Origin of the sequence: Micromonospora sp. PLK6-60 (assembly GCF_019890675.1) — a bacterium.
Taxonomy (GTDB): Bacteria; Actinomycetota; Actinomycetes; order Mycobacteriales; family Micromonosporaceae; genus Micromonospora.
Map to the genome: position 1 here is coordinate 57672 of NZ_JAIOAA010000001.1, position 115343 is coordinate 173014.

General features: G+C 73.7%; 91 protein-coding genes (2 of these 91 cut by a window edge). 43 read left to right on the top strand and 48 right to left on the bottom strand.

The genetic code is table 11. The features are described 5' to 3' along the window. Window positions 1-814 carry the 5' portion of an iron-siderophore ABC transporter substrate-binding protein gene (locus K7640_RS00195; protein WP_222952582.1) on the bottom strand. Its footprint begins 167 nt before the window's first position, so 814 of the gene's 981 nt are visible here — the first part of the coding sequence; it begins with the start codon at window positions 812-814; its stop codon lies beyond the left edge, outside the window. Window positions 815-846: 32 nt separating this feature from the next. Beyond that, window positions 847-1677, bottom strand: coding sequence for an ABC transporter ATP-binding protein (locus K7640_RS00200; RefSeq protein ID WP_222952583.1), 831 nt, complete (start codon window positions 1675-1677; stop codon window positions 847-849). A 203-nt stretch (window positions 1678-1880) separates the two neighbouring features. On the opposite strand from K7640_RS00200, the gene K7640_RS00205 reads away from it, so the two are divergent. From K7640_RS00205 to K7640_RS00240, 7 genes are all read left to right on the top strand, one after another. Beyond that, window positions 1881-3452 carry an aspartate aminotransferase family protein gene (locus K7640_RS00205; RefSeq protein WP_222952584.1) on the top strand — a complete coding sequence of 524 codons (1572 nt, stop codon included), beginning with the start codon at window positions 1881-1883 and terminating at the stop codon, window positions 3450-3452. 25 nt (window positions 3453-3477) lie between these two features. Further along, complete coding sequence (locus tag K7640_RS00210) at window positions 3478-4752, top strand: lysine N(6)-hydroxylase/L-ornithine N(5)-oxygenase family protein (protein ID WP_222952585.1); 1275 nt, start codon at window positions 3478-3480, stop codon at window positions 4750-4752. 167 nt (window positions 4753-4919) lie between these two features. Then, window positions 4920-5489, top strand: a complete 570-nt coding sequence (locus K7640_RS00220; protein ID WP_222953100.1) for a GNAT family N-acetyltransferase — start codon at window positions 4920-4922, stop codon at window positions 5487-5489. Beyond that, a complete protein-coding gene (locus K7640_RS00225; protein ID WP_222952586.1) occupies window positions 5486-7285 on the top strand; it encodes an IucA/IucC family siderophore biosynthesis protein in 1800 nt (599 codons plus the stop codon). The genes K7640_RS00220 and K7640_RS00225 overlap by 4 nt, the downstream gene beginning before the upstream one ends. Window positions 7286-7326: 41 nt before the next feature. Beyond that, a complete protein-coding gene (locus K7640_RS00230) occupies window positions 7327-8061 on the top strand; it encodes a YqjF family protein (RefSeq protein ID WP_222952587.1) in 735 nt (244 codons plus the stop codon). 103 nt (window positions 8062-8164) lie between these two features. Continuing rightward, window positions 8165-10018: a xylan 1,4-beta-xylosidase gene (locus K7640_RS00235; RefSeq protein ID WP_222952588.1), complete on the top strand. Its 1854-nt coding sequence runs from the start codon at window positions 8165-8167 to the stop codon at window positions 10016-10018. Window positions 10019-10056: 38 nt separating this feature from the next. Continuing rightward, window positions 10057-10584 (top strand): YcxB family protein, encoded by a 528-nt coding sequence (locus K7640_RS00240; protein WP_222952589.1) that lies wholly within the window; start codon window positions 10057-10059, stop codon window positions 10582-10584. A 59-nt stretch (window positions 10585-10643) separates the two neighbouring features. Here the strand turns inward: K7640_RS00240 and K7640_RS00245 are convergent, their stop codons facing one another. From K7640_RS00245 to K7640_RS00265, 5 genes are read right to left on the bottom strand one after another with little or no spacing between them, the layout of a single operon-like run. Beyond that, window positions 10644-12188, bottom strand: coding sequence for a DUF3131 domain-containing protein (locus tag K7640_RS00245; RefSeq protein ID WP_222952590.1), 1545 nt, complete (start codon window positions 12186-12188; stop codon window positions 10644-10646). 34 nt (window positions 12189-12222) lie between these two features. After that, entirely contained in the window at window positions 12223-13071 is an 849-nt protein-coding gene (locus K7640_RS00250) for a carbohydrate ABC transporter permease (protein ID WP_222952591.1), read from the bottom strand. Window positions 13072-13073: 2 nt separating this feature from the next. Then, window positions 13074-14027 carry a carbohydrate ABC transporter permease gene (locus K7640_RS00255; RefSeq protein ID WP_222952592.1) on the bottom strand — a complete coding sequence of 318 codons (954 nt, stop codon included), beginning with the start codon at window positions 14025-14027 and terminating at the stop codon, window positions 13074-13076. A 1-nt stretch (window position 14028) separates the two neighbouring features. Then, the gene (locus K7640_RS00260) at window positions 14029-15300 is read right to left on the bottom strand and encodes a sugar ABC transporter substrate-binding protein (RefSeq protein ID WP_222952593.1); all 1272 of its coding nucleotides are present in this window, start codon (window positions 15298-15300) and stop codon (window positions 14029-14031) included. Between the two features lie 37 nt (window positions 15301-15337). After that, the gene (locus K7640_RS00265) at window positions 15338-16366 is read right to left on the bottom strand and encodes a LacI family DNA-binding transcriptional regulator (protein WP_222952594.1); all 1029 of its coding nucleotides are present in this window, start codon (window positions 16364-16366) and stop codon (window positions 15338-15340) included. A 112-nt stretch (window positions 16367-16478) separates the two neighbouring features. On the opposite strand from K7640_RS00265, the gene K7640_RS00270 reads away from it, so the two are divergent. Next, window positions 16479-18962: a beta-galactosidase gene (locus K7640_RS00270; RefSeq protein WP_222952595.1), complete on the top strand. Its 2484-nt coding sequence runs from the start codon at window positions 16479-16481 to the stop codon at window positions 18960-18962. A 75-nt stretch (window positions 18963-19037) separates the two neighbouring features. Here the strand turns inward: K7640_RS00270 and K7640_RS00275 are convergent, their stop codons facing one another. Beyond that, window positions 19038-20150, bottom strand: coding sequence for a CapA family protein (locus K7640_RS00275; protein ID WP_222952596.1), 1113 nt, complete (start codon window positions 20148-20150; stop codon window positions 19038-19040). A 579-nt stretch (window positions 20151-20729) separates the two neighbouring features. Between K7640_RS00275 and K7640_RS00280 the strand changes: the two genes are divergently transcribed. The 10 genes from K7640_RS00280 to K7640_RS00320 all read left to right on the top strand — a co-directional run bounded on the left by K7640_RS00280 (window position 20730) and on the right by K7640_RS00320 (window position 29287). Beyond that, window positions 20730-21242: a flavin reductase family protein gene (locus tag K7640_RS00280; protein WP_222952597.1), complete on the top strand. Its 513-nt coding sequence runs from the start codon at window positions 20730-20732 to the stop codon at window positions 21240-21242. After that, window positions 21243-22307: an ABC transporter substrate-binding protein gene (locus K7640_RS00285; RefSeq protein WP_222952598.1), complete on the top strand. Its 1065-nt coding sequence runs from the start codon at window positions 21243-21245 to the stop codon at window positions 22305-22307. Continuing rightward, on the top strand, window positions 22304-23140 hold the full coding sequence (locus K7640_RS00290; RefSeq protein ID WP_222952599.1) for an ABC transporter permease: 837 nt from the start codon (window positions 22304-22306) through the stop codon (window positions 23138-23140). The genes K7640_RS00285 and K7640_RS00290 overlap by 4 nt, the downstream gene beginning before the upstream one ends. Then, window positions 23116-23853 carry an ABC transporter ATP-binding protein gene (locus K7640_RS00295; RefSeq protein ID WP_222952600.1) on the top strand — a complete coding sequence of 246 codons (738 nt, stop codon included), beginning with the start codon at window positions 23116-23118 and terminating at the stop codon, window positions 23851-23853. Before K7640_RS00290 ends, K7640_RS00295 begins: the two co-directional genes overlap by 25 nt. Window positions 23854-23855: 2 nt before the next feature. Next, window positions 23856-25184, top strand: a complete 1329-nt coding sequence (locus K7640_RS00300; protein WP_255607690.1) for an LLM class flavin-dependent oxidoreductase — start codon at window positions 23856-23858, stop codon at window positions 25182-25184. A 19-nt stretch (window positions 25185-25203) separates the two neighbouring features. Then, window positions 25204-26265 (top strand): aldo/keto reductase, encoded by a 1062-nt coding sequence (locus tag K7640_RS00305; protein ID WP_222952602.1) that lies wholly within the window; start codon window positions 25204-25206, stop codon window positions 26263-26265. Further along, the gene (locus tag K7640_RS00310) at window positions 26262-26813 is read left to right on the top strand and encodes an NAD(P)H-dependent oxidoreductase (protein WP_222952603.1); all 552 of its coding nucleotides are present in this window, start codon (window positions 26262-26264) and stop codon (window positions 26811-26813) included. Before K7640_RS00305 ends, K7640_RS00310 begins: the two co-directional genes overlap by 4 nt. A gap of 91 nt (window positions 26814-26904) precedes the next feature. Continuing rightward, window positions 26905-27633 carry a hypothetical protein gene (locus K7640_RS29825; RefSeq protein ID WP_255607691.1) on the top strand — a complete coding sequence of 243 codons (729 nt, stop codon included), beginning with the start codon at window positions 26905-26907 and terminating at the stop codon, window positions 27631-27633. Between the two features lie 71 nt (window positions 27634-27704). Next, window positions 27705-28127 (top strand): vanadium-dependent haloperoxidase, encoded by a 423-nt coding sequence (locus K7640_RS29830; RefSeq protein WP_308042371.1) that lies wholly within the window; start codon window positions 27705-27707, stop codon window positions 28125-28127. Window positions 28128-28222: 95 nt separating this feature from the next. After that, a complete protein-coding gene (locus tag K7640_RS00320; RefSeq protein WP_222952604.1) occupies window positions 28223-29287 on the top strand; it encodes an LLM class flavin-dependent oxidoreductase in 1065 nt (354 codons plus the stop codon). Window positions 29288-29393: 106 nt separating this feature from the next. Here K7640_RS00320 and K7640_RS00325 read toward each other — a convergent pair whose 3' ends face one another. The 7 genes from K7640_RS00325 to K7640_RS00355 form a co-directional block, all read right to left on the bottom strand. Continuing rightward, window positions 29394-30968: an alpha/beta hydrolase-fold protein gene (locus K7640_RS00325; protein WP_222952605.1), complete on the bottom strand. Its 1575-nt coding sequence runs from the start codon at window positions 30966-30968 to the stop codon at window positions 29394-29396. A gap of 350 nt (window positions 30969-31318) precedes the next feature. Continuing rightward, a complete protein-coding gene (locus tag K7640_RS00330) occupies window positions 31319-32848 on the bottom strand; it encodes an aldehyde dehydrogenase (NADP(+)) (RefSeq protein WP_222952606.1) in 1530 nt (509 codons plus the stop codon). After that, window positions 32845-34056 carry a fumarylacetoacetate hydrolase family protein gene (locus tag K7640_RS00335; protein WP_222952607.1) on the bottom strand — a complete coding sequence of 404 codons (1212 nt, stop codon included), beginning with the start codon at window positions 34054-34056 and terminating at the stop codon, window positions 32845-32847. Before K7640_RS00335 ends, K7640_RS00330 begins: the two co-directional genes overlap by 4 nt. Next, the gene (locus K7640_RS00340; protein WP_222952608.1) at window positions 34053-35234 is read right to left on the bottom strand and encodes a mandelate racemase/muconate lactonizing enzyme family protein; all 1182 of its coding nucleotides are present in this window, start codon (window positions 35232-35234) and stop codon (window positions 34053-34055) included. The genes K7640_RS00335 and K7640_RS00340 overlap by 4 nt, the downstream gene beginning before the upstream one ends. Before the next feature lie 4 nt (window positions 35235-35238). Further along, complete coding sequence (locus tag K7640_RS00345) at window positions 35239-36069, bottom strand: carbohydrate ABC transporter permease (protein WP_222952609.1); 831 nt, start codon at window positions 36067-36069, stop codon at window positions 35239-35241. After that, a complete protein-coding gene (locus K7640_RS00350; RefSeq protein WP_222952610.1) occupies window positions 36066-37019 on the bottom strand; it encodes a carbohydrate ABC transporter permease in 954 nt (317 codons plus the stop codon). Before K7640_RS00350 ends, K7640_RS00345 begins: the two co-directional genes overlap by 4 nt. Window positions 37020-37097: 78 nt before the next feature. Continuing rightward, window positions 37098-38345, bottom strand: a complete 1248-nt coding sequence (locus K7640_RS00355; protein ID WP_222952611.1) for a sugar ABC transporter substrate-binding protein — start codon at window positions 38343-38345, stop codon at window positions 37098-37100. Window positions 38346-38506: 161 nt separating this feature from the next. Between K7640_RS00355 and K7640_RS00360 the strand changes: the two genes are divergently transcribed. From K7640_RS00360 to K7640_RS00370, 3 genes are all read left to right on the top strand, one after another. Continuing rightward, entirely contained in the window at window positions 38507-39316 is an 810-nt protein-coding gene (locus K7640_RS00360; protein WP_222952612.1) for an IclR family transcriptional regulator, read from the top strand. Between the two features lie 181 nt (window positions 39317-39497). Continuing rightward, a complete protein-coding gene (locus K7640_RS00365) occupies window positions 39498-41750 on the top strand; it encodes a hypothetical protein (protein ID WP_222952613.1) in 2253 nt (750 codons plus the stop codon). A gap of 206 nt (window positions 41751-41956) precedes the next feature. Next, window positions 41957-43696 carry a serine/threonine-protein kinase gene (locus K7640_RS00370; protein ID WP_255607795.1) on the top strand — a complete coding sequence of 580 codons (1740 nt, stop codon included), beginning with the start codon at window positions 41957-41959 and terminating at the stop codon, window positions 43694-43696. 56 nt (window positions 43697-43752) lie between these two features. On the opposite strand, the gene K7640_RS00375 is transcribed toward K7640_RS00370, so the two are convergent. From K7640_RS00375 to K7640_RS00400, 6 genes are read right to left on the bottom strand one after another with little or no spacing between them, the layout of a single operon-like run. After that, window positions 43753-46146, bottom strand: a complete 2394-nt coding sequence (locus tag K7640_RS00375) for an RICIN domain-containing protein (protein WP_222952615.1) — start codon at window positions 46144-46146, stop codon at window positions 43753-43755. A gap of 57 nt (window positions 46147-46203) precedes the next feature. Continuing rightward, the gene (locus K7640_RS00380) at window positions 46204-47061 is read right to left on the bottom strand and encodes a sugar phosphate isomerase/epimerase (RefSeq protein WP_222952616.1); all 858 of its coding nucleotides are present in this window, start codon (window positions 47059-47061) and stop codon (window positions 46204-46206) included. A gap of 6 nt (window positions 47062-47067) precedes the next feature. After that, a complete protein-coding gene (locus K7640_RS00385; protein WP_308042374.1) occupies window positions 47068-48252 on the bottom strand; it encodes an ABC transporter substrate-binding protein in 1185 nt (394 codons plus the stop codon). Window positions 48253-48262: 10 nt separating this feature from the next. Further along, the gene (locus K7640_RS00390; protein ID WP_222952617.1) at window positions 48263-49246 is read right to left on the bottom strand and encodes an ABC transporter permease; all 984 of its coding nucleotides are present in this window, start codon (window positions 49244-49246) and stop codon (window positions 48263-48265) included. Then, window positions 49243-50217 carry an ABC transporter permease gene (locus K7640_RS00395; protein WP_222952618.1) on the bottom strand — a complete coding sequence of 325 codons (975 nt, stop codon included), beginning with the start codon at window positions 50215-50217 and terminating at the stop codon, window positions 49243-49245. The genes K7640_RS00390 and K7640_RS00395 overlap by 4 nt, the downstream gene beginning before the upstream one ends. Further along, the gene (locus K7640_RS00400) at window positions 50214-51722 is read right to left on the bottom strand and encodes a sugar ABC transporter ATP-binding protein (RefSeq protein ID WP_222952619.1); all 1509 of its coding nucleotides are present in this window, start codon (window positions 51720-51722) and stop codon (window positions 50214-50216) included. Before K7640_RS00400 ends, K7640_RS00395 begins: the two co-directional genes overlap by 4 nt. A 409-nt stretch (window positions 51723-52131) precedes the next feature. Here K7640_RS00400 and K7640_RS00405 point away from each other — a divergent pair, with 409 nt between their 5' ends. The 3 genes from K7640_RS00405 (at window position 52132) to K7640_RS00415 (ending at window position 60767) form a co-directional block, all read left to right on the top strand. Beyond that, complete coding sequence (locus K7640_RS00405; RefSeq protein WP_222952620.1) at window positions 52132-55689, top strand: ThuA domain-containing protein; 3558 nt, start codon at window positions 52132-52134, stop codon at window positions 55687-55689. A 77-nt stretch (window positions 55690-55766) separates the two neighbouring features. Beyond that, window positions 55767-58565: a PQQ-dependent sugar dehydrogenase gene (locus K7640_RS00410; RefSeq protein ID WP_374198046.1), complete on the top strand. Its 2799-nt coding sequence runs from the start codon at window positions 55767-55769 to the stop codon at window positions 58563-58565. A gap of 72 nt (window positions 58566-58637) precedes the next feature. After that, window positions 58638-60767: a lectin gene (locus tag K7640_RS00415; RefSeq protein WP_222952622.1), complete on the top strand. Its 2130-nt coding sequence runs from the start codon at window positions 58638-58640 to the stop codon at window positions 60765-60767. Window positions 60768-60882: 115 nt separating this feature from the next. On the opposite strand, the gene K7640_RS00420 is transcribed toward K7640_RS00415, so the two are convergent. From K7640_RS00420 to K7640_RS00435, 4 genes are read right to left on the bottom strand one after another with little or no spacing between them, the layout of a single operon-like run. Next, window positions 60883-62106: a mandelate racemase/muconate lactonizing enzyme family protein gene (locus K7640_RS00420; RefSeq protein WP_222952623.1), complete on the bottom strand. Its 1224-nt coding sequence runs from the start codon at window positions 62104-62106 to the stop codon at window positions 60883-60885. 1 nt (window position 62107) lies between these two features. Next, a complete protein-coding gene (locus K7640_RS00425; RefSeq protein WP_222952624.1) occupies window positions 62108-62935 on the bottom strand; it encodes a carbohydrate ABC transporter permease in 828 nt (275 codons plus the stop codon). Further along, window positions 62935-63915, bottom strand: coding sequence for a carbohydrate ABC transporter permease (locus tag K7640_RS00430; protein ID WP_222952625.1), 981 nt, complete (start codon window positions 63913-63915; stop codon window positions 62935-62937). Before K7640_RS00430 ends, K7640_RS00425 begins: the two co-directional genes overlap by 1 nt. Window positions 63916-63919: 4 nt before the next feature. Continuing rightward, on the bottom strand, window positions 63920-65188 hold the full coding sequence (locus K7640_RS00435; RefSeq protein ID WP_222952626.1) for an ABC transporter substrate-binding protein: 1269 nt from the start codon (window positions 65186-65188) through the stop codon (window positions 63920-63922). A gap of 132 nt (window positions 65189-65320) precedes the next feature. On the opposite strand from K7640_RS00435, the gene K7640_RS00440 reads away from it, so the two are divergent. Beyond that, window positions 65321-66091 carry a FadR/GntR family transcriptional regulator gene (locus tag K7640_RS00440; RefSeq protein ID WP_255607694.1) on the top strand — a complete coding sequence of 257 codons (771 nt, stop codon included), beginning with the start codon at window positions 65321-65323 and terminating at the stop codon, window positions 66089-66091. 85 nt (window positions 66092-66176) lie between these two features. Here the strand turns inward: K7640_RS00440 and K7640_RS00445 are convergent, their stop codons facing one another. Then, entirely contained in the window at window positions 66177-67577 is a 1401-nt protein-coding gene (locus K7640_RS00445; RefSeq protein WP_222952628.1) for an RICIN domain-containing protein, read from the bottom strand. Window positions 67578-67908: 331 nt separating this feature from the next. Between K7640_RS00445 and K7640_RS00450 the strand changes: the two genes are divergently transcribed. Further along, complete coding sequence (locus K7640_RS00450; protein ID WP_222952629.1) at window positions 67909-69945, top strand: hypothetical protein; 2037 nt, start codon at window positions 67909-67911, stop codon at window positions 69943-69945. A 73-nt stretch (window positions 69946-70018) separates the two neighbouring features. On the opposite strand, the gene K7640_RS00455 is transcribed toward K7640_RS00450, so the two are convergent. After that, entirely contained in the window at window positions 70019-70891 is an 873-nt protein-coding gene (locus tag K7640_RS00455; RefSeq protein WP_222952630.1) for an alpha/beta fold hydrolase, read from the bottom strand. Between the two features lie 35 nt (window positions 70892-70926). Beyond that, window positions 70927-73548 (bottom strand): AAA family ATPase, encoded by a 2622-nt coding sequence (locus tag K7640_RS30675; protein WP_222952631.1) that lies wholly within the window; start codon window positions 73546-73548, stop codon window positions 70927-70929. A 351-nt stretch (window positions 73549-73899) separates the two neighbouring features. Here K7640_RS30675 and K7640_RS00465 point away from each other — a divergent pair, with 351 nt between their 5' ends. The 5 genes from K7640_RS00465 (at window position 73900) to K7640_RS00485 (ending at window position 80933) form a co-directional block, all read left to right on the top strand. Continuing rightward, the gene (locus K7640_RS00465) at window positions 73900-74082 is read left to right on the top strand and encodes a mersacidin/lichenicidin family type 2 lantibiotic (protein WP_222952632.1); all 183 of its coding nucleotides are present in this window, start codon (window positions 73900-73902) and stop codon (window positions 74080-74082) included. Between the two features lie 81 nt (window positions 74083-74163). Continuing rightward, window positions 74164-77334 carry a type 2 lanthipeptide synthetase LanM family protein gene (locus K7640_RS00470; RefSeq protein ID WP_222952633.1) on the top strand — a complete coding sequence of 1057 codons (3171 nt, stop codon included), beginning with the start codon at window positions 74164-74166 and terminating at the stop codon, window positions 77332-77334. 50 nt (window positions 77335-77384) lie between these two features. Beyond that, window positions 77385-79556, top strand: coding sequence for a peptidase domain-containing ABC transporter (locus K7640_RS00475; protein WP_308042427.1), 2172 nt, complete (start codon window positions 77385-77387; stop codon window positions 79554-79556). Then, entirely contained in the window at window positions 79538-80170 is a 633-nt protein-coding gene (locus tag K7640_RS00480; protein WP_222952635.1) for a flavoprotein, read from the top strand. The genes K7640_RS00475 and K7640_RS00480 overlap by 19 nt, the downstream gene beginning before the upstream one ends. Then, window positions 80163-80933 carry a DUF3105 domain-containing protein gene (locus K7640_RS00485; protein WP_222952636.1) on the top strand — a complete coding sequence of 257 codons (771 nt, stop codon included), beginning with the start codon at window positions 80163-80165 and terminating at the stop codon, window positions 80931-80933. The genes K7640_RS00480 and K7640_RS00485 overlap by 8 nt, the downstream gene beginning before the upstream one ends. Here K7640_RS00485 and K7640_RS00490 read toward each other — a convergent pair. Next, window positions 80833-82470, bottom strand: a complete 1638-nt coding sequence (locus tag K7640_RS00490; protein WP_222952637.1) for an ABC-F family ATP-binding cassette domain-containing protein — start codon at window positions 82468-82470, stop codon at window positions 80833-80835. The genes K7640_RS00485 and K7640_RS00490 overlap by 101 nt on opposite strands. Window positions 82471-82720: 250 nt before the next feature. On the opposite strand from K7640_RS00490, the gene K7640_RS00495 reads away from it, so the two are divergent. From K7640_RS00495 to K7640_RS00505, 3 genes are all read left to right on the top strand, one after another. Further along, window positions 82721-83662 (top strand): acyltransferase domain-containing protein, encoded by a 942-nt coding sequence (locus K7640_RS00495; RefSeq protein WP_222952638.1) that lies wholly within the window; start codon window positions 82721-82723, stop codon window positions 83660-83662. A 311-nt stretch (window positions 83663-83973) separates the two neighbouring features. Next, window positions 83974-85161: an elongation factor Tu gene (gene tuf, locus K7640_RS00500; protein WP_222952639.1), complete on the top strand. Its 1188-nt coding sequence runs from the start codon at window positions 83974-83976 to the stop codon at window positions 85159-85161. Between the two features lie 165 nt (window positions 85162-85326). Beyond that, entirely contained in the window at window positions 85327-86073 is a 747-nt protein-coding gene (locus K7640_RS00505; protein ID WP_222952640.1) for a DUF2306 domain-containing protein, read from the top strand. A gap of 9 nt (window positions 86074-86082) precedes the next feature. On the opposite strand, the gene K7640_RS00510 is transcribed toward K7640_RS00505, so the two are convergent. After that, complete coding sequence (locus K7640_RS00510) at window positions 86083-86607, bottom strand: hypothetical protein (protein ID WP_222952641.1); 525 nt, start codon at window positions 86605-86607, stop codon at window positions 86083-86085. A 216-nt stretch (window positions 86608-86823) separates the two neighbouring features. Continuing rightward, the gene (locus K7640_RS00515) at window positions 86824-87144 is read right to left on the bottom strand and encodes a multidrug efflux SMR transporter (protein WP_222952642.1); all 321 of its coding nucleotides are present in this window, start codon (window positions 87142-87144) and stop codon (window positions 86824-86826) included. 43 nt (window positions 87145-87187) lie between these two features. Here K7640_RS00515 and K7640_RS00520 point away from each other — a divergent pair, with 43 nt between their 5' ends. Then, window positions 87188-87778, top strand: a complete 591-nt coding sequence (locus K7640_RS00520) for a hypothetical protein (protein WP_222952643.1) — start codon at window positions 87188-87190, stop codon at window positions 87776-87778. Window positions 87779-87791: 13 nt separating this feature from the next. Here K7640_RS00520 and K7640_RS00525 read toward each other — a convergent pair whose 3' ends face one another. The 8 genes from K7640_RS00525 to K7640_RS00560 all read right to left on the bottom strand — a co-directional run bounded on the left by K7640_RS00525 (window position 87792) and on the right by K7640_RS00560 (window position 96245). Next, window positions 87792-88754, bottom strand: a complete 963-nt coding sequence (locus tag K7640_RS00525; RefSeq protein WP_222952644.1) for an aminoglycoside phosphotransferase family protein — start codon at window positions 88752-88754, stop codon at window positions 87792-87794. A 59-nt stretch (window positions 88755-88813) separates the two neighbouring features. Next, a complete protein-coding gene (locus K7640_RS00530) occupies window positions 88814-90073 on the bottom strand; it encodes a beta-ketoacyl synthase N-terminal-like domain-containing protein (RefSeq protein WP_222952645.1) in 1260 nt (419 codons plus the stop codon). A 67-nt stretch (window positions 90074-90140) separates the two neighbouring features. Next, window positions 90141-91415 (bottom strand): beta-ketoacyl synthase, encoded by a 1275-nt coding sequence (locus K7640_RS00535; RefSeq protein WP_222952646.1) that lies wholly within the window; start codon window positions 91413-91415, stop codon window positions 90141-90143. Next, the gene (locus tag K7640_RS00540) at window positions 91412-91816 is read right to left on the bottom strand and encodes a cupin domain-containing protein (RefSeq protein ID WP_222952647.1); all 405 of its coding nucleotides are present in this window, start codon (window positions 91814-91816) and stop codon (window positions 91412-91414) included. Before K7640_RS00540 ends, K7640_RS00535 begins: the two co-directional genes overlap by 4 nt. After that, complete coding sequence (locus K7640_RS00545) at window positions 91809-92519, bottom strand: SRPBCC family protein (protein WP_222952648.1); 711 nt, start codon at window positions 92517-92519, stop codon at window positions 91809-91811. Before K7640_RS00545 ends, K7640_RS00540 begins: the two co-directional genes overlap by 8 nt. An 11-nt stretch (window positions 92520-92530) precedes the next feature. Further along, window positions 92531-94048: an acetyl/propionyl/methylcrotonyl-CoA carboxylase subunit alpha gene (locus K7640_RS00550; RefSeq protein ID WP_222952649.1), complete on the bottom strand. Its 1518-nt coding sequence runs from the start codon at window positions 94046-94048 to the stop codon at window positions 92531-92533. A gap of 20 nt (window positions 94049-94068) precedes the next feature. Beyond that, window positions 94069-94620 carry an acetyl-CoA carboxylase biotin carboxyl carrier protein gene (gene accB, locus K7640_RS00555; protein ID WP_222952650.1) on the bottom strand — a complete coding sequence of 184 codons (552 nt, stop codon included), beginning with the start codon at window positions 94618-94620 and terminating at the stop codon, window positions 94069-94071. Further along, window positions 94524-96245: an acetyl-CoA carboxylase carboxyltransferase subunit alpha gene (locus K7640_RS00560; RefSeq protein WP_222952651.1), complete on the bottom strand. Its 1722-nt coding sequence runs from the start codon at window positions 96243-96245 to the stop codon at window positions 94524-94526. The genes accB and K7640_RS00560 overlap by 97 nt, the downstream gene beginning before the upstream one ends. A 463-nt stretch (window positions 96246-96708) precedes the next feature. On the opposite strand from K7640_RS00560, the gene K7640_RS00565 reads away from it, so the two are divergent. The 3 genes from K7640_RS00565 to K7640_RS30925 all read left to right on the top strand — a co-directional run bounded on the left by K7640_RS00565 (window position 96709) and on the right by K7640_RS30925 (window position 99248). Then, entirely contained in the window at window positions 96709-97524 is an 816-nt protein-coding gene (locus K7640_RS00565; protein ID WP_374198040.1) for a BTAD domain-containing putative transcriptional regulator, read from the top strand. 89 nt (window positions 97525-97613) lie between these two features. Then, complete coding sequence (locus K7640_RS00570) at window positions 97614-97973, top strand: TcmI family type II polyketide cyclase (protein ID WP_222952652.1); 360 nt, start codon at window positions 97614-97616, stop codon at window positions 97971-97973. 225 nt (window positions 97974-98198) lie between these two features. Further along, complete coding sequence (locus K7640_RS30925; protein ID WP_222952653.1) at window positions 98199-99248, top strand: helix-hairpin-helix domain-containing protein; 1050 nt, start codon at window positions 98199-98201, stop codon at window positions 99246-99248. A 64-nt stretch (window positions 99249-99312) separates the two neighbouring features. Here K7640_RS30925 and K7640_RS00580 read toward each other — a convergent pair whose 3' ends face one another. After that, the gene (locus K7640_RS00580) at window positions 99313-100230 is read right to left on the bottom strand and encodes an aminoglycoside phosphotransferase family protein (protein WP_222952654.1); all 918 of its coding nucleotides are present in this window, start codon (window positions 100228-100230) and stop codon (window positions 99313-99315) included. A gap of 223 nt (window positions 100231-100453) precedes the next feature. On the opposite strand from K7640_RS00580, the gene K7640_RS00585 reads away from it, so the two are divergent. Continuing rightward, the gene (locus K7640_RS00585; RefSeq protein WP_222952655.1) at window positions 100454-100663 is read left to right on the top strand and encodes a hypothetical protein; all 210 of its coding nucleotides are present in this window, start codon (window positions 100454-100456) and stop codon (window positions 100661-100663) included. A 308-nt stretch (window positions 100664-100971) separates the two neighbouring features. On the opposite strand, the gene K7640_RS00590 is transcribed toward K7640_RS00585, so the two are convergent. The 3 genes from K7640_RS00590 to K7640_RS00600 form a co-directional block, all read right to left on the bottom strand. Beyond that, window positions 100972-103068, bottom strand: coding sequence for an amino acid transporter (locus K7640_RS00590; RefSeq protein WP_255607706.1), 2097 nt, complete (start codon window positions 103066-103068; stop codon window positions 100972-100974). 93 nt (window positions 103069-103161) lie between these two features. Beyond that, window positions 103162-103545: a hypothetical protein gene (locus tag K7640_RS00595; protein WP_222952656.1), complete on the bottom strand. Its 384-nt coding sequence runs from the start codon at window positions 103543-103545 to the stop codon at window positions 103162-103164. A 98-nt stretch (window positions 103546-103643) separates the two neighbouring features. Next, complete coding sequence (locus tag K7640_RS00600; RefSeq protein ID WP_222952657.1) at window positions 103644-104504, bottom strand: S9 family peptidase; 861 nt, start codon at window positions 104502-104504, stop codon at window positions 103644-103646. A gap of 127 nt (window positions 104505-104631) precedes the next feature. On the opposite strand from K7640_RS00600, the gene K7640_RS00605 reads away from it, so the two are divergent. Then, window positions 104632-105171, top strand: coding sequence for a CGNR zinc finger domain-containing protein (locus K7640_RS00605; protein ID WP_222952658.1), 540 nt, complete (start codon window positions 104632-104634; stop codon window positions 105169-105171). A gap of 106 nt (window positions 105172-105277) precedes the next feature. Here the strand turns inward: K7640_RS00605 and K7640_RS00610 are convergent, their stop codons facing one another. Next, window positions 105278-106048, bottom strand: a complete 771-nt coding sequence (locus K7640_RS00610) for a DUF5995 family protein (RefSeq protein WP_222952659.1) — start codon at window positions 106046-106048, stop codon at window positions 105278-105280. 123 nt (window positions 106049-106171) lie between these two features. Then, on the bottom strand, window positions 106172-109093 hold the full coding sequence (locus K7640_RS00615; RefSeq protein ID WP_222952660.1) for a helix-turn-helix transcriptional regulator: 2922 nt from the start codon (window positions 109091-109093) through the stop codon (window positions 106172-106174). Window positions 109094-109285: 192 nt separating this feature from the next. On the opposite strand from K7640_RS00615, the gene K7640_RS00620 reads away from it, so the two are divergent. Further along, the gene (locus K7640_RS00620; protein ID WP_308042376.1) at window positions 109286-111331 is read left to right on the top strand and encodes an adenylate/guanylate cyclase domain-containing protein; all 2046 of its coding nucleotides are present in this window, start codon (window positions 109286-109288) and stop codon (window positions 111329-111331) included. A gap of 167 nt (window positions 111332-111498) precedes the next feature. Here K7640_RS00620 and K7640_RS00625 read toward each other — a convergent pair whose 3' ends face one another. The 3 genes from K7640_RS00625 to paaK are packed head-to-tail and all read right to left on the bottom strand — an operon-like array spanning window position 111499 to window position 114373. Beyond that, window positions 111499-112608: a nucleotide disphospho-sugar-binding domain-containing protein gene (locus tag K7640_RS00625; RefSeq protein ID WP_222952661.1), complete on the bottom strand. Its 1110-nt coding sequence runs from the start codon at window positions 112606-112608 to the stop codon at window positions 111499-111501. Window positions 112609-112653: 45 nt separating this feature from the next. Further along, window positions 112654-113064: a hydroxyphenylacetyl-CoA thioesterase PaaI gene (paaI, locus tag K7640_RS00630; RefSeq protein ID WP_222952662.1), complete on the bottom strand. Its 411-nt coding sequence runs from the start codon at window positions 113062-113064 to the stop codon at window positions 112654-112656. 1 nt (window position 113065) lies between these two features. Next, window positions 113066-114373: a phenylacetate--CoA ligase PaaK gene (paaK, locus tag K7640_RS00635; protein ID WP_222952663.1), complete on the bottom strand. Its 1308-nt coding sequence runs from the start codon at window positions 114371-114373 to the stop codon at window positions 113066-113068. A 225-nt stretch (window positions 114374-114598) separates the two neighbouring features. Between paaK and K7640_RS00640 the strand changes: the two genes are divergently transcribed. Both K7640_RS00640 and crcB read left to right on the top strand, forming a co-directional pair. Further along, window positions 114599-115087, top strand: a complete 489-nt coding sequence (locus K7640_RS00640; protein ID WP_222952664.1) for a CrcB family protein — start codon at window positions 114599-114601, stop codon at window positions 115085-115087. After that, window positions 115084-115343 carry the 5' portion of a fluoride efflux transporter CrcB gene (gene crcB, locus K7640_RS00645; RefSeq protein ID WP_222952665.1) on the top strand. 103 nt of this gene lie beyond the right edge of the window, so only the first 260 of its 363 coding nucleotides appear in the window; it begins with the start codon at window positions 115084-115086; the stop codon falls past the right edge of the window. Before K7640_RS00640 ends, crcB begins: the two co-directional genes overlap by 4 nt.

Sequence of the window (115343 nt, forward strand, 5' to 3'; positions counted from 1 at the left end):
CGTCGGAGGCGTTGTAGAAGAAGTGCAGGTTCGGGTCCTTGAGCCCGGTGAGGCCCTCGACGTCGGTCTGGCCCAGGCCCCACACCTCGTCGGTCTTGCCGGTCCACGCGTTGGTGAGGCCGAGCTGGATGCCGAGTTGGGACACCAGCGCGCCCTGGCCGAACATCCGGATGCTGACCGTGCTGCCCTCCTTCCACCCGTCGGCGACGGCGAACGGACGGCCGGCCGCGCCGGCGTCGGCGATCTTCTTCCGGCCCTCGGCCAGGGCGGCGTCGAAGTCGGCGAGCAGCGTGTCGGCCTGCGCCGTCCGGCCGACCGCGGTGGCGATCATTGTCAGGTCGGCGCGCATTCGGCCGAGGTTGTCCGAGGCGTCGCTGCTCCTGGTGACCAGCACCGGGACGTACTTCTCCAGCTGGGCGACCAGGGCGCCGCCCCGGTCGTCCGCCATCACCACGAGGTCGGGCTGGAGGGCGACGATCGAGTCGACGCTCGGCTCGCCGCGGGTGCCGACGTCCTTGACGGCCGGGTCGAGCGGGGCGGCGCTGACCCAGGTGGCGTAGCCCTTGGGGTCGGCGACGCCGACGGGCATGACGCCGAGGCTGACGAGCATCTCGACCTCGCCCCATTCCAGGCCGACCACCTTGGTGGCGGGGGCGTCGAGAGTGATCGCCTTGCCGCGGCTGTCGGTGACCGTGACCGGCCCGGCCGACGGGGCGGATGCGGTGGGGGCGGCGCCGGTCTCGGTGGTGCCGCAGGCGCTGAGCAGCAGCGCGGCCGCCGCGCAGGCGAGGGCGGTGACGCGGATACGGGTCATGTCGCTCTTTCCAATGAGTGTGGATCGTCGGATCAGGTCAGGGCACGGGTGCGGTGCCGGCCCACGGGACGGGTGGTCACCAGTCCGGTGAGCGGATCGGTGGTCACCTCGATGCGGATGCCGTAGGTGTCGGTCAGGGCGGGTTCGGTGAGGACCTCGGCCGGCGTGCCGGTGGCGCGGACCCGGCCGCCGTGCAGCAGCACCACCTCGTCCGCCACGGCGGCGGCCTGGTTGAGGTCGTGCAGCACGACGCCGACCGCCACGTCGTGGTCGTCGGCGAGGTCCCGCACCAGGTCGAGGATCTCCACCTGGTAGCGCAGGTCGAGGAAGGTGGTGGGCTCGTCGAGCAGCAGCACGGGCGTGTCCTGGGCCAGGCAGGTGGCCAGCCACACGCGCTGCAACTCGCCGCCGGAGAGTTCGTCCACGGGACGGTCCGCCATGGCGGCCACGCCGGTGACGTCCATCGCCCGGCTGATCGCCGCCGCGCCCCGCGGGTCGGCGGCCCGCCACCGTCCCCGGTACGGGTGGCGGCCGTAGCCGACGACGTCGCGGACGGTGACCCCGCTGGGCACCGGCCGGCTCTGGGCGAGCAGCGTGACCCGGCGGGCGAACTCCCGGGCCGGCAGGCCCGCCGCCGCGGTGTCGCCGGGCAGGTGCACCGCCCCGGCCGCGACGGGGTGCAGTCGGGCCAGCGCCCGCAGCACTGTGGACTTGCCGCTGCCGTTGGGGCCGACCAGCGCGGTCACCGTGCCGGCGCGCAGAGCGATGGACGCGTCGTGCACCACCGGCGTCCGGTGGTATTCCAGGCGGAGGTCGACTCCGCGCAGGCTTTCACTGCCGGCCGACGCCGGTTCCCTCGACATGAGGTTAGGCTAACCTAACTTGCGGACCAGATGTCAAGCCGGCCGGCGTTCCGCGAACCGGGCACACCCCGGCTCCGCACTGACCGGACCCGCCCGGCCGACACGCCACCGTCTTGTCCGATCTTGACGGTTAATGAGGTTAGGCTAACCTAACTGCGCGGCCGAGCCGCGTCCCGTGTCCACCTCGAACGCCGGGGAACCGCATGAGCCTGACCGGAAGCACACCCGACGCGGCATCCGCCGCGACCGGAACCGACCTGCCCGCCGCCCCCGTCCACCTGTTCAACGCCGGCTCCGTGGCGCACTACCGCGACGCGCTGGCCCGCGGGATCGACCGGGTCGCCGGCCTGGTCGCCCGCGCGGACCGGCCGTTCACCGGGGTCGCCCCGCAGGCGCTGGCGCCGCTGGTCGACCGGATCGACCTGGACCGGCCGCTCGGTGACACCGACGCCGCCCTGGACGAACTGCACCAGGTCTGGCTGCGGGACGCGGTGTGGTTCCACCACCCCCGCTACCTGGCCCACCTCAACTGCCCGGTGGTGATCCCGGCGCTGCTCGGCGAGGCGCTGCTCAGCGCGGTGAACTCCTCACTGGACACCTGGGACCAGAGCGCCGGCGCCACCCTGATGGAACGGCACCTCGTCGGCTGGACGGCCGGTCGGCTCGGTCTCGGCCCGGCCGCCGACGGTGTCTTCACCAGCGGTGGCACCCAGTCGAACCTGCAGGCTTTGCTGCTGGCCCGCGAGGAGGCGTGCCGCCGGCTGGCCGGCGGCGGCGAAGCGCGGCCGGAGCTGCTGGCGCGGCTGCGGATCATCACCTCCGCCGCCGGTCACTTCAGCGTGCAGAAGGCCGCCAAGCTGCTCGGCCTGGCCGCCGACGCGGTGCTCACCGTGCCCACCGACGCCGAGCGCCGGATGCGCGCCGACGAGCTGACCCGCGCCATCGACCGCTGCCGGCGCGCCGGGCAGGTGGTGATGGCGGTCGTCGCCACCGCCGGCACCACCGACTTCGGCACCATCGACCCGCTGCCGCAGATCGCCGACTGCTGCACCGCCGCCGGCGTCTGGTGGCACGTCGACGCCGCGTACGGCTGCGGGTTGCTGGTCTCCCCCACCCGCCGGCACCTGCTCGACGGGATCGAGCGGGCCGACTCGGTGACCGTCGACTACCACAAGTCGTTCTTCCAGCCGGTCAGCTCCAGCGCCCTGCTGGTCCGCGACGGCCGGACGCTGCGGCACGCCACCTGGCACGCCGACTACCTCAACCCGGCCCGCGCGGCGGAGCAGGGCATCCCCAACCAGGTCGACAAGAGCATCCAGACCACCCGGCGCTTCGACGCGGGCAAGCTCTGGCTCACCCTGCGGATCATGGGCCCGGACGCCGTCGGCGCGCTCTTCGACCGGGTCGTCGACCTCGCCGCCGAGACCTGGCGGCGCCTCGACGCCGACCCGCGCTTCGAGGTGGCGGCCCGCTCGCAGTTGAGCACCGTGGTCTTCCGGCACGTGCCGCCCGGCGCCCCGCCGCACCTGGTCGACCAGGCCAACCTGTACGCCCGGGACGCGCTGGCCGCCTCGGGCGCGGCGCTGGTCGCCGGCACCACCGTCGATGGCGCGCACTGGCTGAAGCTCACCCTGCTCAACCCGGAGACCACGGTGGACGACGTCGCCGCCGTCCTCGACCTGATCGCCGCGCACGCCGACCGGCACGCCCGCGCTGACCTTCGCGTCGTCGGCCCGGGAGCCGAACCCACGGCCGCCCTGTCCCCGGTCGGCTGACCCCGGCCCGGAGGAGTACGAACGCATGTCGACCCACGACTTCATCGCCGTCGGGCTGGGCCCCTACAACCTCGGACTGGCCTGCCTCACCGCACCGATCGACGACCTCGACGGGCTGTTCCTGGAGGCCCGCGCCGACGTCGACTGGCATCCCGGGATGCTGCTCGAGTCGGCCCGGCTCCAGACGCCGTTCCTCGCCGACCTGGTCACCCTCGCCGACCCCACCTCGCCGTACTCGTTCCTGCGTTATCTCAAGGAGACCGGCCGGCTGTACCCGTTCTACATCCGGGAGAGCTTCTTCCCGCTGCGCGCCGAATACAGCGCCTACTGCCGCTGGGCCGCCGCGCAGCTGCCCCACCTGCGCTTCCGGCACACCGTCACCCGCGTCGAGTACGACGGGACCGACGACCGGTACGTGGTGCGCGCCGACACCCCGGACGGACCGGTCAGCCACCGGGCCCGGCGCCTGGTGCTGGGCACCGGCACCCGGCCGTACCTGCCGCCGGCCTGCGCCGGCCTGGGCGGCGACCTGATCCACAACTCCCGCTACCTGGCGCACCGGGAGGCGCTGCGGGCCACGCGCAGCATCACCGTCGTCGGCAGCGGCCAGAGCGCCGCCGAGATCTACCACGACCTGCTCGGCGACATCGACAGGTACGGCTACCAGCTCACCTGGGTGACCCGCTCGCCCCGGTTCTTCCCGCTGGAATACACCAAGCTGACGCTGGAGATGACCTCACCGGACTACGTGGACTACTTCCACGCGCTGCCGGAGCCGACCCGCTACCGGCTGGAGTCCGCGCAGCAGCCGCTGTTCAAGGGCATCGACGCCGACCTGATCAACGACATCTACGACACGCTCTACGCCAAGAGCCTGCCCGGCCCGGTGCCGACCCGGCTGCTGACCAACACCGAACTGGTCGACGCGGCGTACGACGGCGGCCGCTACCGGCTCGGGCTGCGCCACACCGAACAGGACCGGGCGCTCACCCTGGACACCGAGGGGCTCGTGCTGGCCACCGGCTACCACCACCGGGTGCCGGAGTTCCTGGCCCCGGTGCGCGACCGGCTCCGCTTCGACGCCCACGGCCGCCTCGACGTGGCCCGCAACTACAGCGTCGACCACACCGGCCGGGACGTGTTCCTGCAGAACGGCGGCACGCACACGCACAGCATCACCTCGCCCGACCTGGGCATGGGCCCGTACCGCAACTCGTGGATCATCCGCGAGCTGACCGGCCGGGAGCACTACCCGATCGAGAAGACCATCGCGTTCCAAGAGTTCGGAGTCCCGGCATGACCGAACGCACCGAGCGAAGCGAGGGCCGTGAGAGCATGCCCGGCCGGCACGGCATGACCGAACGCACCGAGCGAAGCGAGGGCCGTGAGAGCATGCCCGGCCGGCACGGCATGACCGAACGCACCGAGCGAAGCGAGGGCCGTGAGAGCATGCCCGGCCGGCACGGCATGAGTTCCTTCACCCGGGTCGACGGACGACTCGGCGCGTTCGCGCTGCGCCCGCTGGACGCCGACGCCGACGCGGCGCTGCTGCACCGCTGGGTCACCCACCCGAAGGCGGCGTTCTGGCTGATGCGGGACGCCGACGTGGCGGGCGTCGCGCAGGAGTACCGGCGGATCGCCGCCCACCCGCACCACGACGCGTACCTCGGGTCATGGCGCGGCCGGCCCGCGTTCCTGGCCGAACGGTACGACCCGACCCGGGTGGAGCTGGTCGGGTTGTACGGCCCGGAGCCCGGCGACGTCGGCATGCACTTCCTCTGCGCGCCCACCGACACGCCGGCGCACGGTTTCACCCGCGCCGTGCTCATCACGGTGCTGGCCTGGCTCTTCGCCGACCCGGCGGCCCGCCGGGTGGTGGTGGAGCCGGACGTGCGCAACACCGCGGTGCACGCGCTCAACGCCGCCGTCGGCTTCACCGTCGCCGGCCGGATCCGCAAGCCCGAGAAGGACGCGCTGCTCAGCGTCTGCACCCGGGACCAGTTCCGGGCCGCCACCGGGGAAGAGGTGTCCGCGTGACCGCCACCGCGTCCGTCGCCCACCTGACCCCCGGGGCGTGGGCGACGGCCAACCGGCTGCTGGTCCGCAAGGCGCTGGCCGAGTTCGCCCACGAACGCCTGATCACCCCCGAGCCCACCGACCTCGGGCGGTGGATGGTGCGCAGCGACGACGGCACCGTGCAGTACCGGTTCGCCGCCGAGCGCCTCGCGCTGGACCACTGGCACATCGACGCCGCCAGCATCACCCGGCACCGCGACGGCACGCGGCTGCCGCCCGACGCCGTCGACCTCTGCCTGGAGCTGCGTGGCGCGCTCGGCCTCACCGACGCGATCCTGCCGGTCTACCTGGAGGAGATCACCTCCACCCTGGCCGGCACCGCGTACAAGCTCGGCAGGCCGGCGGTCTCCGCCGCCGAGCTGGCCGCCGCGGACTTTCAGACCATCGAGACGCAGATGACCGAGGGGCACCCCTGCTTCGTGGCCAACAACGGGCGCCTCGGCTTCGGCGTGCACGACTACCACCGGTACGCCCCGGAGGCGGCCGCGCCGGTGCGGCTGCTCTGGCTGGCCGCGCACCGCGACCACACCACGTTCACCTGCGCCGCCGACCTGGACTACGACGCGCTGGTCCGCGCCGAGCTGGGCGAGGAGACCCTGGCCGGGTTCACCGCCACGCTCACCGGGCTCGGCCTCGACCCGGCCGACTACCTGCTGATCCCGGTGCACCCGTGGCAGTGGTGGCACCGGCTCGCGGTCACCTTCGCCGGCGAGGTCGCCCGGCGCCGGCTGGTCTGCCTCGGCGAGGGGCCGGACGACTACCTGGCCCAGCAGTCCATCCGTACGTTCTTCAACGTCACCGACCCGACGAAGCACTACGTCAAGACCGCGCTGTCGGTGCTGAACATGGGCTTCCTGCGGGGCCTGTCCGCCGCGTACATGGCGGCCACGCCCGCGATCAACGACTGGCTGGCCGCGCTGGTCGACGACGACCCGGTGTTGAAGCGCACCGGTCTGTCGATCATCCGGGAGCGGGCCGCGATCGGCTACCGGCACCGGCAGTACGAGGCGGCGACCGACCGGGGGTCGCCGTACCGGAAGATGCTGGCCGCGCTCTGGCGGGAGAGCCCGGTGCCCGGCCTGGAACCCGGCCGGCGGCTGGCGACCATGGCCTGCCTGCTGCACGTGGACCGGGCCGGCCGGCCGCTGGCCGGCGCGTTGATCGCCGCGTCGGGACTGGCCCCGGCGGTGTGGCTGCGCCGCTACCTGGACGCGTACCTGGTGCCGCTGCTGCACAGCCTGTACGCGTACGACCTGGCGTTCATGCCGCACGGCGAGAACGTCATCCTCGTCCTCGACGCCGGTGCGGTGGAGCGGGTGGTCTTCAAGGACATCGCCGAGGAGATCGTGGTGATGAACCCGGACGCGGACCTGCCCGAGCGGGTCCGCCGGATCCGGGCCGCGATCCCGGCGGAGGAGAAGATCCTGTCGATCTTCACCGACGTGTTCGACTGCTTCTTCCGCCACCTGGCCGCCATCCTGCACACCGGGGGCGTCCTCGACCAGGACGACTTCTGGCGGACGGTGGCCGAGTGCGCGGTCGACTACGCCGACGCCGTGCCCCACCTGGCCGACCGGTTGGCCCGGCACGACCTGTTCGCCCCGCAGTTCGCGCTCTCCTGCCTCAACCGGTTGCAACTGCGCGACAACCAGCAGATGGTCGACCTCGCCGACCCGTCCGCCGCGCTCCAGTTCGCCGGCACCCTGGCCAACCCGCTCGCCCGGTTCGCACCGCCGTCTCCCGCTGCTTCCGGCTGACCTCCTTCCGCGGCGGCGCCGGCGCGGGAGACGATGGGTAGGTGGATGTCGAGCCGATCGCGCACACCCCGCAGCCGGCGTTCTCCCGCTCGACCCTGCGGCAACGCTGGACGGACCTCACCTTCCTGCACTGGGCGGTCGCGCCGGAGGTCGTCGCGCCGCTGCTGCCCGCCGGCACCCGGCCGGACACGCTGGACGGGGTCAGCTACGTCGGCCTGATCGGGTTCCGGATGGTCGGGTTGGGGCTCGGCCTCGGCCCGCCGGTGCCGTATCTCGGCAGCTTCTGGGAGACAAACGTCCGGCTCTACTCGGTCGACGACACCGGCCGCCGGGCCGTGGTGTTCCGCTCGCTCGACGCGTCCCGGCTGGTTCCGGTGCTGGTGGCCCGGGCGACCCTGCGGCTGCCGTACCTGTGGTCGGCGATGCGGATCGAGCGCGACGGCGACCGCCGCGTCTACCGGTGTCGGCGCCGCTGGCCGGGGTCGACGGGGGCGACCAGCCGGATGGAGGTGCGGGTGGGTACGCCGCTGGCCGACCCGAGCCCCCTGGAGCACTTCCTCACCGCCCGCTGGGGCCTGCACACCCGGGCGTACGGGCGCACGCTGCACCTGCCGAACTGGCATCCGCGCTGGCCGTTGCACCGGGCCGAGCTGCTGCACCTCGACGACGAGCTGGTCGCCGCCGCCGGGCTGCCGGCGCCGGCCGGTCCGCCGGTCAGCGTGCTGTACTCCCCCGGCGTGGCGGTGCGGTTCGGCGTTCCCGCCGCCGTGGGCTGACCGGGCGGGCCGCGCGGCGCGCGGGCGTCGCGGCCGTCGCGGGGCGGTCGGTAACCGGTTACAGTCGACGAACCGGATCACCACGACCGCCAGGAGGACCCCGGTGACGAACGCCAGCGGAGCCCAGCCGTCCGACGCCCGGGCCGACTGGGCGGCCCGCATCGCCCGGCGCAGCGAGGAGGGCGGCGCCGCCGCGCTGCCCGACCTGCCGCCGCCGGCCGGGCTCACCGCCACCGCCGGCCACGGCCACGTCCGGCTCCGCTGGCAGCCGGTCGACGGCGCGGTCGGCTATCTGGTGCATCGCGCCACGCTGGACGGCGACCGGGTGTCCGGGCCGTTGCGCCCGGTGGACCACCTCGGCGGGGACGTGCTCTCCGTGCCCGACACCTGGTACGTCGACACCACCGGCACCCCCGGCCGGCGGTACGCGTACGCGGTGGCCGCCGTGCCGGAGGTGACCGTCACCGGGGCGCTGAGCGACCCGGTCCCGGCGGCCGCCCTGCCCGCCGCCGGCGAGCCGCCCACCGTCCACCTGCGCCTCGACGCGAACGCCACCGGCGGTCCGCTGCACCGGCCCTGGCAGCCGATGATCGGCTCCGAGCGGCTGTCCCAACTGCTCTGCCGGGAGCGCTCCGGTGGCCGGGAGATCGGCGCCGAACTGCTGGCCGCGCTGCGCCGGGTGCACGACGAGATCGGCGTGAGCACCGTGCGGGCGCACGCGATCCTGCACGACGACCTCGGCGTCTACCGGGAGGTCGACGGCGAGCCGGTGCACGACTTCAGCCGGGTGGACCAGGTCTACGACCTGCTGCTGGGCATCGGCATGACGCCGGTGGTGGAGCTCGGGTTCATGCCCCGCGACCTGGCCAGCGACCCGGAGCGCACCGTCTTCACCTACCGCGGCATCATCTCCCCGCCGCGCGACTGGGACCGGTGGGCCGGCCTGGTCCGCGCACTGGTGGCCCACCTGCGGGACCGCTACGGCGAGCAGGTGCTCGGCTGGGACTTCGAGGTGTGGAACGAGGCCAACCTGGAGGTCTTCTGGTCGGGCAGCCGGGCGGAGTGGATGCGGCTGTACGAGGTGACCGCCCGCGCGGTCAAGGACGTCGACCCCCGGATCCCGGTGGGCGGCCCGTCGTCGGCCGCCGCCGGCTGGGTGGACGACCTGCTGGCCCACGCCGCCACCACCGGCGCGCCGGTGGACTTCGTCTCCACCCACACGTACGGCAGCCCGCCGCTGGACCTGCGGCCCACCCTGGCCCGGCTCGGCTTCCCGGACGCCCGGATCCTGTGGACCGAGTGGGGGGTCACCCCCACCCACTTCCACCCGGTCAGCGACGGCACGTCGGCCGCCACCTTCCTGCTCAGCGGCATGCGGTCGGCGGCGGGCCGAGTCGACGCGCTGTCCTACTGGGTGGCCAGCGACCACTTCGAGGAGCTGGGCCGGCCGCCGCGGCTGCTGCACGGCGGTTTCGGCCTGCTCACCGTCGGCGGCATCGCCAAGCCGCGCTACCACGCCCTGCGGATGCTCGCCCAGCTCGGCGAGACCGAGCTTCCGGTGCGGGCCGACGGTGACGGCGCCGACGGCCTGGTGCAGACCTGGGCGAGCCGGCGGGCCGACGGCAGCCTCGCCATCCTGGTCTGGGCCGCCACCCTGGACCAGGGCAAGCGGGACGGCGATCCGGCGCTGGCCCGGCGGATCCGGCTGGTGGTCGACGGCGCGGCCGGCCGGCCCGCCCTGGTCTCCCGGCTGGACCGGGAGCACGGCGACGTGACCACGGTGGCGGACCGGCTGGGGGTCGCCGACTGGCCGACCGACGAGCAGTGGCCGGCGCTGCGCGCCGCCAACCAGCTCCCGGTGGAGAAGATGCAGCCGGCCGCCGAGGCCGGGGCCGCGGTGATCGAGCTGGACCTGCCGCAGCCGGGGGCGGTCCTGATCGAGCTGCCCGGGGCCTGAGCGCCACGGATGGCCGCCGGCCGGTAGGGTCGGCGACCGTGCGTATCCGGACCGAGGTTCAGCCCGACCGCCGGCGGTTGGCGGCGGCCCTCCGCCACGCCCAACGACGGCTGATCCTCGCCATCCGCGCCGGCGGGGTGATCTTCTGGCTGCTCGCCCTGATCTACCTGGCTCTCGGCGCGGAGGCCAGAGCCGTGCTGCACGCCGTCGGCGGGGCAGTCATCTTCTGGGCCGTACCGGCCTTCCTGATCTGGCTGGGCGGGTGGGCGAGCTGGCGGATCTACGGCATCCCGACGGGCTGGGAGTTCACCGACGACGGCGTGCACGCCCACAACGAGCTGATGGACTCGACGATCCGCTGGCCGGCGCTCAACCGGGTGACGCCGATTCCCGGCCAGCTGCTGTTCACCATCAACTGGTTCCAGGTCGTCCCGGTGCCCACCACCGACATGGCGCCGGAGGACCTGCGGACCCTGGTGCGTTTCCTGCGCGACCGTGGGCTGATCAGGGAGACGGACAGCGAGACCTTGGCGACGGTGTCGTCGGGCACCCAGCCGAGGAAGTAGGGCCGACATGCGGCGGTGGGGCCCTCGGTCGCCGACCGAGGGCCCCACGTCACGGCACGCTATGAGGCGGCTCCACGCAGTTGCGGGAGGTCCTGTCCGGCCGGCACGTTGAACGTCTCCTTGGCGATCAGCGGACGGATCCGGCGTTCGAACTGCGGCGAGACGAACGCGCGGCGGATCAGGTCGTGGCGCAGCTCGTTGCCGAGCGCCGCCATGATCATGGCCTGGTCGAGCGAGAGGTACCGCTTGGCCACCGTGCCGCTGCCGACCGCGACCGCGTCGTAGAAGCCGCCGGGCCCGTACGAGTCGAAGTCGGCCTTGAGCCGGGCCAGGTTGTCCACGACCGGCCCCTTGGCGTACGGCAGGGCGAGGAACGCCGCGTGCGGGGTGACCACGCCGTCGCCGTAGTCGGGTTCCGGGCCGGCCGGGCGGCAGTCGCCGAACCCGGCGTCGTACTTCGAGCGCTCCATGTCGGACGGGTAGCCGTCGGTGTCCATGCCCATCGCGTCGACGCCCCACGCCATGTACCCGCCGGCCGGGTCGCTCGCCGGGGAGAAGCCCCAGTAGCCGTAGCGGGCGTCGTTCATGCCGTGCTCGATCTGGCCGGCGACCGTCGCGGGGTGGTTGCGGCCCCAACTGTTGGGCGCCCAGCGCGCCTCGGGCACGAACAGGTCGGGCATCAGCGCCTCGAACATGTCGCCGCCCCAGCTGGGCACGAACTGGATGCCCCGGTACCGGTAGGCGCCCTCGTACACCGGCACGCCCAGGTGGCTGGTGTCGAAGCCGACCGGCTGCATCTCGTGCCAGCTCCAGTCGCAGCTGGCCGGCAGGGTGCGCATGGTGTGGTAGTAGGCCTCCGGCGGGATCTGGCCCGCCGCGATGCCGAGGTAGGTGGCGATGCGCGGCTCGGTGACCGTGATGTCGTAGTGGTTGCAGGTGAACCAGACGCCGGCGCGCTGCTGCGAGCAGCCCGGGGGTGGCGCGTCCCAGAAACCGCCGGCGATCAGGCCGCTGGCGCCGAACGGGGTCGCCGCGGCCGGGTTGTAGTAGAAGCCGAAGTTCATCTTCCGCAGGATCGCATCGGCCTTGCCGCGCAGCTGCGGCACGGCGCCCTTGACCACGTGCAGCGCGGCGGCGAGCCAGCCGTTGTCCACGCTGGACATGAACGGGTACACGGTGCTGCCGTCGTCGGGCCAGACCGTGACGACCGAGCCGTCGCGCGGGTCGTACCAGTTGTAGTACATGCCCGACGGGGTGTGGTGCTTGAGCCGGGCGAGGGTGTCGAGGGTCTTGCCCATCCGCTCGCGGGCCTCGGTGGGCGAGATGATGCCGAGGTCGCGGGCGACCACCGTGGACCACAGGTAGCCGCCGATGTTGGTGGGTGACGTGTAGGTGGACCGGCCGCCGGTGGCGAGGTCGCCGGTGATGTTGTCGGCGACCAGGCCGGTGCCGGGGTCGGTCATCGCGGTCATCGACCGCCAGGTGTCGCGGGCGTAGCCGAGCAGGGCGCGGTCGGCGGCGCGGTCGGCGGGCGCGGCGACGGCGGCCGAGCCGCCGGCCAGGGTGAGGGTCAGCGCGAGGAGCGGTGCGAGTAGGCGTCGCATGGGTCTCCTTGTCTGGTGCGGGGAGGGATCAGGGTCATTTGAGTCCGGTGGTGGCGATGCCGCGCAGGAAGTGCCGTTGCAGGACCACGAACAGGACGAGGACCGGGAGCACGACGATCACGGCGCCGGCGAGGAGCGGGCCGTAGTAGATGCGGTTCTGGCCGACGCTGAACAGCGCGAGCGCGACCGGCAGGGTGTACTTGTCCTCCGTGGTCGCCACCACCAGCGGCCAGAGGAAGTTGTTCCACGACTGCAGGAAGGTGAGGATGCCGAGGGTGGCCAGCGCCGGGCGGCACAGCGGCAGCACCACCCGCCAGAAGATCCGGAATTCCCCGGCGCCGTCGACCCGGGCCGCCTCGATGAGTTCGTCGGGGATCGACTGGAGGAACTGCCGCATCAGGAAGACGCCGAACGCGCCGACCAGGAACGGCAGGATCAGGCCGGCGTAGGTGTTGGCCAGGCCCATGTTGCTGACCAGCACGAACTGCGGGACGAACGTCACCATGCCGGGCACCATCAGCATGCCGAGCACGGCCAGGAAGAGCACCCGCTTGCCGGGATAGCGCAGCTTGGCCAGGGCGTATCCGACGAGCGAGCAGAACAGCAGGTTGCCGGCGGTCACCGCGGTCGCGACCAGCAGCGAGTTGAAGAAATAGAGCGGGAAGTCGAGCCCGGAGAACAGGTCGCGGTAGTTGCCGAGGGTGGCCGTCTCGGGCCACCAGGTCGGCGGCACCGCCCGGATCTCCCGCTCCGGCTTGATGGACGAGAGCGCCATCCAGACGAACGGCCCGGCCACGGCGAACAGGCCGAGGATCAGGACGGCGTAGAGCGCGGCCCGCGCGACCCGGTCCCGGGTACGCAGGGCGGTGTTGGCCGAGGCCATCGTCAGCTCCTCTCCCGCAGCAGGCGGAACTGCACGGCGGACAGCGCCACGATCGCCAGGAAGAGCACGTAGCTGGCCGACGCCGCGTAGCCGTAGTTGCCGAACCCGAACTGGTTGTAGATGTGGAACGAGACCGACAGGGTCGAGGAGAGCGGGCCGCCCTGCGTCATCACGAACGGCTCCTCGAAGAGCTGGAGGAAACCGATGCCGGTGACCACCCCGCCGAACAGCAGCGTCGGGCGCAGCATCGGCAGGGTGACGTTGCGGAACTGCTGCCAGCGCGTCGCGCCGTCGAGCGTGGCCGCCTCGTAGAGGTCGGCCGGCACCGCCTGGAGCCCGGCCAGGAAGATCACCATCAGGAACCCGAAGTTGCGCCACGCCGCCATGACGGTCAGCGACGGCAGCGCGAGGTTGGTGTCGTAGAGCCAGCTCGGCCCGTCGATCCCGACCAGCCGCAGCAGGTTGTTGACCAGGCCGATCTCCGGGTCGAGCAGGAAGCGCCAGACCACCGCGATCGCCACGATGCTGCTCACCACCGGCAGATAGAAGCCGACCCGGAACAGCGTCCGGAAGCGGACGAGTCCGGAGTTGAGCGCGCTGGCGGCGGCCAGCGCCAGCACCATGGTCAGCGGTACCCCGACGACGACGAAACCGAGCGTGTTGACCGCCGCGCGCAGGAAGAGCCGGTCGGCGAAGAGCCGGGTGTAGTTGTCGAGGCCGACGAAGTTGACGGCGAGCGGGTTACGCAGGTCGGTGGAGCGCAGGTCGGTGAAGCTCATGACCAGCGAGACCACCACGGGCAGCGCCATGAACACGACGAACAGGACGGTGAACGGCGCGGAGAACAGCCAGCCGGTCAGCGCCTGCCGCAGGCGCTGCCGCCGCACCGGGAGGGCGGGACGGCCGGGGCTGGTCGCCGCGGCCGTCCGCGCCGGCGCCGTGGAGGCGCTGCTCATCTCAGCTCCCGGTCCCGATGGCGCTCGCCTGTTCCTGGATCGCCTTCGCGGTCGCGGCCGGGTCGGCGTTCTGCTTGCACAGCTTCTCGATCTCGGTGTCGACCACGGAGGCGATCTGCTCCCAGGTCGGGATCGCCGGCGGCGCCTTGGCGCTGGTGAGCTGATCGCCGAAGGTGGCCAGGTAGGTGTCGCCGGAGAGCGTCTGGTCGTCCCAGGCCGCCTGGACGGCCGGCAGGTCCTTGACCGCCTGGTACCACTTGACCTGCACCTCGGGCTTGCTCAGCCACTGCACGAACTTCCAGCCGGCGTCCCGGTTCTTCGCGTCCTTGAACACGGCGAGGCTGCTGCCGCCGATGAACGAGGTGGACGACTTCTTCATCGGCATCCGGGCGACCGCGTACTTGTCCTTGAAGCCGGCGCCGCCCTGCTCCTCGACGATGCCCATGTGCCAGGGGCCGGAGATGAACGCGCCGATGTCACCCTTGACGAAGCCGGGCTCCAGCGAGCCCTCCGGCAGCGCGGTCGGGGCCAGTCCCTCGGTGAAGAAGGACTGGTAGTAGCCGAGCGCCTCGGCCGTCTCGGGCGTGTCGAAGGTCAGCTTGTCCGCGCTGGCCACCTCCGCGCCGTTGGACCAGGCGAACGGCAGGACCGACTGCCAGCTGCCGGTCTTGGTGGGCGGCTGGAGGTTGATGCCCCACTTGGCGCCGGCCTTCTCCTGCATGCCCTTGGCCATGGCCTTGAGGTCGTCCCACGACTTCGGGCCGTCCGGGAAGCCGGCGCGGGCGGCCAGGTCCTTGCGGTAGAAGATCAGCCGGGTCTCGACGTACCAGGGGACGCCGTACGAGGCGCCGTCGACGATGGTGGTGTCCCAGGCGCCGGGGAAGAAGTCCTCCTTCTTGATCAGATCCGGTGGGGTCGGGTCGAGCGCGCCGGTCTTGGCGAACTCGCCCTGCCAGGTGGTGCCGATCATCGACACGTCCGGGGTCTGCTTGGCGGCGATGGCGCTGGCGAGCTTCTGGTGCGCCGCGTCCCACGGCACCGCCGTCACGGTGACCTTCGCGTCGGGGTTCTCGGTGGAGAACTCCTTGGCGAACTCGCCGAGCTTCTCGCCCTCGGCGCCCATCGCCCAGACGGTGATCTCTCCGCTCGCCTTGCCGCCGCCGACGGACTTCGCCTCGTCCTGGCCGCCGCCGGAGTCGCGGCCGCAACCGGCCAGCGCGACCGACGCGGCCAGGACCAGCGTGGCCGCGGTGGCCAACCGCGTGCTTCTCATCTCGTACCTCCTGGGTTTAGGGGTCTTGCCGTGGTGGTCATCGGGCGGTGCCCGGGCTCGGCGCCGGGCAGCCGCAGCTGCCGCGCAGGACGAGCTCGGTGGGCAGCACGAGGCTGCCGTGCGGGGTGTCGTCGGGCCGGCCGGCGGCGGTCAGCAGCAGCCGGGCCGCCTCGGCGGCCAGTTCGCGTACGGGTTGCCGGACGGTGGTGAGGGCCGGGGTGACCAGGGCGCTGGTCGGCACGTCGTCGAAGCCGGTGATGACGAGGTCCTGCGGCACCCGCAGGCCCCGGCCGAGCGCGCCGACCAGCACGCCGAGGGCGGTCTCGTCGTTGGCGCAGACCACCCCGCCGGGCAGCGGCTCGCCGCCGACCAGCAGCCGCTGCGCGACGAGCACCCCGTCGGCCTGCTGCAGGCCGACGGCGACGGGTTCGGCCGGCGGGGTGACGCCCAGGTCGCGGTGGGCCTGCCGGAAGCCGGCCCACCGCTCGCTGACGTCGGGCGAGCCCTCCGGGTTGCCGACGAAGACCAGGTCCCGCAGTCCGTGGTCGGCGAGCAGGTGCCGGGTGAGCGCCGCCATGCTGCCGGGGTTCTCGGCGCGTACCGAGGCGATGTCGCCCGGTCCCGGGCCCGCGATCACCACCACCGGGACCCGCGCGGCGAGGCGGAGCAGCGCGTCATCGGAGACGGTGCCGCCGATGACGGCCACGCCGTCGACCCGGCGGCCCATTTCCAGCACCTGGGCGTCGGAGTCGGAGCGCAGGTGCGTGCAGAGGATGTGCACGCTGGCCCGCGACGGCCCGGCCTCGGACTCGAAGCCCTGGATGAGTTCGGTGAAGTAGGGGCCGGAGAGGCCGGGGAAGACCAGGCCGAGGGCGCCGTGCCGGCCGGCGGCCAGGGCCCGGCCGAGGTGGTCGGGACGGTAGCCGTGCTTCTCGATCGCCTCCAGGACCCGGCGGCGCATCTCCTCGGAGACCTGCCCGGTGCCGTTGGAGACCCGGGAGACGGTGGCCACGGAGACGCCGGCGATTCGCGCGATCTCGCGGACCGTCATGCGGCTGTTGCTCATCGCTCCCTCGATCCGTAACGTGCGGGAAACAGAAACCGGTTACAGCGACGATAGGCAGCAGAGACGTAGTTCACAAGCCTCAGATCCACAAACTTCAAGGAGTCGCGCCCCGATGACAGACGTGCTGCTGCGGGACCGCCGGATCCTCGTCGACGGCCGGCCCGAGCTGCTGCTCGCCGGCGAGGTGCACTACTTCCGCCTCGCCCGCGCCGACTGGGCGGACCGGCTCGACCGGCTCCGCGACTGCGGCGCGGACACCGTCGCCACCTACGTGCCGTGGCTCTGGCACGAGCTGCCGGACGGCTCCGTCGACCTGACCGGGCGTACCCACGAACAGCGTGACCTGGCCGGCTTCCTCGACCTGGCGCACCGGCGTGGGCTGCGCGCGGTGGTGCGCCCCGGGCCGTTCGTGATGGCCGAGCTGAAGAACGAGGGCATCCCGCACCGGGTGTACGACGCGCACCCGCACCTGCTCCCGGTCAGCTGGGACGGCGCGCCGGTGCGCACCCGCACCCTCGACTACCTGGCCCCGGAGTTCCTCGCCGCCGCCGACGGCTGGTACGCCCAGGTGATGCCCGTGATCGCGGCCCGCCTCGCGCCGCGCGGCGGCCCGGTGGTGGCGGTGCAACTGGACAACGAGATCGGGATGCTCTCCTGGGTGACCAACTCCCCCGACCTCACCGACGGGCTCTGCGCCGACCTGGCCCGGTGGGCCGTCCAGCGGTACGGCGCCGAGGTCGCCGCGGCGCGGGTCGGCGCCGACCCGGCCGACCCGCCGGCCTGGGCGGCCGCGCTGCGCGGCCCGGCCGAGGAGCACTCCCTGGCACTGCACGACGACCTCGGCCGCTACTCGCGCGACCGCTACCGCCGGTACGTGGCGGCGCTGCGCGCGAGCGCCGAACGGCACGGGGTGACCGGCGTGCCGTTCCTGGTCAACGTGCACGGCACCGACCAGGGGCGGGGGCGCACCTTCCCGATCGGGATCAGCCAGCTCATGGCGTCCTGGCACGGCCAGCCGCAGCTCACCGCCGGCTCCGACCACTACCTCGGCGACCTGACCGTCGGCAACGTCGCCGACCTGTACGTGGCCAACGCCTTCCTCGCCGCCACCCAGGACAGCGACCAACCGCTGACCTGCCTGGAGTTTGAGGCGGGCGACGGCGACTACGACGAGGACCTGTCGAGGCTGCTTCCGCCGGAGGCGGTCGAGCTGAAGACGCGGCTCTGCGTGGCGCAGGGCAACCGGCTGCTCAACCTCTACCTGTTCGCCGGCGGCCACAACCCGCCGCTGGCCGAGCCGGTCGGCGACGGCAACGACCGGATCGCGTTCACCGGCGAGCGGCACGGCTTCGCCGCCCCGGTCGGCCCGGAGGGACGACTCAACCCGACGTACGCCGCCACCCGGCGGGCCCTGCACGCCGTACGCGGGGCGGCGGACCTGCTCGCCGACGGCGACGAGGAACACGACGGGTTCGCCCTCGGTTTCGTGCCCGACCACTACCTGACCGAGTACCACCATCCGGCGTCGGCCAGCCGGACGGCGCAGGTCGCCGAGCTGGAACGGTTCCGGGGCATGGGCGCGCGGGACGTGCTGGCCCGCGCGCTGCTGCTGGCCGGCTACTCGTTCCCCGCGGTGCTCCTGGCGGCGCCGTCGGGCGGCGCGGCCGTGACGCCGGAGGGCCGGGCACCGCAGGCGGACACCGGGGCGCAGGGGTGGGACGGCGCGGCGCAGGGGCCGGACGGCGGGCCGCCGGTGCTGGTGCTGGCCAGCGCGCCCACCCTCGGCCGGGACGTCCAGCGACGGCTGGTCGACCGGCTGCACGCCGGCGGCCGGCTGCTGCTGCACGGCCCACTGCCCGTCCGCGACCACGCCGGCACGCGGTGCACCCTGCTGGCCGACGCGCTCGGGCTACGGCCCGACGGCTGGCGGGAGAGCGGGCCGCACTACTTCCCGTCGGTGGTCGGTCGGGGCTGGGCGGCCGGCCCCGCCGAGGTCCGGGTCGGCTACGCCCAACTGCTCGCCGGGGACGGCGAACGGCTGCTGACCGAGGTCGGCTCCGGCCGGCCGTGCGGCGTCGAGGTGACCGTGGGCGCCGGCCGGGCCGTGGTGATCGCCGCCGGCTACCCGTGCCACCTGGACTTCTGGCGCGCGGCGCTGCGCCGGCTCGGCGTACGCCCCCGGCTGCGACACGACGCGGACCGTGCCGGGCTGGTGCTCACCTCCACCGTGGACCGCGCCGGCCAGCGGCTGCTGCACCTGGTCAACGTCGCCCCGTCGGCGGTCGAGTTCGGGCTGTGGCACCGGGACCGGCCGGTGCTGTCCGGCCGGCGGCTGCGGATCGGTGCCCGCGCCGGGCTGATGCTGCCGGCCGGCGTCCGGGTCGGGCCGGCCACGCTGCTGGAGAGCAGTTGCGAGCTGGTCGCCCGCGCCGGCGCGGAGGTGCTGCTGCGGCCGACCCAGACCGAGGACGTCGCGGTCTTCGCCACCGACCGGCCGGTACGCGCCGACCGGGGTGCGGTCAGCGTCGCCGACGGGCGCGCCACGCTGACCGTGCGGGCGCCGGACGGCGAACCGGTGCGGGTCCGCATCGGCTGACCGCCGCACCGGCACGGGCCGACGCCGACACTGCCGCCGACATGCGGGCGGACCGCCGTCGTCGGTCCGCGCGGGTCAGGGCCGCTTCGGCGCGAGGCCGGTGCACCGGCGTGCCGTGGCGACCCGCTCCTCGATCCGGTCCCGGGCCGCGCCGGAGACGAGCACCGGCTGCCCGCTGCCCGAGACGGTCGCCGGCAGGAACTCGGTGCGGGTCACCGCCCGCCCGCGCACGGTCAGCCGCAGCACCCCGGAGTCGGTGCTGCGCGAGCCGGCGTACCAGAGGAAGTTGCCGAGGCCGTAGTGCACGTAGGTCCGGCCCTGCCAGCCGTCGCCGAGCAGGGTGTGCGCGTGGGCGCCGACCACGATGTCCGCGCCGGCCCCGGCCAGCCGGCGGGCGAAGGACGTCATCTCCCCGGTCGGGCAGGGGTTGCCCTCGATCCCCCAGTGCATGAAGACGATCACCAGGTCGGCCCGGTCACGGGCCGCCCGCACGGCGGCGACGGCCCGGTCGGTGTCGAAGGCCATCGCGATGCCCGGCCGGGTGTCCGTCGCCTTCCACTGCGCGGCCAGCTCGTGCACCTGCGACATGCCGAGCACCGCGACCCGCACACCCCGGACGGTGGTCAGCCACGGCGCGTACGCCGCGTCGGCGGTGCGCCCCGCGCCGAACACCGGGACGTTCGCCGCCGCCGCCGCGTCGAGGGTGTCCAGCAGCCCCACCCGGCCGTAGTCGAGGGTGTGGTTGTTGGCCAGCGACACGGCGTCGATCCCCGCGGCCCGCAGCGCCGGGTACGCGGCCTTCGGCGCCCGGAACTGGTAGCGCTTGGGCTGCGCGGTGCCGCCGCTGGTCACCGCGGTCTCAAGGTTGACCAGGGTGAGGTCGGCGTCGCGGAGCACCGACGTGATGGGGCCGAACGCCGTCGGCGGGTCGTCGAGCAGGCGCCGCGTCCGGCCCGTGAAGTGCACGTCCCCGGCGAAGGCCAGGCGCAGCTCGGCCGGCGGGCCGGTGGCCGAGCCGGTGGCGCTCGGCGTCGCTCCGACGTGCGCCGTCGTCGCGGCGCCCGGCGTCGTGGTGGCCGAGGGCCTCGCGTCGGCCGGCGGTCGGTCCGCTCCCCCGGTGTCGCAGCCGGCCAGCGCCGCCCCGACCGCGAGGACCGCCACCGCCGCACGTGCCCTGGTGCCGATCATCCGCACAGGATAGTGAGCCCGGGGCGGCACCGGGGACCCTCGCCGGATCACGTGAGGCGCGGCAGGGTGGCGGGTTCCGTGCGGTTGGTCGCGCGGCGGCGGCCAGGGCCGGGGCGCCGGCGGCGTCGCACTCCTGCGCCAGCCGATGGGCGCGGGCCGCCGCGGTGGTGGCGCGGGATGTTCCAGCGCCGCCAGCTCGGCCAGCGATCGCCGGGCGGCCGGTGCTCCCGGGGGCTTCTCGTCGCCCGTTCGCGGTCGTGGGCCGGCCCACCGTCCCAGCATCCGAATTCCTATTTAGCCTGTAGGGATTATGGGTTAGGTTGATAGCCATGATCAGCCAGGCCACCTCCCTCGACGGCACCACGGTCGCCGTGTCCCGGGGTTGCTGCCGTGGCTGGACCACCGCGCGCGGCTGCTGCCGCTGAACGCGCACGCCTGACTTCTCCCTGCCGCCGCGCCACCGGCTCGACGACGAGCCGCGGCGCGCCCGCACCCCGATCAACGGCCGCACGTCGCCGCCGCGCGTCCCCCGCGCGGGGAGCCGGCGCACCCCCGTCGTTCTCGATCAGGAGGAACGTCATGACCGTCATCGACGAATCACCCACCCGGGTCGACCCCGACCTGTTCCGCGCCCTGCTGCGCCGGCAGGCCGCGTCGGTCGCGGTGGTCACCGCCGCCGGCGACCCGCCGGTGGGGTTCACCGCGACGTCGTTCACGTCGGTGTCGCTGCGCCCGCCGCTGGTGTCGTTCTGCCTGGCCCGGTCGTCGTCGAGCTGGCCGACCGTGGCCGGCGCGGAGCACGTCGGGGTGCACCTGCTCGGCGAGGCGCAGCGGGAGGTCGCCCGGACGTTCGCGACCAGCGGCATCGACCGGTTCGCCGCGCACCCCGGCTGGCGGCCCGGCCCGTACGGGGTGCCGTTGCTGGACGAGCCGGTCGCCTGGCTGCTGTGCCGGGTCACCGAACGGGTGCTCGCCGGCGACCACGCCATCGTGCTGGCCGAACCGCTCACCGGCCGCTACGGCGAGGGCGCCCCCCTGCTCTACCACATGGGGCGCTACGCCGCCCTGCAGCCATCCACGAAGGAGTCGTAAGTGAAGTCCGCACCCCACATCGATCGCCGGTCACTGCTGTCCGCCACCCTCGGCGCGGTCGCGCTGGGCCTGACCGGCTGCGCCGGCGAGAAGACGCCGAGCACGGTACTGGCCGCCGGCGCGCCGCTGCCCGAGTCCGTGCCGAAGGGCACCCGGCTCGTGGTGGGCGACAAGGAGCACCAGAAGGCGCTCGAGTTCTCCGGCGAGGTGGAGAAGTTCTCCTTCCAGGTGGAGTTCGCCAACATCAGCGGCGGTCCGCAGACCCTGGAGGCGTTCCGGGCCGACGCCCTCGACCTCGGCTCGGTGGCGGACATCCCGCCGATCCACTCCCACTGGACGGGCATCCCCACCAAGATCGTCGCGTCGAAGTTCCGCCAGGACCCGCTGCACCACGCCATCTACCGGCTCGGCGTCGCGCCCGGCGTCGCGGTTGGCAGCCTCGCCGACCTGCGCGGCAAGAAGATCGCGTACAGCCCGGGACAGGCGCAGGGCGCGCTGGTGCTGCGGGTGCTGCGCAAGGCCGGGCTGACCAAGAAGGACGTCACGCTGATCGAGCTGGCCAGCACCGGCGACGTCTACCCGACCGCGCTCGCCAGCCGCCAGGTCGAGGTCGCCCCGATCGGGGGCGTGCAGGTCAAGCGGTACGAGGCCAAGTACGCGCGGGACGGCGCCCACACCATCGCGCACGGCCTGCGCGACGACCCCGGCCACCTGTACGCGCCGGTCAGCGTGCTGGGCGACCCGGGCAAGGCGGCCGCGATCCGGGAGTACGTGCAGGCGTGGGCGCGGGCCTGGCGGTGGCGGGAGGCCAACCCGCAGGAGTGGATCGAGCGGTACTACGTCAAGGACCAGGGCCTCAGCGCCGACGACGGCCGGTGGCTGGTGGACAACGCCGGGGTCTCCGACATCCCGGCCAGCTGGACCGAGGCCATCGGCCGGCACCAGGAGACCATCGACCTGCTGGCCGAGGAGACCGGCAACAAGCCGCTGAAGGCCGAGGACCTGTACGACCGGCGCTACGAGTCCGTCGCCGCGGACGCGCTCGCCAAGGGGGTCGCCCGATGACCGCCTCGGTGCTCACCCGCCCCCGCACGGCGGCGGCGGAACCGGCCAACCGGCCACGCCGTCGGCTGCGACCCGGACGCCCCATCCCGTTCGGGGCGGCGATCGGCCCGCTGCTGCTGTTGGCGGTCTGGGCGCTCGGCTCGGCGACCGGCTGGCTCGACCCGCGTACCCTCTCGGCGCCGTGGACCGTGGTGACGACGGCGGGTGACCTCATCGCGGACGGCCGGCTGCCGGCGAACCTGGCCGTCTCGGCCCAGCGGGCCGCCCTGGGCCTGGGCATCGGCACCGTCATCGGCACGGTGCTGGCGGTGGTCGCCGGCTTGAGCCGGTGGGGTGAGGCCGTCGTCGACGGTCCGATCCAGATCAAACGGGCCGTCCCGGCGCTGGCGCTGGTGCCGCTGCTGATCCTGTGGCTCGGCATCGGTGAACAGATGAAGGTCACCACCATCGCGCTGGGCGTCTTCGTGCCCGTCTACATCCACACCCACAACGGGCTGCGCAGCATCGACAGCCGGTACGTCGAGCTGGGCGAGTCGCTGCGGCTGCGGCGCACGGCGTTCCTGCGCCGGATCGTGCTGCCCGGCGCGCTGCCCGGCTTCCTGCTGGGCATGCGGTTCGCCGTGGTCGGCGCCTGGCTGGCCCTGGTGGTGGTCGAGCAGATCAACTCGACGAGCGGCATCGGCTACATGATGGATCTCGCCCGCCAGTACGGCCAGACCGACGTGATCATCGTCGGGCTGGTGCTGTACGGACTGCTCGGGTTGCTCTCCGACGGCGCCGTACGACTCGTGCAGAGGAGGGCGTTGTCGTGGCGACGCACGCTGGCGGACTGACCGCCACCCGCCCGGTACGGGTGCGGGACCTGGCCCGCGGGTTCGGTGACCGCACCGTCCTGGACGGCCTCGACCTGACCATCGGCGCGGGCGAGTTCGTGGCGCTGCTGGGGCGCAGCGGTTCGGGCAAGAGCACCCTGCTGCGGGCGCTCGCCGGGCTGGACGGCGAGGTGACCGGCTCGGGCCTGGTCGACGTGCCGGCGAACTCCTCGGTGGTGTTCCAGGACGCCCGGCTGCTGCCGTGGCAGCGGGTGCTGGACAACGTCGTGCTCGGCCTGCGCGGTCCGGACGCCGCCGAACGCGGCCGGGCGGCCCTGGCCGAGGTGGGGCTCGCCGGCCGGGACCGGGCCTGGCCGAGCGAGCTGTCCGGCGGTGAACAACAGCGGGTGGCGCTGGCCCGGGCCCTGGTGTCCGAACCGGAGCTGCTGCTGGCCGACGAGCCGTTCGGCGCGCTGGACGCGCTGACCCGGCTACGCATGCACGACCTGCTGCGCCGGCTGTGCGATCGGCACCGGCCGGCGGTGCTGCTGGTCACGCACGACGTGGACGAGGCGATCACCCTCGCCGACCGGGTGCTGCTGCTCGACGCCGGCCGCATCGCGGTGGACCTGTCCATCGACCTGCCGGCGCCCCGGTCGTACCGGCAACCGGCGTTCCTCGCCCACCGGGAGTCCCTGCTGCGGGCGCTCGGCGTCGACCCGACGGAAGGATGACCATGCTGCACCTCAACGCGTTCCTGATGGGCGTCGGCCACCACGAGTCGGCCTGGCGGCTGCCGGAGAGCGACCCGTTCGCGCAGACCGACGTCGCGCACTTCGTCCACCTGGCCCGGGTCGCCGAGCGCGGCAAGCTCGACTCGCTCTTCCTCGCCGACAGCCCGGTGCTGTGGAACAGCATCGGCCGGCGGCCGGGCGGCACGCTCGAACCGACCGTGCTGCTCACCGCCCTGGCCGGGGCGACCAGCCGCATCGGTCTGATCGGGACCGCCTCGACGACGTACAACGAGCCGTTCAACCTGGCCCGCCGGTTCGCCTCGCTCGACCACGTCAGCGGCGGCCGGGCCGGCTGGAACATCGTCACCACCGCCGGGGAGCAGGCGGCCCGCAACTTCAACCTGGACGAACTGCCCGCCCACCGGGACCGCTACGAGCGGGCGGCCGAGTTCGTCGAGGTGTCGCGCAAGCTCTGGGACAGCTGGGACGACGCCGCGCCGCTGGGCGACAAGGCGGCCGGCCGGTGGGGCGACGACGACCTGCTCTATCCCCCCGGGCACGTCGGGCGGCACTTCCGGGTGGCCGGACCGCTCAACGTCCCCCGCTCGCCGCAGGGCTACCCGCTGCTGGTGCAGGCCGGGTCGTCGGAGGACGGCAAGGAGCTGGCCGCCCGCTACGCCGAGGCCGTCTTCACCGCCCAGCAGACCCTCGCCGAGGCGCAGGCGTTCTACCGCGACCTCAAGCAGCGGGCCGCCCGGGCGGGCCGCGACCCGGACGGCATCAAGATCCTGCCCGGCATCGTGCCGGCGATCGGCGCCACCGAGGCCGAGGCCCGCGCGCTGGAGGACGAGCTGGACCGGCTGATCAAGCCCGAGTACGCCCGGCAGCAGCTCGCCACCACGCTGCGGGTCGCGCCGGAGGACCTCGACCTGGACCGGGAACTCCCCGCCGACCTGCCCGCCGAGGACGAGATCGAGGGCGCCAAGAGCCGCTACACGCTGATCGTCACGCTGGCCCGGCGGGAACGGCTGACCGTACGTCAGTTGATCGGCCGGCTCGGCGGCGGGCGGGGGCACCGCACCTTCGCCGGCACCCCGGAGCAGGTCGCCGACGCCATCGAGGAGTGGTACCGCAGCGGCGCGGCGGACGGCTTCAACATCATGCCGCCGGTACTGCCGTCCGGGCTGGAGGCGTTCGTCGACCACGTGGTGCCCGTCCTGCAACGGCGGGGCCTGTTCCGCACCGAGTACACCGGGACGACCCTGCGCGACCACTACGGGCTGCCCCGCCCGGCCAACCAGTTCGCCCGGCAGCTCGCCGCCACCCGCTGACCTTCGACGAGGAGATCTCATGGTCGACCACCGGCCCTTCGGCCGCACCGGCGTCCGCATCAGCCCGCTGACCCTGGGCGCGATGAACTTCGGTCAGCGGGGCAACCCGGACCACTCCGACGGCATCCGGATCATCCACCGGGCGCTGGACGAGGGCATCACCGCCATCGACACCGCTGACGTCTACTCGCACGGCGAGTCGGAGGAGATCGTCGGCAAGGCCCTCGACGGCGGGCGGCGCGACGACGTCTTCCTCGCCACCAAGTTCCACGGTCAGGTCGGCGACAACCCGCAGCACCGGGGCAACTCCCGCCGCTGGATCACCCAGGCGGTGGAGCACAGCCTGCGCCGGCTGCGTACCGACTGGATCGACCTGTACCAGGTGCACCGGCCCGAGCCGGACACCGACTTCGACGAAACCCTGGGCGCCCTCACCGACCTGGTCCGCCAGGGCAAGGTCCGCTACCTCGGCACCTCCACCTTCGAGCCGTCGGCCATCGTGGAGGGCCAGTGGATCGCGCAGCGGCGCGGCCGGGAGCGGGTGGTCAGCGAGCAGCCGCCGTACTCGATCCTGGCCCGCGGCGTCGAGCGGGAGGTGCTGCCGGTGGCCCAGCGGTACGGGCTGGCGGTCCTGCCGTGGAGCCCGCTGGCCGGCGGTTGGCTCTCCGGCCGCTACCACGCGGGGCTCACCGCCCCCATCTCCCGCCGGGCCGACCGCTTCCCGGCCCGGTTCGACCCGCGCGTGCCGGCCAACGCCGCCAAGCTGGCCGCCGTCGACGCGCTGGCCGCGCTCGCCGACGAGGCCGGCCTGTCGCTGATCCACCTGGCGATCGCGTTCGTCCTGGAACACCCGGCGGTCACCTCGGCGATCATCGGGCCGCGCACCCTGGCGCACCTGGAGTCGCAGCTCGGCGCCGCCAAGGTGACGCTGTCCCGGGACGTGCTGGACCAGATCGACGCCATCGTCGCGCCCGGCACCACCCTCAACCCCGCCGACGCCGGCTACCAGCCCCCGTCGCTGGCCGATCCGGCACACCGGCGGCGCGGCGGGTCGGCCCAACCGGCCGGGGTGGCCTCGTGACCGGCGGCGCGGCGCCGACCCCGGAGGTCGTGGTGCTGGTCGGCAACCCGCGCGCCGGCTCGCGCACCCGGGGCGTCGCCGAGGCCGTCACCGCGGCGCTGCTGGACCGCCTCGGCGGGCCACCCGGCCCCGTCCAGGTGCTGGAGCTGGCGGAGATCGTGGGCGTCTCGTTCGGACCGGAGCCGGCGTACGGGGCGAGGTCCGGCCCCGACCCGTTCACGGCGGTCCGCTCGGCGCGGCTGCTGGTGGTCGCGACACCGGCATACAAGGGCAGCTTCACCGGGCTGTTGAAGGTCTTCCTGGACCAGTTCGGGCACCGGGAGCTGGCCGAGGTGACGGCGGTGCCGGTGGCCGTGGCCGCCGCGCCGCCGCACGCCGACGCGGCGGCGGCGGCCCTGCGCGACGTGCTGGTCGAGCTGGGCGCGCAGGTGCCGGCCCCGCCGCTGGCCGTGCTGGAGTCGCGGCTGGCCGACGCCGACGAGATCGCCACGCAGTGGGCCGACCGACACGCCACCGCCGTCGCCCCCCGGCCGGCCCGGATCGGGTGACCGGGCCGACCCCGCGACGACATCCCCGCCCGACCCGGCGGCCCGTCCCGGGCCGCCGACCCACCGAGCCCCCGAAAGGAATGCCCACGCCATGACTCTGCCGACGATTCGGAGTTGGCGCCGGGGCGCGGCCGGCATCGCCGCCGCCGCGCTGGCCGCCGCCCTGTCGGTGGCCGCGCCGGCCGCCGCCGCGCCGCCCGACACCACCCTCGAGTGGTACGACGCCACCGCGGCGGCCGTCGCCACCGGCACCCGGCCACAGGTGACGAACAGCCGCGCCTGGGCGATCAGCTGGCTCGCCGCGGCCCGGGCGGCCCGCACCACCCCCGCCGCCGGCCCCGCCCAGGACGCCGCGCTCGCCTCGGCCGTGCACACCGCGCTCAGCGCCCTGCTGCCGCAGAGCGCGCCCACGCTCGACGCGACGCTGCGCGCCACGCTCGACCGGATCCCCGACGGACGTGCCAAGGACCGCGCGGTGGCCGCCGGGCAGCGGGAAGCGCGGGCGCTGCTGGACCGGCGGGCCGACGACGGGCTCGATCCGGCCGCCGTCAACCCGCCCTACCCCGCCCCGGAGCCGGCACCGGGCGTCTGGCAGCCCACCCCGCCGGCCTTCACCGCCGCCCAGCAGGCCGGCACCCGGTTCGCCACCCCGTTCCTGCTCGACCGCGCCGACCGGTACCGGCCCGGGCCGCCGCCCGCGCCGGGGTCGCCGCGCTACCGGGCCGACCTCGCCGAGGTCGGGCGTACGGCGCGGCCGGCAGCACGGTACGCACGGCGCAGCAGACCGACACGGCGACGTTCTGGCTGGGCTCCTCGCTGACCCTCTACACCGGAATCCTGCGCGCCGCGCTCGCCCAGTCCAGCCGGACGACCGCGTGGCGGGCGAGCCTGGTGGCCGTCTTCCACGTCGCCCTCGTCGACACCCAGATCGCCACCTCCGACGCGAAGTACGCCCACCTGCGGTGGCGGCCGGTCACCGCGATCCGCGCCGAGGGCGACCCCGGGTGGACGCCGCTGCACGACACCCCCGCGCACCCCGACTACCCCAGCGGGCACAACACCTACTCCGGCGCGGCCGAGGAGGTGCTCACCGCGCTGGTCGGCGCGCGGGCCCGCGCGCCGTACACCATCACCAGCCCCACCCAGCCGGGTGCCACCCGCACCTACACCGACTGGCGACGTCCCACCCGGGAGAACGTCGACGCCCGGGTGTGGTCCGGCATCCACACCCGGACGGCGGACGAGGTGGGGGTGCGGCTCGGCCGGGACGTCGCCGCCCACACCGTCCGCAACGCGGCGCGGCTGTTCGGCTGACCCCGGCCCGGCCCGCGGGGCGACCGGCGACCCCGGCGCCCCGCGGGCCACCCCCGCGACCCCACCGCACTCCCCGAGCAGAAAGGCCGCCGCTGATGGGCGCCGAGTTCCTCTGGTACATCCCGAACCAGGTCCAGCCCGGTCACCGGGGCGACGACGTCACCGCGGACCACAACAGCCTGCGGACCCTCACCAGCCACGCGACGGCCGTGGAGGAGCACGGCTGGGGTGGCGCGCTCATCGGCACCGGTTGGGGCCGGCCGGACACCTTCACGGTGGCCGCCGCGCTGGCCGCCCGGACCACCACGTTCCAGCCGCTGATCGCGATCCGGCCCGGCTACTGGCGGCCCGCCAACTTCGCCTCGGCCGCCGCCACCCTCGACCACCTCACCGGGGGCCGGGTACTTGTCAACATCGTGTCCGGCAAGGACAACCTCGCCGCGTACGGCGACGGGGACGGCGACCAGGCCCACCGCTACGCCCGTACCCGGGAGTTCCTCCGGATCGTGCGCCAGCTGTGGACCGAGGAGAACGTCACCTACCGGGGCGAGCACTTCACCGTCACCGGCTCCACGGTGGCGCTGCGGCCGGTCGTACGCGGCGCGCGCCGGCACCCCCGGCTCTACTTCGGCGGCGCCTCCCCCGCCGCCGAGGAGGTGGCCGCCACCGAGGCCGACGTCCAGCTTTTCTGGGGCGAGCCGCTCGACGGGGTGGCCGAACGGATCGAACGGCTCCGGCAGCTCGGCGAGAAGCTGGGCCGCGAGCACGCCCCGCTGGAGTTCGGCCTGCGGGTCACCACGCTGGTACGGGACACCACCGAACAGGCCTGGGCCGACGCCGAGGCCAAGGTGGCGGAGCTGGCGAAGGGCCGGGGCGGCGCCGCGCCGGACCGGAACTGGCGGGCCGCCGTCGGCCAGCGGCGCCTGCTCGACCTCGCCGCCCGCGGCGAGGTGCTCGACGACAACCTCTACACCACGCCCGGCCGCTTCGGCGGCGGCGGGGCGGGCACCACCTGGCTGGTCGGCTCCGCCGCGGACGTGGCGAGGTCGCTGCGCCGGTACCAGGCGCTGGGCGTCACCCACTTCGTCCTCTCCGACACGCCGTACCTGCCGGAGATCAGGCGGCAGGGCGACCAGCTCCTGCCGCTGCTGCGCGACTGACCGGCGTGGACCAGCACCGCGGCGTGCCGCGGCCGCTCACTCCCGACGATCGTCAGGGGTGAGCGGCCGCGGTTTCGGAACGGTCGGCGGCGGTGCGGGCCGGACCCTATCGGGCGTCGACCGCCGCGCTCTGTGAGCCGTTGAAGAGGCGGTCACCCTCGTAGCGGGCGACGACCGGCGTGTCGAGCGGGCCGTGGACGACGGTCTTCAGCCGGGCGATCCCGCCGATGATCGGCGCCGATCCGAGGTACGTGTCGCCGGTGTAGAAGTCGACCTTGCCGGAGGGGTCGGCGACGCTGGTGCTGACCGTGGCCAGCGTTGCCGTCGCGGTGACCTTGGTGTTGTGGGACGCGCCCGCCGGCTCGGCCTCGACGTCGAGCCCGGTCGTGGTGGCGCGGAACACCAGGGTCCGCAGGTAGTGGTTCAGCAGCGGACGCCAGACGTGCCAGGTGTGTACGCCGGGCACGTTGAACTCGTCCAGTTCGACACCGGCGGCCCGCAGCGCCGCGGCGTTGCGTTGCGAGGCGTCGGCGATGTTGCCCAGGCGGTCCTGGAGCCCGGTGCCGATCATGATGCCGCCGGCCACCGCCTTCATGCGGTCGATCTGGGCCTGGGTGGCGTTCGGTCCGCCCGCGCTCCAGGCGGCGTGGTAGCCGAACAGGCTGGTGTGGTTGTACATGATCGTGTAGGCCCGGCTGCCGCCGGCGGAGAAGCCGGCGAACGCGCGGTCCTCGGGGCGAGCGGAGACGTTGTAGTTCTCCTCGACGAACGGGAAGACGTTGTTCCGCAGTTCGTTGACGTAGCCCTCGTTGCCCCCGGGCAGACCGTTGAAGTCGGTGGACACGATCACCATCGGCTGCACGACGCCGTCCTGGATCGCGTTCTCCAGGATGAGGTGGGCGACGCCCTGCATCGTCCAGGCGGTCGAGTGGTCACCACCGCCGTGGCTGAGGTACAGCGTCGGGTACGGCGTGGCCCGGTTGGGGTCGTAGCCGTACGGGGTGTAGACGACGATGTCGTGCACGCCCCGCGGGTTGGTCGACAGCGGCGAGGTGTACCGCCGCGACTCCAACGTGCCCATCCTGGCCACCGGCGCCTGGTAGCCGGTGTCGTACGTCGGGAACTTCCTGCTCTCCGGGACGTAGATCGTGCTGCGCACCGCGCCGGGCGCGCCCGGGTACTGCGGCTGGATCTGCCACCGGTTGGCCGGGTCGTCGTGGAGCGTGCAGCCGGTGGCGAGCTCGTTGGTGCAGTCGTGGGTGAAGGCGTAACGGAAGGTGCCGGCGGGCAGCGGCGTGGTGAACGTCCACACGCCGTCCGCGCCCTTCTGCATGGCCTGGGTGTGCCACGGGGTGGCCGCGACGTCGCCCGGCTGCCACTCGGCGGGCGGACGGGCGTCGCCGCAGTCCTGGCACGGGATGTTCGCCGGGTCGGAGTACCACCAGTCACCGTAGATGTGGACCTGCTGGACGGTGTCGGGCGCCTGGTACCGGAAGGTGACCGAGTATCCGGTCGGCGGCTGGTCGGTGCGGGTGACGGTGGGGCCGAGGGGCTCGGCCTGGGCGGCCGACGCCGCGGGGGCCGCGAGCGCGCCGGCCGCGACGGTGACCGCCGTCAGCAGCGCGAGCGCCAGCCGCCGGGTCGGCGGCGTCAGCAAGAGACGGGGACGTGCAACGGGCATGTTCCTGCTCCCTCTCGGGCATGCGGCCGGGCCGGACCGACCGGTCTGGCCGACAATTCGATGGTGGAGGTGAACGGATACCGATGCCGAGCGGTGCAGCTATGTGAGCGCTAACATCGCCGGCTTGAAATGAAGCCAACCATGGTCCCAGCGGACGGGTCAAGACGATTTCGTAATCTGTTAGAAACAGTCTGTGATGCGCTTTTTTCCCAGCCTGGAACGACGCCAGAAGAACTGGCGTGGAAGCCATTTCGCTATTCCGCGACCAAGGCAGCGCGCATCGACCGCACGACCGCAATGGTTAATGGGTGAGGCGACCCTGGCGGTTTCTTCTGTTCCGGTCGTATCGGCTAATGCCGCACGGGTTGCACTGCTGGTTCGAACCTCCCGTCGACTCGCCGGGGAATGTCCGTGAATTCGTCTCGCAGCTCCTCGGGCAGGATCCACGCCGGAGCGTCCTGCCAGGCCAACGGGCGGAGGAAACGACGGATGGCGGTGGCACCCACGGAGGTGTGCACGGTGTTGGTCGACGGCCAGGGGCCGCCGTGGTGCTGGGCCCACGAGACGCGTACGCCGGTGGGATAGCCGTCGAAGACGACCCGACCCGAGCGGGCGCCGAGCAGCTCGACCAGCCGGCTGACCTCGGCGGTCTCCTCCCCCGGCCCGGTGTGGACGGAGGCGGTGAGCGACGGCGGCACGGCCGGCAGGGCCGCGTCGAGCTCGGCGACCTCGTGGTACCGGACCACCACCAGCAGCGGGCCGAAGCACTCCTCGGTGAGCTCGGCGGGCAGGCCCGGCAGGCTGGTCTCCACGAGTGTCGGTGCGACGGTGAAACCGTCCCCGGACGGGACCTGCGCACGCGCCGAGACGTGCGCGCCGGCCCGCTCGATCGCGGCCGCTCGGGCCAGGAACGCGTCCCGGACGTTCTGGTTGAGCAGGACCGCGCCACCGGCCGAGGCGACCCGCCCGCGCAACGCCTCGACGAGACGGTCGCCACCGGGATCGGCCGGGACGAACGCCAGCCCGGGCTTGGTGCACAACTGCCCGCCCGAGCCGGTGAAGGAGGCGAACAGCCCCTCGGCGATCTGGTCGCCCCGGCCGGCGGCCGCCGCGGGCAGCACGACGAGGGGGTTGACGCTGCTCAGTTCGCCGTAGAAGGGAATGGGATCGGGGCGCTCGTCGATGGCGGCCTGGATGGCCCGGGCCGCGCCGATCGACCCGGTGAGGGCTGCCCCGCGGATGGCGGGATGCCGGACCAGCGCCAGGCCCGCCTGCTGCCCGTACACGATCTCGATGACGCCGTCGGGCCCGCCCAGGTCGCGCACCGCTGCCCCGATCGCCCCGGCGGAGGCGTGCGAGGTGAGTGGATGTGACGGGTGGGCCTTCACCACGACGGGACACCCGGCGGCCAGCGCGGCGGCGGTGTCACCACCGGCGACGGAGAAGGCGAACGGGAAGTTGCTGGCCCCGAAGACGGCGACCGGCCCCAGTGGGACGAGCATGCGCCGCACGTCCGGCCCCCGCCCGAGTGGCGTGTCGGTGGCGTGGTCGATGGCGGCCTCGACGTACCCGCCGTCGCGCAGCACGTCCCGGAACATCCGGAACTGGGCCGCCGCGCGGGTGAGTTCCTGGTCGAGCCGTGGCCGGCCCAGCCCGGTCTCCGGATCCGCCGCCCCGATCAGCCGGCCGCGACGGGCCTCCAGCGCATCGGCGATGGCGTCGAGCAGCCCGGCGCGGCCGAGCCGTCCCAGGTCGGACAGCCACCGAGCCGCCCGGGACGCCTGGTCGGCGATCTCCGCCAGCCGCGAGTCGTCGGTCTCGATGAGGTCGGTCGGCCGGCGCCCGCCGGTGCGCGGGTCGACGGTGCTGACCACGTTCACAACAGTCCCCTCCTTCCCAGGTTTCCCATCAGATCGCGGACCCCGAATCGCCAGGGCTCGCATTCCTCCGCGTGCCGGACGCGGTTGACCAGCGTGCCGAGGGCGGGGCAGCTGATCCGCACCACGTCGTCGACCTTGTGGGTGAAGCCCTCACCGGGGCGGTCCCGGTCCTGGATGGGCGCGAACATCGTGCCGAGCATCAGCACCGCGCCGTCGGGGTAGTGGTGATGCGGGCCGATCAGTTGGCGCACCAGCCCTTCCGGGTCCCGCGACATCCGTCTCATCTCGGAGACCGCCTCCAACTGGAAACCGTCGACGCCACGGACCTGCAGGCGCACCTCGGCCGTGCGCACCTGGTCCAGGCCGAACCGCTTGTCGAAGAGCCGGATCAGCGGCCCCAGGGCGCACGAGGCGTTGTTGTCCTTGGCCCGCGGGAGCAGGAGGGCGGAGCGGCCCTCGACGTCCCGCAGGTTCACGTCGTTGCCGAGGGTGGCCCCGACGATCCGGCCGGTGGACGAGACGATGAGCGCCACTTCCGGTTCCGGGTTGTTCCAGCTGGACGCCGCGAGCACGCCGACCGGGACGGCGGTGCCGACGGCGGAGAGCACCTGGCCCTTGGTGAAGATCTCCGCGTCCGGGCCGATCCCCACCTCCAGGTACTGGCTCCAGATGCCCTCGGCGACCAACAGGGCCTTCAGCCGCTCGGCCTCGACCGAGCCGGGGGCGAGGCTGTGCAGGTCGGCGCCGATGTCGGCGAGCATCCGGCCGCGAATGTCCGCCGCGAGCGCAAGGTCACCGCGGGCCCGCTCCTCGATGACGCGTTCGATCAGCGACACCGGGAAGGTCACGCCGGCGGCCTTCAGCGCCTGGAGGTCGACCGGGGCGAGCAGCCAGGGCCGGGCGACGTCGCGGGTCGCCGCGCCGGTGTTGGCGAGCAGCTCCCCGAAGTCGCCCACCCGCGGGCCGTCGAGCTGCGCCACCGCGTCGGCGGGATCGGACAGCTCGCAGATGTCGCGGACGGTGGGGAACCGGTGGCTGACGTCGATGACGTCACCGTCCCGGACGACCACCGGGGTCGGGCCGTCGACGGACGGATCCCAGATCCGTCCGATGAGCAGCCCGTGGTCGGCGTCGTGCGGCAACGCCTCCGCGGCCGTGCCGAACCAGTCGGCCCCGGCGGTGGGCGCCGCGGGCTGTAGCACCGTCATGCGCCGCTCCCCAGGTTGAAGAAGGACCGCTCGTCCCGGGGGCGGATGTCGTACACGGCATCACGGAACATGCGCAGCGGGCGCGGTGTGAACGGGTGCTGCTCGATCGCGGTCAGGTCCAGCTCGATGCCCAGCCCGACGCCGGCCGGCACGAGCACGTCGCCCTCGTCGGTGAGGACCAGCCGTTCGTTGGTGATGTCGGGCCGCCAGGGCACGTCGGTCGCCATGATCTCCAGGTAGCGGAAGTTGGGCAGGGTCGCCGCGAGCTGCAGGGTCGCGGCCGTACTCAGCGGGCCGCTGGGATTGTGCGGTGCGAAGCCCACGTAGCTGGTCGCGGCGAGCGTCGAGATGAAGACGAGCTCGGCGATCCCACCGGCGTGTGTCACGTCGGGTTGGACGTAGTCGACCGCCTGCCGGGCGAGTGCCGGCGCGAAGCCCTGCCGGCCGTACCACCTTTCCCCGGCGGCGATCGGCACGGGCGAGGCGCGACGGACGTCGACCAGGGCGTCGAGGTTGTCCGGCGGGCAGGGTTCCTCGAACCAGACCGGGTCGAACTGCGCGAGCTCTCTGGCGATCGTGATGGCGTGCCGGACATCGAACCGGCCGTGCCCCTCGATGAACAGTTCGACCTCACGTCCGACGGCGGCGCGGACGGCGTCGACCTGGGCGAGCACCCGGTCCAGTTGCCCGGTCGAGATCGTCAGGTCGTAGTTCTCGAACGGATCCCACTTGAGGCCGCGGAAGCCGCTGCGCACGGTCCGGCGGGCGGCGGCCGCGTAGTCCTCGGCCGTGACGGCGCCGGAGAACCAGCCGTTCGCGTACGCCCGTACCCGGTCACGGGTCGCTCCCCCGAACAGCCGGGAGACCGGCACCCCGAGGTCCCGGGCCGAGATGTCCCACAGGGCCATCTCCAGTGCGCTCAGGGCGGTCATGATGACCGGGCCGCCCCGCCAGTACCAGTCCCGGGTGATTTCGTAGAGCACCTTCGAGATCGCGGTGGGGTCGAGGCCCACGACCGCCTCGGCGACCTCGGCCACCGCCCCGAGGACAGCCCGCTCCTTTCCTTCCAGGGTGGCCTCGCCGAGTCCGGTGATGCCCTCGTCGGTCCGGACACGCACGATGACGAGATTGGTGCGGTAGAAGTCGACGACCAGGGTGTCTACCGAGACGATTTTCATTCTGTCAACCCTTCACCGCGCCGGCGGTCATACCGGATACGACGTATTTCTGCGCCAACAGGTAGAAGGCGACGGCCGGCAGCGTGAACAGGAAGGCGACCGCCATCACCGTCTGGATCGGCGTGCCCAGTTCGCCGATGAAATTCGCTATGCCAACGGAGGCGGGTTGCAACTCCGGATTGAAGATGAAGGTCACCGCGAACACGTATTCGTTCCAGGCGTGGAAGAAGGCGATGACCGCGGTGGCCGCGATCGACGGGGCGATCAGCGGCACGTTGATGCGGGTCAGGACGGTGAGAGGGCGGCCGCCGTCGGCGCGGGCGGCCTCCTCCAGTTCCCTGGGTATGCCGTCGATGGCGCCCTTGAGGATCAACGCGACGATGGGCAGCACGAACGCGGAGTTGACCAGGACGAGGCCGGTCAGCGAGTCGAGCAGGTCGAAGCGGCGGAACAGCGCGAACAGCGGCACGACCATGAGCGCCTCGGGCAGCATCTGGGTGAACAGCAGCGCGACGGTCAACAGCGCCTTCCCCCGGAACGAGAACCGGGACAGCGCGTAGCCGAGCGGGATGCCCAGACCGACGGAGAGGACCATCGTGCCGACGGCGATCACCAGGCTGTTGAGCAGCCAGCCGGCCGCCTTGCCTTCGGCCAGCGCGTCGACGAAGACCTCGAACCGGCCGAGGTCGGGGGTGAGCCGGGGCTGCTCGGCGAACAGGTCACCGTTGCTGGACAGCGCCGTGACGAGCATCCAGTACAGCGGGAACACCGCGACGCCCAGCACGACGAGCACGGCGATGATCCGCGCGGTGAGACCGGGGCGGAAGCGCGTCATCGGACATCCTCCTTCTCCACGGCGCGGGCGACGAAGCGGCTGCCGGTGATGACGATGAGTGAGATGACGACGCCGACCATGCCGATGGCCGCCGCGGAGCCGAGTTCCTTGGAGTCGAAGGCCTGCGAGTAGAGGTCGATGACGAGCGTCTCGGTGGAGCCGACGGGTCCGCCCTTGGTCATCAGCCAGATCAACTCGAACCGCCGCAGGGACCAGATCGTCATGAGCAGCGCGAGCAGTCCCACGGTGGGCTTGATGACCTGCCAGGTGACGGCGCGGAAGGTGGCCCACCGCCCGGCGCCGTCCACCGTGGCGGCCTCGTGCAGGTCCTGCGGGACGGCCTGCAGCGCGGAGAGCAGGACCACGGAGGTGAAGGGGAACAGTTGCCAGATGGTCGTCGCGAGCACCGCCGGCAGCGCGTATCGCGGGCTGTCCAGGATCGCGCCGCCCGGAACGCCGAGGCCGACCGCGTTCAAAAACCGGTTCACGATGCCGTACTGCGCGTTGAGCATCCAGGTCGCGATGAGGGCGACGGCGATGCCGGGGGCGGCCCAGGGCACGGTCACCAGTGCCCGCGCCACGCCCCGCCCACGGAAGCCCTTGTTGAGCAGGAGCGCGACGGCCAGCCCGGCGCCGACCGCGCCGGCGACGCAGGCGATCACGTAGCCGAAGGTGATCAGCAGCGTCTGGTGGAAGTCGGGGTCGCCGAAGATGCGGCGGAAGTTGTCGAGCCCGAGCCACTGGCTGCGGGTCGGGTTGAGCAGTGTCGTCCGGGTGAAGCTTAGGTATATCTCCTGCGCGAGCGGCACCGCCTGGAAGACGAGGATGAACAGGGCGGCGGGGCCCAGGAACAGGTACGGCGTCCACTTGCTACCCAGCGGGCTGCGCCGGCGCCGCGGTGCGGATCGGCGCGTCGTACCCGGGGGCCTGGTCCGGTCAAGCACAGTCATCGGGTTCGGTCCTTCCCGGCCGGGGCGCTGCCGGCGCCGGCTGGTGTGGCGCCGGCAGCGTCGCCTCGCCGATGGCTGTCAGCCGGCGAGCTCGGTGGCCTGCTGCTGGGCCCGGTCCAGCGCGGACTTGAGATCCGCCTTGCCCTGCAGCGCCGCGATCACGTTCTGCACGACGACCTTGCGAATGTCGGGCGTCTTGGCCTCGAATCCCAGCACGACCTGCGGCAGGCTGGACTCGGTGAGCTCGTCGAACACGGTGAGGAACGGGGTCTGCTGCAGCGACTCGGCGCTGCGCTGGGTGGTCGTCGCGACGCTGCTCGCGCCCAGGACCTCCTGCAACTTGACCTGGTTCGATGGCTCCAACGCCCAGCGGATGAAGGTGGCCGCCTCGTCCTTGGCCGGGCTGGCCTCGTTGATGACGATCGGGGCGAGGATCGCACCCTGCTTGCGGACGGGGAACGGGATGGGCGCGACGCTGAAGTTCAGCTTCGGGTTCTGGCCGCGGGTCGCGGTCACGTACCCGCCGTTGTTGAGCTCCATGCCGACCTTGCCCTCGGCGAACATCCGCCGGAACGTCGCCGCGTCCGCGCCCCGCGGGATCACGTTGGCGTCGTACAGGTCCTTGTACGCCTGCAGTCCCTTCAGGTTCTCGGGCGAGTTGATGGTCAGGTTCTTGCCGTCGGACCACGCCCCTCCGAAACCGTGGACGTAGTTGAAGATGTCCTGCCACACACCGGCCTCCTCGGCCTCGGTCTGCCGGAAGGCCAGGCCGTAGACGTCGCCCTTGGTCAGCGACTTCGCGGTGGCGAAGAACTCCTCGTAACTGGTCGGTGGCTTCGGGATGAGGTCGGCGTTGTAGAACATCGCGTAGTTCGACGCCTCGAAGATGATGCCGTGCCGGACACCGTCGTGGACCATGAACTGGTCCGGCTGCTTCAGCAGGTCGTACCTGCCGACGTCCACCATCTTGTCGAGGGGCGCGATCAGGCCGGCGTCGGAGGCGGCCTCGAACTCGGGCATGTCGAAGCGGACGAGGTCGGGGCCCTTGCCGCTGCCCATCTGGGTCAGCACGGTCTGGCCGAAGGTCGGGTACGGCACCGCCGCCGGTGAGATCTCGATCTTGTCCTGACTCTTGTTGAACTCTTCGATCCACTGTGTCAACTGAGGCCCGCGCCCGGGGTCGCCGAAGGTCGAGGCGGCGAAGGTGAGCTTCCGGACGCCACCGCTGGGCTCGCCGTCGGAGCCGCAGCCGGTCATGAGGGCGGCGACCAGGCCGAGGGCACTGGTCGCCGCAAGGATGCCAAGGCGGGTGCGCTGCTTCCTCATGGTTTCTCCCGGTTAAGAGGTCGAGTCGCGCGCGTTAATTTGCAACGATCGTAGCGACATATGCAACGGTGTCAAGTAGCTATTGCGCATGGCATCAACTACATTGCACATAACGCAACGTCGGCACTGGTGCAGCCGACGGCAGGAGGGGAGACACGGCCTTGGCGCAATCGATTCGTCGCGCGATCGACCTCATCCGTCGGTCCGCGGAGCATCCGCTGTCCCTGACGGAGGCGGCGGAGGTGCTCGGCGTCCACAAGTCCACGGCGCTCCGGATCCTGCAGACCCTGGAGTCCGCGCGCTTCGTCCGCCGGACCGGCGCGGGAACGTACGTGCTCGGCAGCGGGCTGATCGAGCTGTCGGAGCTGGCGCTCGGCTCGATGGACCTACGCCAGTTCGCCGCCGCGCACCTGCGCGGCCTGCAACGCGCGACCGGCCACACCGTCCACCTGGCGCAACTGACCGGCGACGAGATCATCTACATCGACAAGGTCGACAGCCCGGCGTTCGACGCCGTGAAGCTGCCGTCCAGGGTGGGGCGCGCGGTCTCGCTCTACGCGAGCGCCGTCGGCAAGACCATCCTCGCCTACCTGCCGTCCGAGGAACGCGACCGGCTCCTCTCCCACGTCACCTTCGAGCGGTTCACCGAGACCACCTTCGCCGACCGCGAATCGCTGGAGGCCGAACTCAGCCGCGTTCGGGAACGGGGCTGGGCGACCGACAACGGTGAGCACGACGCCTATGTGATGTGTGTGGCGGCACCGGTGCGGGACTCGCGTGGGCGGGTCATCGCCGCGGCCTCCATCACGGCGATCGAGGTCATCGCGAACCTCGATCAACTGATGAGCAACCTCCCGCTGCTGATGGAGACCGCGAATCAGATCTCCCAGGAACTCGGCCACACCCTGCCGGAACCGGCGGAGCCGCTGGTCGATCGGGCGCCGTCGCAGGCTTCCGGCACGCGGAGCTGAACGAAGTACGCCCACCTGCGGTGGCGGCCGGTCACCGCGACCCGGGCCCGCGGCGACCCCGGGTGTGCCGCGCGGCTGAGCACGGACGCGCCGTCCGGCTGGTCTGCGGCGAATCGTCCAACCCGCCACCGTCCTTCTCACTAGCGTGAACCGGGATCGGTAGCGGCCGGGAGGCGGGGCGTTGGCGCACGAGGTGGTCGAGTTACGGGTGCACGGCGTCTCCGGTACGTCCGCCGAGGCCCTGCTCGACCACCCCGTGGTGAGCCGGGTGGCCGGCGACGACCACGCCGGCTTCTACCGGCCCCGCCCCGGCTTCGGCGTCGACGACCGGGCGGGCGGCCTCCGGGTGGAGGCGTACCGCTGGGGTGGTCTGACCGCGGGCGGCGCCGCGCGGACCCTGTCGTTGCTGTTCCTGCTTCCGTTCATGCTGATCAACCTCGCCGTGTGGGCCCGGCCGGCGACCGGCGGGTCCGGTGGGCTCATCGGACCGGTGTGCCGGCTGCTCGCCGGCACCCTGACCGCCGCGTTCGTCCTCTCGATCGTCGGCGTGACCATCGACATCGTCGGGTGGCAGTGCGCGCCCTACCACCCCTGCGTGCGCGGTCGGCCCTATCTGGCCTGGCTGGCGAACCTGCCACTCGGGCCGCGCCTGGCGGTGCTGGCGTTGCTGCCGCTCGGCGCGCTACGGCTGCTGTGGTGGCTCGGCGAGCGCTCGTCCCGGGTGTTCGAGGCGTTCCCGGCCAGCGGCGGGCAGGCCCGGGCCGGCGGCGAGGGCGGGGAGGACCGGCTGGACCGGCCGGGATTCTGGAACGACGCGCTCGTGGTGCAGCGGCTACGCGGCATCCACGTCGCGGTCGGGCTCGGCGTGCTCGACGCGAGCCTGCTCGGGGCGCAGAGCCGCATCCGTTCCACCCCGGTGGCGTACGTGCTCTTCGTGGCGGCCTGGGTGCTGCTCGCGGCCTGCGTCGTCCTGCTCTGCATGCCGTCGCGGCGGCGCGGCGCCGGGCCGGGCCGCGGGCCGGTCGACCTGCGCGGCCTGCGGACGCTGCGGGTGAGCGGCATCGCGCTCACCGTGCTGACCCTGGCCTACACCGCGGTGCCCCTGGAGCCGCCACCGCCCCGCGAGCAGTTGCCCGGGTACGAGGGCGCGGTGGCCGCGCTGGTCGCCGGCCAGGCCGCGCTGTTGGCCGTGCTCGTGGCCACCACCCTGCACCAGCGACGGCGCAGCCCCGGGCCCACTTCGTCCTGGTTGAGCGGGCTGGCGGCCCCGGTCTTCGCCGCGGCGGCGGTCGCGGCCGGGTACGGGTTCTCCGCCGCGCTGGTCTACCGGGTCGCCGACTTCCTCGACCGGGGCGAGATCCCGAACCCGGCCCGGCCGAACGCGCCCGGCGCACCGCCGCTGGAGCCGCCGGTCACCTACCGCTGGGCGGCGCTGGCCGGGCTGGTGGCCGTCCTGTTCGTCGCGGTGACCGCGATCTGGCGGATCGTGTCGACGCGGCGCCGCCGACGGCGGCTGGCCGAGAAGGTGGTCGGCCGGGACTTCCCCGACCCGCCGCCCGAGGCGCTGCCCCGCCTGGCCGCCGTCCGGCGGGCCGTCGCTCGGGCCGCCGTCGCCGAACAGCTCAACCCGGCCCTCGTCGTCTTCCTGGTCCTGTCGCTGCTCGGCGTCACCGTCGTCGCCCTGGACCTGATCGGCATCGGGCCGTCGAAGCTCAGCGAACGCCTGGCCGGCACGGACATGCGGGCCTCCACCGACCTGGCCCTCGTCACCGACGTCGGGATCTACGTCATCGGCCTGGTCGCGCTCGGCATCCTGGTGCTCGGGCTGCTCTCCTACCGGTCGGAGGAGACCCGACGCACCGTGGCGGCGCTCTGGGACCTGGGCACCTTCTGGCCGCGCACCGTGCACCCGTTCGCGCCACCCTGCTACGCCGAGCGGGCGGTGCCGGAACTCGCCAGACGCGTCACCACCCTGACCGGCCAGGGCGGGGTGATCCTCTCCGGTCACTCGCACGGCTCGGTCCTGGCCGCGGCCACCCTGCTCCAGTTGCCGGTGGAGGTGCTGTCCCGGGTGGCGTTACTGACCCACGGCAGCCCGCTGCACCGGCTCTACGCCCGGCTCTGCCCCGCCTTCCTCGGCAGTGCGACGCTGCACGAGCTGGGTGACCGGCTCGACTGGCGGTGGGTGAACCTGTGGCGGGACACCGACCCGATCGGCGCCCCGATCTTCTCGGCGCACCGGCCGGGCGAACCACCCCGGATGTCGGGGCCCGCCGGCACGGTCGACCGCCGGCTCCGCGACCCGCTGGCCGTCACCGTGCCCGCTGACGACACCGTCCCACCGCCGATGAACCGGCACTGGCCCTACCACACCGACCCGGGGTACGACGCGGCGGTACGTGAGCTGGCGGGGCGCCTCGACCCGGCCGGCTGACCCCATTCGCGCCGGTGGCCGGCCCACACGGCGGCACCGTCGCGGGCCGTGCGCGACCGTCGTGTCCCGACGAGCCCGCCGCCGGCCGGTGAGACGAACCGTTTTCGCAGCCCGGCGCGGGGGTAGGAGGAGGACCGGACGGGGATCACCGGCGCGCACGGGCGCCGGGCGGGTGGGAGTCGCCGGGGCAGGACGGTGGGGTGAGCATGCGACTGCTGGCGGGGCGCTACCGCCTGATGGAGCAGGTCGGCCAGGGTGGGTCGGCGGTCGTCTGGCGGGCCGTCGACGAACTCCTCGGCCGCATCGTGGCGGTGAAGCTGCTCGCCGGGCGGGGTGTGGAGGACCGGGCCTGGCGAGACGCGGTACGCGCCGAGGCGCGCGCCGCCGCGCGGCTGAACCACCCGAACGTCGCCGCCGTCTACGACTACGGCGAGGCCCGCACCGCCGGCCTGCGCCGCCTGCCCTTCCTGGTGCTCGAGTACGTCGACGGCGAGAACCTCGCCGAGCGGCTGCGTCGTACCGGCCCGCTGCACTGGCGGGAGGCGGTGCGGATCTGCGGCGACCTGGCGATCGGGATCGCCGCCGTGCACGACGCGGGGCTGGTCCACCGGGACGTCAAGCCGGGCAACGTGCTGCTCGCCCCCGCCGGACCGAAGCTGGTGGATCTCGGGGTGGCCCGGGCGGTCGGCGCGGCCACCGTGAACGGGCGCGGCGAAATCCTCGGCACCCCGGCGTACATGGCCCCGGAGCAGCTACGCGGCGAGCCGGCCGTGCCCGCCAGCGACATCTACGCCTTCGGGCTGCTGCTCGCCCAGTGCCTGACCGGCCGGGTTCCGCGCGACGGCGACGGCGACGAGCTGGCGGGTTCGCTCGCGGCGGCCGGTCTCCCCGACTGGGTGGGTGAGCTGCTGCGGCGCTGCCTCGCCGCCGAGCCGGACGTCCGGCCGACGGCGCGTACCGTCGCGCGGCGGCTGGCCAGGACAGCCCCGGCGGGTCCGTGGCGGCTGCGGCCGTCCGCGGCCGCGGTCGCCCCACCGACGGCACCGGCGATGCTCACCGTGCCCGCCGCGCGACGCCGGCCCGTCCGGCGCGCGGTGCTGGTCGGCGGGGTTCCGGCGGTGCTGGCCGGCGCGGTGCTCGCCGCGCAGTTGCCCGGGTTCACCTCGACGCGGGACGCGGCGGAGGGCGCGACGCAGGCGTCCGAGCCCGCCGCGCGCGGCTGCACGGTCGCCTACGCGGCGCAGCGCGCGGTGGACGGCACCTTCGCCGCGGAGATCACCGTCGAGGCGACCGGGGCGCAGCCGGCCGGCCAGCGGGTGTTGTCCTTCCGGTTCCCGCCCGGCCAGCGGCTCGGTGCGCCCCAGGACCGCTGGCAGTCCGGCCAGCAGGTCCGGATCCCCCTGCCGGCCGGCGCGACGGCCGAGGTCCGGGTGCCGCTGCGGGGGACGTACACCGGTGGCGCGGGCGCCGCGGCGGAGGGCTTCGCGCTCGCCGGCGTGCCGTGCCGCAACTCCTCGGCCCTGGTCACCGTCGCCGGTGCGGACGGGTCGTCTGCCACCGCCGGTCAGCTGCCGGCCCCCGGTGGTGGTGGCGCCGCCCCCGGCGACGCACCGCGCCGACCGGATACGGTCGCGCCCGCTCCGGCTGGTGGCTCGGCGGGCGAGGGCGCCCGCCGGAGCACGCCGGCCGGCGAGCCGACCCGCGGCAGCGCGCCGCCGTCACCGCCGCGGCCGAGCGGCGACGCGGGGGCCACGCCCACGGGTGGCGCGTCGTCGCCGCGGCCCACCACGGCCGCGCCGCCCCCGCCGGAGGACCCCGCGCCGTCGACCGCGCCGACCACGCCGCCCGCGCCCGCGCCGGAGCCGCCCGAGACCACGAAGCCCACCCCGCCCGCGGACGAGAGTTCCGCGCCGGCCGACGCCCCCGCCGCCGACCCGGCCGACTGAGGCCGGCGAGCGGCCCTCCCGGCTGGGGAGAACCGCTCGCCGACCACCTGACGAGGTCAGTTGCGCAGGCTCCACTGCTGGTTGCTGCCGCCGTGGCAGGCCCAGAGGTGGATCTTGGTGCCGTTCGCGGTGCCGTTGCCGCTGGCGTCGAGGCAGAGCCCGGACTGGACGCCGGTGATCGTGCCGTTGGCGTTGACGTTCCACTGCTGGTTCGGCTGGCCGTTGCAGTCCCAGATGATCGCCGGGGTGCCGTTGGCGGTGCCCTGGCCGGACGCGTCGAGGCACTTGTTGCCGTACACCATCAACTGCCGGCCGGCGGTGTACGTCCACCGCTGGTTGGTGCCGCCGGTGCAGTCCCACAGTTGCGCCTGAGTGCCGTTGGCGGTGCTCGATCCGCCGATCTCCAGGCACCGGCCGGATCCGCCGCCGACGATCTGCCCGCTCTGCGGCCCGCCGCTGCCGCTCTGCGGGCCGGCCGCCGCCATCACGGCCTGGGCGCCCGCCGGCCAGTTTCCGTTGGTCACCGTCACGTTGCCGGAGACGACGTTGCCCCGGTCGCCGTTCGTCACGTTGGTGCTGCCGTTCGTCGACCAGTTGTTGGTGACGGTGAAGTTGCCCATGTTCTCCGCGAACCAGTAGTTCGCGGTGGCCCAGGTGCCGGTCGCGGAGAAGACGTTGTTGCGGGCGGTGTAGTAGCGGGATCCCTCGTCGAAGTAGAGCCCGAAGTAGCCGTTGGTCCGCAGGCAGTAGTTGTCGCTGATCAGCGCGCCCGGGTTGGCCGACAGCGTGTAGACGCACCCGCCGTCGTTCATCTGTTGCATCACGTCGTGCACGTAGTTGCCGATGAGCCGGTTGTTGGCCGCGGTGGTGGCGGTGCCGTAGCGCGGCTGGTAGTTGTACAGGCCCCGGTCGGCGTAGTGGTTGCTGCCGCCGGCGTCGTTGGAACCCCAGCCGTAGCCGATGGACAGACCGGTGTACGGCATGTTGTAGACCTCGTTGTACGAGATCGTGGCGTTGGTGACGTACGTGGCCAGCGCCGAGACGATGCCCCGGTACTCGATGCCCAGGTCGTGCAGGCGGTTGTTGCTGATCGTGATGTCCCGGTTGACCATCCGCTGGTCACTCGGGTGGTGGGCGTCGGCGCGTACCCCACCGACGACGATGCCGCCGGCCGAGTTGCGGGCGATCTCGGAGCGGGTCACGGTGATGTTGCTGGCGCCGAGGCCGACCCCGCTGCCGTGGGCGTTGGCGTCGTTGCCGATCCCGATGGCCGTCTGGCCCAGGTTCACGAACTGCGAGTCGCTGAAGGTGATGTTGTTGGCGGCCGAGACCTGCACGGCGGCCGGCATCTGCTGCCAGTTCGGCCGGGTCGCCTCGAACTGGGGGCAGCCGTTGTGGCAGGTGGTGAAGCCGGGCCAGCTCCAGTTGCCGTAGATGTACGCGCCGGTCTGCTGGTCGGCGTAGCCCTGGTTGCTGCTCGCGCCCAGCCAGCTGGTGCCGGTGAAGGTGATCCCGGTGAGCGTGACGTGGTGCGCCGGGGCGTCGTACGTCCCACCGATCTGGACCAGGGACTGCAACGTGGGCAGCTCCACCCGGGCGGTGCTCATGTTCTGCCCGGCCAGCGGGATGTAGGAGAGCGCCCCGGTGCCGGGGTCGAGATACCACTCCCCCGGCGCGTCCAAGAACTCGTAGGCGTTGGTCAGGTAGAGCGGCCCGGCCCGGTGCGGGCTGGTGAAGGTGTCGTAACCGAAGTTGTTGTTGCTCCAGCCGGGCTGCTGCATCCGGATCTGGTTCCCGCTGATGCTCTGCACCGACACGTACCGGTCGGTGAACGAGTTGACGCTCTCCAGCTGGATCCGGCTCTGGTTGGCCAGGTTGTTCAGGTAGGTCAACGCGCCGTTGGTGAACCGCATGCCGGTGCTGTCGGCGGTGAAGTCGGCGCGGTTGACCTGGGTGCGGGCCCGGGTGGCGACGGCCCCGTCGACGTAGAGCTGCCGGCTGTCCACGCCGGCGCCGACGGTGGCCCGCCAGATGTTGCGCCCGGCGTCGACGAGCGACCAGCCGGTGACCGCCCGGGCGCCGCTGAGCACGGGCCGGGCCGACGGGGCCGCCTGCCACACCACCCGGTAGCCGTTGGTGCCGGAGTCGGCGGCGGTCAGCCGCAGCGGCGTCGAGAGCCGGTACACCCCGTCGGCCAGTTGCACGACGATGTCGCCGGACATGGCGCCGTTCAGCGTGCGGACCGCGGTCTGCGCGGCGGTCACCGAGCACGGCTGGGCGGCGCTGCACGTGCTGCCGCTGCCGGACGGGGAGGCGTAGAGGGTGGTGGTGGCGGCCACCGCCGGGGCGGCGGACGCCGCCACGACGGTCGCGGTGGTCACCGCGGTCAGTGCCGCCGCCGCGACCGCGGCGAGCACCCGCCTGGGCGGGGTGGATGACGGTACGGACACGGGGGTCTCCTTACCTGGTGGCGGTGGTGGTGGGGTGGGGCCGGGCGGCGGTGGTGGTCACCCTCGGCGGAGGACCTCCCGGAGGTAGGCCAGGCCGTCGACGGCGAGCCGGTCGGGCGACGGGGCGAGGGGACGCCAGATCGAGGCGGCGGTCGCGATCGTCTCGTTCTCCGGGGTGAACGACTCGATGCAGATCGCCCCCCGGTAGCCGGTCGCGGCCAGGGCGGCGAGAAACCGGGGCCAGTCCAGGTGGTCCGCGCCGGGTGCGCCCCGGTTGGTGCCGCTGACCTGCACGTGCTTGATGTGCGGGCCGGCGGCGGCGAGGGCGGCGTACGGGTCGGCCTCCTCGATGTTCATGTGGTACGTGTCGATCATGAGGCCGACGTTGGGGGGTAGCCCGTCGATCAGCTCCACCGCCTGGTCGATCGTGTTGACCACGCTCGTCTCGTACCGGTTCAGCGCCTCCACGCCGATGGCGACGCCCCGCTGCGCCGCGTGCTCGGCGACCGGCGTCAACGCCCGGCGGAAGTCGGCGTAGCAGGCGGCCCGCTCGGTCGGGGTCATCCGCCAGGTACGGCCCACCGAGGCGTAGACCGGACCGCCGACGCACGGGGCGCCGACGACCGCCGCGCTGTCCACGCAGCCCGTCAGGTAGGCCACGGTCGCCTCGACCACGGCCGGCGGGGCGTGGACGAGGTCCCGCCCGGGTGGGGTGACCGCGCAGACGCCCGCCGCGGTCAGTCCGAGGGTGTCCAGCAGCTCCCGGGTCCGGTGCGGGTCCCAGTCCCCGGGCTGCTCGATCGGCAGTTCGACCGCGTCGAAGCCGAAGCCGGCGATGCGCGGCAGCAGCTCGGCCAGGGCCGCATCGTCCACAGGTGACGCCCACACCCAGGGGTTGACGCCGATCGGATACATCGGGGCCTACTTCCAGCGCTGCGGGTATCCGGGCAGGTCGGCGCAGCCGCACATCGCGTAGTGCAGCGGCGGCATGTCCGGGTCGAGATACTGGTCCAGGTTCTCCTGGGTGATCGTCGGCTGCGGCAGCTTCCACGGGTTGGACACCTGCTGGCCCCGCAGGATCCGCAGGGCGGCGATGATCGGCGTGCGCCACTGGTAGGTCGGGTAGGTCGGCGCGATCGCGGTGAGCCCGTTGTCCTTCCACATCTTCAGGAAGTCGAGCTGGTCCTCGCCGTTGATCGGGGGCACCGGCTTGCCGGCGTCCTGGAACGCCTCGACGGCCGCCACGGCGACCGCGCCGGCGTCCATCCAGACGCCGTCGATGGTGCCGTACCGCTGGAGGTAGTCGTCGACGATCTTCTTGGTCTTGGCCGGGTCGCCGTCGGTGAACTCGACGCCCACCACGTTGACCTTCGCCTTGTCGAAGGCGACCTTCGCGGCGGACCAGCGGGTCTCCAGCACGTCGACGCCGGGCAGGATGCGCAGGGCGAGCACCTTGCCGCCGGGCTTCATCCGCTGGCTGACGAACTCCGCGCCGACGTGGCCGAAGCCGTACCCGCCGATGGGGTTGATGAACGTCACCGGGCAGTCGGTGTCCACGCCACGGTCGAAGACGATGACCGGCAGGCCGGTGCGGCAGGCCGCCTCGACCGCCGGGGTGAGCGTGGCGGTGGTGTTCGGCGAGACGATGAGCGCGTCGCACTTCTTGCCGAGCAGGTCGTTGATGTCGGCGATCTGCTTCTGGTCCTTGCCCTCGGCGTCGATGTGGACGAACTCCTTGATCAGGCTCGCCTGCGCGGCCACCTCGGCCTGCATGGTCTTGAACCCGACCTGCCGCCACGGGTTGTTCAGCGCCGCGTTGGAGAAGCAGATCTTGTACGGGCCGGCCTTCGTGAACTTCGCGGTGTCCACCATGGCCGGGTTGAGCACCTGCTCCCACGGCTTGTCCGCCGGCCCGGTCGGGGTGGCGTCGAGCAGCTTCAGCTCGTTGTCGTAGTCGGCCTGCACGAAGAACTTCGACTGGTCGCCGGTGCCGGCGCCGGCCGGCGCGGACGAGGCGCCCGACGGGCCGGCGGCCGGTTCGTCGGTGGCGCAGCCGGTGAGGGCGAGCAGCGCCACCGCGGTCAGTACGGTTATCCGGTTCTTCACTGGTATCCCCTTATCTCGACGAGGAACGTCGGGTCGACACCGCCACGGCGAGCAGGATGATGGCGCCCTGGACGGTCGGTCTGAGGGCGCCGGAGACGCCGTAGAAGTTCATGAGGGCGAACAGCAGCTCCAGGGTCAGCGCGCCGAGCATCGCCCCGACGACCGAGCCACGGCCGCCGCCCAGCGCGACCCCACCGAGGACGACCGCGGTGATGGCCCCGAACTCCAGGCCGGCCCCGGCCTGGAAGGAGACGCCGCTGTAGCCGCCGATCAGGATCGCCGCGACCGCGGCGGCGAGGCCGCTGAGCACGAACGCGATGGTCCGGGTACGCCGGACCCGCACCCCGCTCAGCTCGGCGGTACGCGGGTTGTCGCCCACGGCGACCAGGACCCGGCCGAAGTCGGCGCGCATCAGCCAGACCGCGAGCGCCGCGAGGACCAGCAGGACCAGCAGGGCGTACGGGACGCGGCCCAGCACCGGCACGTCCTCGACCGCGCGCCGGCCGAGCTGGCGGAACTGCTCGGACAGCCCGCCCCGGGGCGCGCCGTTGGACCAGAGGTAGACCGCGCCGACCAGGATCAGGAACATGCCGAGGGTGGTGATGAAGGAGGGCACCCGTAGTCGGGTGGTGATCAGGCCGTTGACCAGGCCGACGAGCGCGCCGCCGGCGAGCAGCACCAGCACCACCGGCCAGGTCCGCGCGGGGTCGCTGTCGATGAGCCGGGCGGCGACCACCACCTGCGCGGTGACCAGGGCGCCGACGGACAGGTCGAACTCACCGGAGACGATCACGAAGTACTGCCCGGCGGCCAGCAGGATGATCGGCGCGGACCGGCCGAGGAACGACATCAGCGACGGCGGGGCCAGGAAGTCGGGCTGGCGGACGGTGACCAGGGCCAGCAGCACCACCAGGATCGTGAGGATGGGCAGGACGCCACCGGGACGTGTCCAGCGCGGTGCGGTGCGGCGACGCGCGACGCTCTGCGTGGTCATCGGTCCGCCTTCCGCAGCGCCCGACGGGCGTAGACGGCCACCGCGGCGATGATGACGACGCCCCGGATCACCTGTTTGAAGAAGGCGTCGACCTCGAGCTGGTTGAAGATGGCGTCGATGCTGGCGAGCAGCAGCACGCCCCCGACGGTGCCGACGACGCCGCCGCGCCCACCGGCGAGGGCGGTCCCGCCGATGACCACCGCGGCGATCGACTCGAGGTCGTAGAGGCCCTCGGTGCCCACCCGGGGCGCCCCCGAGCCGAGCCGGCTGGCCAGGTAGATGCCGGCGAGGCCGGCGCAGAGCGAACAGAGCACGTGGGCGGTGACCAGCACCCGGTCGGTGCGCACGCCGGAGAGCCGGGCGACCTCCGGGTCACCGCCGACGGCGACCAGGTGGTGGCCGAACCGGGTCCGGGAGAGCGCGAACCAGCCCGCCGCGGTGACCGCGAGCAGCAGCAGGAAGGCCAGCGGTACGGGGCCGACGCGCTGGTAGCCGAGGCTCTGCACGAGCGCGGGTGCGGTGCTGCCGGCCGGGCCGTCGTAGCCGTTGTCGAGGTAGCCCTTGAGCAGCAGCCCGACGCCGAGGGTCGCGATGAACGAGTTGACGCGCGCCTTGGTGACGAGCAGCCCGTTGCCCAGCCCCACGGCGGCGCTGACGGCGAGCGCCAGCCCGATGCCGGGCAGCAGTGCGCCGTCGCGGCCGTTCATCGTCTCGGCGGCGATCAGGGTGCTCAGGCTGACCACGTACGCCACCGAGAGGTCCAGCGAGCCGCCGAGGATGACGAGTGTCTGGCCGACGGCGACCAGCCCCAGCCCGGCCGCCACGTGCAGCAGGCTCACCGTGGTCGACTGGTGGAACAGCTGGCCGCCGTCGATCGTCACGACCAGCCAGCCGAGCGCCAGGGTGAGGCCCAGGGCCACGAACACGCCCGGTACGGGCCGTCGAGCGGGCAGCAGCGACAGGGGGCTCACGCGGCCGTCCCCGGCACGGTCCCGACCGCGAGGGTGAGCACGTCCTCCTCGGCCGCGCCGGCGGGCAACTCGCCCGCGATCCGGCCGTCGCGCAGGACGAGCAGCCGGTCGCTCATGCCGAGCAGCTCGGGCAGCTCGGACGAGATCATCAGCACGGCCGCGCCGTCCGCGGCGAGCCGGCGGACGAGATCGTGGATCGCCGACTTTGCGCCCACGTCGATGCCGCGGGTCGGTTCGTCGAAGAGCAGCACCGACGGGTTCAGGGCGAGCCAGCGGGCCAGCACGACCTTCTGCTGGTTGCCGCCGGAGAGGTAGCGGATCTCCTGGTCGTCGGCGGCGGCCCGGACGTCGACGGCGGCGAGCAGGTCCCGCACGCGGGCGGTGCGGGCGGCGGGCCGGTGCCGGCTCGCGAAGACGGCCCGACCCGCGAGCAACGCGTTGTCGAGCACCGACTGCCGGGCGACGATGCCCTCGCCCTTGCGGTCCTCGGTGACGTAGGCGATGCCGGCCCGCACCGCCGCGCGTGGTGAGCGCAGCCGCACCGGGGTGCCGTCGAGCGTGACCTCGCCGGTGGTGAACGGCGCCGCCCCGAACAGCGCGCGGGCCAGCGCCGAGCGTCCCGAGCCCTGGAGGCCGCCGACGCCGAGCACCTCGCCGGCGCGCAGCTCCAGGTCGATGTCGCGCAGCTTGCGGTTGCCCCCGCCGCGCACGGCGAGCCGCACCGGGCCGTCGCCGGGACCGGCCCGCTGCGGGTAGTAGCTGGACAGTTCCCGGCCGACCATGAGCCGCACCAGTTCCTCGGCGGTGGTGTCGGTGGTGCGCAGGGTGTCCACCCGGCGGCCGTCCTTGAGCACGGTGATCCGGCTGGACAGGTCGAAGACCTCGGTGAGCCGGTGCGAGACGTAGAGCACGCCGATGCCCTGCTCCTGGAGCCGGCGCACGAGGCGGTAGAGCAGCTCGACCTCGTGGTCGGCCAGGGCCGCGGTGGGTTCGTCCATGATGAGCAGTCGGGCGTCGAGGGCGAGCGCCTTGGCGATCTCGACGACCTGCTGCTGGGCGACGCCGAGGCGTCCGACCGGTGTGTCGGCCGGCAGTGCCGTTTCCCCGATGGACGCCAGCAGCTGCCGGGTGCGGGCCAGCAGTTGTCGGCGGTCGACCAGCCCGCGCCGGGTGGGCTCGTGCCCGAGGAACACGTTCTCCGCGACGGTGCGCTCCGGCAGCAGGTTGAACTCCTGGTGGATGACGCCGATCCCGGCCCGCTGGGCGTCCCGGGGGCCGGCGAACACGCACCGTTGCCCGGCCAGCTCGATGGTGCCCTCGTCGGGGGCGTACCCGCCCGAGATGATCTTCATGAGGGTGGACTTGCCGGCGCCGTTCTCGCCCACCACGGCGTGCACCTCGCCCGCGGCGGCGTCGAGGTCGACGCCGTCGAGCACCCGTATCCCGAGGAAGGACTTGCTGATGCCCCGCAGGGCAAGCAGCGACGCCGGACGTCGATCTGCCATCGTCGAAAGTCCTCACGGATAGTAGTTGCCGCCAGCCCTCGTCAACCGACCCTTCGGTCGCCGGCGGGGGTACTTCTTGTTCTCGTGCTCAAACTTTCGCTTGACACGATCGAAACATCACACGTATGAAGATAGATGCTTGGGTATGGGTGCGCAATCCCCGATCTCGCAGCGGTTTTGGGCCGATTCATCGGCCGCGGCGAGGTCGACCCGAGGCGGGCTGCCGGGCCACCAGTGACATCGGAGGGCAACACCGATGTTACCGTTAACATCGACGTATCTCGATCTAGTTCAGCTTCGGCCCCAACGCCATCGCGGACCGGCTCACCCGGGATGACACTTCGTCACCTCCGGCGCTGACCGGCCCGTGGTCGCATCCCCTGTCGCCCCACCACCACCAGGAGACGGCATGCGTCGCACAACATCCATCCTCGGAGTCATCACGGGCCTGATACTGGCGCTCGGGCTCGTGCACCCGGCGGCGGCGGCCCCCGCCTTCCGCGCCCTGTTGTTCACCAAGACCACCGGCTACCGGCACGACTCGATTCCCGCCGGGATATCGATGTTCCAGCAGCAGGCCGCGGCCAACAACTTCGAGCTGGTGCAGAGCGAGGACTCCAACGTCTTCACCCCGGCCAACCTGGCCACCTTCGACGTCCTCATCATGTTCCAGACCTCCGGCATGGTCTGGACAACGGCGGCCCAACGCCAGGCGGTGGAGGGCTTCCTCGCCAGCGGCAAGGGCATCGTCGCCGTGCACAACGCCACCGACATGGGTATCGAGGGTGAGTACCCGTGGTGGGACCAGACCGTGAACGCCGGCGCGCACATGCCGGAGCACTCCCCCGGCGTGTTGCCCGGCACCGCCATCGTCGCCGACAAGAAGCACCCGTCGACGGCCAGCCTGCCGGACCGCTGGAACCGCAGCGAGGAGTGGTACAACTTCGACAAGAACCCGCGCGGTGACGTGCACGTGCTGGTGACCGCCGACGAGCGGACGTACAACCCGGGCCCCCGGGCGATGGGCTCGGACCACCCGATCTCCTGGTGCCGCGGCGTCGGTGGCGGTCGGGTCTGGGCCACCGCGATGGGCCACGCCATCGAGTCGTACAGCGAGACCAACTTCCGCAACCACGTGCTCGGCGGCGTGAAGTGGGCCGCCGGCAACGAGCCGGGCGACTGCGGCGGCACCGTCTGGGGCAACTTCGAGAAGCGCACGCTGGACAGCAACACCGTCGACCCGATGGCACTGGCCGTGGCCCCGGACGGCCGGGTGCTCTACATCCAGCGCGGCGGCCAGGTGAAGATCTTCAAGCCGAGCACGAACAGCACGGTCACCGCCGGCACCCTCAGCGTCTACACCGGCGGGGAGGACGGTCTCACCGGCCTGGCGCTGGACCCGAACTTCGCCAGCAACGGGTACGTGTACCTGTACCACTCACCGGCCAGCAGCTCCACCGACATCAACCGGGTCTCCCGGTACACCCTCACCGGCGACACGCTGAACATGTCCAGCGGAGTCACCATCATCGACATCCCGGCGTACCGCGACCGGACCTACCCGGAGCCCGGCCACACCGGCGGCTACATCGACTTCGGCCCGGACGGCAACCTCTACATCGGCACCGGTGACGACGTGCCGCCGAACCTCGACCCCAACTGGCAGGGCTACGCCCCACTGGACTGGCGGCCGGGCAAGCAGATGCTCGACTCGGCCCGCACCGCCGGCAACACCAACGACCTGCGCGGCAAGCTGCTGCGCATCCGGCCGTCGGCCGGCGGCGGCTACACCATCCCGACGGGCAACCTCTATCCGCAGGGGACCGCGCAGACCCGGCCGGAGATCTACGCGATGGGCTTCCGCAACCCGTTCCGGTTCTCGATCGACCCGGCCAACGGCTGGGTCTACCTGGCCGACTACGGGCCCGACCGGAACCCGCCGACCACCAACCGCGGCCCCGAGGGCCTGGTCGAACTCAACGTGATCAAGGCGCCGGGCAACTACGGCTGGCCGTTCTGCCACGGCGACAACCAGCCCTACGCGCCGTACAACCCGGACACCGGCGTGGTCGGCGCCAAGTTCAACTGCGCCGCGCCGGTCAACAACTCCCCCAACAACACCGGCCTGACCAGCCTCCGGCCGGTCGTCGCCCCCAACCTGTGGTACGGCTACGGCGCGTCGCCGACCTTCCCCGAGGTGGGCTCCGGCGGCTCCGCGCCGATGGGCGGCCCGGTCTACCGCTACAACGCCGCCAACCCGTCGGCGACGAAGTTCCCGCCGTACTACGACGGCGTGCACTTCTTCTACGAGTGGTCGCGCAACTTCATCAAGGAGATGCACTTCGACTCGGCGTCGGCGGTCACCCGGACCAACCCGTTCCTGCCCAACACCCGGTTCAACAAGCCGATGGACCTGGAGTTCGGCCCGGACGGCTCGCTCTACCTGCTGGAGTGGGGCACCAACTTCGGTGGCGGCAACAGTGACTCCGGCCTCTACCGGATCGACTACATCCAGGGCGGCCGGTCCCCCATCGCCAAGGCCAGCGGCACACCCACCAGCGGCAACGCCCCGCTGACCGTGCAGTTCTCCAGCGCCGGCTCGATGGACCCCGACCCCGGCAACACGCTCAGCTACCAGTGGACCTTCGGCGACGGCACCACCTCGACCGCGGCCAACCCGTCGAAGGTCTACACCACCAACGGCAACTACACGGCGCAGTTGAAGGTCACCGACAACACCGGCAAGACCGGCTTCGCCAACGTCCAGATCACCGTCGGCAACACCGCCCCGGTGGTCACCATCACCACCCCACCGCACGGCGGCATGCTCACCTTCGGCGACAAGGTGCCGTACCAGATCACCGTCTCCGACCCCGGCGGCGCCCCGATCGACTGCACCAAGGTGTTCCTCAACCCCGCGCTCGGCCACGACGACCACGCGCACGAGACGACGGACCTGGCCGGCTGCTCGGGAACCATCTCCACCGACCTGCTCGGCGGGCACCCGGACGGCGCCAACCTGTTCTACGTGCTCAACGCGCGGTACACCGACAACGGTGGCGCGGGCGGCGCGGCCCCGCTCACCGGCCACGCGCAGGTGATCCTGCAGCCCAAGCAGAAGCAGGCCGAGTACTTCAGCAGCCAGTCCGGCACCCGGGTCGTCGACCAGGCCGGCGCGGAGAGCGGCAAGCGGGTCGGCGACATCTCCAACAACGACTGGCTGGCGTTCACCCCGCTCAACCTGTCGGGCATCACCACAGTGAGCTACCGGCTGTCGTCGCCCTCCGGCGGCGGCTCGATCGAGCTGCGCGCCGGCTCACCGACCGGCACGCTGCTGGCCACCACGCCGGTGCCCAGCACCGGAGGCTGGGACAACTACCAGTCCACGCCGCCGGTCAACGTCACCGCCCTGGCCGGGACGCAGACCCTGTACCTGGTCTTCAAGGGCAGCGCCAACAACTGGTTCGACCTCGACTCGTACACCTTCGGGGGTGCCGGGGTCGGCACCGGCGGCGGCACCACTCCCCCCGGCGGCGTGGCCGGCCGGACCTGGACCCTCACCGCGCAGCACAGCGGCAAGCTGATGGACGTCAGCGGCGTCTCCACCGCCGACGGCGCCCAGATCACCCAGTGGGCCGCCACCGGCGGCAACAACCAGAAGTGGCAGGCGGTCGACGCCGGCGGCGGCGCGGTCTATCTCAAGGCCGTGCACAGCGGCAAGTGCGCCGAGGTCATCGGCGGTTCCACCGCCGCCGGCGCCTTCCTCCAGCAGGCCACCTGCACCAACAGCAACCAGCAGAAGTTCACCACCACCTCGACCGGCACCACCGGCGTCTACACGGTGAAGAGCGTCCCGAGCGGGCTCTGCCTGGACGTCAACGGCGCCTCCACCAGCGACGGCGCGCGGCTCGTGCAGTGGACCTGCCACGGCGGCGCGAACCAGCAGTGGCGGTTCGGTGCGGCGTGAGAATCGAGAGGACCAACACCACCATGTCCGTGCTTGACACCAAGCTCGGCCGGCGGTTCACGTCGGTCGCGGCCACCATGCTCATGGTGGCCGCGGCCGGCGCGGTCGCCCTCGCCGGCAACGCCACACCCGCCGCGGCCGTCATCAACGCCGCCGACTACCAACAGGTCACCCTGGCCAAGGGCGTCGCCGAGATGGGCGAGCCGATGACCCTCGCGGTGCTGCCCGACCGGTCGGTGCTGCACACCGCCCGCAACGGCACGCTGCGGCGCACCGACGCGGCCGGCAACACCGCCGTGGTCGGCAGCCTCGCCGTCTACTCGCACGACGAGGACGGGCTCCAGGGCGTCGGGGTCGACCCCAACTTCGCCACCAACCGGCACATCTACCTCTACTACGCGCCGCCGCTGAACACGCCCGGCGGGGACGCCCCGGGCACCGGCACGAACTGGTCGTCCTGGCAGGGCGTCAACCGGCTGTCCCGGTTCACCCTCAACACCGACTGGACCCTCAACCGGGCCAGCGAGGTGACCATCCTGGACGTGGCCGCCGACCGCGGCCAGTGTTGCCACGCCGGTGGCGACATCGACTTCGACGCCGCCGGCAACCTCTACCTGTCCACCGGCGACGACACCAACCCGTTCGAGTCCGCCGGCTACTCGCCGCTGGACGAGCGCACCAACCGCAACCCGGCGTACGACGCGCAGCGCAGCGCCGGCAACACCAACGACCTGCGCGGCAAGATCCTGCGGATCAAGGTGAACGCCGACGGGTCGTACTCGATCCCGGCCGGCAACCTGTTCGCGCCGGGCACGGCGCGGACCCGGCCGGAGATCTACGCGATGGGCTTCCGCAACCCGTTCCGGATGAGCGTCGACAAGGCCACCGGGGTGGTCTACGTCGGTGACTACGGCCCGGACGCCGGGGTGACCAGCAACCGGGGTCCGAGCGGGCAGGTCGAGTTCAACCGGGTCACCAGTCCGGGCAACTACGGCTGGCCGTACTGCACCGGCACGAACACCAGCACCGAGACCTACGCGGAGTGGGACTTCGCCAGCAACTCCGCCGGCCCGAAGTACAACTGCACCGGCGGCCCGACGAACAACTCGTTCCGCAACACCGGCCTGACCACCCTGCCGGCGGCGAGGCCGGCCTGGATCAGGTACGCGGGCGACGCCGGCAGCCCGTCGGAGTTCGGCGGCGGCTCCGAGTCGCCGATGGCCGGCCCGGTCTACCGGTACGACCCGAACAACCCCTCCACCACGAAGTTCCCGCAGTCGCTCAGCGGGCAGTTCTTCGCCGGGGAGTTCGGCCGCGGCTGGATCAAGCCGATCCAGATCAACGCCGACGGGTCGCGGGGTGCCATCGACACCTTCCCCTGGGTCGGCAAGCAGGTCATGGACATGGCCTTCGGCCCGGACGGCGCGCTGTACGTGCTCGACTACGGCACCGGTTACTACAACGGTGACGCCAACTCGGCGTTGTACCGCTTCGACTACGTCGGTCCCGCCGGCAACCGGGCGCCGACCGCCGTGGCCACCGCCGACAAGACCTCCGGTCAGGCGCCGCTGACGGTGAACTTCTCCTCGGCCGGCTCGTCGGACCCGGAGGGTGGGGCGCTCACCTACTCGTGGAACTTCGGCGACGGCACCACCTCGACCGCGGCGAACCCGAGCAAGACGTACGCCGCGAACGGCACGTACAACGTCACGCTGACGGTCCGGGATCCGCAGGGCGCGACGGGCACCGCCAGCGTGCAGGTCGGGGTCGGTAACACCGCGCCGACGGTCACCATCACCACCCCGGCCAACGGCACGCTCTTCTCCTACGGCGACACGGTGCCGTACACCGTCACCGTCACCGACCCGGAGGACGGGACGATCGACTGCGCGAAGGTCAAGCTGACCTACGTGCTCGGCCACGACCAGCACGGCCACGCGATCACCTCGAAGAACGGCTGCTCCGGTTCGATCACCATCCCGGTCGACGGTGAACACGACGACGCGGCCAACATCTTCGGCATCTTCGACGCCGAGTACACCGACAACGGCGGGTTGACCACCCACAAGCAGCACACCCTCCAGCCGCGCAAGCGGCAGGCGGAGCACTACAAGACCGCCTCCGGCGTGGCGACCTTCGCCAAGACCACCGCCGAGGGCGGCACCACGGTCGGCAACATCGAGAACGGCGACTGGATCGCGTTCGAGCCGTACCGGCTCGACAACGCCACCTCGTTCACCGCCCGCGTCTCGTCGGGCGGCTCCGGTGGCACCCTCCAGCTGCGGGCGGGCTCCCCCACCGGCACCGTGCTCGGCTCGGCGAGCGTGTCGAGCACCGGCGGCTGGGAGACCTTCACCACCGTCACCGGCACCCTCACCGGGGCGCCGGCGGCCACCACCACGCTCTACCTGACGTTCTCGGGTGGCAGCGGGTACCTCTACGACGTCGACTCGTTCACCCTGAACACCGGCGGCACCACGCCACCGCCGCAGACGCGGACCGGACGGATCGTGGGGCTCGGCGGCAAGTGCCTGGACGTCAACGGCGGCAACTCCGCCGACGGCACCCAGATCATCATCTGGACCTGCAACAACGGCGCCAACCAGCAGTGGACGGTGACCCCGGACAGCACCGTCAAGGCGCTCAACAAGTGCCTGGACGTCAACGGCGGGGCCTCCGCCGACGGCACCAGGATCCAACTGTGGACCTGTAACGGCACGGCCAGACAGAACTGGTCGGCCCAGGCCGACGGCTCACTGCGCAACCCGCAGACCGGCAAGTGCCTCGACGTGTCCAACAACAGCTCCACCGACGGCCAGGCCGTGCACCTGTGGACCTGCCACGGCGGCGCCAACCAGAAGTGGACCCTGCCCTGACCTGAAAGGAGGGGCCCCCGGCTAACGCATTCCGTTGTACAGGGGGCCCCTCCTAACCGCTAGGAGAGCGACATGCGCAGACTTCTCAGATCCGTTCTCGGCGCGGCCACCGGCGTCGTGGCGGCGCTCGCGCTGACCACCGCCGCCACCCCGGCCAGCGCCGCCGATGCCCCGTACGAGGTGCTGGTCTTCTCCAAGACCGCCGGCTTCCGGCACGACGCCATCCCGGTCGGCATCCAGACCATCCGTGATCTCGGCGCGGCGAACAACTTCACCGTCACCGCGACCGAGGACGCCACCCAGTTCACCACCACCAACCTGGCCCGGTTCAAGGCGGTGGTCTTCCTCAACACCACCGGCGACGTGCTCAACGCGACCCAGCAGACCGCGTTCGAGTCGTACATCGGCTCCGGCGGGGGCTACGTCGGGGTGCACTCCGCCGCCGACACCGAGTACGACTGGCCGTTCTACGGCAACCTGGTCGGCGCCTGGTTCGCCTCGCACCCGGCCATCCAGGCGGCGGCGGTCAAGGTGGAGGACCGGGCGCACGCCGCCACCGCGCACCTGCCCCAGCGCTGGACCCGCACCGACGAGTGGTACGACTACCGCACCAACGCCCGGTCCACCGCGCACGTGCTGGCCAGCCTCGACGAGTCCTCGTACTCCGGTGGCTCGATGGGTGGCGACCACCCGCACGTCTGGTGCAAGACCTACAGCGGCGGCCGGTCCTTCTACACCGGCGGCGGGCACACCCAGGCGTCGTACGCCGAGCCGGCCTTCCGGGCCCACCTGCTGGGCGGCATCCGGTACGCGGCCGGCCGGACCAAGGCCGACTGCCGGCCGGAGACCGGCTACACCGCGCTGTACAACGGCTCGACCACCGGCTGGTCGCAGGCCGGGCCGGGCAGCTTCAGCAACTCCGACGCCACCCTCACCTCGTCCGGTGGCATGGGCATGCTCTGGTACAGCGCCAAGCAGTTCGCGCCCAGCTACTCGCTCAAGCTGGACTGGAAGCTGGTGGGGGACCACAACTCCGGGGTAATCATCGGCTTCCCGCCGACGAACGACCCGCAGGCCGCTCTGGACACCGGCTACGAGGTGCAGATCGACGCCACCGACGCGGTGGACCGCACCACCGGCTCGATCTATGCCATCAAGGCCCCCGACACCGCCGCCCGGGACGCCGCGCTCAACCCGCCGGGCGAGTGGAACACCTTCGAACTGCTGGTCGAGGGGGAACGCCTCCAGGTCTTCCTGAACGGGGTGAAGATCAACGACTTCACCAACACCGACCCGAACCGGCAACTCGACGGCCACATCGGCATCCAGAACCACGGTACGGGCGACAACGTGTCGTTCCGCAACATCCGGATCAAGGAACTCGGTGGCACCACCCCACCGCCCACCGGCGACGTCACCGTGCAGGCCGAGTCGTACGTCTCGGGCAGCGGGATCAGCCGGGTCAGCAAGGGTTCCGCGCGGGGCGGGCAGGTCGTCGGTGACATCCACAACGGCGACTGGGTCGGCTACCAGAACCTCGCCCTGACCGGGGTCAACCAGCTGCGGGCCCGGGTCGCCTCCGCCGGCTCCGGTGGCACCCTCGCGGTGCGCAGCGGTTCGGCCACCGGCCCGATCCTCGGCCAGGTCGCGGTGCCGGTGACCGGCGGCTGGGAGACGTACACCACCGTCACCGCCAATCTCACCGGGGTCCCGACCGGCACCCAGCCGCTCTACCTGACCTTCTCGGGTGGCTCCGGGTTCCTCTTCGACGTCGACGAGTTCACCCTGGGCACCGGCGGCACCACGCCACCACCGTCGACCCGGACCGGGCGGATCGTGGGGCTGGGTGGCAAGTGCCTGGATGTCAACGGCGGCTCCACCGCCGACGGCACCAAGATCCAGATCTGGACCTGCAACACCGGCACCAACCAGCAGTGGACGGTGACCCCCAACAGCACCATCAAGGCACTCAACAAGTGCCTGGACGTCGCCGGCGGCGCCTCCGCCGACGGCACCAGGATCCAACTGTGGACCTGCACCGGCGGAGCCAGCCAGAACTGGTCGGCCCAAACCGACGGCTCACTGCGCAACCCGCAGACCGGCAAGTGCCTCGACGTGTCCAACAACAGCTCCACCGACGGCCAGGCCGTGCACCTGTGGACCTGCCACGGCGGCGCCAACCAGAAGTGGACCCTGCCCTGACCTGAAAGGAAGGGCCCCCGGTTAACGCATTCCGTTGTACAGGGGGCCCCTCCTAACCATTGGTCCCTCGCCGTCGACGGCGCGGCGGCGAGGGGTAGCGGGCCGGGACCGTCGGTCAGTGCCGGGCGATCGGCGACACCTCGTTGCGGGACTGGACCGGCGGGACGGGAAGCGCCCCTGCGGTGGCGACGCCGTCGGCCCCGGCCAGCAGCCGACGTCCGGCCCGTTCGGGCCGGACGTCGGGGCCGTCGGCCGTCCGCGCCCGCGGGCGGCCGACGGCCGCCCGGATCCGGTCCTCGTCGACCCGGACCCCCAGCCCGGGCGAGTCACCGAGGATGAACGCGCCGTCCGCGACGTGCAGGTCGATGGTGACGCCGACCGGCGGGTGCAGGTCCTGCAGCTCGCTGGTCAGGTGGTTCGGCACCGAGGTCGCCGCGTGCAGCAGCCCGACCGGGGTGTTGCCGATCGGGCTCACCGGCAGGTCGTAGGCGTGGGCCAGGGCGGCGACCCGCAGGAAGTGGGTCACTCCGCCGACCGCGGCCGTCTGCACGATGTCGACCGCCCCGGCGGCGATCAGCGGCCGGTACTGTTCGAGCCCGGTGAGGTTCTCCCCGGTGGCCACCGACGCGCGCACTCCCCGGCCGACCGCGGCGAGGCCCTCGGCGTCCCAGCGGCGGACGGGCTCCTCGATCCAGATCAGGTCGAGGGTGCGTTCGATCTCGCAGACGTGCCGGACGGCCTGCTTACGGGTCCACGCCTCGTTCACGTCGAGCATGAGCCCGGGCCGCGGGCCGTCCCCGCCCTCGGCCAGCACCTCCCGGACCAGCCAGAGCCGGTGCCGGTCCCGCTCGATGTCGAGGCCGCCCTTGAGCTTGGCGGCCCGCAGCCCGTACCGGGCGTAGGCGTCGTACGTCGCGACGAGCTGGTCGTCGGTCAGCGCGATGTCCAGACCGGAGGCGTACGCGGGGACCACCCGGTCGCGCCCGCCCAGCAGTCGCCACAGCGGCTGGCCGGCGGCCTGCGCCTTGATGTCCCACAGGGCGGTGTCGAGCGCGCCGATGGTGCCGAACACCGGGCCGGCGTGGCCCGCCTTGAAGGTGTGCCGCAACATCCGGTCGTAGAGCGTCGTCACGGCACGGGGGTCCTCGCCGTGGATGGCCGCGAAGATCCGTTCGATCTCGACGTGCGGCCCGATGCCGAATCCCGCGATGCCCTCGTCGGTGTCGACGATGACGATCGGCACCGGGACCGCCCCGTCGGCGAAGACGCCGTTGGCGTCGCCGACGGGCCGCCCCCATTCCTGCACGGTGGTGAGTGTGCGATAGCCGGTGATCCGCATGTCAGCCCTTCGTGGAGCCGGCGGCGACGCCGTCGGCGATCTGGCGCTGGAGGAAGAGGTAGACCACCAGGACCGGTACCGCGGCGATCAGCACTCCCGAGGCGAAGGTGGGGATGTCGTCGGAGTACTGGCCACGCAGCGAGGTCACGCCGATCATGAGCGTCCGGTGTTCCGCCGAGGGCATCATCACCAGCGACATGAGGACGTCGTTCCAGCAGAACAGGGCGTCGAGGATGCCGACCGACAACAGGGCCGGGGTGCCCAGGGGCAGCATGATCCGGCGGTACACGCCGTACACGCTGCTGCCGTCGATCCGGGCCGCGTCGATGATCTCGGGCGGGATGGCCCGGTAGTAGCTGGTCATCAGGAAGACGGTGAAGGGCAGGAACTGGGCCACGTAGACGAGAACCAGACCGGGGTACGTGTCGATGAGCGCGGTGTCGGCCATGATCCGGGCGAGCGGCACCATGATCACTTGGAAGGGTACGAAGAGCCCGGCGAGGCAGCCGAGGAACAGCGCCGACGAGCCGCGGAACCGGAGCTGGCTGAGGGCGAAGCCGGCCATCGACCCGAGCAGCAGCAGCAGGACCACCGACGACGTCACCACGAGCAGCGAGTTGACGAAGTAGCGGCCCATGCCGACGCTGTTCCACGCCGTGGCGATGTTGTCCCACCGCAGGGCGTCGGCCAGGGCGAACCGGTCCAGAACGTAGTCGCGCCGGGTCTTCATCGCCACGTTCGCGGTGAACAACAGCGGATAGATCGTCCCCAGCGCGAGCAGCGCCATCGGAACGGCCAGCAGCCACCGGCTCAGCCGGATGCGAGACATCAGTCCTCCCGTCCGGCCCGCCTGAGCAGGCTGACCTGGAGCAACCCCACGACGAGCATGATCACGAAGAGCACCGTCGACGCCGCCGAGGCGAGGGCGGGCCGGTTCAGCTGGCCCTGCTGGATCCAGATGTAGTACTCCGGCAGGTAGGTGGACCCCTCCGGGCCGCCGCTGGTCATCACGAAGAGCAGGCCGAACATCGAGGTCAGCATCCCGATCATCGTGGTCACGAAGACGAACGCGATGGTGCGGGACAGGCCCGGGACGATCACGTGCCGGATCAACTGGGCCAGCGACGCCCCGTCCACCCGGGCCGCGTCCAGCAGCGCGGCGTCCAGGGTGGCGAACCCGGCGAGGAACACCACGAGCGCCATGCCGAAGGTGGCCCAGACGTGTACGCCGACCACCACGAACTTCGCCACGTCCGGATTGCCGAGCCAGTCCACCGGGCCGATGCCGGCCGTTGCGAGGACGGCGTTGAGCGGGCCGTCGACGGCGAGCAGGAGATTGAAGATGGCGCCGACGATGACCGGTGAGAGCACCGCGGGAAAGAAGTAGACGCTGCGGTAGAAGCGGTGCCCGGGCACCCGCAGGTAGATGAAGGTCGCGAGCAGCCCCGGGATCGCCACCGCCACCGGGAGCAGCAGCACCAGCAGCCCGACGTTGCCCAGCGCGGTCCGGAACAGCGGGTCGTCGAGCAGTTCGAGGTAGTTGTCGAGACCGACCGCCGTCCCGTTGCGCGGACCGTCGCCGGTGAAGGAGAAGTTGACGCCGAGCAGCAGCGGATACAGCCGCAGCAGCACGATGATCAGGACGGCCGGGGCGACCAGCACGTACGGGGCGAGACGCTCGGCCCGCGAACCACCGCCGACGGTCCGCGGGCCGGCACCACGACGGCGGCCGGACGTCCCGGCCGGCGCCCCGTCGGTCCGCCCGGGTGGTACCGGGCGGACCGACGGCCGCGCGCTCGCGGTCGACACGACCTCAGCCCGCCTGGTCGGAAGCGGCCAGCTGCTTCACCGCCTCGTCGACGGTGACCGAACCGCTGAGCAGTTGCTGGGAGAGCCGCCCCATCAGATCCAGGGTCTTGGAGGAGAGCGCCACGTGCAGGGCGGGCTTGCCGCCCTTGAGCTCGGCGACGATCGAGGCGGCGGCGGGGCCGCCCGCCGACACGTCGATCGTGGTGTCGGCGGCGATCGCGCCGGCGTCGGCGTAGAACGCCTTGAGCGCGTCGGTCGAGGTCAGCGAGCGGACGAGGTCGGCGGCCACCCGGGGGTCCTTCGTCCATTTCGCGACCGCGTAGCCGATGCCGCCGTCGTAGGGCAGGCTCGGGGTGGTGCCGGGGGTGACGACCGGCGCCCGCATCACGCCGAGCTTCTCGGCGGTCAGGAACTCGTTGAAATCCTTCCAGTGCCCCACGTCCGACATCAGCCCGATGACGTGCGCGGCCTTGCCGGACTGGAACAGCGCGAAGGAGTCGTTGAACATCGCGGTCGAGTTGGCCCCCTTGTTGTTCAAGCCCGCGTCGCCCGCGTCCTTCCAGAGCTGGAAGACCCGCTTCACGTCTGGCGAGTTCCAGTCCCGCTTGCCGGCGATCCAGTCGTCGTACTCCGTCGCGGTGAGGATGCCGGAGCCCAGGGCGGACAGCCAGAACTGGATCCCGGCGCCCTCCTTGTTGCCGAGGGCGAAGCACGATGCGCCGGCCTTGCCGATGGCGGCGCAGTTCGCGACGAAGTCGTCCCAGGTGGTGGCCGGCCGCTCCGGATCGAGGCCGGCCTTCTGGTAGATCGTCTTGTTGTAGTAGATGGGGTGGCCCTGCAGCGTCACCGGCCCGGCGTAGGTCTTGCCGTCCTTGGTGAAGGCGTCCCAGCCGGCCAGCCGCTCCTTGTCCGCGGTCACGTACTCGTCCAGGGGCACCAGCGAGTCCACCCGGTCGCGGATCTGGCCGCCGCCGTTGAACAGCATGACGTCGGGGCCCTTGCCGGACTGGAGGGCCGCGCCGAGCAGCGTGTAGTACTGGTCGAACGGTTGCGCGACGAACTCGACCGTCACCTTCGGGTGCTTCTTGGCGAAGTCGGCCTTCGCCTTCTCCAGGTAGCCGGCCGCGGATGCCTCACCGGACTTCCAGTCCCAGACCACCAGCTTGCCCGCGGACCCGCCGCCGGGGGCGGGGTCGGAACCGGTGGCGCTTCCGCAGCCCGTCATCGCCAGTGTCACAACGAGGACCGCCGACCAGAGTGCTCGCTGTTTCATCGTCGTCTCCTACGAAAGGGAGTGGTTGACGGCTCGACCGTCCAACCAGGATGAGATCGGAAAGTAACTCGTATGACGTCTGACGTCAACGGTTCCCCGTACACTGACCTCGGACGTCTGATCGGAGGGCACATGACGCCATCGCCGGAGACGGCACTGAATGCCCTGGCCGCACCGGCCTGGACACGGCGACCGACCAACCTCGCCCGCGCCGTCACCGCCGAGCTGGTGGAGCGGATCGTCCGCGGGGTGCACCCGGCCGGGACGGCCCTGCCGCCCGAGCCGATCCTCTGCGAGACCTTCTCGGTGAGCCGGACCGTCGTCCGCGAGGCGGTGAAGATCCTCCAGGAGAAGGGCCTGGTGCAGGTCCGCCAGGGCGCCGGCACCATGGTCAACCCGCCGTCGAGGTGGGACATGCTGGACGAGCTCGTCCTCGGGGCCACCATCGCCGAGGAGGACGGCCTCGACATCCTCGACGATCTGGTCGTCACCCGGCGGCTGCTGGAGTCCGACATGGCGAACGTCGCCGCCCGCGTCGCCGACCCGCGGACCGTGGACCGGCTGCGCACCCTGGTGGACGAGATGGACGAGCTCGTCGACGACCACGTCGCCTACCACGAGCACGACCGGACCTTCCACGACACGGTCATGCAGGCCTCCGGAAACCGCATCGCCCGCGGTGTCGTCCGTGCACTGGAGAGCCAGGTCGTCAACACCGCCCGGTACATGGGCCGCACCGAGCGGTCCCTGTGCGTGGCGTCCAACCGCGGGCACCGCCACATCTACGAGCGGATCGCCGCCCATGACCCCAACGGCGCCGCCGAGGCGATGTTCACCCACATCACCGAGGCCTGGCTGGTCCGGCGCGGCGGCTCGGGCAAGCCCACCCGACTGCGGCGCTGACCCCGCGCGGCGCGGCAGCCGCCACTCCCCCGATCGGGAGTGGCGACTGCCACCCGGCTGCGCCATCAGCCGCGTCGAGACGAGATCAGGAAAACTGCGCGAAGAACCGCCAGATCTCGCCCTTGGTCCAGGTCGTCACGCCACTCTCGGCGTACGTGCCGTCGACCGGGCCCGGCATGTGACCGTTGTCGAACGCCGCCCACTGCACCGGGTACCCGGCCCGGCAGCCCGAGTAGGTGGTGGTGATGTGGGTACGGCTGCCCCCGCCCGGCTCGGGCGGGTTCTGCGCGGTGCAGCCGTTGTTGCGGACGAAGGTGTCCCGCAGCGCCCGGCCCTGGCTGATGTTCAGCACGTTGTCCGTGATGCCGTGCAGCCCGAAGTAGGCGATGGGCTGGGTGCCGCCGCTGCACCCGCTGATCTGCGCCCCGGAGATCACCGCGACGGCCCGGAAGACGTCGGCCCGCGCACAGGCCAGCGCGTAGCTCATCCCGCCGCCCCAGCTGAAGCCGAGAGCGAAGCGCTGCCTCGGGTTGACGCACAGGTCGCTCTCGATCCGCCGGATGATGTTGTCGACGAAGGTGACGTCCTCACCGCCGTTGTTCGCCCAGCCGTTGCCGAAGCCCTGCGGGGCGACCAGGATCGCGCTGTTGTTCGACTGCTCCTGCTGGCCGTAGTAGGACCAGGCGGCCCCGCTGGTGCCGCCGGAGGAAATCTCCTGCATGGTGCCGCCGCGCCAGTGGAACGCGAAGATCAGCCGGTACGGGTTGTTGTTGTTGTAGTTCGCCGGCACCCGCAGGATGAACTGCCGGTTCTGGCCGTTGCTCTGGATGGTGTGCGTGCCGCTGGACAGCGTCGGGGCCTTGCCGCACCCGCTGCCGCCCGTCGGCGGCGGGGTGGTCGGCGGGGTGCCGCCACCGTCGACCCGGACGAGCTGCCACTGCTGGTTGGCGCCGTTCCAGTCGGCGTACTGCACGATGTTCGCGCCGTCGGCGGTGGAGGCGCCCTGCACCTCGACGACCTTGCCGCTGTGCCGGCTGATCAGCCGGACGTGGCCGCCGTCGGAGTCCGCCAGCCGGAACTGCTGGTTGGTCCCGTTGGTGTCGGACCACTGCACGATCGCGCCGCCGTCGGCGGTCGAGAAGTTGTACACGTCGAGCACCTTGCCCGAGTGCCGGGACTTCAGCCGGTAGTAGCCGCCGCCGGAGTCCACGAACTGCCACTGCTGGTTGGCGCCGTTGTTGCGCGTCCACTGGCTGATCCGCGCGCCGTCGTTGGTGGCCGACGCGTACAGGTCCAACGCCTTGCCGCTGTTGCGGTTCACCAGGACGTACCAGGCGCTGGTGTCCACCGTCGCCGCCGCCGCGGGCGCCGTGTTCGCCACGACCAGCCCGGTCGCCGCCATGATCGCGGCGGCCGCCACGGCCAGGACTGACCGCCAGCCGCGGCGGGGTGGGGAGGCGGGACGGGCCTCACCGATGGCCTTCATGGTCCACTCCTTCGCTCGGGGCCCCACCCGCGAGCGGAACCCGCGCGCGTGCCCAGGGGTGTGTGCCGGCGTCTGGTGGTGGCGTCGGCAGGGAGGTGTGGTGCGTGGGGGGAATCGGGCCGGCGGTGCCCGGCCACCGGATGACCCGTTCGTGACAGCGAAGTTAGCGCTAACAACGTCATACGTCAAACGACAGACGTCGATCGGTTCGCCCTCGATCGGATCCGCGTCCACAGCAGACCCTTGCGCGAGAATCCTTCACGAGCGTAGGAAGGCTCTCACCTGCCGGAGCCACCACCGGGCGCTCCGTCCACCCTCGATGGAGGTACGTGTGACCCGCCCCCGACGCCTCCGCCTCGCCGGGTCGGCGCTGCTGACCGTCGGCGCCGTGCTGCTCGGCGCGTCCGCCGCGGCGGCGCCACCGGTGGGGCGGCCACCCCTGCCGTCACCCGGCGCCTGCGACCCGATCGACCCGACGGCCTGCCTGCTGCCCTTCCCGAACGACCACTTCACCGTGCCCGACCCGGCCAGCCCCACCGGCAAGCGGGTCCGGTTCGCCGCCGCGTCCATGCCGGCCAACGCGCAGGGCGTGCCGATCGACCCGACGGAGTGGAACCGGCAGGACGGGTTCAGCCCCGGCTCACCGATCCTGGTGCACGTGCCCGGCCTCGACGCCGCCGCCACCGGCATCGCCCCGGTCACCGACATCGGCCGCTCGCTGGCCCCGGACGCGCCGATCGTGCTGGTCGACACCGCCACCGGCCGGCGCACGCCGTACTGGGCGGAGCTGGACGCGCACGCCACCGGGCAACCCGACCGGCAACTGCTCATCATCCGGCCGGCGGTCGCCCTGGCCGAGGGCACCCGGTACGTGGTGGGCCTGCGCGACCTGCGCGACCACGCCGGGTCGCTGATCCCGCCGCCGGCCGGGTTCCGGGCGTACGTCACCGGCGCGGGCGGTCACCCTCCGGACCGGCGCGCCCCGCAGGTCAAGCGGATCCTCGCCGACCTGACCACCGCCGGAGTCAAGCGGCAGCGCCTCTACCTGGCCTGGGACTTCACCGTGGCCAGCCGGCAGGGCCTGACCGGCCGGATGCTGGCGGTCCGCGACGACGCGTTCGCCACCCTCGGCCGGGCCGCGCCGACCTTCACGGTCAGCCGGGTCACCGACTACTCACCGGAGCAGGATCCGCGGATCGCCCGGCAGGTGACCGGCACCATCGCCGTGCCGTCCTACCTGACCGGCAGCGGTGGCCCCGGCTCCCGGCTGCACTACGGGCCGGCCGGCGGCGACGGACGGGCGAGCACCCCGGACGCCCGGCCCACGCCGTCGGGCGCCACGCTGCGCGCCGACTTCGTCTGCAACCTCCCGCGCGGCGCCTCGGCCGCCGCCCCGGCGCACCTGTCGCTCTACGGTCACGGCCTGCTCGGCCGGCCCACCGAGATCAACGCCGGCAACGTCAAGGACATGTCCCGCGCCCACAACTTCAGCTTCTGCGCGACCAGTTGGATCGGCATGGCCGAGGCCGACGTCCCGTACGTGGCCGGCGCCTTCACCGACCTCAGCGCCTTCCCCGCGGTGGCCGACCGGCTGCAACAGAGCTTCCTGAACTTCCTCTTCCTGGGCCGGACGATGATCCACCCCCGCGGGTTCGCCGCCGACCCGGCGTTCCGGGACGCCGCCGGGCGACCGCTGATCGACGTGGCGGGCGGGCTGCACTACGACGGCAACAGCCAGGGCGGCATCAACGGCGGCGCGCTCACCGCCGTCGCCCAGGACTGGACCCGGTCGGTGCTCGGCGTGCCCGGGATGAACTACTCCACGCTGTTGCAGCGCAGCGTCGACTTCGCGCCGTTCCAGACGATCATGGACGGCTACTACCCGTACCGGGCCGACCAGCAGCTGATCTTCGCGCTGCTGCAGATGCTGTGGGATCGCGCCGAGGCCAACGGGTACGCCCAGCACCTGACCGACGCGCCACTGCCCGGCACCCCACGGCACCAGGTGCTGATGCACGTGGCCTTCGGCGACCACCAGGTCTCCCCCGCCACGGCCGAGGTGCAGGCGCGCACCATCGGCGCCAGGCTGCACACCCCGGCCCTCGCCGCCGGCTGGTCCCGCGACGTGCGGCCGTACTGGGGCATCGCGCCGATCCGGCGGTACCCGTACACCGGTTCGGCGCTGGTGGTCTGGAACAGCGGCGCGACCTACGCCCCGCCACCGACGAACCTCGCCCCGGCCGGCCCCGAGTACGGCACGGACTCACACGAGTTCCCCCGGGCCCAGCCCGGGGCGCAGCGGCAGAAGGCGACCTTCCTGCTCACCGGCCGGGTCGTCGACGTGTGCGCGGGCGGCCCGTGCCCCTGACGCGGCTGACCCGGCCGGCGTGCACCGCCGGCCGGGACCGGCCCGCCGGTCGACGGCGGCCCCGGGGTCCGCGTCAGCTGGCGGGGTCGAGCACCTCGCGCAGCCTGCGGGCGAAGGCCTCGGGTTGGCCGGGATAGCCGAACTCGCCGCCGAGGAAACCGCCGTGGTGGCTCGGGAAGACGGTCGCCGGCTGGCCGAGCAGGTCGGCGGTGGCCACCGCGGTGCGGGCGGTGAAGGTGCCGGTGGACTCCTCGCCGACCGCGATCACGACCCGGGTCGGTGCCTTGGCCAGCGCGTCGACGTCCGGGCGGTAGCTGCTGACCGCCCAGGACCGGTCGGAGAGCAACGGGTCGTCCCGGCGGCCGTCGTCCTCGGTCGGCATGCCGAACGCGGCGGGGTCGGGCGCCGGCTGGGCGAAGTAGTCGTCGGTGTACTCGCCCTGCCACGAGGTCATCGCGATGAAGGCGGCCATGCCGGCGTGCGATCCGGCGGCCTCGTAGCGGTCCCGGACGGCGCCCCGGGCGCGCTCGGCCGCCTCGGCGTCGGGCAGCACGGGAATGACCGGCGGCTCGTGAGCCACCAGGACGGTCAGGTCGTCGGGGTGGGCCGCGACGAGCGCGAGCGCGGTCACCGCACCGCCGCTGCTGGCGAACATCTCGACCGGGCCGGCGCCGAGCGCCTCGATCACCGCGTGCACGTCACCGGCCTGGACCACCGGGTCGTGATCGTCGCGGCCGTCGCGGCGCCGGCTGCGGCCGAGCCCGCGCGGGTCGTAGGTCACCACGGTGCGGTCGGGGAACAACGACGCCAGGGTGGTGAAGCCGCTGGCGTCCATCGGCTGGCCGATCATGAACAGTGGCGGGCGTCCGTCGGCGGTCGGCAGCGGACCGCGTACGTCGTAGACGAGGTCGGCCTCGGCGGTGGAGAGCGTGTGGGTAGTCGTCATGCAGCGTTGACCCGTCTCGTATCGGAAACTCATCGTCAACCCGCCCGCTGCAACCCGAGGGCCTGGGCGAGACCCGCCCGCCCCCGCAGCCCGAGCTTGACGTACGCCCGCTGGAGGTGATTCTCCACCGTGCGCACCGACAGCACCAGCTCCGCGGCGATCGCCGCGTTGTCGTGCCCCGTCGCCGCCAGCTCGCAGATCTGCCGCTCCCGCGGGGTGAGCCCGTCGCGGCTGCTCGGCCGGGGCCGCAACGGCGGCCAGTAGCCGCCGCACCGCTCCCGCAGCAGGTCGGCCCGGCGGGCCAGCAGGTTCGCCCGGCGGTGGTCGCCGCGGCGGCCGGACGCGGTCTCCGCGGCGATCACCGCCTCCAACCCGAGGGCCAGGTAGCCGCTGGCCTCCAACTCGGTGCCGACCCGCTCGAGCGCGGCCGGGTCGTCGGCGGCGAGCGCGTGGGCGTAGTCGGCCCAGAGCCCGAACAGCGGGCTGTCGCAGCCGGCAGCGACCTGCGCCAACCGCTCGGCGGTCGCGGCGGTGGGCTCCAGGCGGGAGAGCAGGTGCAGGCACTCCACCGTGATCGTGCTGGCCTGGTCGGCCCGCCCGGGCAGCTCGCGCAGCGTCGCGACGGCCGTGGCCAGCTGACCGTCGGCGGCGGCCAGCCAGGCCGCGGTCAGTTCGGCGTCGGCGGCCAGCAGGCCACGCGGCTGCCCGTCGTCGCCGGCGTGGCCGTCGACCAACTGGCGCAGCAGCCGCCGGCTCTCGTCCAGCTCACCCAGCTGCGCCGCCACGTAGGCGTTGGCCGACAGCACGTACACCCGGATCGGGAACAGGGTGCGGTCGCCGGCGAGGGTACGGGCCTCGTGCAGCCAGCGCAGCGACCGGCGCAACTGACCGGCGTGGTAGGCGCACTTGCCCCGGGCGAAGGCGAGCAGACCCACCCCGTCGGCGGCGCCCCGGTCCACCGCGTCCCGGTAGTACCGCCGGGCCAACCGCTCGGCCTCCGGCAGCCGGCCCGACATCAGCAGGGACTGCACGTGACCGACCTGGGTGGCGGCCCGCATCGTCGCCCAGGTGTCCGGGATGGCGACCTCGCCGCTGTCGAACATCCGGGCCGCGCGGTCCGGCTGGCCGTCGAAGAGCAGCAGGTAGGGGTGCAGGGCGGTGACGGCGGTCGCCAGCAGCGGATCCCGCGGCGGGTCCGCCGCCAGCCGGGCCAGGCACGCCCGGGCGCCACCGCTGTCGCCGCTGAACGCCGCGATGCCCGCCGCCGCGGCCAGCAGCCCGGGGTGCGCCTCGGCGGGCAGGTCGCGGTGGCCGTCGTCGAGCACCTCGCGGGCCTGCTCGGGCCGGCGGCAGCCCCAGAACAGGTTCAGCGCCCGCAGCGCGGTGGCCTCCGCGCGGTCCCGGGGGTCGACCAGGTGCGCCGCCGCCCGGGCCAGGTGGGCGTCCGCCTCGTCGCCGCGGCCCTGGGCCACCAGTGCGCGGGCCACCTGCCAGTCGCCGCGGGCGGTGTCGACCCGGCGGCCGAGCCGCTCCGCCAGCGCCGGGTCGTGCCGGCGCAGCGCGTACTCGGAGGCGGCCAGCAGGTCGGCCGCGGCGACCGGCAGATCCGCCTCGCAGCGCCAGGCCACCATGCGGGCCAGGTCGCCCTCGCCGCCGCCGTCCACGGCCGCCATCGCCTCGGCCAGGTTCCGGCGTAGCCGGCGGGCGCGCAGCGCGCCGGTACGGTTGCGGACCACCTCCGCGTACAGCGGGTGACCGGTCTGCACCAGCACCGCCGCACCGTGCTGGACCAGCCGGATCAGGCCGCGCTCCTCCAGCCGCTCGGCGGTGCGCGGTTCGATTGTCCGCTCGATCAGCGCCAGCGGCGCCGGCTCGGCGTGCGCGACGTACTGCAACGCCTCGGCCTCGTCCGGGTCGAGCGTGCCGAGGGTCTGCTCGATCAGCTCGGCGAGGTGGGTGGGGCACAGCGACTCGGTCGGCCAGGTCCACATGCCGTCGCGCCGGACCAGCCCGCCGTCGCGCAGCCCGCACCGCAGCGCCTCGCGGAGGAACAGCGGATTGCCCTGGCTGATCCGCCACAGCGCGCCGACGGTCAGGCCGTCGACCGGGCCACCCAGCGCCTCCCGTACGACGAGCGCGGCCTCGTCGGGATCCAGCGGCGGCACGTGCACCCGGTCCACCGACCGGGACCGCCGCAGCGCGGCCACCGGCGCGGCGGTCAGGGCGTCGGTGCGTACGCTGGCGACCACCTGGACGGTGCCACCGGCGACGAGCCGTTCGAGCAGGGCGGCCGACGCGTCGTCGAGCCAGTTGAGGTCGTCCACGCCGAGGACCACGCCGCGCCCCGCCGCGACCTCCCGCAACCGGCGTTCGACGTCCCGGAAGACGTCGGCCACGTTCGCGTCGGACGGCTGCGGGAGCCGGCTGGCGAGCACCCCGAACGGCACGTCCCGCCAGCCGGGTGTGGCGGTGACCCGCAGCACGACGCGTTGCCGCCGCAACGCGTGGTCGAGCACCTCGTCGAGGAGCCGGCTCTTGCCGACCCCGGCGTCGCCGGTGAGCAGCACACCCGAGCCGGACGTGGCGTCGAGCGCCAGCACCGCCCGGTCCCGCTCACGTGCGCGGCCGACGAACGGCCATCCGGCATCCCCGTCCACGAGACATCCTGGCGCAGCAGCCACTTGACCCCTTCACCCCGGGCCGGACCACCCACCCCCGGGGTCCGGTCGCCAATCTCGTCCTCGATCCGCTCGGCCGGCCGGACCGGGACATGCGGCGGTCTGAGTGGCTCCGGCCCACCCTCACACACCGTGGACGGTGGGGCCGTCGCGTTTCGGACACGCCTGCACACCTGACGCTCCGGCCCGCCGGGATGGTTGTCACCGGCGCGACAGCACCGGCCGGCACTGAGGTAGCGGCTACTCATGTGCCGGCGTCGCCCGGCGCGGAGGCTGGTCCTGCAAGCGACCGCCGGGCAGGCCGGCCGGTCATCGTGAAGGGAGATCCGCATGTCCATCACCGACATCGTCAACGGCTGGAAGGACGAGTACCGGCGCGCCGCCGCCCCCGAGGGCCTGGCGGCCCACCCGGCCGGCGTGGTGGAGCTGGACCGCGACCAGCTGGAGACGGTCGCCGGCGGTGCCGCCGCGACCACCGGTCACACCACGGCCTGCTGCCACTGCGTCTGCTGAGTCCGTAACGGTCCCTGGGGTCCGGGCCCGGCTCGGCCCGGACCCCGCCGTCCGCCCGATCCACCGCCGCTGGAGCGCCGCATGTCCACTGTCCCGTGTCCCGCCGACGACGACCCGACCACCCGGATCGAAGAGCGACTCCTGGCCGCGCTGACCATCACCGAGCGGCTGGCCGTACCCCACTCCCCCGCCCCGCAGGCCGGTGCGCGGTCCCGATGGCGGCTGGCCCGCTGGCGCGGCGGCGGCGCCTTCGTCGACGACGGGGACTGGCGACGCCGGCTGGCGGCGGAGGGCCTGGACGAGCCGGCCCTGCTCGCGCTCCTGGACGAGTCACCCGGGCGGCTCGCCGCCCGGCTCGGCCGGACCCCGGAGTGGATCGACGACCTGGTGGCCTGCTACCGGGCGGCGCCGGAGGCCGGAATCGACCCCGAGCTGCTGCCCGGCCGGCCGCTCGACGCCTCCCTCACCCTGGTGGCGCCGCTGGTGGCACGGGCCCGGGCCCGGGTGGCGCGGCGGGCCCGGCGACTCGCCGGCGACGCGCCCGACCTGCTGCCGGCCGACGCCGACCGGCTGGGCCTGACCGGCCTGCTCGACGAGCTGGTGGTGGTGCTCAGCCGCGCCGTCGTCCTCGAGCTCAACATCGACCGGCTGCGGGGCACCTCGCCCGGCGACACACCGCGGGACCGGTACGCGGCCTTCTTCCGGCGTTACCGGTCGCCCGAGGCGGCCCTGGCCCTGCTGGCCGAGTACCCGGTGCTGGCCCGGCAGGCGTACGACCTGACCCGCGGCTGGGCGGACCGCACGATCGAGTTCCTGGAGCGGCTCGGCGCGGACGCCACCACGCTGGGGGTGACCTTCCACGGCGGCGCCCGGCCCGGCCGCCTGGTCGACGCCCAGGAGACCGGCGACCCGCACCGCGACGGCCGCCGGGTGCTGGTGGCCACCTTCGACAGCGGCCTGCGGCTGGTCTACAAGCCCCGGCCGGTCGCCGTCGAGGCCCGCTTCCAGGCCCTGCTGGCCTGGCTCAACGAGCGGGGCACCGACCTGCACACGTTCGCCGTGCTGCCCCGGGGCGGGCACGGCTGGGCCGAGTACGTCGAGGCGCGCGCCGCCACCACGCCGGCCGGCCGGCGCCGGTTCGCCCGCCGGTACGGGTCGCTGCTGGCCCTGCTGCAGGCCGTCGGCGCCACCGACTGCCACCGGGAGAACGTGATCGGGCACGGCGAGCATCCCGTCCTGGTCGACCTCGAAACCGTGTTCACCCCGGCGGTGACCCGGGCCGCGACGGCCCAGGGCGGCGGCGACGCGATCGCCGACTCGGTGCTCGCGGTGGGGCTGCTGCCCCGGGCCGACCAGGCCGCGGGTCCGGCCGGCGAGCGCTGCAACTGTTCGGCCTGGCAGGGCGAGGGCACCGACGAGATGCGGGTGTGCGCGCCGGGCCACCGCCACGACGAGCACGGCCGGCCCGACCCCGACGGGACGGACCCGGCCGACGTCGCGGCCAACCTGCCGCAGGTGCTGGACGGCTTCGCGGCCACCTACCGCCTGCTGGTGGCGGTGCGCGACGAGCTGCTCGCCCCGGACGGGCCGGTCACCGCGTTCGCCGCCGACGAGATCCGGGTGGTGCTGCGGCCCACCCGCACGTACCTGCGGCTGCGGGACGCCGCCCTGCACACCGACGCGCTCCAGGACGGCCTGGACACCGAGCGGCTGCACGACTGGCTCTGGTCCGGCGTGGCCGAGCTGCCGCTGCTGGCCGCCACCGTGGCGGCGGAACGGGCCGACCTCGCCCGCCGCGACGTGCCGATGTTCACCACCACCGTGGACTCGGGTGACCTGTGGACCAGCCGGGGGCACCGGCTGCCGGGCCTGCTGGCCCGCTCCGGGCTCGCCGAGGCGCGCCGCCGGCTCGCCCGCCTCGACGCGGCCGACCTGGCCCGGCAGCGCTGGCTCGTCCAGGCCGCCTTCGCCGCCGGGGTGGACGCGGCGGACGCCCCGCACGCCCGGGTGCGCTGGCGGCTGGCCGAGCTGCCGCCGGCGCCGGTGCCACCGTCGTCGGCGTATCTGGCCGCCGCGACCGCGGTGGCCGACACGGTGGCCGCGCTGGCCGGCCCGGGGGCCGAGCCGACCTGGTTCGGCCTCACCCCGGGGGCCGTCGACCCGGGCCGCTGGGCGCCGGCGCCGCTCGGCCCGCACCTCTACGACGGGGTGGCCGGGGTGGCGCTCTTCCTGGCCCACGCCGGACGGCTCACCGGCGAGCAGCGGTTCACCGACCTCGCCGAGCGCGCCGCCGCCGGGCTCGCCGCCCGGATCGCCGACCGCCGGATCGCCGACGACCGGATCGGCGCGTTCACCGGCTGGGGCGGCCTGGTCCACGTCCTCGGCCACCTCGGGGTGCTGTGGCAGACCGGTCGGTTCGCCCCGGCCGTCGACCTGGCGCTGGCGCGGATCACCACGCTGGCCGCCGCCGCGCAGTCCCCCGATCTGGTCGACGGGTCCGCCGGAGCCGTCCTCGCGGTGGCCCGCGCCGGACTGGACCCGGAGCGGGTCGGGCCGGCCGTGCGGAGCGCGGCCCGCCGGCTGCTGGCCGCCGCCGACCGCTACGCCCACCCGGCCCGGGGCGGCGTCCCGCTGGGCGGGCTGGCGCACGGGGCGGCCGGGATCGCCGCCGCGCTGGCGCACGCCGGGGCGGTGACCGGCGAGGCCGGCTACGCCGACGCCGCCGCTCCGGCGCTGGCCTACGACCGCAGCCTGTTCCGCCCGACCGAGGGGAACTGGGCCGACCTGCGCCGGCCGGGCCGGTGCGCGGTGACCTGGTGCCACGGCGCCCCCGGGATCGGGCTGTCGCGCCTGCTGGTCCGCGACGCCGTCGGCCCGGACGACGAACTGGACACCGAGATCGCCACCGCGGTGGCCACCACGCTCGCCGTCGGGTTCGGCCGCAACCACTCGCTGTGCCACGGCGACCTCGGCAACCTCGACCTGCTGCTGACCGCCGCCGCACCGCGGGCGGTGGCGCCGGCCGCGGCGGTGCTGCGCGACGGGCTCACCGGCGGCTGGCGCTGCGCGAACCCGACGGCGCTCGCCTCGCCGGAGCTGATGACCGGCCTGTCCGGGATCGGCCTGGCCCTGCTGCGGCTGGCCGCACCCGAGCGGGTGCCGTCGGTGCTGCTGCTGGCCCCGCCCGCGCCGGCCGGGGCCCGGGCCCGCACCCGTACGCCCGGCGCCCGGGAGCGGCAGTGGGCGGCCTGACCGGAAGCGGGGCGCGCCGGTGCTGGCCGGGCCGGCGCCGGCTCCCGCTGGTGCTCCAGATGACCGACGCCGACTGCGGCGCCGCCTGCCTGGCGATGATCTCCCGCTGGCACGGCGTACGGGCCTCGCTGGCCGCCGTGCGGGAGCGGCTCGACGTCGGCCGGGACGGGGTCACGGCGCGGGCGCTGCTCGCCGCGGCGCCCCGGTTCGGGCTGCGCGGCCGGGCCTTCCGGGCCGGCGCGGAGCAGGTCGGCACGCTGCCCCTGCCGGCCGTCGCGCACTGGGAGGACGCCCACTTCGTCGTGGTGGAACACGTCGGCCCGCGCGGGATCCGGGTGGTCGACCCGGCGCTCGGGCGGCGGCTGCTCACCCCGGCCGAGTTCGCCGCCGGATTCAGCGGGACGGTGCTGACCTACGCCCCCGACCCGCAGTCCCCACCCGAGCCGCCGGCCGAGCGCCCCGGGCCGATCGCCCGGCTGCGGCGCGCCCACCCGCTGCTGCGGCCGTTCCTGCCCCGGCTGGGCGCCGCGTTCACCGTGTCGCTGGTCCTGCAGGCGCTGGGCCTGGCGCTGCCGATGGCCACCACGGTCGCCTTCGACCAGATCATGCCGGCCCGGGAGACCGCCCTCATGCCGTACCTGGCGCTGGCCATCGCGGCGCTGGTGCTTACCCAGTTCGGGGTGGCCTACCTGCGGTCCCGGCTGCTGGTCACGCTGCAGGCCCGGGTGGACGCGGAGCTGATGACCCGGCTCTTCAGCCACCTGCTGCGGCTGCCGTACGCCTTCTTCCAGCAACGCGCCAGCGGCGACCTGATGCAGCGGCTGTCCAGCAGCATCCTGCTGCGCGAGCTGGTCACCACCCAGGTGCTGACCGCGGTGATCGACGGGGTGCTGGTCATCGCGTACTTCGGTGTGCTGATCGCCAGCGACCTCGCCTTCGCCGGGCTGGCCGCCGCGATCGGCGTCACGCAGGTGGTGGCGGTGGCGGTGGTCAACGGCCGGTTGCTGCGGCTGAGCCAGCGGCATCTCACCGTGCAGGCCGACGCGGAGAGCGCGCTGATCGAGGCGCTGTCCGGCATCGCGACGGTCAAGTCGATGGGCGCCGAACGGCAGGTCTTCGACGGCTGGCAGCGCCGTTACCGCACCGCGCTCGACGCCGACGTGGCCCAGAACCGGCTCTCCGCCACGGTCGCCAACATCACCGCGAGCGTCCAGCTCGCCGGCCCGCTGGCGCTGCTCTGGCTCGGCACCGGCCGGCTCTTCGACGGCGCCAGCCTCGGCCAGACCCTCGGCCTGCAGGCGCTGGCCCTGTCCGCCCTCACCCCGCTGGCCTCGCTGGTGGCCAGCGCCCAGGTGCTCCAGTCGGTGGTGTCGCACCTGCAACGGCTGCGCGACGTCTTCGCCGCCCGGCCGGAACCGGGGGGCGAGGCGGACCTGCCCGCGCCCCGACTCACCGGCCGGATCAGCGTCCGCGACGTGTCGTTCCGCTACGACGGCAACACGCCGCCGGTGCTGCGCGGCGTCTCGTTCGACGTGGCGCCCGGGGAGAAGGTCGCCGTCGTCGGCCCGTCCGGCAGCGGCAAGAGCACCCTGGCCATGCTGCTGACCGGCCTGTACCGGCCGACCAGCGGGGAGATCCTGTTCGACGGGGTGCCGCTGTCGCGCATCGACCCGACCGCGCTGCGTCGCCAGTTCGGCGTCGTGTTGCAGGAGAGCTACCTGTTCCGCGACTCCATCCGGCGCAACGTCAGCCTCGTGCACCCGGGCATCGGCATGCCGGCGATCCGGGCGGCGGCCGAGGTCGCCGCGATCGACGAGGACATCGCGGCGATGCCGATGGGGTACGACACCCAGGTCGCCGAACGGGGCCAGGCCCTGTCCGGCGGGCAGCGCCAGCGGCTGTCCATCGCCCGCGCGGTGGCCGGATCGCCGGCGGTGCTGCTGCTGGACGAGGCGACCAGTCACCTCGACGTGGCCACCGAACGGCGGGTGGACCGGGCGATCTCGGCGCTGCGCTGCACCCGGATCGTGGTGGCCCACCGGCTGAGCACCGTCCGCAACGCCGACCAGATCCTGGTGGTGGCGCAGGGACGCATCGTCGAGCGGGGCCGGCACGAGGAGCTGCTGCGCGCCGACGGTGTCTACGCCGACCTGGTCCGCTGCCAACTGACCGACGACACCGCTGACCTGCCAGGAGGCGACCCGTGGCTCCCCGTACCGTGACCAGCACCGACCGGCCGCAGCGGCCGGACGGACCCGCCGCGGCCGGCGCCGGCCCGTTCCCGGCGCGCCGGGTCCTGGTGGCCGCCTGCGGCTCGGCGGACGTGCTCACCCTCCCCCAATCGATCATGGTGATGCGGCACGCGTTGGGCCTCGACGTCCGCGTCGTGCTCACCCCCGCCGCCGCGCGGTTCGTGCCGGCCCGCTCGTTCACCCTGCTCACCGGGCATCCGGCCCTGGTCGACGAGGAGGCGGCCACCGAGGTGCCGCACCTGTCGCTGACGGCCTGGGCGGATCTGGTGCTGGTCCTGCCGGCCACCGCCAACACCCTGGCCAAGGTGGTGCTGGGCATCGCCGACAACCTGGTCAGCACCTGTCTGCTCGCCGCCGCGGCGCCGGTGGTGCTGGTGCCGTCGATGAACCGGGCGATGTGGGAGCGGCCCGCGGTGCAGCGCAACGTCGCGCAGCTGCGCGCGGACGGGTACGCGGTGGTCCCCCCGGTGCCGGTCCTCGCCCTGAGCACCGGCACCTTCGAGGGTCGGGGGATGCCGCCCATCGAGGTGGTGCTGGAGTCGGCCGCCGGTCACCTGCGCCGCCGGGAGGGGCACCGTGGCTGAGCCGGGCGGGGCGGCCGGGCCGCGGATCGCCGCCGTCGCGGTCGCGCTCGGCGCCCTGCTGCTGGGGGTGGCGGTGGTCCCGTTCGTGCGCGCGTACGCCGACTCGGCGGCGCACCGGCCGGCCGCCGAGATCGGCGTGGGCATCGACCGGGCCGGCTGCGACCCCGAGCTGACCGACCCCGTGCGGGGCGTCGGCGTCCACGTCGGTCCGAACACCGCCGAGCCGTACGCCACCCGGGTCCGCTACGACCTGGTCCCGCCGTCGTCCGGGCCGCACTTCGTGGTGCCGGCCCCGGCGGTACGGCGGTTCTACACCACCCGGGACCGGCCGGCGATCGAGATCCTGGTGCACAACCTGGAACACGGCTACACCATCCTCTGGTACGTCGAGCCGCTGGTCCGGGACCAGACCGACGCGCTGCGGGCGCTGGCGCAGAAGCTCGGCGACGACCGGTACGGCGGACGGTTCGTGGTGGCGCCGTGGGACAGCGGGTACGGCGAATTCCCGGCCGGCCGGCCGGCCGCTGGCCCTGTCGCACTGGGGCGCCACCGCCGGCTACCGGCAGTTCTGCGCCGCGGTCAGCGGCGCCGCCGTCGAGCGGTTCGTGCTGGCCCACCCGCCGGCCGACTCGCCCGAGCCGACCGGCATGTGAGCGCTCCGGTCAGCCGGCCTCCGGCGGGCCCGTCTCGGTCAGCCGGCCGTCGGCCAGCCGCAGCCACCGGTCGATGCCGATCGCGGCCAGGAACCGCTCGTCGTGGCTGACCACCAGCAGCGCACCCCGGTAGGCGGTCAGCGCGCTCTCCAGTTGGGCCACGCTGTCCAGGTCCAGGTTGTTCGTGGGTTCGTCGAGCAGCAGCAGCTGCGGGGCGGGCTCGGCGAACAGCACGCAGGCCAGGGTGGCCCGCAGCAGCTCACCGCCGGAGAGCACGCCGACCGGCAGGTGGGCCCGGTCGCCGCGGAACAGGAACCGGGCCAGCAGGTTCATCCGCTCGGCGTCGGGCAGCGCCGGGGCGGCCGCGGCGAGGTTCTCCGCGACCGTACGTGCCGGGTCGAGCAGGTCGAGCCGTTGGGACAGGTACGCCACCCGGCCCTCGGCGCGGCCGGCGGTGCCGGACGTCGGCGCCTGGTCGCCGGTGACCAGCCGCAGCAGCGTGGACTTGCCGGCGCCGTTGGGGCCGGTCAGCGCGACGCGTTCCGGTCCCCGGATGTGCAGGTCGACGCCGTCCGCGGCGAACACCGGCCGGCCGTGGTACTCGGCCCGCAGGTGCTCGCCGGTGAACACGGTCCGGCCGGCCGGGACGGTGGTGCCGGGCAGGTCGATGGCGATCCGGTCGTCCTGGCGGGCGGCGCGGCTGGCCTGGTCCAGGCGGGCCTGGGCATCGCCGACCCGGGACGCGTGGGTCTCGTCGGCCCGGGCGGCCGAGACCTGGGCGTCGCGCTTGAGGCCACCGGCGACGATCCGGGCCAGGCCGGCGTTGCCGAGGTTGCGGTTGGCGTTGGCGGCCCGGCGGGCGGCCCGCTCCCGGGCCTGCTGCAGGTCCCGCTTCTGCCGCTTGAGGTCCTGCTCGGCGTTGCGGACCTGCCGCTCGGCGACCTCCCGTTCGGCCCGTACGGCCTGCTCGTAGGCGGTCCAGTTGCCGCCGTACCAGCGCAGCTCGCCGTGGTCGAGGGCGGCGATGCGGTCCATCTCGTCGAGCAGTTCCCGGTCGTGGCTGACCACCAGCAGGCAGCCGGCGAAGGAGCGCAGCACCGCCGTCAGCCGGTCCCGGGCGTCCCGGTCGAGGTTGTTCGTCGGCTCGTCGAGCAGCAGCACGTCCGGGCGTTTGAGCAGTTGCGCGGCCAGGCCGAGGGAGACCACCTGGCCGCCGCTGAGGGTGCCCAGCCGCCGGTCCAGGGCGACGTCACCCAGGCCGAGCCGGTCCAACTCGGCGCGGGTGCGCTCCTCGACGTCCCAGTCGTCGCCGACGACGCCGAAGTGTTCCTCGCTCGCGTCACCGGCCTCGATCGCGTGCAGCGCGGCGACGACCCGGTCCACGCCCAGCACCTCGGCGACCGGCTGGTCGACCGCGAACGGCAGGTGCTGCGGCAGGTAGCCGAGCACGCCCTGCACGGTGACCGAGCCGGACGTCGGGGGCAGCTCACCGGCGATCAGCCGGAGCAGGGTGGTCTTGCCGGCGCCGTTGGCGGCGACCAGCCCGGTGCGGCCGCCGGGCACCGAGAAGGACAGGTCGGCGAAGACCGGACTCTCGTCCGGCCAGGAGAAGGACAGGGCAGAGCTGACGATGTAGCCGTCGGACATGACAGACCTCGAAAGACGTGGCAGACCGGACGCGCGACGGGGCGTTCGGTGCGGAGCGGAGGGACGACGAAGAGGGCCGCGGCGACGGCGCGATCACACGCGCGTCGGCGGCCGGTCCGGGCTCTCACCCGGAGATGTCGTCGTCACCTGCCACGATCACTCCACTCCTCGGGTACCCGACCACCATAGCGCAGCGGCGGGGCGCGCTCGGGCCTGTCGCGGCGACCCCCCGGTCGGTAGGGTCGACCGCGTGGATCTGGCCGACACCGCCGCCCGGCTCGGGGTGCCCGTCGAGGAGGTCGACCGGGTGCACCGGCTGGCCGGTGACCAACCGTCGGCTCCGCTGCCGGCCCGGGCCGACGCGGCCGCGATCCTCGACCGGCTCGCGGTGCGGCCGGACGACGCCGCCGAGATCATGGCGGGCTGGCCCGACCCCGACTCTCCGCTGTGGACCCCGGAGCTGCGCTGGCTGCTCGACCGCTCGATCGCCCTGGTCCGCGCCGACCTCGGCGGTTACGACTGGCTGCCGCCCGGTCCGGCGCTGCCGCGCGAACGGGGCCCCGCCTGGCGGCATCTCTACGGCTACGCGTACCTGGCCCTGGTCGACGTGGTCCGGGCATACCACCGCGACCATGGCATCGCCGACGCCGTGTCCTGGGCGACCCTCGCGGACCTGGGCCGCAACCTCGCGGTCGACCGGCGGATGCACGGTGCGGGCTGGCCGGTGATGCAGAGCTGGCTGACGCTGCATGCGCGCGGCGGCCTCTACGAGCTGGGCCGGCTGCAGCACCAGCGCGGCGACACCATCGGCCTGCACATCCCGGAGGCGGGGCCGCTGACCCCGGCGGCGGTCGACGCCTCGCTCGACGAGGCCCGCGCGTTCTTCCCACGCCACTTTCCCGACGAGGGCTACACCGAGTTCTCCTGCGGCTCGTGGCTGCTCGACCCGCAACTGCGCGAATACCTGCCCGAGGATGCCAACATCATCCGGTTCCAGCGCCGGTTCGAGCTGGAGCCCTACGAGGAGCCGGAGGGGATCGACGCCGACGTCGAGGTGCTGCGGTTCGTGTTCCGCACGCTGACCACGCCGCTGGATGAGCTGCCGCGCCGCACCGCGCTGCAGCGCGCCGCCGTCGACCACCTGACGGCCGGCCGCCACTGGCAGTGGCGCCGCGGCCGCTTCCCGGTCTGACGGCCGGCGGAATATCGATCGCCCCCGGTGACGTTTGGGCCTACCGTGATCGTCATGTTCGGCACCGTCGGCGTGGTACGCCCCGCAGGTCTGCACCTGCCGGGCGCCGCTGCGGTGTGCGCATGGCTGGCTGATACCCGAGGCTGACCCTCCTCCCGTCCGGCAGAACCATGGAGGAGGGTGGCCCGGTGTTCCGGCGCCGCCCTGGTGGGGCGCGCCGCGACGCGCGGTTCTGGCGCGGTTCATCGCGGGGTGGCACCCCGCCCGCGTACGTCTTTCCGCCAGTTCGTTCTCGAAGGTGGAGTCTCATCATGGCCAAGAGCCAGTTCGTGCGGGCCAAGCCGCACCTCAACATCGGCACGATGGGTCACGTCGACCACGGCAAGACGACCCTGACCGCCGCCATCACCAAGGTCCTCGCCGACCGGGACCCGGCCGCCAACCGGTTCGTCTCCTTCGACGGCATCGACCGGGCGCCGGAGGAGGTGGCCCGGGGCATCACAATCAACATCGCGCACGTCGAGTACGAGACCGCGACCCGGCACTACGCCCACGTGGACATGCCCGGCCACGCCGACTTCGTGAAGAACATGATCACGGGGGCGGCGCAGGTCGACGCCGCCATCCTGGTCGTCTCCGCGCTGGACGGGGCGATGCCGCAGACCCGTGAGCACGTGCTGCTCGCCCGGCGGGTCGGCGTGCCCTACCTGGTGGTGGCGATGAACAAGGCCGACGCGGTCGACGACCCGGAGCTGCTGGACCTGGTCGAGCTGGAGATCCGCGAGCTGGTGTCCGAGTACGGCTTCCCCGGCGACGAGGTGCCGGTCGTCCGGGTGTCGGCGCTGCGGGCCCTCGAAGGCGACCCGCGCTGGGTCGCCTCGGTGGTGGAGCTGCTCGACGCCGTCGACCGGTACGTGCCGGTGCCGCCGCGCAAGCTCGGTGAGCCGTTCCTGATGCCGATCGAGAACGTGCTCACGATCTCCGGGCGGGGCACGGTGGTGACCGGCGCGGTCGAGCGGGGCACGCTGGGGGTCGGCGACCCGGTCGAGGTCGTCGGTCTCGGTCCGACGCTGTCGACGGTCGCGACGGGGCTGGAGACCTTCGGCAAGTCGCTGGCGACCGCCGAGGCCGGGGACAACGCCGCCGTGCTGCTGCGCGGGGTCAAGCGTGACCAGGTGCAGCGCGGTCAGGTGGTGGCCCTGCCGGGCAGCGTCACCCCGCACCAGCGGTTCCGGGCCCGGCTGTACGCGCTGACCACCGCCGAGGGTGGGCGGCACACGCCCTTCTTCGCCAACTACCGGCCGCAGTTCTACTTCCGCACCACGGACGTGGTCGGATCGGTGGACCTCGGCGAGGTGACCATGGTCATGCCCGGCGACACCGTCGACCTCACGGTGGCGCTCGGCAAGCCGGTCGCGATGGACGTCGGGCTCGGCTTCGCCGTCCGGGAGGGTGGCCGTACGGTGGCCGCCGGCACGGTGACCGAACTGCTCGACTGAGCCAGGTGGCAGGGCTCCCGAGACCCGGGGGCCCTGCCACCGGTGGTACTGGCACCACCGTGGACGCGGGAGCCAGCACCGCTGACCCGACGGCCCGCAAAGCGCATCGTTTCCTGCATCCGGTCCGTCGCGTCGTACGCGGCAGTGAGGAAGGCAGGGATCGCCATGCCCACCACGGTCGACAATCCGCTGACCCCGCCCACCACCAGTGCCCCGGCCGGCCGGCGCCGCGTGTCGCGGCAACTGCGTTGGGCGGTGCCGCTGCTGCTGGTCGCGATCGCGTTCGTGGCGTACGCGCTGCCGCCCTACCTGACGCTGGACCCGAGCCAATCCCGGCTGCCGGTTCCGGAGGCCCACCCGCAGTACTACCCGCTGCTGGTGGCGCACATCGTGTTCGGCTCGGTGGCCCTGCTCGCTGGCAGCTTCCAGGTCTGGCCGTGGTTCCGCCGCCGCTACCCGGTCGCGCACCGGTGGCTGGGCCGGGCGTACCTCTTCGGCGGGGTCTTCCCGGCGGGCATCGCCGTGCTGGGCGTCGCGCCGCTGAGCAGTACCGGCTTCGTCTCGCAGGTCGGCAACACGATGCTGGCGGTGCTCTGGCTGGCCACCTCCGTCGCCGGATACCGGATGGCGCGGCAGCGCCGCTTCGCCGAGCACCGCCGGTGGATGATTCGCAGCTTCGCGCTGACCCTGTCGATCGTGCTCAACCGGCTGTGGGTCGTGCTCTTCGTCGTCCTGCTCCTGCCCCAGGTCGACACCACCTACGGCGGCGACCAGGACGCCATGATCCGGGCGGCGGCCGGCGCCAGCGTCTGGCTGAGCTGGGTGGTCAACCTGCTGGTCGTCCAGTGGTGGCTGGAGCGCGGCGACTCCCGCGCCCGGGCCCGCCGCGCCGGCCGTCGCGCGCCGGCCTGACGGCAGCCGCTAGGGCAGGGTCGCGTCGGCGTCGTACGCATTCGCCAGCGGCAGCGGCTGGCCCAACTCCCGTCGCAGTTGGTTGACCAGCCCGCGTTCCAGGTCCCAGAAGACAAGCAGCTTGTCGGGTAGCGTCGGGTCGCGGTCGGCGGCGGCCACCGCGATCCGGCGGGCGGCCCGGGACACCAGGTGGGCCTGGTTGACGGTCTCCTGTTCCGCCGCGACGAGTTGCAGCGCGGTGTAGCTGGTCTCCAGGGCCTCGCGGACCTCGTGTCCCCTCCCGCTGAACGCCGGCCGCGGGCGGGAGCCGCCGTCACGGATGACCGAGATCTCCGGCGCGTGCGACGTGACGTAGGCGATGTAGGCGCGCAGGGCGGTCAGGTGACCGGTGTACGCCGTCCGTTTGACCTCCGCGGTCCGCCGGTCCTGTTCCTGTCTCAGTGCCCGCTCCTGCACCCGTCCGGTCATCGTCGTGCCCAGCCAGACGCCGAGCAGCGCGCTGATCGGGCCGGCCAGGGCGATCACGAGATTCATCCGTCCAGGGTGCTGGCTCGGCGCAACCGCTAGGGATGATGGGCACGAACGTTCCCGGTGGTGGGCAGCAAGGCGTTGCGCGCCTGGCCGCCATGCCGGCCGCGATGTGCGGCGTGTCGGGCTCTTCCCGCGCCGGGTGGCCGCGACCTGCCGCATGCCGCGCCTTCGTGCCCCGCCCGCCGCGACGTGCGGCGGATGGGGGTGCCGTTCGGCCGGTCAGTGCGCGCCGCCGAGGTTGAGCACGACCACCCCGGCGATCACCAGCCCCACCCCGACCAGCTTGGTCACGCTCAGCGGCTCGCCGAGGAAGACCGCGCCGACGGCCACGATGGCGGCGGTGCCGAGCCCGGACCACATCGCGTACGCCACCCCGACCGGGATGTCGCGCACCACCACGGCGAGCAGCCCGAAGGCCGCCAGGTAGGACACCACCACGCCGAGCGTCGGCCAGAGCCGGGTGAAACCGTCGGTCGCCTTGAGCAGGCTGGTCCCGAACACCTCGGCCGCGATCGCGAGCAGCAGGAAGACGTACGCCATGCGATGATCCTCCCCCGACGGGTCGCGGTGGGGGGAGAGCGACGTGGGTACGGACATCGACGGCGGGGTGGAGATCCGGCCGGGTGGACCCGGTGCGCCGTGGGAGCTGGCCGACCTCGACCTGGCCGCGCTGCCCCGCCACTACGACGCCTTCGGCCTGCTGTTCGGGGTGTGCAACTTCGCGGGTTTCGCACCCGTGGCCGCCGGGCGGGGCCTGCCGCCGGACGCCAGCGCCGGGCTCCTCGACCGTCAGCTCGACGCGGAGGCGCACGACCACAGCTGGGTGGGCTGGTCGGAGCTGGCCGGTATCGACTGGCGGGCGCGGGCGCCGCGGGTGGACGACCGGATTCACGAGTATCAACTCACCGGCGACGGGCCGCGCCGCACGGGTAAGGCAAGTCGGAGCATGGCCTGGCACGAGGCGGCCGGCGCGGACGCCGATCCCCGGGGCAGCAGCTATCCGGAGGGCACCGAGTGGCGCTCGGGCGGGCGGCTGTGGCGGGTGGAACGGCTGTCCCATGGCGACGTGCTGCGCGCCGACCCGGATCTGCGCGCCCTGCTCGACGGGATGCGCGCGTTGGCCGCGCGGCACGGCGACGACAACGTACGCCTCGTCGTGTGGTTCGACAGCTGACCGGCGGGCCCGCTCAGGTGAGGTAGCCGCGCAGGAAGCCGAAGGCGGCGGTGCTGTCCTGGCCGTCGCCGTGCGGGCGGCGGAAGTCGGCGACGAAGGCGGCGATGTCGGCGACCGTCCAGCGCAGCCGGTACAGGGCGAGGGCGTCCGGGTCGACCGGTCGGCCGGTGGCGGCGGTGTAGCCGGCCAGCGCCTCCGCGCCGCCGTCGTCGGCCAGGAACCACAGGTCCCGCTCGGGCGGGCCGAGGCGGACCGTGTCCCAGTCGACCAGCCGCAGCCCGGCGGTGGTGCGCATCAGGTTGCCCGGGTGCGGTTCGCCGTGGGTGACCACCCGGTCGGCGCCGGCGGCGGTCACCCGGGCGACCAGCCGGTCGACCTCGGCGAGCAGGCCGGCGACGGGTGCGGCCCGGTCGGCGAGCAGCCGGCGGGTGGGCTCGGCGAACGGGCCGCCGGTCCACGGCCGGTCGAGGTCGCGCAGCGCGGCGTCGAGCCCGCCCCGGCCGGGCACGGCCAGGTCGGCGCGGTCGACGGTGCCGGCCACGGCCGGGGTGGCCGCGTGCAGCCGGGCCAGCAGCTCCAGCACCTCGGGCACGTCCTGCGGCCGGTGCGGGCCGAACCGGCCGGCGGCGCCGTCGACGGCCGGGAAGACGGAGATCGCGTAGCGGGCGTCCAGGCGGCGCAGCGGCTCCCCCGCCAGCCCGGGCACCGGGGCGACGACGAACTCCAGCCCGGCGTCGCGGTGCAGCGCCACCGCGGTCGCCAGGGCGCGGCCCAGCGCGGCGCAGACCGCGTCGGCCGGCTCCGGGTCCACCGCCAGGTCGTCGACCGTGACGAACCAGCACCGTCCGTCGTGGTCGGTCACGCGCCAGTGGTACGCCCCGAAGCCGACCGGCAGGTACGTCGACGCGCGCACCCGCAGGCCCCACCCGTCGGCCAGCGCGGCGGCGAGCGCGGCGTCGTCCAGTCCTTTTGGCATGTCCTGCACGGTGGCCGATCATGCCACCGTCCGCTCCCGGCGGGACAGCGAATTTCGGCTCACCCGTCGGCCGACTCGGGTGACCGGCGGGGCGCCGGGGCGGCGCCGCGTACCACCAGGGCGCTGTTGAACCCGTCGAAGCCGCGCGCGCCGATCAACGCGACCCGGGACCGGGGACGGCGGTGCTCGCGCAGGAAGTCCAGCTCGCAGCCGTCGGCCGGGTCCTGCGGCCCGGCGGAGGCGGGCAGGGTGTCGTGGGCGAAGGCGAGCAGCGCGGTGGCCACGTCCAGCGCGGAGCCGCCCTGGTGGGCCCGGCCGGTCAGCGGCTTGTGGGTGGTCACCGGGGGCGGGCGGTCGCCGAAGACCGTCCGCAGCGCCGCCGCCTCGGCCCGGTCGTGCGCGGGCACCCCCAGCGCGTCGGGGAGCACCACGTCCACGTCGTCGGGCCGTACCGCGGCCCGGTCCAGGGCCTGGCGCAGCGCCCGGGCGTAATGGGCCGGTTCGGCGCGGTCCGGGTCGGTGGGCGCCCCGTCGTGGGTGGCCGCCCAGCCGGTCACCTCGCCATAGATCCGCGCCCCCCGGGACAGCGCGTGGTCGAGTTCCTCCACCACGAAGACCGCCCCGCCCTCGGCGGGCACGTAGCCGGCCGCCGCCCGGTCGAACGGCCGGTACGCCCGCCGCGGGTCGGCCACGTCGCTGAGCAGCCCCGAGCGCAGTTGGCAGGCCAGCGCGTACGGGCTCAGCGGGCACTCGGTGGCCCCGGCGATCACCACCGGGGTGCCCCGGCGGATGGTGCGGGCGGCGTGGGCCAGGCTGTCCAGCCCGCCCGCGGACTCGGCGACCAGCACCCCGCACGGCCCCTTGAACTGGTGGTGGATGGAGAGCTGCCCGACGCTCGCCGCGTAGAACCAGGCGATCGACTGGTACGCCCCGACGGAGCGCGACGGGCCGCCCCAGAGCCGTTGCAGCTCGCGCTGCCCGAACAGGTTGCCGCCGGACGAACTGGCCAGCGTCACCGCGTAGCCGTACGGGTCGGGGGACACCTCGGGCAGCCCGGCGTCGGCCAGGGCCAGCCGGGTCGCGGCGAAGCCCAGGTGGGTCCACCGGTCGGTCTGCACCAGCCGGCGCTGGTCGGCCCAGTCCCGGGCCGTGAAGCCGGGCACCTCGCCGGCCAGCCGGGTCGGGTAGCCGGCCGGGTCGAACAGGCTGATCGGGCCGAGCCGGCGCGCGCCGGTGGTCACCGTGGCCCAGTGCGCGTCCGCGCCGACGCCGCTCGGCGCGACCACGCCGATCCCGGTGACCACCGCCCGCCCGCTCACCCGGCCACCGCCGTCCGGTGACCGGTCCGGATCGGCGGCGTCCGGCGGGCGGCCGGGATCCCCGCGCTCATCCGGCCACCGCCGGGGCGAGCCGGCGGAACAGCATCGCCGACTGGAAGCCGCCGAAGCCGCTGCCCACCGAGAGCGCCACGTCCACCGGCAGCTCCCGGGCCTCGTTGGGCACGTAGTCCAGGTCGCACTCCGGGTCGCGGGTGGTCCAGTTGGCCGTCGGCGGGACCACCCCGAACTCGATCGCCAGGGCGCAGGCGGCCATCTCGATCGAGCCGATCGCGCCGAGGGAGTGGCCCACCATGGACTTGATCGAGCTGACCGGCACCCGGTACGCGGCGTCGCCGAGGGCCCGCTTGAAGGCGGCGGTCTCGTGCCGGTCGTTCTGCCGGGTGCCGGAGCCGTGCGCGCTGATGTAGGAGACCTGCTCCGGGCGGAGCCGGGCCTGCCGCATCGCCGCGCCGATCGCCAGCCCCATCTCCACCCCGTCCGGGCGCAGCCCGGTCATGTGGAAGCCGTTGCTGCGGCTGGCGTACCCGGCGACCTCGCAGTAGACGTGCGCGCCGCGGCGGCGGGCGTGCCCGTACTCCTCCAGCACCAGCACGGCCGCGCCCTCGGCGAGGACGAAGCCGTGCCGGTCGGCGTCGAACGGCCGGGAGGCGTGCGCCGGGTCGTCGTTGTCCGGGCTGGTGGCGCCGATCGCGTCGAACGAGGCGACGGTGACCGGGGAGATCGGCGAGTCGGCCGCCCCGGCGACCACGATGTCGGCCTCACCGTCGGCGACCAACTGGTGGGCGTACCCGATGGCGTCGATGCCGGAGGTGCAGCCGGTGGAGATGACCTGCGCGGGACCGTGCAGGCCGTGCCGGGCGGCCACGTCGGCGGCCAGGCTGCTGGGCATCAGCGCCTGATACAGGTACGGGCCGCCGAGGCGGTGGTCGACCAGCCAGTGCCGGCCGGAGTCGCTGACCCGGACGTACTCCTGTTCCAGGGCCATGGTGCCGCCGACGGCGGTGCCCAGCACCACCCCGGTCCGCTCCCGGTCGGCGTCGGCCAGTTCCAGGCCGCTGTCGGCGAGCGCCTCGCCGGCGCAGGCGAGCGCGAACTGCACGTACCGGTCGGCGCGCTGCCGCTCGGCGAGGGTCAGCCCGGCGGCGTCGGGGTCGAAGTCGCACTCGGCGGCGATCTGCGAGCGGAACGGCGACGGGTCGAAGAAGCTGATCCGCCGGGTCGCCGTACGGCCCTCGGTGATGGTCTTCCAGAACCGGTCCCGGGTGGCGCCGCCGGGGGCGACCACCCCGATGCCGGTCACCACCGTGCGGCGCCCGGTCATGACGGGCCCCGCTGTTCGACCAGTTCGGTGTCGACGTGCCCGAGTTCCGGGCGGGGCGCCAGGGGTCCGAGGTGGAACACCACCTCGGCGGGCTCGTCGCCGGTGTTGCGCAGCCGGTGCCGCACGTTGCGGGGCACGAAGAGCGCCTCGCCGGCGGTCAGCGGCACCGGCTCGTCGTCCAGGTCGACGGTGATCGCGCCGCGGCTGAGGTAGAGGAACTCCTCGCTGTACGGGTGGTAGTGCTCGGCGATCCGCTCCCCCGGCGCCAGCGTGGCGACGCCCAGGAAGCCGGAGGTGGCGCCGACGGTCTTCGGGCCGAGCAGCACCCGCAGCTCGCCGCCGCGCCGCCGGTCCGCCGGTACGTCCCGGGCGGCCACCAGCCCGAGCAGGGTCTCACCCATTGTCGCCTCCCCGGTGGGCGCGCTCGACGCGCTCCTTGATGACGGCCAGCTGCACCGTGCTGTTGGCGTTGATCCGCGCGGTCATCCCCGCGTTGTCCAGCGGCGCGGTGGGCTTCATGGCGAAGTCCTGCGTCCAGGTCATCCGGGTGCCGTCGGGCTCGGTGTCGTAGCGCCAGTGGATGTTCATGTACTCGAACGGGCCGGTCTCCACCCGGTGCGCCCGGACCTGCCGGGTGGCCGGGTCGGCGGTGCGTTCGCTGACCCAGCTCCAGGCCACCCCGTTCTCGTCCGGGTGCATGGTCAGCCGGAACAGCACGGTGTCGCCGTCGCGGCGCAGCACCTGCGCCGAGGCGTACTCGGTGAACAGCCGGGGCCAGTTCTCGACGTCGTTGGTGAGGTCCCAGACCAGCTCCAGCGGGGCGTCGATGACGATGCTGTTCTCGGTGTGCCCGGGCGGTTCGGCCCGGCGGGCGACCAGGTCGGCGACGCCGGCGATGCTGAGTTCCGCGGCCTGCTCGGGGATCTTCACCCGCCACCGGTCGGCGACCACGGCGGACAGTTCCAGCAGGGCCAGCGAGTCCATGCCCAGCTCCGCCAGGGACGCGGCGGGCGCGCGGGCGGCCGCGTCGGCGTCCAGGCCGCAGTGCGTGACCAGGATGTCGGTTATCTCGGTGGCCAACGGTCGGCTGTCGGCGACGGTCATCGGGGTCCTCCTCAGATGTGGGGTGAGCGGGTCGCGCCGGCGGTGGCGGCGGGTCGCGGGGCGGGCACCCCGCCGGGCCGGGCCGGCGGGGCACCGGCGGCCGGCGGATCGGTCGCCGGCGGGGTGATCGCCGGTGGATCGGCGGCCGGCGGGCCGGTCTCGGTCGGGGCGTCGGGGGCCGGCGCGGCGAGCAGCCGGTCGACCAGGGCGGTGGTGTGCCGGGCGGCGCGGAACGCGGGGTCGGCGAGCACTCTGCGGACGAACGGGATGGTGGTGCGCACCCCGGGGCCGGTCACCACGAACTCGTCGAGGGCCCGGTCCAGCCGGGCCAGGGCCAGCTCCCGGTCCGGCGCCCAGGCCACCACCTTGGCCAGCAGCGAGTCGTAGTGCGGGGGGACCGGGTAGCCGGCGTGGCCGTGGGTGTCCACCCGGGTGAACGGCCCGCCGGGCGGCTCGAACCGGTCCAGCCGGCCGGGGGTGGGCACGAAGCCACGCGCCGGGTCCTCCGTGTTGACCCGGCACTCGACGGCCACCCCGCGCGGGCGTACGTCGGCCTGCCGCAGCCGCAGGGGTTCCCCGGCGGCCACCCACAGCTGCTCGTGCACCAGGTCGACCCCGGTGATCATCTCGGTGACCGGGTGTTCCACCTGGATCCGGCAGTTGATCTCCAAGAAGTGGTAGCCGCCGGCGTCGTCGACCAGGAACTCCACCGTGCCGGCGCCGGTGAAGCCGACCGCCAGCGCCCCGCGCAGCGCGGCCCCGGTGATCTCCTGTGCCAGCTCCGGCGACAGCGCCGGCGCGGGCGCCTCCTCGACCAGCTTCTGGTGCCGCCGCTGCACCGAGCAGTCCCGGGTGCCCAGGTGCACGCCGTTGCCCCGCCCGTCGCAGAGCACCTGCACCTCGACGTGGCGGGCGGCGGCCAGGTACCGCTCGACGTACACCCGGTCGTCGCCGAAGACCGCCTGCGCCGCGGCCCGGGTCCGCGCGTACGCCCGGGGCAGGTCGGCCGGGTCGTGCACCACCGTCATCCCCCGCCCGCCGCCGCCGGCCGCCGCCTTCACGATGACCGGGTAGCCGATCTCCGCGGCCACGGCGCCGGCCTGCTCGGCGGTGGCGACGGTCTGCACGCTGCCCGGGGGCAGCGGCAGACCGGCCCGGCGCATCAGCGCCCGCGCCGTGGCCTTGTCGGCCAGCGCGGCCATCACCTGCGGCGGCGGGCCGACGAAGGTCAGCCCGTTCTCGGCGCAGATCTCGGCGAAGTCGGCGTCCTCGGAGAGGAAGCCGTAGCCGGGGTGCACCGCCTGCGCACCGCACTGGCGGGCCGCCTCCACGATCGCCGCGGCGTTGAGGTAGCTCTGCCGGCTGCCCGCCGGCCCGATCCGGACCGCCTCGTCGGCCAGCCGCACCACCGCCGAGTCGGCGTCCGCGCTGGAATAGACGGCGACCGTGCGCACGCCCAGTTCCCGGCAGGCCCGCAGCACCCGCAGGGCGATCTCGCCCCGGTTGGCGATCAGCAACTTGTCGAACATCGGAGCACCCACCCGCCGTCTCAGGCCGGTTCCAGGACGACCAGCGGCTGGTCGTACTCCACCGGTTTGCCGTCCTCGACCAGCACCTCGACCACCCGGCCGGCCCGGTCGGCGGGCACCTCGTTCATCAGCTTCATCGCCTCGACCAGGCCCACCACCTGCCCCGGCCGGACCAGGTCGCCGACCGAGACGAACGGCGACGCGCCCGGCTCCGGCGCCCGGTAGAACGTGCCAACCATGGGCGCCCGCACCACCAGCCGCGCCGGCTCCGGTTCGCCGGCCGGCACCGCCGCCTCCGCCGCCTCCCGGGGCGCCGGCAGCACCGGGGCGGGCGCATGCCACTCCACCTCCAGCACGGTGTGGCCGCTGCGCAGCCGTACCCGCCGCACCGGCCCGGCCAGCTCGTCGATCAGGTGCCGGGCGTGCCGGCGCAGTTCGGCCAGGACCGCCTCCTCGGCGCCCCCCGCACCGGCGCTCACCGGGTCACCGCCGGCGACCCGACGCCCGCGGCGCCGAACCGGCGGAACCGTTGCCGGCGGCGGCGCACCAGGGTGGCCACCGGCGTGTCCCACAGCGGCTCCAGGTTCGCCGCCAGCGCCCGGCGCAGCAGGTCCGCCGCCGCGCCGGGGTCGGCCTGCGCGCCGCCGGCCGGTTCCGGGACGACCTGGTCCACCACGCCGAGGCGGGACAGGTCCGGCGCGGTCAACCGCAGCGCCCGGGCGGCGCGCGGGGCCGCCGCGCTGTCCGGCCAGAGGATCGCCGCGCAGCCCTCCGGGCTGATCACCGAGTAGACCGCGTGCCGCAGCATCAACACCCGGTCCGCCACGGCCAGCGCCAGCGCGCCGCCGCTGCCCCCCTCGCCGGTGACGACCGCGACCACCGGCGTGGGCAGCGCCGTCATGGTCAGGATGTTCTCGGCGATCGCCGCGGCCTGGCCCTGCTCCTCCGCGCCCACGCCCGGGTCGGCGCCGGGGGTGTCCACCAGGGTCACCACCGGCAGGCCCAGCCGGGCGGCGAGCCGCATCAGCCGCAGCGCCTTGCGGTGCCCGGCCGGGCTGGCCATCCCGAAGTTGCGGGCCACCAGCTCGGCGGTGGTGTGCCCCTTCTGGTGACCGATCACCATCACCGGCCGCCCGGCCAGCCGGGCCAGGCCGCCGACCACGGCCGGGCAGTCCGCGCCGAGCCGATCACCGTGCAGCTCGACGAACCCGTCGAACGCGCTGTCCAGGTAGTCCAGTGTGGTGGGTCGGCCGGGATGCCGGGCCGCCCGCACCGTGTCCCACGCGTCGGCCGGTTCCCCGTCGGCCGGGGCCGGGCTGCCGTCCGGCGGCTCCCCCGCCGGGCCCCCGGGCTCGCCGGCCGGCGTACCCACCAGTCCCGCGGACCGGTCCCGGCCGGCGGCGGCCGCGGCCAGCAGGGCCGCCAGCCGTCCGCGCAGCGCGCGCCGCGGCACCACCAGGTCGACCTGACCGTGGCGGAGCAGGAACTCCGCGGTCTGGAAACCCTCCGGCAGGGGCCGCCCGGTGACCTGCCGGATCACCCGGGGACCGGCGAACCCCATCCGGGCGCCGCTCTCGGCCAGCACCAGGTCGGTGTTGGTGGCGAAGGAGGCGGCCACCCCGCCGTACGTGGGGTCGGTGAGCACGCTGACCGTGAGCAGCCCGTTCTCCCGCAGCACGCCGATCGCCTGGCTGACCGTGGCCATCTGCATCAGCGACAGCGCGCCCTCCTGCATCCGCGCCCCGCCGGAGGCGGTCACCACCACCAGCGGCACCCGGTCGGCCAGCGCCCGCTCCGCGGCGCGGGTGATCAGCTCCCCCACCGCGCAGCCCAGGCTGCCGCCGAGGAACCGGAAGTCCATCACCGCCAGGACCACCGGATAACCGGCGATCCGGGCGACGCCGCACAGCACCGCCTCGTCCAGGCCGGTGCCGGCCCGGGCGGCGGTGAGCCGGTTCGGGTACGGCAGCACGTCGACGAAGCCGATCGGGTCGACGGTGACCGCCCGGTCCGGCAAGGCGTGGAACGAGTCCGGGTCCACCAGTTGGGCCAGCCGCTCCGGGGCCCCCAGCCGGGCGTGCGTACCGCACTCCGGGCAGACGTCCAGGTTGCGCCGCAACCGCTTGCGGTACAGCAGGGACGAGCACCCCGTGCACCGCGACCAGAGCTGCTCGTCGCGGGGCGCGGTGGTGGTCACGGCTGCCGCCCGGCGATCGGCCTACGGTCCATCGACACTCTCCCCCTCCAGCATGTCCGGCACCGCGCCAGCTGCTCGGCGGCCGGGACAAACTCACGGGGCAGCATCCGCCGGTCGCCGTCAACGCAGCGTCAACCCGGGCCGCCTTCGGCCCGCCCGATGCGGTGACGCTGCGTTGACGCAAGCTGTGGAATGGCTATGTCCACGCTGGGCGGCGCCGTGGCCCATCGACGCTCTTTAGCAGTTCAGACCGGGTACCCAAGGAACAAGCCGGAAAAGTCGCCATCGCGACGCTCTATTGACTCAGAGTAACCACAATTGATAATCTTCAGCACGGTCAGCCCGGTGGACCGGGGCGGGCGCGGCGCCTTCCGGTGGCACGGATTCCGACAGCGCAGTCACGCGCCAGGGCCGGGGGACACAGGCAATTCCGGACTCCACTTCCGGTACTGGGGGGTGCCAGGTGGCCGCTGATCCAACCCTGCCCGCCGGCGAGGGCCCACCCCGGGACACCGTCCACCTGCGCCTGCTCGGCGGCTTCCGGCTGCTGCGCGGCAGCACGCCGGTCGCCGTACCGCGGGGCCTGCAACGGGTCATCGCGCTGATCGGCCTGCGGCCGGGCGCCACCCGCAGCAACCTGGCCGGCCTGCTCTGGCCGGACACCGCCGAGGAACGGGCCCTGGCGTCGCTGCGGACCGCGCTGTGGCGGCTGCGCCAGGACCCCTGCTGCCCGATCTCCGTCGCCGGCGACACCGTACGGCTGGACCCGGTGGTCCGCCTCGACGTGGACGACCTGGTCCTCACCGCCGCCCGGATCCGGGAGGGCGAGAATCCACGCGCCCTGGCCGACGCCCTCGACGCCGGCCGGCACGACCTGCTGCCCGGCTGGTACGACGACTGGGTCCTGCTGGAACGCGAGCGCCTGCGCCAACTGCGTCTGCACATGCTGGAGCAGGTCGCCGGCAACCACCTCGCCGCCGGCCGGCACGGCGAGGCGTTGCAGGCCGCCCTGGAGGCGATGGCGGCCGAGCCGCTGCGCGAGACCCCGCACCGGCTGGTGGTGCGGATCCACCTCGCCGAGGGCAACGCCTTCGAGGCCGTGCACGCCTTCTACGTCTATCGCGACCTGCTGCTGCGGGAGCTGCGGCTGGAGCCGTCGGCGGCCATGTCCGCCCTGCTCGACGAGACGCTCGGCCCGATCCGCGAGGCCACCCGCAACGGCGGCCGGCCCGCCGGCGCGCCGGCCGACACCGCGTCACCGGCCCGCCGGGGCACGTGACGACCGGATGACAGCCCGACCGGCATCCTGACCACCCAAGGTGCGCCTCGTGGTCCCGGGCGACACCTACCGCCGAGAGGGGTGCCCCCATGAGTCGTCTGCTGGTCGTCAGCCGGATCAGCCCCGGCGCCGAAGGCCGGGTCGCGCAGATATTCGCCGAAGCCGACGCGACCGTACTGCCCACCCTGACCGGGATCCGGCACCGGTCGCTGTACTGCCTGCACGACCTGCTCGTGCACCTCATGGAGACCACCGACGTGGACGCCGACAAGCTGACCGCCGCCCGCAACCACCCGCTCTACGTCCAGGTCAACGAGCAGCTCTCCGCGCACACCACCTCGTACCTGCCGACCTGGCACTCCCCGCGCGACGCGGTCGCCGGCTGCTTCTACCGCTGGGACGCCACCGAGGCGGCCGTCCGTCCGCCGTGCCGGGGCGCCGCCGGCTGAGGGGTCGCCGAGACGGTCCGCTGCGGGAGGTCGCCGGAGCGCTCCGCTGAGGGGTCGCCGCGGCGGTCGGCGCCACACGCTCGGTCACCGCAGCGCCACGGCCGGGCACGGCCCGTCCCACCAGCTACCCCAGCCGGCGACCTCGCTGTCCTCCACGCCGCGCGTGTGCGAAGCTGCCCCGGTCTTTTTGAGATTTTCACGCGCAGACAATCATGGAGGTTCGCCGTGCCGTCGACGTACGGGCAATGGCTGATCGTGATCCTGGCCCTGCTGGTGGGCCTGGCGGTCGGGTGGTGGCTGAGCGGCCGGCGGGCCGCGACCGGAGCGACGACGTCCGTCGTGGAGGGTGACCCGGTCGCCGGGGTCGCCGAGACGCACCAGCCGGCGGAGGCGACCGTCGACCAGCACCGCGCCGAGGCCACCATCGACGAGGCGCCGCCGGCCGCGGTGACCGTCGAACCGGTTCCGCTGGAGCGGGAGACGGCGCCCGCCGACGCGGCGGTCGCCGCTGACCCGACGCCGGTCGTCACCGACGACCCGACGCCGGCCGCGGCCGCCGAGCCGGCGCCGCTCGCCACGGACGACCCGGCGACCGCGGAGTCCCTGCCGGGCCAGCGCGCCGCCGCGGACGAGCCGGCCGACGCGGTGCCGCCGGCCGCCGAGCGGTCCACGGCGGACGAGCCGACCCCGACCGCCGCGGACGCGCCGGCCACGGACCGGGCCGCCGAGGACGCGCCGGCCACGGACCGGGCCGCCGAGGACGCGCCGGCCACGGACCTGGCCACCGAGGCCACGGAGCCGACCGCCGCGGACGCGCCCGCCGCCGTCCCGGCCGGCGAGGCTGCCGACGACGCCCCGGAGACGAGCGCGGTCGTCCCGGCCCCGCGCGCCGCCACCCACGACGCCGACCTGGTCGAGACCACCCCGGCGCTGGTCGCGGACCCCGCCGGCGCCCCGTCGCCCGCGACCGTCGAGTCCACCGACCCGGCACCGGCCGCCGCGCAGCCGGCCGCCGACGACACCGGCCCGGCCGACGACTTCCGTCGGATCCAGGGCATCGGCCCGAAGATGGCGAACGCCCTCCAGGCCGCCGGCATCCGCACCTACCGGCAGCTCGCCGACCTCGACGAGGCCGCGCTGCGGGAGACCATCCGGGCCGCCGGCCTGCGCGCGGCGGCGAGCCTGGCGACCTGGCCGCAGCAGGCAAAGGTGCTGGCGGGCGCCCCGGCCGAGGCCGAGCGGGTGCTCCCGGTCGGCGCGGACACCGACGCCTGAGCGACGCCCTACGCTCGCACGTGCGGTCCGGGCCGGTGGCGTTCCCCGCCGCCGGCCCGGACCGTCACCCGTGCCGGTACTCCGCGCACACCGCGTCGAGCGTCGACCGGGCCTCCGCGGCCCGGAACGGGTCCGGATCGTCCAGCGTGATCAGCGCCTTCCACGTCGCCCAGCCGCGGCCCCGCGCCCAGGTGGCGTCGTCCACCCCGAGCGCCGCCCGGAAGGCCGCCCGGGACGTCCCGGACAACAGCGTCCAGGCCACCGTCAGGTCGCACGCCGGGTCGCCCACCCCGCAGCAACCGAAGTCGATCACCGCGGCCAGCCGGCCGTCCCGCAGCAGCAGGTTGCCGAAGGCGATGTCGCCGTGGAACCAGACCGGCGGGCCGGTCCAGGTGGACTCCACCGCCCCGGCCCAGATGTCGGTGACCACGTCGACCGGGATCCGGTCGCCGAGCGCCGCGACCGCCCGCCGGGTCTCCTCGTCGTACGTGGACAGCGGCGCGCCGCGGAAGGCGCTGTGCGCCCCGGCGGGCGGCCCGCCGGACGGCTCCGGCCGGTGCAGTGCGGTGAGGAAGCCGGCCAGGTCGGTGGCGAACGCCACCGGGTCGGCGATCCGCTCGGCGACCGCCGTACGTCCCTCGATCCACCGGTACACCGACCACGGGAACGGGTAGCCCTCGCCCGGCTCGCCCCGGCCCAGCGGCACGGGCACGGGCAGCGGCAACCGGGGCGCCAGCCGGGGCAGCCAGCGGTGTTCCTTGTCCACCTGCGGCACGTAGCCGGGCGCGCTGGGCAGCCGTACGGTCATCGTGTCGCCGAGGTGGAAGGTGCGGTTGTCCCACCCGCCCGGCTCGACCGGGCGTACGTCGAGACTCGTCCAGTGCGGGAACTGCGCGGCGATCAGCCGACGGACCAGATCCGCGTCGATCGGTGGGACCGCCGGCGGGGTGGCGGTCGCGAGCGTGCCGTCCTGCTGCGTCATCCGACTCAGCCTCCCCCGGCGCTGACCGGTCCACAACCGGGTTTCCCGCTGCCCGGCCGGATTCCGGGCTCTTCGTCGACCTGGTCTGCGTCGTCGCGCTCGCGCTGATCTCCCACGGCCCGACGGCCGATCCATGTCCGACAGCGATCACCGTTTGCGCGCGCGCCAGGACTGGGTACAACGCCTGCACCTCGAATCCACCACAACCCCGTGGAGGCAACCCATGCGCGGTACGTCGATATTCGGTGTCCTCGTCGTCATCTGGCTGATCATCGGTGCCATCGCCGCCGGACAGCGCGGCTACTTCAGCGACAACGACGACACCAACTGCGCCGAGGCCGGCACCATCCTGGTCACCATCGTGGCTGGTCCGCTGAACTACATCGGCGCCAACCCCAAGGTCGACTGCAAGCTGCCGGAGCCGTCGAAGTAGGACCTGCGCCCCCTGTCGGCCCGCGCCCCGCTCCCCCGCGGCGCGGGCCGTTCCGTGTCCGGAGCCGGTCACCGCGCCACCCGGTCCGGGGCGGATCACGGCGCCAGCCGGTCCGGCGCGGGTTCACCGGTCATCCGGATCCGGCTGGGGTGCGGACGCGCGCCACCGGGACCCGGTCGGGTGGCGGATCACTCCACCCGTAGGGCGTCCTAGGAGGATGGGCTACGGGTGGGCGTGCGCCGGGGGTGGTTGTTAACAGGGGGCCCCTGCTCTACCGAATGCGTTAACAAGGGCACCCTCCTTACCTGTCAGCCGACGTGGATGCCGGGGCGGCGGGTGGGGTCCGGCTCGGACTTGCGGATGATCTCCCGGACCACCGGCGGGGTGTCCCCGCGGCCCAGGATCAAATAGCGCAGCAGGTGCGCGATCGGGTTCCCCTCGGACCACTCGAAGTGGCAGTGCGGGCGTACCCCGGTGGCGTCGCGCAGCGCGAGCAGGATCGCCGCGATCGCGTTCGGGGCGGCCGCGCTGCTGGCCCGCAGGATCCGGTACCCACCGGCCTCCACCCCGTGCACCCGCAGCACCTCGCTGAACTGCGACGGGTCGGAGACGTCGATCTCCAGGAAGAGCACGTCGGCGGCGCCCGGCACCGGGTTCATCCCGCGCTGCGACCGCTCCTTGAGCTTGTACTCCTTGACCGCGCCGCGCTGGCGCTTGTTGGCGATCAGGTGCAGCCGGCCGTCGTGGGCCACCGACTCGGCGATGAACCGCCGGGCCGGCTCGTCGAACTCGATCCGTTCCGCCCGCAGCTCGGTGGTCCGGGACACCCGCGAGATCAGGGACACCACGATGATGCCGGCGATGAACAGGGCGGAGATGGCGATGCCGTCCGGCTTGGCCACCACGTTCTCGACCAGCGCGTAGAGCAGCACCGCGCTGAGCGCCGCGAAGCCGGCCCCGGCGAGCCGGCGCCGCGCCCGGTACGCCGAGATGGTCACCGCGATCGCGCCGGAGACCATCATGGCCAGGATGCCGGTGGCGTACGCCCCGGCCTGGGCGTTGACGTCGGCCCCGAACGCGACGGTGATGGCGATGCTGATCAGGGTGTAGACGAGCACCACCGGGCGCACCGCCCGGCCCCACTCCGGCGCCATCCCGTACGTCGGCAGGTAGCGGGGCACGATGTTGATCAGGCCGGCCATGGCCGAGGCGCCGGCGAACCAGAGGATCAGAATGCTGCTGATGTCGTAGCCGGTGCCGAATCCCTCCCCCAGGTGCTCGTGCGCCAGCCAGGCCAGCGCCCGCCCGTTGGCGGCTCCGCCGGGCGCGAGCTGATTCGGCGGGATCAGCACGGTGGTGACGAAGGTGGTGGTGATCAGGTAGACCGACATGATCAGCGCGGCGGCGGTGAGCAGCTTGCGGGTGTTGCGGATGCGCGCCCGCAGCCGCTGCTCGGCGTCCCGCCCGTCCCCTTTGACCAGCGGCATCATGCTCACCCCGGTCTCGAAGCCGGACAGGCCGAGCACCAGCAGCGGAAAGGCCAGCACGCTGGTGGCCAGCACGTCGGCCGGGCCACCGACGCGGGTCAGCCGGTCGACCCAGCCGCCCAGCGCCGCCGGGTCGGCGGCGATCTCGGCGAGGCCGACCACGACGATCACCGCGTTCAGGGCGAGGAAGGCCGCGACGAGGGGAATGGCGACCTGGACCGCCTCGCGGAATCCCAACAGGAACACCCCGCCCAGCACGAGCAGCAGCACCACGGTGACCACGACCGCGGCGGTGCCCCCGTGCGGGAACGACGCCGGCAGCAGCGGGTTCTCCAGCAGGTGCACGGTGGCGTCGGCCGCGGACAGGGTGATCGTGATGATCCACGAGGTGGCCACGAAGCCGAGCAGGACCAGCACGAAGAGCTTGCCCCGCCAGAACGGCAGCAGCCGCTCCAGCATGGCCACCGAGCCCTGCCCGTGCGGGCTCTCCCGGGCCACCCGGCGGTACATCGGCAGCATTCCGCACAGGGTCAGCGCCACGATCAGCAGGGTCGCCAGCGGGGAGAGCGCGCCGGCGGCCACCGCGGCGATCGCCGGCAGGTAGGACAGGGTGGAGAAGTAGTCGACCCCGGTCAGGCACATCACCTGCCACCACGGGTGCGCCGCGGCCTGGTGTTCGCGGGTCTCCGGGCCGACCGGCTGCACCCGGTGCTGGAACAGCCAGCGGGAGAACGCGCTCGCCGGCTCGGCCGGGCGCGCCGGGGAGTCCACGCACGCCGGCACCGTGTGCGGGTCCCGGCTCGCACGTTCCCCGTGTCCGGGGTCCCGGGCGGCCCGCAGCGCCCGGCCCGGCCCGGCCGGAGCCGTGGTCCGCCGCCGGTTGCGTCGGGGCCGCGCTTCGTCCCGCCGGTCCGCCATGCCCGTCTCCCACCTCCCACCCGACGGTAGGCGGTCTCCCCCGCGCGACCCGGCGGAACCGGGGAAGCGGGCGGGGTCGGTGCGGCGGGACGCTCAGGCGGTCAGGGCCCGGCACAGCGCGTCGGGGTCGGTGACGGTGACCGTGGCGGCCGGGTGCCGGAGCCGGTTGCCCGGGGCGAGGGCCGGCACCGGCGTCACGAACCGGACGCACACCCCGACCCCGGTGCTGCTGCCGAAGGTCACCCCGGAATCGGCGAGCGACAGGTGCGGCCCGATCGCCCGCCACCACCGGTACGGCCCGGTCGGCTCCGCCCCGGCCACGTTGCCGCGCGGGGTGCGCAGCCGCCACGGCCCGAACCGGATCTCCAGGGCGTCGTCGTCGACCACCACCCAGGAGGTCTCCGGCCGGACCCCGAGCAGGGCCAGCGGCACCCGGAACGGCGGATCGAAACGGAACGCGCTGCGGTGCACGGGCATGTCCGGGGCGTACCCGGTGCGGGCGGGGCGACACCCGCCCGGGCCGGCCCGGGCGGGACCGGCCGGCACCCCCCCGGCCGGCCGGTCCCGCTCCGGTGTCAGCTCCGCAGGTTCAGGCGGTCGCCGAGCCAGGCCAGCCGGTCGTCGCGGACCCGGGCGGCGCCGAGGTCGTGCTCCTCCGCCGGGTAGAGCGACACCCGGGCCTGGGGCGCGGCCGCCGCGAACGCGGCGCGGACGTCCGGGCCGACGTACCGGTCCGCCCCGGCGAACTGGAGGTACGCGCCGGCGCCGAGCCGGCCCACCAGGTCCACCGGGTCGAGCCCGGCGTACACCGACCGGTAGGCGTCACGCTGGTCCGCGGGCAGACCGAGCCAGTACTTGTCGAACCAGTTCGCCCAGGTGGCGTCGGGTGCGAGGAGCACCGCGGCGCGCAGTCCGGGCTCGCTGCCGGCGAGGTCGACGGCGTACATCGCGCCGTAGTCGTGGCCGACCACGGCGGTGCGGGCGCGGTCGACGCCGGGCTCGGCGAGCAGCCGCCGGTAGGCCTGGCGTACCGCCGTGAGCTGGGCGGTGACCGCGGCCCGGTCCCGCTCGTCGCCCACCGGGTCGCCGGCCCACGGGAAGGTGAGCTGGGGCAGCACGGAGACCACCCCGCGCCCGGCCAGCGCGGTGGCCTCGGCGAGGAACTGGGTGCGGTCCTGGTTGGCCCGGCCCGGGTCGAACCAGTGCAGGTCCAGCACGCCGGCCAGCCCGCCGTCCGGGCGCTGCGGGCGCACCAGCCAGGCCCGGACGGCCGGCTGGCCGGCCACCGGGATCTCGATGTCGCGGACCAGCACGGCGTCCGCGTGGCCGGCCCTGGCGGCCTCGGCAGGCGCCTCCGCCCGCGCGCCGCCGACGCCGACGAGGGCGCCGCTGAGCAGCAGTACGGCCGAGGAGACGACCACGGACAAGCGTCGCACCACATACCTCCATAGGTTTTTAAACGTGTTTTACAACTGACGACGCTAGGATGGCGGAGGGCGATCGGTCAAGGCGGGAGGCGGACGTGTCGGCAACCGGACGGCGGGCGGGGCACGGATGAGCGCGGTGCCACCCCTGGAGCCCGAGCTGCGGCTGGCCGTCGCGCTGCTGCACAGCTACTGGACCCTCCAGGAACCGGCCGACCAGCTGTCGGTGGCCCGGCTCCGGGCCGCCGGCCGGGAGCTCGGCCTCGCCACGGCCACCGACGCACTCGGCGAGGCGGACCTGCCCGCGCTGCGCGCGCTGCGGGAGCGGCTCTACGAGGTCTTCGCCGCCCCCGACCCGGCCGCGCGGGTGGTGACCCTCAACGGGGTGCTGGCGGGGGTCAGCGCCGGGACGGCGGTCGAACCGGCGCCGGACGGCACGCTGCGGCTGGGCCCGCTCCCCCGCCCGGACCCGGTCGGGCCGTTCGCCGCACTGGTCACCGGGGCCCTCGCCCGGGCGGCGGTGACCGGTGGGGCGGAGCGGTTCGGGGTGTGCGCCGCCGACCCGTGCCGGGCGCCCTACCTGGACCGGACCCGGGCCGGCCGGCAGCGGTACTGCTGCGAGCTGTGCAACAACCGGGCTGCCGCGGCGGCGTACCGGAGCCGGTCCCGGCGCGGCTGAGCCGGCGCCCCCGCCGCAGGCCCGGACCGCAGGCCCGGCGGAGCCGGCACCACGGCCGGCGTCCCCGCGCCCCGGTGGCCCGGAGCGCGGGGACCCCCCGTCCCGGCTACTGCAGGAACGCCCCGAGGGGCGAGAGCAGCAGCCGGCCGAGCGCCGCGGCGTTGTCGTCCAGCCGCGTGCGCTCACACTCGCGGGCGTGCGGATCGTGCCGGCACCGCCAGATCTTCTGGGCGTTGCGCCAGGCCACGTTCCGGGTGTATTCCACCAGTTCGCCCTGGTACCAGTCGTCGATGTCGCCGTTCAGCATGTCGATCATGAGCTGCCAGTTGTCCAGGTAGCCCCGGCGCAGCTCCGGGATACGCTCGGCGAAGATGCTGTTGATCTCGAGGTAGTCGCGGTGCTGGTCGCTGTCGTCCACCGGCTCGGACTCGAGGCTGTCGAACGTGGTGACCAGCGCGAACGGCAGATCGAAGTTGATGTGCGCGTTGACCCCCGCGGCGGCCGACGGCAGCGGCCGGGCGTCCGGCCCGCGCATCCGCTTGAACAGGCAGGACCACGCGCGCGGGGTGTTCGGGCTGGACTCGGTCCAGTAGCGCAGCGCGTCGAAGTAGCGGGCGGCGAACTCGACGTCCAGCCGGGCCAGGAAGACCGGATCGGCGAACCGGTCGTCGTAGAGGCCGTCCAGGACGGTGCTGGTGATGACCAGATAGAGCTGGTTGAAGTCGGCCAACGGACAGCTGCGCTCCAGCGGCGGCAGCCGGACCAGCATGTCCTGGAGCTTGGTCAGGTGGTCGACCACGGCCGGCACGTCGGCCGGATGGTCGGCGAGCAGTCCCACGATGTCCTGCTGGATCGGACCCCACACCGGCTCGCCCATGACCACCTCCACAGTGTCCGAGGCACCCCCGTGCCGCCCGGCAACTGGGGACAGCCTGTCAGCCGGCGGCGGACCGGCGAATCAGTAGATCGACGTATTGGGCGTGACCGGCCGACGTAGTCGTCAATCCGACCCGTTGCGCAGGAAGATGGCGCTGGCCTGGACCCGGGTGCGCACCTGGAGCTTGTCGAAGATGTGCGACACGTGCACGCCGATGGTCCGCTCGCTGATGAACAACCGCTGCCCGATCTCCCGGTTGGTGAGGCCCTCCGCGACCGCGGCGAGCACCTCCCGCTCCCGGGCGGTCAGCGTGGCCAGCTCGTCGCCGGCCGGCTGGGCGGGGGCGGGCCGCGGGCGGGGCGCGACGTGACGACGCTCGGTGGGCCGCTCCTCCAACGTCACCCGGGCCCGACCCGCCAGGGTACGGATCTCCGAGCTGAGCGGCTCCGCCCCGAGCGCCTGCGCCATCCCGTACGCCTGCCGGAGCAGCTTGCCCGCGGTCGCCACCCGGCTGCGCCGGGCCAGCAGCGCCTCGGCCTGCCGCAGTCGCGAGTACGCCGCCGGGTACGGATGCTGCCGCCGGTCCCACTCGGCGACCGAGCGGCCCCACAGCTCCGGGTCGCCCCGGCCGTCGAGCCGGCTCACCTCCGCGTCGCACAGCGCCAGGAAGCCGTCCACCACGTAGCGCACCGGCCGGGCGGCTTGTTCGCCCTTGCCGGCGACCCGGGCGGCCACCTCGCGCAGCCGGCGCACCGCCCGTTCGTCGACCGCGACGGTGCGGCTGGCGTGCGCCTCGGCCTCCGCGCGCAGCCCGTGCCAGGCCAGCGTGGCCAGCACGATGACGTCGTCGGAGCGGCTCTCGGTGAGACCCCGCTGCACCGCCTGCCGGGCCAGGTCGTGCCGGCCCTCCCACATCGCCAGGCCGGCCCGCAGGATCAGCATCGGCAGCACGTGCCGGGCGCCGCCGCCGGCGAGCATGGTCGCCACGGCGTCCAGGTCCCGGTCGGACGCCTCGATGTCGCCGTAGCCGACGGAGAGCCGGCAGCGGGCGAGCAGCAGCTCCACCGCATCGGCGCCGGACGGCCGGTGCCGCAGCGCCGCGGCGACCACCTTCTCCGCCTCGGCCCACTGCCCGACCCGGAACAGCCCGTTGGTGGCGATGGCCAGCAGCCGCGTCTCGTAGGTGCGGCCCAGCCCCAGCTCGGCGACCCGCTCGGCGCCGCGCCGGGCCACCACCACCCCCTCCTCGAGGATGTTCAGCGGGCCGGTCAGCAGCTCCGCCAGGTGCAGGTACGCGCAGGCCACGTCCTCCGGCCGGCCGGCGGACTCGGCGGTCTCCAGCGCCTCCCGGACGACGGCCAGCCCGCCGTCGGGATCCTCCAGGTATGCCTGGCTGAAGCCCAGCGCGGCGCTGGCCAGCACCACCTCGGAGGTGCAGCCCTCGGCCCCGGCGGCCAGCTCCAGCGCCTCCCGGGCCTGCTCGCCGGCGTCGGCGTACCGGCCGAGGTGCAGCAGCAGCTCGGCCGGGTGGGCGGCGGCGGTGACCCGCTCCCGCGCGGTGCAGTCGGCCGCCGCGAGAGCCAGCCGGTACTCCGCCTCGGCGGGCGCGGACCGGCCGGCGGCGGCCAGGTAGCGGGCCCGGCGGATGTGCAGGGCGCAGGTGGCCGGCGCGCCCGACACCCGCGCCAGCTCCTCCAGCAGCTCCAGCGCCCGGGCGTGCTCCCCGCACTGGTGGGCCGTCTCGGCGGCCCGCTCCAGCAGCTCGACACCGTCCACACCGGACGCCGGGCCGGTCACCGCGGCGGCCAGCTCCCGGGCGGTCGACCAGTGCCGGTGCGCCTCGGCGAAGCCGTGCAGCCGCTCGGCCTCCCGGGCGGCCGCCACGGCGGCGGGCAGGGCCCGGGCCGGTTCGCCGGCCAGCCGCCAGTGGTGTGCCAGCCGGGCCTGGTGCAGCTCGGCCGGCGCCGCGGTGAGCGCCTCGGCGTACCGGCGGTGCAGGGCGGCGCGTTCGGCCGGCAGCAGCTCGTCGGCGAGCACCTCGGCGACCAGCCGGTGCCGCAGCCGGTAGCCGTCGTCGGCGCTTTCCAGCAGCCGGTGGGCGACGGCCGCGCGGACCGCCTCGATCAGTTCCTCCTCGGGCAGCCGCACCGCCCGGGCCAGCAGCCAGTGCTCGACCGGTTCCACCCCGGCGGCGACGGCGTGCATCACCGCGTGCGCCGGCTCCGGCAGCGCCTCCACCCGGGCCAGGAAGATCTCCCGCAGGGTGTCGGAGAGCCCGGCCCGGCCGTCGCGCACGTCCCGGGCGAGTTCCTCGACGACGAACGGGTTGCCGCCGCTGCGCCGCCAGATCAGCTCGGCCGCCTCCGGCGCCAACGGCCGGCCGACGATCGCGGTGGCGAGCCGGTCGGTGTCGGCGCGGTCCAGCGGCGCCAGGTCGAGCACCCGCACCGACCGCAGCCGGCGCAGCTCGGTCAGCACCCGGCGCAGCGGGTGGGCGCCCTGCAACGACTCGGTCCGCACCGCGGCGAGCACCGACAGTTGCAGGTCGCCGAGGCCGGCGAGCAGATAGAGCAGCAGCTGGCGGGTGCTTCGGTCGACCCACTGCAGGTCGTCCAGGACGAGCACCAGCGGGCGCCCCTCGGCGATCAGGCTCAGCCCGCGCGACACCCGTTCCAGCAGCGCGCCGGCGCCGTCCGGGCCGGCGCTCTCCTCGGTGAACACCTGGAGCAGCCCGCGCACCGTGGACGACGTGCGGGCCTGGGTGGCGGCCAGTTCCGCGTCGAAGCGCCGCAGCGCCTGGCGCAGCGGGTGCAGCGGAGAGGCGTCACCGATGTCCAGGCAGGACCCGGTGAGCACCAGGGCGCCCCCCGCGCGCAGCCCGTCGCCCACCTCGCGCAGCAGGCGGGACTTGCCCACCCCGCTCTCGCCGGTGAGGAAGACGGCCGCGGTGTGCCCGGGTGGGACGTCGTCGAGCAGCGCGGACCGCAGCGTCGCCACCCGGTCGGCCCGGCCGACGAGGGGCGGGCTGTCCACGTCGCTGGCCATGCAGGAAGCCTAGTCACAGGATCCGGTGGCGCTCTACTGCCTTTCCGGCCCTGAGGTACCTCTCGCGTCGACATTGCGACTGAACGGTTGCGGGTGGCCGACATACGTCGTTCTGCAGATCCACCGTCGGCCCGGTGGTGAAACTCTGCGGAGGTCATCAGCCACCAGGGGGGTTAGGCAGGTGGGGTGCCAGTGTCCATTCTCGCGACCGGCCGGAAGCCGGGGACCACGACGTGCTGGCCGGCGCCGGAGGAACGGCGCACGGTCAGCGTGCTCTTCGCCGACATCGTCGGCTCGACCGGCCTGGTCGAACGGTTGGACCCGGAGGACGTCCGGGCTCTGCAACGGGACTACTTCGACACGGTGGCCGGGGTGCTGCGCCGGTGGGGCGGCACGGTCGAGAAGTACGTCGGGGACGCGGTCATGGCGCTGTTCGGCGCCGGGAACTCCGACGGGTTCGACGCCTACCGGGCGGTGCGGGCCGGGCTGGAGATCCAGCGGGCGCTGGACCGGCGGCCGCTGACCGGCGCGACGGCGGTGCGGATCCGGGTCGGCGTCGCCACCGGCGAGGTGCTGGTGGACGTCCCGGCCGCCCGCGACGGCGCGCACGGCGTCGCCAGCGGCGCGGTGATCACCACCGCGGCCCGCCTACAGGAGTACGCGCCCCCCGGCGCGGTGGCGCTCTGCGCGGCCACCCACCGCGCCACCGTCGGCCTGGTCGAGCAGCGGCCGCTGGCGTCGATGGCGGTCGCCGGCAAGGCGCTGCCGCTGGACGTGTGGCGGGCGGTCCGCCCGGTCTCCCCGCATGCCGACCGGCACCCCGGACCGCTGGTGGGGCGACGCCGGGAACTCGCCACCGCGAGCGACGAGGTCGTCGAGGCGGTCCGGCACCGCCGGCCCCGCTGGGTGGCGCTGGCCGGTCCGACGGGCAGCGGGCGCAGCCGGCTGCTGCACGAGCTGATCCGCGCGGTGTCGACGGTGGACGGTGCGCCGGTCCGCTGGTGCGTGACGCGGTGTCCGCCGTACCCGGGGGAGGCGGCGCCGCTGGCCGACCTGGTCCGCCGGTTCGCCGGGATCGGCGAGCACGACCCCGGACCGGTCGTCCACCGGCGGTTGGCCGCCGCGCTCGACGGCCTGCTGCCGCTCGACACGGCGGTGCCCGCGCTGGTCGACCTGCTGGCCGGGGCGGCCCGGGGGGCGGACGTGTGGCGGCAGGCCCTGCTGGCACTGGCGGCCCGGCAGCCGGTGGTGGTCGCCGTGGACGACCTGGACCGGGCGGCCCCGTCGCTGGGCCGCTTCCTGCGGATCCTGCTCGCCGAGGCCAGCCTGCGGAAGCTGCCGCTGGTGGTGGTGACCACGCACGGGCCCGGCCGCGCCGACCCGGTGCCCGGCGGTGAGCGGGTCCGGCGGGTGCCGCTGCCCGCCCTGGGCGCCGTGGACACCGGGCGCCTGCTGCGGCACCTGCTCGACCGGGCCGGCCGGCCGGCGGCGCTGGCCCGGGTGCTGCTGCCGCTGGTGGGGGGCAACCCGGGCATCGCGGCGGCCTACGTGCGGGCGCTCGACGAGGCGGGCACGGCGTCCGCGCCGACCGTGCCCGATCAGGTACGCCGGATCGCCGACGCCCGGCTGGACCGGCTCGACGGCGAGCAGCGGGCCGTGCTCGCCGCGGCGGCGGCGCTCGGTGCCGGGATCACCGCCGGCGCGGTGGAGCGGCTGCTCGGCTGGGCGGCCGGGCGGGCCGGCCGGGCGCTACGGCATCTGGTGGCGGGCGGGCTGCTGCGGCGGTGCCGGGGGGTCGGCTACCTGCTCACCGAACCGGTGCTGGCCCGGGTGGCCCACGGGCGGCTGCCCCGCGCCGCCCGGGCGGAGCTGGCCCGGCGGGCGGACCGCCGGTCGCCCGCGCCGGTCTCCCTCCCGCCGCGTTCGCGCCCCGACCTGGTCGAGGGTGACCGGGTGGGGCTGCTCGACGGCGGCCCGAGCGGTGGACCCGCCGGGGCCGTACCGGACCGGCCCGGTCTGCGGGACGAGCCCGTCGCCGCCGCGCCGGACCGGTCCGGCGCGGGCGCCCCCGCCGCCCCGGGCAGCCGGCGGGTCCCGTGGCCGGTCATCGACCGCTGGCCGCCCGGCCCGGAGGAACACCACGGGCCGCTGCGGGCCGGAGCCGACCGCCCGGCGGTGGCCTCGGCCTCGGGGCGGGCGAACCGCGACGCCCGGGCCGCGCCGCCGGTCGCGGCGTGACGCCGGTCGCGGCGTGACGCCGGTCGCGGCGTGACGCCGGTCGCGGCGTAGACACCCGCGACGAGCGGCCCGCCGCGCGGCCCGCGACGCCCGGGCCACGCCGGCCGTCGCGGCGTGACCGCCGGCGGTGCGGACACCCGCGACGAGCGGCCCCCGCGCCGCCCGGCTCAGCGCACCGACTCGAGCCGGGCGACCAGCGCGGCCGGCGGCGGCATGGCCGCGATCTCCCGGCTCACCTGTCCGGCGGCGTCCGCCAGGGCGGCGTCGGTGACCAGCCTGGTCAGGTCGGGCGCGGTGATCTTCCGAGCCGGCACGGCGATGCCCGCGCCCCGGTCGGCCACCAGCGTCGCGTTGTACCGTCGGTCGCCCGCGCCGACCGTGGCCAGCTGCGGGACGCCGGCGACCAGCGCGGCGAGGACGCTGCCCGCCCCGCCGTGGTGCACCAGCGCCGCCCCGGCCGACAGCGCCGCCGGCAGCGGGATCCAGTCCACCGTGCGGACGTTGGGGGGCAGGGCCGACGCGGACATCCGCCGGTCGGGCCGGACCAGGACGAACTCGGCGTCCACCGCCGAGGCCGCGGCGACCACCGCCGCCATCGGCCCGGCGCTGCCGGGGCCGGTGACGGTGCTGCGGCTGACCAGCACCCGCGGCCGCGGGCCCGGCTCCCGCAACCAGTCGGGCAGCTCGCCCGCGCCGACGTACGCGTCGTAGCGCATCGGCCAGCCGTCCTGCGCGATCAGGCTGGGCGGGCTCACCGCGATCGCGGCGGCCGGCGGCCCGATGGCGTCGACGCGGTGCCGGCGCAGCGCGTCGGTGAGCCGTTCCGCGGTCACCCGGACCAGCTCGCGCCCGTCGAAGAGCGAGTTCTCGTGTCGTACGGCGGGGACCCCGACCCGGGCGGCGGCGAGCGCCCCGGCCACCGCGAACGGCTCGTGCAGCACGAGGTCGGGCGACCATTCCTCGGCGAGCGCGACCATGCCGTCGGCCAGCTCGTCGTTGACCTGCCCGAAGAGCAGCGCCGCGCCGCGGGTGCCCCCGGTGCCGGCCAGCTCGGCGCGGGCGATCAACGGATGCCGCACCATGACCCGGCGGGCGATCCGGCCGAAGTCGAACCGGGGCGCGACGTCGCGGACCGGGAGCGCGGCACGGGCCGCGCCGAGGCCGTCGGCCGCCGTGGCGACCAGCACCTCGTGCCCGGCGTCGCGCAGGGCGAGCGACAGCGGCAGCAGGGGAAGGACGTGACCGACGAGGGGCGCGGAGGCCACCAGCACACGCATGAGCGCGATGCTATGGCCCCGGTACGTTCCCCGGTGCCCCTGCCCTCAGCTCGTCCGGTCGGGCAGGCTGCGGCTGCGGCCCCGGAACTCGGCGACCACCTCGGCCCCGCGCCGGACGGTGACGTCGTAGATGCCGCTGCGGCCGTACCGGGTGCGTTCGGTGGCGTGGGCCTCCAGCAGGTCGCCCTCGCGCACCGGGCGCAGGAAGGTGATCTCGCCGCCGGCGGCGACGGTGACCGGGCCGTGGCTGTTGCAGGCGAGCGCGAACGCCGTGTCGGCCAGCAGGAAGACGAAGCCGCCGTGCCCGATGGCGTGTCCGTTGAGCATCGCGGCGGTCACCCGCATCCGGGCGACGGCGGCCCCGTCGCCGGCCGAGACCAGCTCGATGCCGAGCCCCTTGGACGCCACGTCGGCGTCGAACATGTCGTGCGCGGCGGTCCGGCCGTCCCCGCTCATCTCAGCCCTCCCGCCGCCGGTCGACGATGCGGCGCATCTTGCCCATCGACCGTTCCACCCCGTCGGGGGCGATCACGTCGACCGCGACGCTCACCCCGATGGTGTTCTTCACCTGCTCGACCAGGGCCCGGCCGGCCTGCTCGGCGGTCTCGGCGGGCACCCCGGCCCGGCGCTCGACCCGGACGGTCAGGCTGTCCATCCGGCCCTGCCGGTCCAGCACGCACTGGAAGTGCGGGGACAGCGCGGGGGTGCGCAGGATCAGCTCCTCGATCTGGGTGGGGAAGACGTTGACCCCGCGCACGATCATCATGTCGTCGGTACGACCGGTGATCTTCTCGATCCGGCGCATCGGCCGGGCGGTGCCGGGCAGCAGGCGGGTCAGGTCCCGGGTGCGGTAGCGGATCACCGGCATCGCCTCCTTGGTGAGCGAGGTGAGCACCAGCTCGCCCTGCGCCCCGTCGGGCAGCACCTCCCCGGTGACCGGGTCGATGATCTCCGGATAGAAGTGGTCCTCCCAGACGTGCAGGCCGTCCTTGGTCTCCACGCACTCGACGGCCACGCCGGGACCCATCACCTCGGAGAGCCCGTAGATGTCCACGGCGTGCATGTCGAGGCGGCGCTCCATCTCCCGGCGCATGTCCTCGGTCCACGGCTCGGCGCCGAAGATGCCGACCCGCAGCGAGGTGACGCGCGGGTCGACGCCCTGGCGTTCCATCTCGTCCACGATGGCCAGCATGTAGCTGGGCGTGACCATGATGACCTCGGGTGCGAAGTCGCGGATCAGCAGCACCTGCCGCTCGGTCATCCCGCCGGAGACCGGGATGACGGTGCAGCCCAGTTCCTCGGCGCCGTAGTGGGCGCCCAGGCCGCCGGTGAACAGGCCGTAGCCGTAGGCCACGTGCACCCGGTCGCCGGGGCGGCCGCCGGAGGCGCGGATCGAGCGGGCCATCAGCCGGGCCCAGGTACGCAGGTCGTCGCGGGTGTAGCCGACCACGGTCGGCCGGCCGGTGGTGCCGGAGGAGGCGTGCAGCCGGGCGACCCGCTCCCGGGCAACGGCGAACATGCCGAACGGGTAGTTGTCCCGCAGCTCGGCCTTGCCGGTGAACGGGAACCGGGCCAGGTCGGCCAGCTCCCGGCAGTCGTCGGGGTGGACCCCGGCGGCGTCGAAGGCCCGCCGGTAGTGCGGCACGTTGTCGTACGCGTGCCGCAGCGACCACCGCAGCCGCTCCCGCTGGACCTGGCGCAGTTCGTCCACGCTCGCCCGTTCGACGGGCTCCAGCTCCTCGGGACGAGGGGTGCGGTCCTGCACGGTTGCCTCCTGCGTGACGGCCCCGACGCGGCGGCACGCCGGACGATCCCGCACACCGTACGCCCGTACGGCTCGTCGTGCCAGGTCAGCGGGGTTCGGCCCGGGCGCCGCCCCGGCGCCGCGTATGCTCGCCCCGGAACACGGCGGTGGGGCCCGCCGTCCCGGCAAGCGGCCGGGAAAACCGCGACCGGCTCGCCAACGGTCCCTGCCAGTGATCCCGTCCTGGTGGGAGGCAGCGTGTCCGCACCCGAGTTCCGCGTCGATCCCGACGTCGACCTGCGCGTACCCGCCGACCGGGGCGAGCTGCGCGCGCACCCGGCGGCGGTGCTCGGCGTGATCGCCGCCGGCGGGGCGCTCGGCGCGCTGGCCCGCGCCGGCCTCCAGGCCGCGTTCCCGCCCGCCCCGGCCGGCTTCCCGTGGGCCACCTTCGGCATCAACGTGGCCGGTTGCCTGCTGATCGGGGCGCTGCTGGCGCTGATCACCGCCCGGCCGGCCGGGCCGCTGGTCCGGCCGTTCCTCGGCGTCGGGATGCTCGGCGGCTTCACCACCTTCTCCGCCTACGTGGTCGACGTCCAGCGGGTGGTGGCGGCGGGCGCGCCCGGCGTCGCGCTGGGATACCTGGCGGCGACCGTGGTCGGGGCGCTGCTCGCCGTCTGGGCCGGTGACGCGGTCACCGGCGCACTGCTGGCCCGGACCCGCCGGGCGGCCGGATGACCGTCCTGCTGATCACCATCGGGGCGGCGTTGGGCGCGCCACTGCGGTACCTGACCGACCGCGCCGTGCAGGCCCGGCACGACTCGCCGTTCCCGTGGGGCACGCTGACCGTCAACGTGGCCGGGTCGCTGCTGCTCGGCGCGGTCGCCGCCGTGCCGGCCGGACCGGCGGTGACCGCCCTGATCGGCACCGGCTTCTGCGGCGCGCTGACCACCTGGTCCACGCTCAGCTACGAGACGTTGCGGCTGACCCGGGA

Bases quoted from the DNA above. Each gene is read 5' to 3' on its own strand.
- K7640_RS00200 (WP_222952583.1), bottom strand. From the start codon at position 1,677: ATGTCGAGGGAACCGGCGTCGGCCGGCAGTGAAAGCCTGCGCGGAGTC.
- K7640_RS00205 (WP_222952584.1), top strand. From the start codon at position 1,881: ATGAGCCTGACCGGAAGCACACCCGACGCGGCATCCGCCGCGACCGGA.
- K7640_RS00210 (WP_222952585.1), top strand. From the start codon at position 3,478: ATGTCGACCCACGACTTCATCGCCGTCGGGCTGGGCCCCTACAACCTC.
- K7640_RS00220 (WP_222953100.1), top strand. From the start codon at position 4,920: ATGAGTTCCTTCACCCGGGTCGACGGACGACTCGGCGCGTTCGCGCTG.
- K7640_RS00245 (WP_222952590.1), bottom strand. From the start codon at position 12,188: ATGCGACGCCTACTCGCACCGCTCCTCGCGCTGACCCTCACCCTGGCC.
- K7640_RS00250 (WP_222952591.1), bottom strand. From the start codon at position 13,071: ATGGCCTCGGCCAACACCGCCCTGCGTACCCGGGACCGGGTCGCGCGG.
- K7640_RS00255 (WP_222952592.1), bottom strand. From the start codon at position 14,027: ATGAGCAGCGCCTCCACGGCGCCGGCGCGGACGGCCGCGGCGACCAGC.
- K7640_RS00260 (WP_222952593.1), bottom strand. From the start codon at position 15,300: ATGAGAAGCACGCGGTTGGCCACCGCGGCCACGCTGGTCCTGGCCGCG.
- K7640_RS00265 (WP_222952594.1), bottom strand. From the start codon at position 16,366: ATGAGCAACAGCCGCATGACGGTCCGCGAGATCGCGCGAATCGCCGGC.
- K7640_RS00270 (WP_222952595.1), top strand. From the start codon at position 16,479: ATGACAGACGTGCTGCTGCGGGACCGCCGGATCCTCGTCGACGGCCGG.
- K7640_RS00275 (WP_222952596.1), bottom strand. From the start codon at position 20,150: ATGATCGGCACCAGGGCACGTGCGGCGGTGGCGGTCCTCGCGGTCGGG.
- K7640_RS00280 (WP_222952597.1), top strand. From the start codon at position 20,730: ATGACCGTCATCGACGAATCACCCACCCGGGTCGACCCCGACCTGTTC.
- K7640_RS00290 (WP_222952599.1), top strand. From the start codon at position 22,304: ATGACCGCCTCGGTGCTCACCCGCCCCCGCACGGCGGCGGCGGAACCG.
- K7640_RS00300 (WP_255607690.1), top strand. From the start codon at position 23,856: ATGCTGCACCTCAACGCGTTCCTGATGGGCGTCGGCCACCACGAGTCG.
- K7640_RS00305 (WP_222952602.1), top strand. From the start codon at position 25,204: ATGGTCGACCACCGGCCCTTCGGCCGCACCGGCGTCCGCATCAGCCCG.
- K7640_RS29825 (WP_255607691.1), top strand. From the start codon at position 26,905: ATGACTCTGCCGACGATTCGGAGTTGGCGCCGGGGCGCGGCCGGCATC.
- K7640_RS00320 (WP_222952604.1), top strand. From the start codon at position 28,223: ATGGGCGCCGAGTTCCTCTGGTACATCCCGAACCAGGTCCAGCCCGGT.
- K7640_RS00325 (WP_222952605.1), bottom strand. From the start codon at position 30,968: ATGCCCGTTGCACGTCCCCGTCTCTTGCTGACGCCGCCGACCCGGCGG.
- K7640_RS00335 (WP_222952607.1), bottom strand. From the start codon at position 34,056: ATGACGGTGCTACAGCCCGCGGCGCCCACCGCCGGGGCCGACTGGTTC.
- K7640_RS00340 (WP_222952608.1), bottom strand. From the start codon at position 35,234: ATGAAAATCGTCTCGGTAGACACCCTGGTCGTCGACTTCTACCGCACC.
- K7640_RS00345 (WP_222952609.1), bottom strand. From the start codon at position 36,069: ATGACGCGCTTCCGCCCCGGTCTCACCGCGCGGATCATCGCCGTGCTC.
- K7640_RS00350 (WP_222952610.1), bottom strand. From the start codon at position 37,019: ATGACTGTGCTTGACCGGACCAGGCCCCCGGGTACGACGCGCCGATCC.
- K7640_RS00355 (WP_222952611.1), bottom strand. From the start codon at position 38,345: ATGAGGAAGCAGCGCACCCGCCTTGGCATCCTTGCGGCGACCAGTGCC.
- K7640_RS00370 (WP_255607795.1), top strand. From the start codon at position 41,957: ATGCGACTGCTGGCGGGGCGCTACCGCCTGATGGAGCAGGTCGGCCAG.
- K7640_RS00380 (WP_222952616.1), bottom strand. From the start codon at position 47,061: ATGTATCCGATCGGCGTCAACCCCTGGGTGTGGGCGTCACCTGTGGAC.
- K7640_RS00390 (WP_222952617.1), bottom strand. From the start codon at position 49,246: ATGACCACGCAGAGCGTCGCGCGTCGCCGCACCGCACCGCGCTGGACA.
- K7640_RS00400 (WP_222952619.1), bottom strand. From the start codon at position 51,722: ATGGCAGATCGACGTCCGGCGTCGCTGCTTGCCCTGCGGGGCATCAGC.
- K7640_RS00405 (WP_222952620.1), top strand. From the start codon at position 52,132: ATGCGTCGCACAACATCCATCCTCGGAGTCATCACGGGCCTGATACTG.
- K7640_RS00410 (WP_374198046.1), top strand. From the start codon at position 55,767: ATGCTCATGGTGGCCGCGGCCGGCGCGGTCGCCCTCGCCGGCAACGCC.
- K7640_RS00415 (WP_222952622.1), top strand. From the start codon at position 58,638: ATGCGCAGACTTCTCAGATCCGTTCTCGGCGCGGCCACCGGCGTCGTG.
- K7640_RS00420 (WP_222952623.1), bottom strand. From the start codon at position 62,106: ATGCGGATCACCGGCTATCGCACACTCACCACCGTGCAGGAATGGGGG.
- K7640_RS00425 (WP_222952624.1), bottom strand. From the start codon at position 62,935: ATGTCTCGCATCCGGCTGAGCCGGTGGCTGCTGGCCGTTCCGATGGCG.
- K7640_RS00435 (WP_222952626.1), bottom strand. From the start codon at position 65,188: ATGAAACAGCGAGCACTCTGGTCGGCGGTCCTCGTTGTGACACTGGCG.
- K7640_RS00440 (WP_255607694.1), top strand. From the start codon at position 65,321: ATGACGCCATCGCCGGAGACGGCACTGAATGCCCTGGCCGCACCGGCC.
- K7640_RS00445 (WP_222952628.1), bottom strand. From the start codon at position 67,577: ATGAAGGCCATCGGTGAGGCCCGTCCCGCCTCCCCACCCCGCCGCGGC.
- K7640_RS00455 (WP_222952630.1), bottom strand. From the start codon at position 70,891: ATGACGACTACCCACACGCTCTCCACCGCCGAGGCCGACCTCGTCTAC.
- K7640_RS00465 (WP_222952632.1), top strand. From the start codon at position 73,900: ATGTCCATCACCGACATCGTCAACGGCTGGAAGGACGAGTACCGGCGC.
- K7640_RS00470 (WP_222952633.1), top strand. From the start codon at position 74,164: ATGTCCACTGTCCCGTGTCCCGCCGACGACGACCCGACCACCCGGATC.
- K7640_RS00490 (WP_222952637.1), bottom strand. From the start codon at position 82,470: ATGTCCGACGGCTACATCGTCAGCTCTGCCCTGTCCTTCTCCTGGCCG.
- tuf (WP_222952639.1), top strand. From the start codon at position 83,974: ATGGCCAAGAGCCAGTTCGTGCGGGCCAAGCCGCACCTCAACATCGGC.
- K7640_RS00505 (WP_222952640.1), top strand. From the start codon at position 85,327: ATGCCCACCACGGTCGACAATCCGCTGACCCCGCCCACCACCAGTGCC.
- K7640_RS00510 (WP_222952641.1), bottom strand. From the start codon at position 86,607: ATGAATCTCGTGATCGCCCTGGCCGGCCCGATCAGCGCGCTGCTCGGC.
- K7640_RS00515 (WP_222952642.1), bottom strand. From the start codon at position 87,144: ATGGCGTACGTCTTCCTGCTGCTCGCGATCGCGGCCGAGGTGTTCGGG.
- K7640_RS00525 (WP_222952644.1), bottom strand. From the start codon at position 88,754: ATGCCAAAAGGACTGGACGACGCCGCGCTCGCCGCCGCGCTGGCCGAC.
- K7640_RS00535 (WP_222952646.1), bottom strand. From the start codon at position 91,415: ATGACCGGGCGCCGCACGGTGGTGACCGGCATCGGGGTGGTCGCCCCC.
- K7640_RS00540 (WP_222952647.1), bottom strand. From the start codon at position 91,816: ATGGGTGAGACCCTGCTCGGGCTGGTGGCCGCCCGGGACGTACCGGCG.
- K7640_RS00545 (WP_222952648.1), bottom strand. From the start codon at position 92,519: ATGACCGTCGCCGACAGCCGACCGTTGGCCACCGAGATAACCGACATC.
- K7640_RS00550 (WP_222952649.1), bottom strand. From the start codon at position 94,048: ATGTTCGACAAGTTGCTGATCGCCAACCGGGGCGAGATCGCCCTGCGG.
- K7640_RS00570 (WP_222952652.1), top strand. From the start codon at position 97,614: ATGAGTCGTCTGCTGGTCGTCAGCCGGATCAGCCCCGGCGCCGAAGGC.
- K7640_RS00580 (WP_222952654.1), bottom strand. From the start codon at position 100,230: ATGACGCAGCAGGACGGCACGCTCGCGACCGCCACCCCGCCGGCGGTC.
- K7640_RS00585 (WP_222952655.1), top strand. From the start codon at position 100,454: ATGCGCGGTACGTCGATATTCGGTGTCCTCGTCGTCATCTGGCTGATC.
- K7640_RS00590 (WP_255607706.1), bottom strand. From the start codon at position 103,068: ATGGCGGACCGGCGGGACGAAGCGCGGCCCCGACGCAACCGGCGGCGG.
- K7640_RS00595 (WP_222952656.1), bottom strand. From the start codon at position 103,545: ATGCCCGTGCACCGCAGCGCGTTCCGTTTCGATCCGCCGTTCCGGGTG.
- K7640_RS00610 (WP_222952659.1), bottom strand. From the start codon at position 106,048: ATGGGCGAGCCGGTGTGGGGTCCGATCCAGCAGGACATCGTGGGACTG.
- K7640_RS00615 (WP_222952660.1), bottom strand. From the start codon at position 109,093: ATGGCCAGCGACGTGGACAGCCCGCCCCTCGTCGGCCGGGCCGACCGG.
- K7640_RS00625 (WP_222952661.1), bottom strand. From the start codon at position 112,608: ATGCGTGTGCTGGTGGCCTCCGCGCCCCTCGTCGGTCACGTCCTTCCC.
- paaI (WP_222952662.1), bottom strand. From the start codon at position 113,064: ATGAGCGGGGACGGCCGGACCGCCGCGCACGACATGTTCGACGCCGAC.